This window comes from Methylobacterium sp. 001424705, from assembly GCF_059816145.1.
In genome coordinates this window covers 1-107,745 of sequence record NZ_JCBANU010000021.1, presented here as the reverse complement: position 1 = coordinate 107,745, position 107,745 = coordinate 1, and the positions used below count along the sequence as shown (strand labels likewise).

General features: G+C 69.6%; 111 protein-coding genes, 1 tRNA gene and 1 pseudogene. 73 read left to right on the top strand and 40 right to left on the bottom strand.

Features of this window, described 5'->3' with window-relative positions; all coding sequences use genetic code 11:
- The first annotated feature begins 227 nt into the window (after positions 1-227).
- The 3 genes from AC6EUL_RS16375 (at position 228) to AC6EUL_RS16365 (ending at position 2,092) form a co-directional block, all read left to right on the top strand.
- Positions 228-536, top strand: a complete 309-nt coding sequence (locus AC6EUL_RS16375) for a GlsB/YeaQ/YmgE family stress response membrane protein (RefSeq protein WP_499871323.1) — start codon at positions 228-230, stop codon at positions 534-536.
- Positions 537-666: 130 nt separating this feature from the next.
- Positions 667-1,629 (top strand): lipoyl synthase, encoded by a 963-nt coding sequence (gene lipA, locus AC6EUL_RS16370; RefSeq protein WP_056211279.1) that lies wholly within the window; start codon positions 667-669, stop codon positions 1,627-1,629.
- A gap of 7 nt (positions 1,630-1,636) precedes the next feature.
- The gene (locus tag AC6EUL_RS16365) at positions 1,637-2,092 is read left to right on the top strand and encodes a type II toxin-antitoxin system RatA family toxin (RefSeq protein ID WP_056496302.1); all 456 of its coding nucleotides are present in this window, start codon (positions 1,637-1,639) and stop codon (positions 2,090-2,092) included.
- Positions 2,093-2,105: 13 nt separating this feature from the next.
- Here AC6EUL_RS16365 and AC6EUL_RS16360 read toward each other — a convergent pair whose 3' ends face one another.
- The 3 genes from AC6EUL_RS16360 to AC6EUL_RS16350 all read right to left on the bottom strand — a co-directional run bounded on the left by AC6EUL_RS16360 (position 2,106) and on the right by AC6EUL_RS16350 (position 5,954).
- On the bottom strand, positions 2,106-3,896 hold the full coding sequence (locus AC6EUL_RS16360; protein WP_499871320.1) for an ABC transporter ATP-binding protein: 1,791 nt from the start codon (positions 3,894-3,896) through the stop codon (positions 2,106-2,108).
- A gap of 262 nt (positions 3,897-4,158) precedes the next feature.
- Positions 4,159-4,662 carry a CinA family protein gene (locus AC6EUL_RS16355; RefSeq protein ID WP_499871318.1) on the bottom strand — a complete coding sequence of 168 codons (504 nt, stop codon included), beginning with the start codon at positions 4,660-4,662 and terminating at the stop codon, positions 4,159-4,161.
- A complete protein-coding gene (locus AC6EUL_RS16350) occupies positions 4,659-5,954 on the bottom strand; it encodes a bifunctional 2-C-methyl-D-erythritol 4-phosphate cytidylyltransferase/2-C-methyl-D-erythritol 2,4-cyclodiphosphate synthase (RefSeq protein WP_499871317.1) in 1,296 nt (431 codons plus the stop codon). The genes AC6EUL_RS16355 and AC6EUL_RS16350 overlap by 4 nt, the downstream gene beginning before the upstream one ends.
- A 182-nt stretch (positions 5,955-6,136) precedes the next feature.
- Between AC6EUL_RS16350 and dusB the strand changes: the two genes are divergently transcribed.
- Genes dusB through AC6EUL_RS16330 form a run of 4 tightly spaced genes read left to right on the top strand, consistent with a single transcriptional unit; the run spans position 6,137 to position 10,418 of the window.
- Positions 6,137-7,189, top strand: coding sequence for a tRNA dihydrouridine synthase DusB (gene dusB, locus AC6EUL_RS16345; protein WP_056211289.1), 1,053 nt, complete (start codon positions 6,137-6,139; stop codon positions 7,187-7,189).
- 35 nt (positions 7,190-7,224) lie between these two features.
- On the top strand, positions 7,225-8,340 hold the full coding sequence (locus AC6EUL_RS16340) for a two-component system sensor histidine kinase NtrB (protein WP_499871338.1): 1,116 nt from the start codon (positions 7,225-7,227) through the stop codon (positions 8,338-8,340).
- A gap of 9 nt (positions 8,341-8,349) precedes the next feature.
- Entirely contained in the window at positions 8,350-9,813 is a 1,464-nt protein-coding gene (ntrC, locus tag AC6EUL_RS16335) for a nitrogen regulation protein NR(I) (RefSeq protein ID WP_499871315.1), read from the top strand.
- Complete coding sequence (locus tag AC6EUL_RS16330) at positions 9,810-10,418, top strand: DUF6886 family protein (protein ID WP_499871313.1); 609 nt, start codon at positions 9,810-9,812, stop codon at positions 10,416-10,418. Before ntrC ends, AC6EUL_RS16330 begins: the two co-directional genes overlap by 4 nt.
- A gap of 72 nt (positions 10,419-10,490) precedes the next feature.
- On the opposite strand, the gene oxlT is transcribed toward AC6EUL_RS16330, so the two are convergent.
- Both oxlT and AC6EUL_RS16320 read right to left on the bottom strand, forming a co-directional pair.
- The gene (gene oxlT, locus AC6EUL_RS16325) at positions 10,491-11,765 is read right to left on the bottom strand and encodes an oxalate/formate MFS antiporter (protein ID WP_499871311.1); all 1,275 of its coding nucleotides are present in this window, start codon (positions 11,763-11,765) and stop codon (positions 10,491-10,493) included.
- A gap of 99 nt (positions 11,766-11,864) precedes the next feature.
- Positions 11,865-13,463: a gamma-glutamyltransferase family protein gene (locus AC6EUL_RS16320; RefSeq protein ID WP_499871309.1), complete on the bottom strand. Its 1,599-nt coding sequence runs from the start codon at positions 13,461-13,463 to the stop codon at positions 11,865-11,867.
- A 299-nt stretch (positions 13,464-13,762) separates the two neighbouring features.
- Here AC6EUL_RS16320 and AC6EUL_RS16315 point away from each other — a divergent pair, with 299 nt between their 5' ends.
- The 4 genes from AC6EUL_RS16315 to hflX all read left to right on the top strand — a co-directional run bounded on the left by AC6EUL_RS16315 (position 13,763) and on the right by hflX (position 19,341).
- Positions 13,763-16,036 carry a sensor histidine kinase NtrY-like gene (locus tag AC6EUL_RS16315; protein ID WP_499871307.1) on the top strand — a complete coding sequence of 758 codons (2,274 nt, stop codon included), beginning with the start codon at positions 13,763-13,765 and terminating at the stop codon, positions 16,034-16,036.
- Entirely contained in the window at positions 16,033-17,403 is a 1,371-nt protein-coding gene (gene ntrX, locus AC6EUL_RS16310) for a nitrogen assimilation response regulator NtrX (RefSeq protein WP_056211300.1), read from the top strand. Before AC6EUL_RS16315 ends, ntrX begins: the two co-directional genes overlap by 4 nt.
- Before the next feature lie 154 nt (positions 17,404-17,557).
- On the top strand, positions 17,558-17,812 hold the full coding sequence (gene hfq, locus AC6EUL_RS16305) for an RNA chaperone Hfq (protein ID WP_009866358.1): 255 nt from the start codon (positions 17,558-17,560) through the stop codon (positions 17,810-17,812).
- Between the two features lie 113 nt (positions 17,813-17,925).
- Positions 17,926-19,341: a GTPase HflX gene (gene hflX / locus AC6EUL_RS16300; RefSeq protein WP_056354155.1), complete on the top strand. Its 1,416-nt coding sequence runs from the start codon at positions 17,926-17,928 to the stop codon at positions 19,339-19,341.
- Positions 19,342-19,435: 94 nt separating this feature from the next.
- On the opposite strand, the gene AC6EUL_RS16295 is transcribed toward hflX, so the two are convergent.
- The 3 genes from AC6EUL_RS16295 to uvrA all read right to left on the bottom strand — a co-directional run bounded on the left by AC6EUL_RS16295 (position 19,436) and on the right by uvrA (position 24,716).
- Positions 19,436-20,014 carry a fasciclin domain-containing protein gene (locus AC6EUL_RS16295; RefSeq protein ID WP_056354159.1) on the bottom strand — a complete coding sequence of 193 codons (579 nt, stop codon included), beginning with the start codon at positions 20,012-20,014 and terminating at the stop codon, positions 19,436-19,438.
- Between the two features lie 255 nt (positions 20,015-20,269).
- A complete protein-coding gene (locus tag AC6EUL_RS16290; protein ID WP_056211306.1) occupies positions 20,270-21,229 on the bottom strand; it encodes a transporter in 960 nt (319 codons plus the stop codon).
- A gap of 511 nt (positions 21,230-21,740) precedes the next feature.
- Positions 21,741-24,716 (bottom strand): excinuclease ABC subunit UvrA, encoded by a 2,976-nt coding sequence (gene uvrA, locus AC6EUL_RS16285; RefSeq protein WP_056272472.1) that lies wholly within the window; start codon positions 24,714-24,716, stop codon positions 21,741-21,743.
- 482 nt (positions 24,717-25,198) lie between these two features.
- Here uvrA and AC6EUL_RS16280 point away from each other — a divergent pair, with 482 nt between their 5' ends.
- Complete coding sequence (locus tag AC6EUL_RS16280; RefSeq protein ID WP_499871302.1) at positions 25,199-27,253, top strand: methyl-accepting chemotaxis protein; 2,055 nt, start codon at positions 25,199-25,201, stop codon at positions 27,251-27,253.
- Between the two features lie 6 nt (positions 27,254-27,259).
- Here AC6EUL_RS16280 and AC6EUL_RS16275 read toward each other — a convergent pair whose 3' ends face one another.
- A complete protein-coding gene (locus AC6EUL_RS16275; RefSeq protein ID WP_499871300.1) occupies positions 27,260-27,901 on the bottom strand; it encodes a hypothetical protein in 642 nt (213 codons plus the stop codon).
- Between the two features lie 182 nt (positions 27,902-28,083).
- On the opposite strand from AC6EUL_RS16275, the gene AC6EUL_RS16270 reads away from it, so the two are divergent.
- Both AC6EUL_RS16270 and AC6EUL_RS16265 read left to right on the top strand, forming a co-directional pair.
- Positions 28,084-29,508: a DEAD/DEAH box helicase family protein gene (locus AC6EUL_RS16270; protein ID WP_499871298.1), complete on the top strand. Its 1,425-nt coding sequence runs from the start codon at positions 28,084-28,086 to the stop codon at positions 29,506-29,508.
- Between the two features lie 101 nt (positions 29,509-29,609).
- Entirely contained in the window at positions 29,610-30,002 is a 393-nt protein-coding gene (locus AC6EUL_RS16265) for a phage holin family protein (RefSeq protein WP_499871296.1), read from the top strand.
- Positions 30,003-30,005: 3 nt separating this feature from the next.
- Here the strand turns inward: AC6EUL_RS16265 and AC6EUL_RS16260 are convergent, their stop codons facing one another.
- From AC6EUL_RS16260 to epmA, 3 genes are all read right to left on the bottom strand, one after another.
- Positions 30,006-30,455 carry a hypothetical protein gene (locus AC6EUL_RS16260; RefSeq protein WP_056211314.1) on the bottom strand — a complete coding sequence of 150 codons (450 nt, stop codon included), beginning with the start codon at positions 30,453-30,455 and terminating at the stop codon, positions 30,006-30,008.
- A gap of 115 nt (positions 30,456-30,570) precedes the next feature.
- Complete coding sequence (locus AC6EUL_RS16255; protein ID WP_499871294.1) at positions 30,571-31,623, bottom strand: lysine-2,3-aminomutase-like protein; 1,053 nt, start codon at positions 31,621-31,623, stop codon at positions 30,571-30,573.
- Complete coding sequence (gene epmA / locus AC6EUL_RS16250) at positions 31,620-32,672, bottom strand: EF-P lysine aminoacylase EpmA (protein ID WP_499871292.1); 1,053 nt, start codon at positions 32,670-32,672, stop codon at positions 31,620-31,622. The genes AC6EUL_RS16255 and epmA overlap by 4 nt, the downstream gene beginning before the upstream one ends.
- Before the next feature lie 182 nt (positions 32,673-32,854).
- On the opposite strand from epmA, the gene efp reads away from it, so the two are divergent.
- Positions 32,855-33,421, top strand: a complete 567-nt coding sequence (gene efp / locus AC6EUL_RS16245) for an elongation factor P (RefSeq protein ID WP_056211320.1) — start codon at positions 32,855-32,857, stop codon at positions 33,419-33,421.
- Between the two features lie 26 nt (positions 33,422-33,447).
- Here the strand turns inward: efp and AC6EUL_RS16240 are convergent, their stop codons facing one another.
- Positions 33,448-34,437: an acetyltransferase domain-containing protein gene (locus tag AC6EUL_RS16240; protein WP_499871289.1), complete on the bottom strand. Its 990-nt coding sequence runs from the start codon at positions 34,435-34,437 to the stop codon at positions 33,448-33,450.
- A 302-nt stretch (positions 34,438-34,739) separates the two neighbouring features.
- On the opposite strand from AC6EUL_RS16240, the gene AC6EUL_RS16235 reads away from it, so the two are divergent.
- From AC6EUL_RS16235 to AC6EUL_RS16195, 9 genes are all read left to right on the top strand, one after another.
- Positions 34,740-35,357: a cold-shock protein gene (locus tag AC6EUL_RS16235; RefSeq protein WP_056211323.1), complete on the top strand. Its 618-nt coding sequence runs from the start codon at positions 34,740-34,742 to the stop codon at positions 35,355-35,357.
- A gap of 11 nt (positions 35,358-35,368) precedes the next feature.
- Complete coding sequence (locus tag AC6EUL_RS16230) at positions 35,369-35,866, top strand: DUF192 domain-containing protein (protein ID WP_407067304.1); 498 nt, start codon at positions 35,369-35,371, stop codon at positions 35,864-35,866.
- A gap of 138 nt (positions 35,867-36,004) precedes the next feature.
- Positions 36,005-36,535 (top strand): hypothetical protein, encoded by a 531-nt coding sequence (locus AC6EUL_RS16225; RefSeq protein WP_499871286.1) that lies wholly within the window; start codon positions 36,005-36,007, stop codon positions 36,533-36,535.
- 130 nt (positions 36,536-36,665) lie between these two features.
- Complete coding sequence (locus AC6EUL_RS16220) at positions 36,666-37,529, top strand: dienelactone hydrolase family protein (protein WP_499871336.1); 864 nt, start codon at positions 36,666-36,668, stop codon at positions 37,527-37,529.
- 154 nt (positions 37,530-37,683) lie between these two features.
- On the top strand, positions 37,684-38,124 hold the full coding sequence (locus tag AC6EUL_RS16215) for a response regulator (protein ID WP_056272453.1): 441 nt from the start codon (positions 37,684-37,686) through the stop codon (positions 38,122-38,124).
- Positions 38,125-38,215: 91 nt separating this feature from the next.
- On the top strand, positions 38,216-38,419 hold the full coding sequence (locus AC6EUL_RS16210; RefSeq protein ID WP_056272450.1) for a hypothetical protein: 204 nt from the start codon (positions 38,216-38,218) through the stop codon (positions 38,417-38,419).
- A gap of 139 nt (positions 38,420-38,558) precedes the next feature.
- Positions 38,559-39,752 carry an alpha/beta hydrolase gene (locus tag AC6EUL_RS16205; RefSeq protein ID WP_499871283.1) on the top strand — a complete coding sequence of 398 codons (1,194 nt, stop codon included), beginning with the start codon at positions 38,559-38,561 and terminating at the stop codon, positions 39,750-39,752.
- A 114-nt stretch (positions 39,753-39,866) separates the two neighbouring features.
- Entirely contained in the window at positions 39,867-40,067 is a 201-nt protein-coding gene (locus tag AC6EUL_RS16200; protein ID WP_499871281.1) for a hypothetical protein, read from the top strand.
- Positions 40,068-40,247: 180 nt separating this feature from the next.
- Positions 40,248-40,424 carry a DUF1328 domain-containing protein gene (locus AC6EUL_RS16195; RefSeq protein ID WP_003599466.1) on the top strand — a complete coding sequence of 59 codons (177 nt, stop codon included), beginning with the start codon at positions 40,248-40,250 and terminating at the stop codon, positions 40,422-40,424.
- A 142-nt stretch (positions 40,425-40,566) separates the two neighbouring features.
- Here AC6EUL_RS16195 and AC6EUL_RS16190 read toward each other — a convergent pair whose 3' ends face one another.
- Positions 40,567-40,791: a NepR family anti-sigma factor gene (locus AC6EUL_RS16190; RefSeq protein WP_056211330.1), complete on the bottom strand. Its 225-nt coding sequence runs from the start codon at positions 40,789-40,791 to the stop codon at positions 40,567-40,569.
- Between the two features lie 180 nt (positions 40,792-40,971).
- Here AC6EUL_RS16190 and AC6EUL_RS16185 point away from each other — a divergent pair, with 180 nt between their 5' ends.
- Positions 40,972-41,775: a response regulator gene (locus tag AC6EUL_RS16185; RefSeq protein ID WP_055953119.1), complete on the top strand. Its 804-nt coding sequence runs from the start codon at positions 40,972-40,974 to the stop codon at positions 41,773-41,775.
- Positions 41,776-42,721: 946 nt separating this feature from the next.
- Here AC6EUL_RS16185 and AC6EUL_RS16180 read toward each other — a convergent pair.
- A complete protein-coding gene (locus AC6EUL_RS16180) occupies positions 42,722-42,916 on the bottom strand; it encodes a con-10 family general stress protein (RefSeq protein ID WP_055953126.1) in 195 nt (64 codons plus the stop codon).
- Between the two features lie 292 nt (positions 42,917-43,208).
- Between AC6EUL_RS16180 and AC6EUL_RS16175 the strand changes: the two genes are divergently transcribed.
- Positions 43,209-43,652: a cyclic nucleotide-binding domain-containing protein gene (locus tag AC6EUL_RS16175; protein WP_499871276.1), complete on the top strand. Its 444-nt coding sequence runs from the start codon at positions 43,209-43,211 to the stop codon at positions 43,650-43,652.
- Positions 43,653-43,674: 22 nt separating this feature from the next.
- Here the strand turns inward: AC6EUL_RS16175 and AC6EUL_RS16170 are convergent, their stop codons facing one another.
- On the bottom strand, positions 43,675-44,121 hold the full coding sequence (locus AC6EUL_RS16170) for a VOC family protein (protein ID WP_499871274.1): 447 nt from the start codon (positions 44,119-44,121) through the stop codon (positions 43,675-43,677).
- Between the two features lie 246 nt (positions 44,122-44,367).
- Between AC6EUL_RS16170 and AC6EUL_RS16165 the strand changes: the two genes are divergently transcribed.
- The 8 genes from AC6EUL_RS16165 to greA all read left to right on the top strand — a co-directional run bounded on the left by AC6EUL_RS16165 (position 44,368) and on the right by greA (position 52,099).
- The gene (locus AC6EUL_RS16165) at positions 44,368-45,009 is read left to right on the top strand and encodes a L,D-transpeptidase (protein ID WP_499871272.1); all 642 of its coding nucleotides are present in this window, start codon (positions 44,368-44,370) and stop codon (positions 45,007-45,009) included.
- Positions 45,010-45,070: 61 nt separating this feature from the next.
- Positions 45,071-45,223, top strand: coding sequence for a DUF3096 domain-containing protein (locus tag AC6EUL_RS16160; RefSeq protein ID WP_082487738.1), 153 nt, complete (start codon positions 45,071-45,073; stop codon positions 45,221-45,223).
- A gap of 147 nt (positions 45,224-45,370) precedes the next feature.
- Positions 45,371-48,052, top strand: coding sequence for a pyruvate, phosphate dikinase (gene ppdK / locus AC6EUL_RS16155; protein WP_499871270.1), 2,682 nt, complete (start codon positions 45,371-45,373; stop codon positions 48,050-48,052).
- A 227-nt stretch (positions 48,053-48,279) separates the two neighbouring features.
- Complete coding sequence (locus AC6EUL_RS16150; RefSeq protein ID WP_056211342.1) at positions 48,280-48,543, top strand: hypothetical protein; 264 nt, start codon at positions 48,280-48,282, stop codon at positions 48,541-48,543.
- A 171-nt stretch (positions 48,544-48,714) separates the two neighbouring features.
- The gene (locus AC6EUL_RS16145) at positions 48,715-49,722 is read left to right on the top strand and encodes a cell wall hydrolase (protein WP_499871334.1); all 1,008 of its coding nucleotides are present in this window, start codon (positions 48,715-48,717) and stop codon (positions 49,720-49,722) included.
- Positions 49,723-49,914: 192 nt separating this feature from the next.
- On the top strand, positions 49,915-50,502 hold the full coding sequence (locus AC6EUL_RS16140; protein WP_499871268.1) for a hypothetical protein: 588 nt from the start codon (positions 49,915-49,917) through the stop codon (positions 50,500-50,502).
- 106 nt (positions 50,503-50,608) lie between these two features.
- Positions 50,609-51,595, top strand: coding sequence for an acrylyl-CoA reductase (NADPH) (gene acuI, locus AC6EUL_RS16135; protein WP_056378625.1), 987 nt, complete (start codon positions 50,609-50,611; stop codon positions 51,593-51,595).
- Between the two features lie 42 nt (positions 51,596-51,637).
- Positions 51,638-52,099 (top strand): transcription elongation factor GreA, encoded by a 462-nt coding sequence (gene greA, locus AC6EUL_RS16130; protein WP_499871265.1) that lies wholly within the window; start codon positions 51,638-51,640, stop codon positions 52,097-52,099.
- 175 nt (positions 52,100-52,274) lie between these two features.
- Here greA and AC6EUL_RS16125 read toward each other — a convergent pair whose 3' ends face one another.
- Positions 52,275-53,288, bottom strand: a complete 1,014-nt coding sequence (locus AC6EUL_RS16125; protein WP_499871263.1) for an L-threonylcarbamoyladenylate synthase — start codon at positions 53,286-53,288, stop codon at positions 52,275-52,277.
- A 122-nt stretch (positions 53,289-53,410) separates the two neighbouring features.
- On the opposite strand from AC6EUL_RS16125, the gene AC6EUL_RS16120 reads away from it, so the two are divergent.
- The 9 genes from AC6EUL_RS16120 to AC6EUL_RS16080 all read left to right on the top strand — a co-directional run bounded on the left by AC6EUL_RS16120 (position 53,411) and on the right by AC6EUL_RS16080 (position 61,886).
- Positions 53,411-55,174, top strand: coding sequence for an acyl-CoA dehydrogenase family protein (locus AC6EUL_RS16120; protein ID WP_499871261.1), 1,764 nt, complete (start codon positions 53,411-53,413; stop codon positions 55,172-55,174).
- A 61-nt stretch (positions 55,175-55,235) separates the two neighbouring features.
- Positions 55,236-55,994 (top strand): enoyl-CoA hydratase-related protein, encoded by a 759-nt coding sequence (locus AC6EUL_RS16115; protein WP_499871259.1) that lies wholly within the window; start codon positions 55,236-55,238, stop codon positions 55,992-55,994.
- On the top strand, positions 55,991-56,851 hold the full coding sequence (locus AC6EUL_RS16110; RefSeq protein WP_056378634.1) for an SDR family NAD(P)-dependent oxidoreductase: 861 nt from the start codon (positions 55,991-55,993) through the stop codon (positions 56,849-56,851). Before AC6EUL_RS16115 ends, AC6EUL_RS16110 begins: the two co-directional genes overlap by 4 nt.
- Before the next feature lie 3 nt (positions 56,852-56,854).
- Complete coding sequence (locus tag AC6EUL_RS16105) at positions 56,855-57,715, top strand: SDR family oxidoreductase (protein ID WP_056211359.1); 861 nt, start codon at positions 56,855-56,857, stop codon at positions 57,713-57,715.
- Positions 57,716-57,725: 10 nt separating this feature from the next.
- Positions 57,726-58,730: a magnesium transporter CorA family protein gene (locus AC6EUL_RS16100; protein ID WP_056211361.1), complete on the top strand. Its 1,005-nt coding sequence runs from the start codon at positions 57,726-57,728 to the stop codon at positions 58,728-58,730.
- A 93-nt stretch (positions 58,731-58,823) separates the two neighbouring features.
- Positions 58,824-60,512, top strand: a complete 1,689-nt coding sequence (locus AC6EUL_RS16095; protein ID WP_499871255.1) for a methyl-accepting chemotaxis protein — start codon at positions 58,824-58,826, stop codon at positions 60,510-60,512.
- An 86-nt stretch (positions 60,513-60,598) separates the two neighbouring features.
- Positions 60,599-61,363, top strand: coding sequence for an SOS response-associated peptidase (locus AC6EUL_RS16090; protein WP_056272418.1), 765 nt, complete (start codon positions 60,599-60,601; stop codon positions 61,361-61,363).
- Positions 61,364-61,455: 92 nt separating this feature from the next.
- Complete coding sequence (locus AC6EUL_RS16085) at positions 61,456-61,659, top strand: hypothetical protein (protein WP_056211367.1); 204 nt, start codon at positions 61,456-61,458, stop codon at positions 61,657-61,659.
- Between the two features lie 11 nt (positions 61,660-61,670).
- Positions 61,671-61,886 (top strand): alkylphosphonate utilization protein, encoded by a 216-nt coding sequence (locus AC6EUL_RS16080; protein ID WP_056378640.1) that lies wholly within the window; start codon positions 61,671-61,673, stop codon positions 61,884-61,886.
- A gap of 46 nt (positions 61,887-61,932) precedes the next feature.
- Here the strand turns inward: AC6EUL_RS16080 and AC6EUL_RS16075 are convergent, their stop codons facing one another.
- Positions 61,933-62,187 (bottom strand): hypothetical protein, encoded by a 255-nt coding sequence (locus AC6EUL_RS16075; protein ID WP_056211374.1) that lies wholly within the window; start codon positions 62,185-62,187, stop codon positions 61,933-61,935.
- 324 nt (positions 62,188-62,511) lie between these two features.
- Here AC6EUL_RS16075 and AC6EUL_RS16070 point away from each other — a divergent pair, with 324 nt between their 5' ends.
- The 7 genes from AC6EUL_RS16070 to trhA all read left to right on the top strand — a co-directional run bounded on the left by AC6EUL_RS16070 (position 62,512) and on the right by trhA (position 67,663).
- The gene (locus AC6EUL_RS16070) at positions 62,512-64,320 is read left to right on the top strand and encodes an adenine deaminase C-terminal domain-containing protein (RefSeq protein ID WP_499871251.1); all 1,809 of its coding nucleotides are present in this window, start codon (positions 62,512-62,514) and stop codon (positions 64,318-64,320) included.
- A gap of 210 nt (positions 64,321-64,530) precedes the next feature.
- On the top strand, positions 64,531-64,716 hold the full coding sequence (locus AC6EUL_RS16065; RefSeq protein WP_056211377.1) for a hypothetical protein: 186 nt from the start codon (positions 64,531-64,533) through the stop codon (positions 64,714-64,716).
- A complete protein-coding gene (locus AC6EUL_RS16060) occupies positions 64,713-64,994 on the top strand; it encodes a hypothetical protein (protein ID WP_082487808.1) in 282 nt (93 codons plus the stop codon). The genes AC6EUL_RS16065 and AC6EUL_RS16060 overlap by 4 nt, the downstream gene beginning before the upstream one ends.
- A 79-nt stretch (positions 64,995-65,073) precedes the next feature.
- On the top strand, positions 65,074-65,223 hold the full coding sequence (locus AC6EUL_RS16055; RefSeq protein ID WP_200917650.1) for a hypothetical protein: 150 nt from the start codon (positions 65,074-65,076) through the stop codon (positions 65,221-65,223).
- An 88-nt stretch (positions 65,224-65,311) separates the two neighbouring features.
- Complete coding sequence (locus AC6EUL_RS16050) at positions 65,312-66,406, top strand: COX15/CtaA family protein (protein WP_499871332.1); 1,095 nt, start codon at positions 65,312-65,314, stop codon at positions 66,404-66,406.
- Positions 66,407-66,651: 245 nt separating this feature from the next.
- Positions 66,652-66,876: a hypothetical protein gene (locus AC6EUL_RS16045; protein WP_499871248.1), complete on the top strand. Its 225-nt coding sequence runs from the start codon at positions 66,652-66,654 to the stop codon at positions 66,874-66,876.
- A gap of 106 nt (positions 66,877-66,982) precedes the next feature.
- The gene (gene trhA / locus AC6EUL_RS16040; RefSeq protein WP_056272409.1) at positions 66,983-67,663 is read left to right on the top strand and encodes a PAQR family membrane homeostasis protein TrhA; all 681 of its coding nucleotides are present in this window, start codon (positions 66,983-66,985) and stop codon (positions 67,661-67,663) included.
- Positions 67,664-67,739: 76 nt separating this feature from the next.
- Here trhA and AC6EUL_RS16035 read toward each other — a convergent pair whose 3' ends face one another.
- On the bottom strand, positions 67,740-68,609 hold the full coding sequence (locus AC6EUL_RS16035; protein ID WP_056211385.1) for a glycoside hydrolase family 25 protein: 870 nt from the start codon (positions 68,607-68,609) through the stop codon (positions 67,740-67,742).
- A 215-nt stretch (positions 68,610-68,824) separates the two neighbouring features.
- Between AC6EUL_RS16035 and AC6EUL_RS16030 the strand changes: the two genes are divergently transcribed.
- The 4 genes from AC6EUL_RS16030 (at position 68,825) to AC6EUL_RS16015 (ending at position 71,081) form a co-directional block, all read left to right on the top strand.
- On the top strand, positions 68,825-69,256 hold the full coding sequence (locus AC6EUL_RS16030) for a DUF488 domain-containing protein (protein WP_056211488.1): 432 nt from the start codon (positions 68,825-68,827) through the stop codon (positions 69,254-69,256).
- Between the two features lie 96 nt (positions 69,257-69,352).
- A complete protein-coding gene (locus tag AC6EUL_RS16025; RefSeq protein WP_056211387.1) occupies positions 69,353-70,087 on the top strand; it encodes a helix-turn-helix transcriptional regulator in 735 nt (244 codons plus the stop codon).
- 149 nt (positions 70,088-70,236) lie between these two features.
- Positions 70,237-70,860 (top strand): acyl-homoserine-lactone synthase, encoded by a 624-nt coding sequence (locus AC6EUL_RS16020; RefSeq protein WP_499871245.1) that lies wholly within the window; start codon positions 70,237-70,239, stop codon positions 70,858-70,860.
- A gap of 23 nt (positions 70,861-70,883) precedes the next feature.
- A complete protein-coding gene (locus tag AC6EUL_RS16015; RefSeq protein WP_056211391.1) occupies positions 70,884-71,081 on the top strand; it encodes a hypothetical protein in 198 nt (65 codons plus the stop codon).
- 29 nt (positions 71,082-71,110) lie between these two features.
- Here the strand turns inward: AC6EUL_RS16015 and AC6EUL_RS16010 are convergent, their stop codons facing one another.
- Positions 71,111-72,040 carry a histone deacetylase family protein gene (locus AC6EUL_RS16010; protein WP_499871243.1) on the bottom strand — a complete coding sequence of 310 codons (930 nt, stop codon included), beginning with the start codon at positions 72,038-72,040 and terminating at the stop codon, positions 71,111-71,113.
- A gap of 181 nt (positions 72,041-72,221) precedes the next feature.
- Here AC6EUL_RS16010 and AC6EUL_RS16005 point away from each other — a divergent pair, with 181 nt between their 5' ends.
- The 9 genes from AC6EUL_RS16005 (at position 72,222) to AC6EUL_RS15965 (ending at position 79,465) form a co-directional block, all read left to right on the top strand.
- On the top strand, positions 72,222-72,845 hold the full coding sequence (locus AC6EUL_RS16005) for a L,D-transpeptidase (protein WP_499871241.1): 624 nt from the start codon (positions 72,222-72,224) through the stop codon (positions 72,843-72,845).
- Positions 72,846-73,573: 728 nt separating this feature from the next.
- Complete coding sequence (locus AC6EUL_RS16000) at positions 73,574-73,894, top strand: hypothetical protein (protein ID WP_499871239.1); 321 nt, start codon at positions 73,574-73,576, stop codon at positions 73,892-73,894.
- Between the two features lie 106 nt (positions 73,895-74,000).
- On the top strand, positions 74,001-74,423 hold the full coding sequence (gene panD / locus AC6EUL_RS15995; RefSeq protein ID WP_056211398.1) for an aspartate 1-decarboxylase: 423 nt from the start codon (positions 74,001-74,003) through the stop codon (positions 74,421-74,423).
- 211 nt (positions 74,424-74,634) lie between these two features.
- Positions 74,635-75,069 carry a hypothetical protein gene (locus AC6EUL_RS15990; RefSeq protein WP_499871237.1) on the top strand — a complete coding sequence of 145 codons (435 nt, stop codon included), beginning with the start codon at positions 74,635-74,637 and terminating at the stop codon, positions 75,067-75,069.
- Positions 75,070-75,268: 199 nt separating this feature from the next.
- Entirely contained in the window at positions 75,269-77,272 is a 2,004-nt protein-coding gene (locus tag AC6EUL_RS15985) for an acetyl-CoA carboxylase biotin carboxylase subunit (protein ID WP_056272398.1), read from the top strand.
- A gap of 79 nt (positions 77,273-77,351) precedes the next feature.
- The gene (locus AC6EUL_RS15980; RefSeq protein ID WP_056272395.1) at positions 77,352-77,783 is read left to right on the top strand and encodes a gamma-glutamylcyclotransferase family protein; all 432 of its coding nucleotides are present in this window, start codon (positions 77,352-77,354) and stop codon (positions 77,781-77,783) included.
- A gap of 168 nt (positions 77,784-77,951) precedes the next feature.
- Positions 77,952-78,230, top strand: a complete 279-nt coding sequence (locus tag AC6EUL_RS15975; RefSeq protein WP_499871235.1) for an acylphosphatase — start codon at positions 77,952-77,954, stop codon at positions 78,228-78,230.
- Between the two features lie 114 nt (positions 78,231-78,344).
- Positions 78,345-79,067 carry a DUF599 domain-containing protein gene (locus tag AC6EUL_RS15970; RefSeq protein WP_055953252.1) on the top strand — a complete coding sequence of 241 codons (723 nt, stop codon included), beginning with the start codon at positions 78,345-78,347 and terminating at the stop codon, positions 79,065-79,067.
- A gap of 134 nt (positions 79,068-79,201) precedes the next feature.
- On the top strand, positions 79,202-79,465 hold the full coding sequence (locus AC6EUL_RS15965; RefSeq protein ID WP_056273630.1) for a DUF3253 domain-containing protein: 264 nt from the start codon (positions 79,202-79,204) through the stop codon (positions 79,463-79,465).
- Here the strand turns inward: AC6EUL_RS15965 and AC6EUL_RS15960 are convergent.
- The gene (locus AC6EUL_RS15960) at positions 79,423-80,256 is read right to left on the bottom strand and encodes a YdcF family protein (RefSeq protein ID WP_499871232.1); all 834 of its coding nucleotides are present in this window, start codon (positions 80,254-80,256) and stop codon (positions 79,423-79,425) included. The genes AC6EUL_RS15965 and AC6EUL_RS15960 overlap by 43 nt on opposite strands.
- A 261-nt stretch (positions 80,257-80,517) precedes the next feature.
- On the opposite strand from AC6EUL_RS15960, the gene AC6EUL_RS15955 reads away from it, so the two are divergent.
- Positions 80,518-80,784: a DUF6894 family protein gene (locus tag AC6EUL_RS15955; RefSeq protein ID WP_056211408.1), complete on the top strand. Its 267-nt coding sequence runs from the start codon at positions 80,518-80,520 to the stop codon at positions 80,782-80,784.
- A gap of 166 nt (positions 80,785-80,950) precedes the next feature.
- Here AC6EUL_RS15955 and AC6EUL_RS15950 read toward each other — a convergent pair whose 3' ends face one another.
- The 3 genes from AC6EUL_RS15950 to AC6EUL_RS15940 form a co-directional block, all read right to left on the bottom strand.
- Positions 80,951-82,384, bottom strand: coding sequence for a mannose-1-phosphate guanylyltransferase/mannose-6-phosphate isomerase (locus AC6EUL_RS15950; protein WP_499871230.1), 1,434 nt, complete (start codon positions 82,382-82,384; stop codon positions 80,951-80,953).
- Positions 82,385-82,603: 219 nt separating this feature from the next.
- Positions 82,604-82,891, bottom strand: coding sequence for a hypothetical protein (locus tag AC6EUL_RS15945; RefSeq protein ID WP_056272387.1), 288 nt, complete (start codon positions 82,889-82,891; stop codon positions 82,604-82,606).
- A 143-nt stretch (positions 82,892-83,034) separates the two neighbouring features.
- Positions 83,035-83,310 carry a hypothetical protein gene (locus tag AC6EUL_RS15940; RefSeq protein ID WP_156647988.1) on the bottom strand — a complete coding sequence of 92 codons (276 nt, stop codon included), beginning with the start codon at positions 83,308-83,310 and terminating at the stop codon, positions 83,035-83,037.
- Between the two features lie 254 nt (positions 83,311-83,564).
- Here AC6EUL_RS15940 and AC6EUL_RS15935 point away from each other — a divergent pair.
- A pseudogene (locus tag AC6EUL_RS15935) lies at positions 83,565-83,752 on the top strand (PQQ-dependent dehydrogenase, methanol/ethanol family); the annotation flags it as partial.
- Between the two features lie 80 nt (positions 83,753-83,832).
- On the opposite strand, the gene AC6EUL_RS15930 reads toward AC6EUL_RS15935, so the two are convergent.
- On the bottom strand, positions 83,833-84,933 hold the full coding sequence (locus AC6EUL_RS15930; protein ID WP_499871228.1) for a catalase family protein: 1,101 nt from the start codon (positions 84,931-84,933) through the stop codon (positions 83,833-83,835).
- Between the two features lie 566 nt (positions 84,934-85,499).
- Positions 85,500-86,492, bottom strand: a complete 993-nt coding sequence (locus AC6EUL_RS15925) for a catalase family peroxidase (RefSeq protein ID WP_499871226.1) — start codon at positions 86,490-86,492, stop codon at positions 85,500-85,502.
- 269 nt (positions 86,493-86,761) lie between these two features.
- Between AC6EUL_RS15925 and AC6EUL_RS15920 the strand changes: the two genes are divergently transcribed.
- Positions 86,762-87,781, top strand: a complete 1,020-nt coding sequence (locus AC6EUL_RS15920) for a zinc-dependent alcohol dehydrogenase family protein (protein WP_499871224.1) — start codon at positions 86,762-86,764, stop codon at positions 87,779-87,781.
- A gap of 16 nt (positions 87,782-87,797) precedes the next feature.
- Here the strand turns inward: AC6EUL_RS15920 and AC6EUL_RS15915 are convergent, their stop codons facing one another.
- The 4 genes from AC6EUL_RS15915 to AC6EUL_RS15900 form a co-directional block, all read right to left on the bottom strand.
- Positions 87,798-88,196 carry an MAPEG family protein gene (locus AC6EUL_RS15915; RefSeq protein ID WP_499871222.1) on the bottom strand — a complete coding sequence of 133 codons (399 nt, stop codon included), beginning with the start codon at positions 88,194-88,196 and terminating at the stop codon, positions 87,798-87,800.
- Between the two features lie 73 nt (positions 88,197-88,269).
- Positions 88,270-88,776 carry a cupin domain-containing protein gene (locus AC6EUL_RS15910; RefSeq protein WP_499871220.1) on the bottom strand — a complete coding sequence of 169 codons (507 nt, stop codon included), beginning with the start codon at positions 88,774-88,776 and terminating at the stop codon, positions 88,270-88,272.
- A gap of 58 nt (positions 88,777-88,834) precedes the next feature.
- The gene (locus AC6EUL_RS15905) at positions 88,835-89,911 is read right to left on the bottom strand and encodes a catalase family protein (protein ID WP_056354276.1); all 1,077 of its coding nucleotides are present in this window, start codon (positions 89,909-89,911) and stop codon (positions 88,835-88,837) included.
- Positions 89,912-90,207: 296 nt separating this feature from the next.
- On the bottom strand, positions 90,208-90,765 hold the full coding sequence (locus AC6EUL_RS15900; RefSeq protein WP_499871218.1) for a hypothetical protein: 558 nt from the start codon (positions 90,763-90,765) through the stop codon (positions 90,208-90,210).
- 286 nt (positions 90,766-91,051) lie between these two features.
- Between AC6EUL_RS15900 and AC6EUL_RS15895 the strand changes: the two genes are divergently transcribed.
- Positions 91,052-92,122, top strand: a complete 1,071-nt coding sequence (locus AC6EUL_RS15895; RefSeq protein WP_499871216.1) for a substrate-binding domain-containing protein — start codon at positions 91,052-91,054, stop codon at positions 92,120-92,122.
- On the opposite strand, the gene AC6EUL_RS15890 is transcribed toward AC6EUL_RS15895, so the two are convergent.
- From AC6EUL_RS15890 to AC6EUL_RS15870, 5 genes are all read right to left on the bottom strand, one after another.
- The gene (locus AC6EUL_RS15890) at positions 92,119-92,895 is read right to left on the bottom strand and encodes an ABC transporter ATP-binding protein (RefSeq protein WP_499871329.1); all 777 of its coding nucleotides are present in this window, start codon (positions 92,893-92,895) and stop codon (positions 92,119-92,121) included. The two genes, AC6EUL_RS15895 and AC6EUL_RS15890, sit on opposite strands and share 4 nt — an antisense overlap.
- Positions 92,892-93,869 carry a FecCD family ABC transporter permease gene (locus tag AC6EUL_RS15885; protein ID WP_499871327.1) on the bottom strand — a complete coding sequence of 326 codons (978 nt, stop codon included), beginning with the start codon at positions 93,867-93,869 and terminating at the stop codon, positions 92,892-92,894. The genes AC6EUL_RS15890 and AC6EUL_RS15885 overlap by 4 nt, the downstream gene beginning before the upstream one ends.
- A gap of 80 nt (positions 93,870-93,949) precedes the next feature.
- Complete coding sequence (locus tag AC6EUL_RS15880; RefSeq protein WP_499871325.1) at positions 93,950-94,963, bottom strand: iron ABC transporter substrate-binding protein; 1,014 nt, start codon at positions 94,961-94,963, stop codon at positions 93,950-93,952.
- 206 nt (positions 94,964-95,169) lie between these two features.
- A complete protein-coding gene (locus AC6EUL_RS15875; protein ID WP_499871214.1) occupies positions 95,170-95,538 on the bottom strand; it encodes an HU family DNA-binding protein in 369 nt (122 codons plus the stop codon).
- A 134-nt stretch (positions 95,539-95,672) separates the two neighbouring features.
- The gene (locus AC6EUL_RS15870) at positions 95,673-96,629 is read right to left on the bottom strand and encodes a LysR family transcriptional regulator (protein WP_499871212.1); all 957 of its coding nucleotides are present in this window, start codon (positions 96,627-96,629) and stop codon (positions 95,673-95,675) included.
- A 233-nt stretch (positions 96,630-96,862) separates the two neighbouring features.
- On the opposite strand from AC6EUL_RS15870, the gene AC6EUL_RS15865 reads away from it, so the two are divergent.
- The 4 genes from AC6EUL_RS15865 to AC6EUL_RS15850 are packed head-to-tail and all read left to right on the top strand — an operon-like array spanning position 96,863 to position 99,522.
- Positions 96,863-97,822, top strand: a complete 960-nt coding sequence (locus AC6EUL_RS15865) for an antibiotic biosynthesis monooxygenase family protein (protein WP_499871210.1) — start codon at positions 96,863-96,865, stop codon at positions 97,820-97,822.
- Positions 97,823-97,865: 43 nt separating this feature from the next.
- A complete protein-coding gene (nthA, locus tag AC6EUL_RS15860) occupies positions 97,866-98,507 on the top strand; it encodes a nitrile hydratase subunit alpha (protein ID WP_056354287.1) in 642 nt (213 codons plus the stop codon).
- On the top strand, positions 98,504-99,181 hold the full coding sequence (gene nthB / locus AC6EUL_RS15855) for a nitrile hydratase subunit beta (protein ID WP_499871207.1): 678 nt from the start codon (positions 98,504-98,506) through the stop codon (positions 99,179-99,181). The genes nthA and nthB overlap by 4 nt, the downstream gene beginning before the upstream one ends.
- Entirely contained in the window at positions 99,178-99,522 is a 345-nt protein-coding gene (locus AC6EUL_RS15850; protein WP_499871205.1) for a nitrile hydratase accessory protein, read from the top strand. The genes nthB and AC6EUL_RS15850 overlap by 4 nt, the downstream gene beginning before the upstream one ends.
- A gap of 237 nt (positions 99,523-99,759) precedes the next feature.
- Here AC6EUL_RS15850 and AC6EUL_RS15845 read toward each other — a convergent pair.
- The 5 genes from AC6EUL_RS15845 to AC6EUL_RS15825 form a co-directional block, all read right to left on the bottom strand.
- Positions 99,760-99,851, bottom strand: a tRNA-Ser gene (locus AC6EUL_RS15845).
- Positions 99,852-100,022: 171 nt separating this feature from the next.
- Positions 100,023-101,624 (bottom strand): class I adenylate-forming enzyme family protein, encoded by a 1,602-nt coding sequence (locus AC6EUL_RS15840; protein WP_499871203.1) that lies wholly within the window; start codon positions 101,622-101,624, stop codon positions 100,023-100,025.
- A gap of 44 nt (positions 101,625-101,668) precedes the next feature.
- Positions 101,669-103,042 carry a methyl-accepting chemotaxis protein gene (locus tag AC6EUL_RS15835; protein WP_056212848.1) on the bottom strand — a complete coding sequence of 458 codons (1,374 nt, stop codon included), beginning with the start codon at positions 103,040-103,042 and terminating at the stop codon, positions 101,669-101,671.
- A gap of 572 nt (positions 103,043-103,614) precedes the next feature.
- Positions 103,615-105,852 (bottom strand): sensor histidine kinase, encoded by a 2,238-nt coding sequence (locus AC6EUL_RS15830; RefSeq protein ID WP_499871200.1) that lies wholly within the window; start codon positions 105,850-105,852, stop codon positions 103,615-103,617.
- Positions 105,849-106,166, bottom strand: a complete 318-nt coding sequence (locus AC6EUL_RS15825) for an Rdx family protein (RefSeq protein ID WP_056212846.1) — start codon at positions 106,164-106,166, stop codon at positions 105,849-105,851. Before AC6EUL_RS15825 ends, AC6EUL_RS15830 begins: the two co-directional genes overlap by 4 nt.
- Before the next feature lie 219 nt (positions 106,167-106,385).
- Between AC6EUL_RS15825 and AC6EUL_RS15820 the strand changes: the two genes are divergently transcribed.
- A complete protein-coding gene (locus AC6EUL_RS15820; RefSeq protein ID WP_056272341.1) occupies positions 106,386-107,024 on the top strand; it encodes a LemA family protein in 639 nt (212 codons plus the stop codon).
- A 6-nt stretch (positions 107,025-107,030) separates the two neighbouring features.
- The coding region (locus tag AC6EUL_RS15815) for a TPM domain-containing protein (protein WP_499871198.1) at positions 107,031-107,745 on the top strand (715 nt) is incomplete at its 3' end.

Below are 107,745 nucleotides of genomic sequence, written 5' to 3'. Positions count from 1 at the left end.
AACCTGGAGACCACCGAGGAAGACCTGATGCACACGGTCTTCCCGCACCCGACGCTCAGCGAGATGATGCACGAGAGTGTGCTGGATGCATACGGGAAGGTAATCCACACCTGATCCCGCGCTACGACCCAAGCGGCACAGCCGCCCCTCCGAGGCCGCGCCGAACGCCCGCCTCGCAAGCCGCCGGCCAAGGCGACACCCGAGCGCCCGCCGACCGGAACGATCGCGTGCCGCGCACAGGAGAGCCCGCGCTGGATGGACACGTCTACGGCGCCCTGGGTCAGCCCGGCGTCGCCTTGCTCATGGCGATCGTCGTCGGGGCGCTGGCGGGATGGCTCGCCGAGCGGTTGACCGCGGCGAACATGGGTCGCCTTGCCGATTTCGTGACGGGGATCCTCGGCGGCCGGCTCGGCAACGGCCTCGCCCACAAGCGGCCCATCCCGATCTTCGGATTCTCGCACAACCCGATCTCGGCGACGGTCGGCGCGATCCTCATGGCCACGATCGACCCGACGGTGGCCGGACGCCGGTATTGAGCCGGCGGCGGAGCTGACGAACGACGGCCCCTGTCGCGCCGTTCCGCCGCGGCGGGTTTGCGGTCGGGGGCGTCACGCCTTAAGTCCTGGGCACGCGCCGGCGTCTCGCGGGCGAATCCCGTGGATTGTCATGGCCGTCGTCCTCGACCTCCTTCGTAACGACCAGCGTCCGCGCCACCCCGAGAAGGCGCACCGGCCCGATAAGCCGATTCAGCGCAAGCCCGACTGGATTCGCGTGAAGGCCCCCGGCTCCAAGGGCTGGGAGGACACGCGCAGGATCGTCCACGAGCACGGCCTCGTCACGGTCTGCGAGGAGGCCGGCTGCCCCAACATCGGCGAGTGCTGGGAGAAGAAGCACGCCACCTTCATGATCATGGGCGACACCTGCACGCGGGCCTGCGCCTTCTGCAACGTGCGCACCGGCCTGCCGGAGGGCCTCGATGTGGGCGAACCCGACAAGGTCGCGGATTCCGTTGCCAAGCTCGGCCTGCACCACGTGGTGATCACCTCGGTGGATCGCGACGATCTCGCCGATGGCGGCGCCGAGCACTTCGCCCGCACCATCCGGGCGATCCGCGCGCGCAGCCCCGCCACAACCATCGAGGTGCTCACCCCGGATTTCCTGCGCAAAGCCGGCGCCCTTGAGATCGTGGTCGCGGCCCGGCCCGACGTGTTCAACCACAATATGGAGACCGTGCCGGGTAACTACCTCACGGTCCGCCCCGGCGCGCGCTACTTCCACTCGGTGCGCCTGCTCCAGCGCGTGAAGGAACTCGACCCGACCATCTTCACCAAGTCCGGCATCATGGTCGGCCTCGGCGAGGAACGGAACGAGGTGGTTCAGCTCATGGACGACCTGCGCTCGGCGGATGTCGACTTCCTCACCATCGGCCAGTACCTCCAGCCGACCAAGAAGCACCACGAGGTGGTGCGCTTCGTGCCCCCGGACGAGTTCAGGGGCCTGGAAACCACCGCCTACACCAAGGGCTTCCTCCTCGTCTCGGCGACGCCCCTGACCCGCTCCTCCCATCACGCCGGAGAGGATTTCGCAAAGCTGAAGGCGGCCCGTCTCGCCCGCATCGCCAACGCCTAGAGTCTCGATGCCCTCATTCCGGATCAACCGCGCGGTGCGCCACTCGCCGCGCCAGATGTACGACCTCGTGGCCGACGTGGAGCGCTACCCGGACTTCCTGCCCCTCTGCGAATCCCTGCGTGTGCTCCGGCGCCAGCCGGGGGCGGACGGCACGGAGGTGCTCGTGGCCGAGATGGGCGTCGGCTACAAGGCGATTCGCGAGCGCTTCACCACGCGCGTCACCCTCGACCCCCAGAACCTGCGCATCGTCGCCGAGTACATCGACGGCCCGTTCCGCCACCTCGAGAACCGCTGGGCCTTCAAGGAAGCCGTGGACGGGGCGTGCACGATCGACTTCTTCATCACCTACGAGTTCAAGAGCCGGACGCTCGGGATGCTCATGGGCACGATGTTCGATCGCGCCTTCCGCAAGTTCACAGACGCCTTCGAGGCGCGGGCGAACCGGGTCTACGGCGCGGCCTGAGCCGCGCCGCCCTTCACGCCGCCACCACGCCGCCGCTGGCCTGGCGCTCGAACAGGGCGCGGTAGCGTCCCCCCGGCCGAACCCGCAGGTCGTCGTGGGTCCCGTCCTCGACGATGCGGCCGCCGTCGAAGACGAGGATCCGGTCGAGCGCGCGCACGGTGGAGAGCCGGTGCGCGATCACGATGGCCGTGCGCCCGCGCATCAGCCGCTCCATCGCCTCCTGGATCAGCGCCTCCGATTCCGAGTCGAGGCTCGAGGTGGCCTCGTCGAGAATGAGGATCGGCGCGTCGGCCAGGAAGGCGCGGGCCAGCGCCACCCGCTGGCGCTCGCCGCCCGAGAGCTTGACGCCGCGTTCGCCCACCAAGGTGGCGTAGCCCTGAGGCAGGCGGGCGATGAAGTCGTGTGCGTTGGCGAGGCGGGCCGCGCGCGCGATCTCGTCCGCCGAGGCCCCGGGGCGGGCATAGGCGATGTTCTCGGCCAGCGACCGGTGGAACAGGACGGGCTCCTGCGGCACGATGGCGATGTGGGCGCGCAGGGTCGCCTGCGTCACGCCGGCGACGTCCCGCCCCTCGATGCAGACGCGGCCGCCCGTGACGTCGTAGAGGCGCTGCACCAGCTTGACGAAGGTCGTCTTGCCGGAGCCCGAGCGGCCGACGAGCCCGACCCGCTGCCCGGCGGGGATGTGCACCGAGAGGTCGCGATAGAGCGGCGTCGCGTGCCCGGCATAGTGGAAGGTGACGCGGTCGAACCGGAGGTCGCCGCCCTTTGCGACGAGCGCCGTGGCGCCCGGCCGATCCGCGACGCCGTAGGGCTCGGCCTCGAGGGCCACGAGTTCCTCCATCTCGTTCACCCCCCGCTGCACCCGGTTGATCTGACTGCCGATGTCCCGCAGGTAGCCATGCACCACGAAGTAGGTGGTGAGCACGTACGCCACGTCGCCGGGAGTCGCCGCCCCCGTCCACCACAGCCACAGGGCCGTGCCGACGATCGCCGTGCGCAGCAGGAGGAGCAGCGCGAACTGCGCCGTGATGCTCCAGGTGATCCGCATCCAGGTGCGGTGCGTACGCCGGTTCCACTTGCCGAGGAGGCGCGCGAGGCGCGCATCCTCGCGCGCCTCGGCGCCGAAGGCCTTGACCACCGCATTGGCCCCGACTGCGTCGCTCAGGGCTCCGCCGAGCCGGGAATCCCAGACGTTGGAGAGCTGGGCCGCCGGTGCGATGACCCGCGTGGCAAGGGCCACGACGATGCCGAGATAGATCAGCGAGCCGAAGCCGATCACCAGCCCCATCACGGGCCATTGCAAGCCGAGGAGCAACATGGTGCCGACGAGCACCACGAAGGCCGGCAGCAGTTCCAGCAGCAGCGTGTCGTTCAGGCCTTCGAGGGCCCACATCCCGCGCGAGACCTTGCGCACGGTGGAGCCCGAGAAGCTGTTGGCGTGCCACTCGGTGGAAAGGCGCTGAACCCGGTGGAAGCCTGCCTGCGCCACCGTCTGCATGGTCGAGAGGGTGAGCGGCACCACAAGGGACCAAGCCACGTGACGTAGACCCAGGGTGACGAGCCCGAGGCCGCCCATGGCGGCGAAGGCGACGAGGGCATCCAAGCGGGCCGACGCGCGGTCGACGGCCGAGAGCGCGTCGACCAGCCGACCGGCGAACAGGGGCAGGAACACGTCGGCCAGGGTCGATCCGACGATCGCCGCGACGACGCCGCCGAGGAGGCGGAGCCGACTGCGCCACTGGCGGACGAGGAACGCGAGAACGGCCCGATAGGCCTCCGCGCCTTTCAGGCGGTCGAGAATCATGGACGCGATCACGGCGCGGAACGCGCGCCGACTCCGTGGACGGCCCGGGCGCCGCAGCGAGTGGCCGAAGAAGGGGGGGGGACGGAACGGGGACGCGCTGGCGCGCTCAGGCGCGCAGCGACGTCAGACCGGCAGGCGCACGCGGCGCGGGCGGGCCGGGGCGGCGAACGATATCGATGTCATGCAGCCTCCCCATGGGTTCGCGGACGAACACGGCGTGGGTGCGCCGTGAGTGGCATCCTGGCAGTCGGGCGTGTCGGATTCAAGACGTCGGTGCGAGGACCGATTCCAGGAGGCCGAGCGCATCGGCCACCGCCTGCCGGCGGATTTCGGTGCGGCCGAGGTCGCCGTAGCGACGCTCCAGGTGGCGCACGGTGTTGCCCCTGGCGGCGAGACCGAAATGCACGAGGCCGACCGGCTTGTCGGCGCCGCCGCCGCCGGGCCCGGCGATACCGGTGATCGCGACAGCGACACTGGCGCGGGCATGGGCCAGGGCCCCGTCGGCCATGGCGCGGGCCACCGGCGCACTCACTGCGCCGTGGGCGGCGATGAGGTCGGCGGGTACGCCGATGCACTCGGATTTGGCGGCGTTCGAGTAGGTGACGAAGCCACGCTCCACCACCGCCGAGGAGCCCGGGATCGCAGTGAGCAGCCCGGCGACGAGGCCGCCGGTGCAGGATTCGGCCGTGGCGACCGTCAGGCCCGCCGCCGCGTAGGCGGCGACAAGCGCCTCCGCCCGGGCCAGCAGGGCGGTATCGTCGATCACGCGCGGCGCTCGGCCGTCTCGTCGGCGGCGTTGAGCTCGGCCGTCATCTCGGGCAGCCGCACCGTGGCGGCGGCCTGGGCGGCGAGGCCCTCGGCACGGCCGACGAAGCCGAGCTTCTCGGTGGTGGTCGCCTTGATCGAGACGGAACTGAGCGGCACGCAGGCGATCTCGGCGATGCGGGCGCGGATGGCTTCGCGATGCGCGCCGATGCGCGGGGCCTCGGCCAGGACGGTGATGTCCAGGTGGTCGATCTTGCCGCCGCGCGCTCGCACCAGGTCCACCGCATGGGCGAGGAAGCGGTCGGACGAGGCGCCGCGCCACTGCTCGTCGCTCGGCGGGAAATGGGTGCCGATATCGCCGTCCGCGATCGCACCGAGCAGGGCATCGGTGAGGGCGTGGAGGGCGACGTCACCGTCCGAGTGGGCGAGGACGCCCCGGTCCGCCGGGATCTTCACGCCACCGAGCCAGACATGGTCGCCCTCCGTGAAGGCGTGGACATCGAAGCCGGTACCGAGGCGGGTGACGTAGGTGGTCATGGGATGGGCCTCGCTCAGGGCGGTGGGGTGTTGGCCGGAGAAGCCGCGATCGGCCTCGATCAGGTCGGCCGGCTGGGTGATCTTGCGGTTGCGCGGGTCGCCCTCGAAGACGACGACGGCTAAGCCGGCCCATTCGGCGAGGGCCCCGTCGTCGGTGAAGGCGTGCAGGTCGGCCTCGGCCGCGCGGCGATGGGCGTCGCGCAGCGGGCCGTAGGCGAAGGACTGGGGCGTCTGAACCGCGCGCAGGCCCTCGCGCTGCGGCGTCTCGCGGACCCGGCCGGTGCCGTCGCCGAGGTCCTCCACCACCTTGATCGTGTCGGTGACGGCGATGCCCGGCACGGCGGCGCGATGGTCGCGGCCGGCCACGAGGGCGCGCTCGATCAGGGCCACATCCACGTGCGGACGCGCGGCGTCGTGAACGAGGACGAGATCCGGTGCGCCGGCGCCGTCCAGGGCCTCAAGTCCGGCGCGGACCGATTGCTGGCGGGTGGCGCCGCCGGGCACGGGATCGGCGAGCTTGTCCCGGATGGCGGCGTCGAGATCGTCGAGGCAGGCGCGATAGAAGTCCGCGGCGTCCGGGGCGATCACCGGCTGGATTCGGCCGATGCCCGGATGGGCCGCCAGGGCCGCCAGCGTCCGGGTCAGCACCGCATGGCCGCCGACGCGGCGGTACTGTTTCGGGGTGTCGCCCCCGATGCGGATGCCGCGGCCGGCGGCGACGACCACCGCTGCCGCATTCCACGCGGTACCGGACATGGGTATGCTCCCGCGCTTCGGGTGTGTGAAGATTCGCGCACCGACCAGTCCCCACGCGCGCGCGATGCGAATGGCTCGGTGGCCCACCGATGGGCGGTCTGTCGTTTAAGCGCGGGAGAAGCTGAAATCAAATCCCGGGAATCGCTTGCGCGGCCTGCCGTTTTGTCTATTTGTTGAGCACAATGTGCGCTGATGATTATTTGAGCTTTCTCCGCGGGTCGGAGACCGAGGGTGGCCTCGCGCCCCCCGGCGGCGAGCGACCCGTTCCGGTCCTCTTGGCGCCGCTGTCCGGTGTCACCGACCTGCATGTCCGACGCATCGCGCGACGCCTCGGTGCGAGCGCGGTCGTCTCCGAGATGGTGGCCGCCGCGGAACTCGCCCGCGGCGACCAGGAAGCTCGGCTGCGGGCAGAGGGCAGCGGCGTCGATCCGCACATCGTGCAGCTCGCGGGTTGCGCCCCGGAGCCGATGGCGGAGGCCGCGCGCATCGCAGAAGCCAACGGGGCGGACGTGATCGACATCAACATGGGCTGTCCCGCCAAGGTGGTGACCGGCGTCGCCTCGGGCTCGGCGCTGATGCGCGACATCGAGGGGGCGACCCGCATCCTCGCCGCCGTGCGGGGGGCCGTGCGGGTCCCCGTCACGGTGAAGATGCGCCTCGGCTGGGACCACGCCAACCTCAATGCCCCCGACCTCGCGCGCCGGGCCGAGAGGCTCGGGCTGAACGCCGTGACGGTGCACGGCCGGACGCGGCAGCAATTCTACAAGGACCAGGCCGATTGGGTCGCGATCCGCGCCGTGGTCGAGGCGGTGGCCATTCCGGTCATCGCCAACGGCGACATCGCCACCCTCGCCGAGGCGCGAACCTGCCTCGCGCGCTCCGGCGCCGCCGGCCTAATGGTCGGGCGGGCGGCGGTGGGACGGCCCTGGCTCGTCGGCGCCCTCGCCGCCGGCCTCGCGGGCCAGCCCGCGCCCGTCCTGTCGGGTGCCGAGAAGGCCGCCCTGGCGGTGGAGCATTATCAAGGCCTCCTCGCCCTCTACGGCCTGCGCATGGGCGTGCGCCACGCCCGCAAGCACCTGGCAGCCTATGCGGAGGCCGGCGGCGGCCTCTCGGCCGAGGACCGGATGCGCCTTCTCACCACCACGGACCCGGCGGTCGCCACCACCCTCCTGGCCCGGGCCTTCGGCGCGGATTGCGGCGGGATACTGCCGCACGCCATCGGGGAGGCCGCATGAGCTCGGACAAGCCGATCTCGGGGCGCGGCGGTGCCATGCGACCCGACGCCATCCCCACCAACGAGGCGGTGATCAACGCCCTGCCGCTGCCGGTCCTGACGGTCGGGGCGAACGACCACATCCTCCACGTCAATCATGCCGGCGAGACCTTCTTCGATCATTCCGCCCGGCTGATGCAGCGGCGGCGCCTCTCGGACATCATCCCCTTCGCCTCGCCGATCATCGCCCTGGTGGCGGAGGTGCGGCGGCGCCGGGCCAGCGTCAGCGAGTACGGGGTGGAGTTGGTGCAGCCGCGCTCGGGCCTCGAGCGCAGCGTCGACGTCTTCGCGACGCCCCTGGGCGACGACGAGGAAGCCGTGGTCCTCATGCTCCAGGAACGCACCATCGCCGACAAGATGAACCGCCAGCTCACCCATCGGGGCGCCGCACGCTCCATGGTGGCGCTCGGCGCCATGCTGGCCCACGAGATCAAGAACCCGCTCGCGGGCATCCGCGGGGCGGCCCAGCTCCTCGAACAATCGGGCAACGAGGACGATCGTCTCCTGACCCGCCTGATCTGCGACGAATCCGACCGGATCGTACGCATCGTCGAGCGCATGGAGCTGTTCGGGGACGAGCGCCCGGTGGAGCGCGGCTCGGTCAACGTGCACGGCGTGCTCGACCAGGTGAAGCGCTCGGCACAGTCGGGCTTCGCCCGCCATATCCGCTTCGTCGAAACCTACGATCCCTCCCTGCCGCCGGTGCTGGGCAACCGAGACCAGCTCGTGCAGGTGATCCTGAACCTCGTGAAGAACGCCGCCGAGGCCATCGGCGCCGACGCGGTCGACGGCGAGATCACCCTGTCGACGGCCTTCCGCACCGGCCTGCGCCTGCAGGTGCCGGGGTCGCGCGAGCGCGTCAGCCTGCCGATCGAGGTCGCTGTGCGGGACAACGGTCCCGGCGTCTCGGCGGACCTGCTGCCCGACCTGTTCGATCCCTTCGTCACGACGAAGGCGCAAGGCTCCGGCCTCGGACTTGCATTAGTCGCCAAGATCATCGGCGACCATGGCGGGATCGTCGAGTGCGATCCGGTCCCCCGCCGAACCACGTTCCGCCTTCTTCTCCCCATGTCGAGCGCCCGCGACGGGCGCGAATCGTCCGCGGAGCTGTAGAGTCGCGTCATGCCCAACGGACACATCATCGTCGCGGATGACGACGCCGCCATCCGCACCGTCCTCAACCAAGCCCTGTCGCGGGCCGGGTACGAGGTCCGCTCGACCGGCAATTGCGCCACCCTCTGGCGGTGGGTCGCCGAAGGCGCGGGCGACCTCGTCATCACCGACGTGGTGATGCCGGACGAGAGCGTCTTCGACTTGCTGCCGCGCATCAAGCGGGTGCGGCCGGAGCTGCCGATCATCGTCATGAGTGCGCAGAACACCTTCATGACGGCGATCCGCGCGTCCGAGCGGGGCGCCTACGAATACCTGCCCAAGCCCTTCGACCTGAAGGAGCTGATCGCCATCGTCGGGCGCGCCCTGTCCCGTCCGCGCGGCACCGCGCCCGCCGGGGCCGACCCGGGCAACGAGGACATCCCCCTGGTCGGGCGCTCGCCGGCCATGCAGGAGATCTACCGGGCGCTGGCCCGGCTGATGCCGACCGACCTCACCGTGATGATCACCGGCGAGTCCGGCACCGGCAAGGAGCTCGTCGCCCGGGCGCTGCACGATTACGGACGGCGCCGGACCGGCCCGTTCGTGCCCGTGAACATGGCCGCCATCCCGCGCGACCTCATCGAATCCGAGCTGTTCGGTCATGAGAAGGGAGCCTTCACCGGCGCGTTGTCGCGCTCGGCCGGCCGCTTCGAGCAGGCCGAGGGCGGCACGCTGTTCCTCGACGAGATCGGCGACATGCCCATGGAGGCGCAGACCCGCCTCCTGCGCGTGCTGCAGCAGGGCGAGTACACCACCGTCGGCGGCCGGGTGCCGATCAAGACCAACGTCCGCATCATCGCGGCGACGAACAAGGACCTGCGGGTCTCGATCCAGCAGGGCATCTTCCGCGAGGATCTGTTCTTCCGGCTGAACGTGGTGCCCCTACGCCTGCCGGCCCTGCGCGAGCGCTCCGAGGACGTGCCCGACCTGATCCGCCACTTCTTCATCCTGGTGGAGCGCGAGGGCCTGAGCCGCAAGCAGCTCGACGGCGAGGCGATGGAGCGGCTGAAGCGCTATCGCTGGCCCGGCAATGTCCGCGAGCTGGAGAACCTCGTCCGGCGCCTCGCAGCCCTCTACCCGCAGGAGACGATCACCGGGCCCGTCATCGAGGCCGAGCTCGACACCCTGCCGCTGGCCCAGAGCCAGCCGAACGGCGCGGCCGGCGCCCGCAAGCCACCCGGCGAGGCCGAGACGCTGTCGGGCGCGGTGGAGCGCCACCTCGCCGAGTATTTCAGCGGATACCGGGACACCCTGCCTCCGCCGGGCCTGTACCACCGCATCCTGCGCGAGATCGAAGGGCCGCTGATCGGTGCGGCGTTGGCCGCCACCCGCGGCAACCAGATCCGGGCGGCGGAGCTACTGGGCGTGAACCGCAACACCCTGCGCAAGAAGGTCCGAGACCTCGACCTGCAGGTCTTCCGCAACGCGCGGTGACCCGCCCGGGCGACGCCGCGGAGCGCGCACCCGGCCTGTTCCACTTCAGCGAGGATCCGGCGATCCGGCTCTTCGTGCCGCGTCCCGTTCGGGTCCCCATCGATCGCGGTCCGGACCGGGCCTGGCTGAACGGCTCCCTGGTCTGGGCGATCGATGCTGCCCACAGCCTGCTCTACCTCTTCCCCCGCGACTGTCCCCGGATCGTGATCTGGCCGACCGCCGAGACCTCGCCGGAGGACCGGCGGACCTGGTTCGGGGACGTCGCGGGCCGCGCCGTCGCCTATGTGGAGGAAGCCTGGATGGACCGGATCCGATCCGGGACGCTCCACCGCTACGCGATGCCATCCGAAGCGTTCGAGCCTGCCGGAGATCCCGGCACCTGGGTCTCGCGGCGCGCTGTCATTCCGGACAGCCGTGACAGCCTCCCCGATCTGCCGGCTGCAATGGCTTGGGCGGGTTTGGAGCTTCGCATGCTGCCCCGTCTCACCCCGCTCGCGCCGATCTGGCGATCGAGCCTGCACGCCAGCGGCATTCGCCTCCGGAACGCACAGGATTGGGTACCCCCCGAGGGCGGACCGCCTCGGCCGATCGCCCATTGGCCCTGACGATCCCGGCCCAGCGAAACGCGGACGGGTTGCCCCGTCCGCGTCGCCGCCGCGCTCTCGCTGTGTCGCCTATCAGGCCATGGCGGGCTTGCCCACGAGCACCGGTTCGACGCTTCCGTCGAGCCAGCGCCGACGCATCGGCTTCAGCACGAAGTAGGCGAGGATCGCGGTCAGCACGTCGAGGGTGATGATGATCGCGAAGACCGGCAGCCACGATCCCTGCACGGCGTAGATCCAAGCCGCGATCGGGCCGCCGAAGAGCGAGCCGATGCCCTGGGCCATGTAGAGGAAGCCGTAATTCGTCGTGGCATGCTTGGTGCCGAACGTGTCAGTGAGGATCGAGGGGAACAGCGAGAAGATCTCGCCCCAGGCGAAGAACACCACGCCGGAGAGCAGCGCGAAGGCGTAGGCGTTCTCGCGGAACACTAGGAGCAGGGCGATCGCCACCGCTTCGGCCGCGAAGGCGATGCCCATGGTGTTCTCGCGACCGATCTTGTCGGAGACCCAGCCGAAGAACGGGCGGGTCAGGCCGTTGGTGATGCGGTCGAAGGTCAGCGCGAAGGGCAGGGCAACGAAGCCGAAGATGATCGCATCGGCGACACCGAAGTCGCGGGCGAAGGAGGCGAAGTTGGCCACCACCATCAGGCCGCCGGTCGACATCATCGTCATCATCACGAACATCAGCCAGAACAGCGGCGTCCGCAGCATCACCCGCGGGGGGGTGTCGTGGGCGCAGGTCGACAGGTTGACGGCCGGGGGCGGCAGCACCTCACCGGCGCGCGGTGCGCGCAGACCGAGGGCCGCGAGCGCTCCGATCGCTCCGAGCACGATGCCGAACACCGTGAGCGTGTGACGGTAGCCCGATGCGGTGAGCATGTCGCTGATCGGGAAGGTGCTCAGCATGGCGCCCATGCCGTAACCCGCCGCGACCACGCCGACGGCGAAGCCGCGCCGGTCGGGAAACCACTTCACCATCAGGCCGACGATGCCGACATAGACGATGCCGGTGCCGAGGCCGCAGAATAGCCCATAGGTGGCGTAGACACCCAGAAGGGTATCGACCCGGGCAGCCAGGACCCAGCCAAGGCCGGACAGGGCGGCCCCCAGCGCGATCATCAGCTTGGGGCTGAACCGATCGATCAGGTAGCCCTGTACCGGCGAGAAAAAGGTCTGAAGCACGATCAGGATCGTGAAGGTCCACTGGATCTGTGGCAGCGTCGAGCCGGTCGTCGCGATCAGCGGTTTGGTGAAGAGCGTCCAGACGTACTGCGGACTGGAGATCGCCATCATGGCGATCAGCCCGAGGCCGAGTTGCAGCCAGCGTTGGCGGGAAAGGGTCGTATCCATTATTCGCTCCTTGCGATGGACCGGCCTTCGCAAGGATGGTGCCAAGTCGTTGTTCCATCTCGTCTTATGACGCAACCCAGCCGCGAAGATCAGGGGAAGTTACAGCCCCTCCGAACCACCGTCGGATCTCGGATCGTGGACCGCGGCGATCGCGCCGTTGCTTGCGTGACGCACGAGCATGCCGGCATGGCCGAGGGAGTCGATGTAGGCGCCGCCGAGTTCCTCGATCTCGTGACCGAGCTTGCGCAGCGCGGCGATGCAGGCCGGGTCGAAGCGGTCCTCGACCTTTACGGTGAGGGATTCGGCCCCCCAGGTCCGGCCGTAGAGAAGGCGCGGCGCGTCGACGGCGGCCGCCGGGTCCATGCCGTAATCGGCGTAGCGCGCGAAGATCTGCGACTGAAACTGCGGCTGCCCGTCGCCGCCCATGCTGCCGTAGGACATCACGCGGCCGTCGTCGAAGCAGGCGAGGGCCGGAATCAGGGTGTGGAACGGGCGGCGGCCGGGCTCCAGCGGGTTCACCGCCGTGGCGTCGAGGGAGAACGAGGTCCCCCGGTTCTGCCAGTGGATGCCGGTCTTCGGCAACACGATGCCGGAGCCGTATTCCCAGTAGATCGACTGGATGTAGGACACCGCCAGGCCGTCGCGGTCGATGGCGCCCATCCAGACGGTGTCGCCCTCGCCGGGGTTGCGCAGGGGCACGCTCGCGGCCCGGCGCATGTCGATCTGTGCCGCCTCGCGGTCCAGGCGCTCCGGCGTCAGGAAGCTGGCGGGGTCGACAGCCAGGCGATCGTAGTCGGTCACGATCCGGTCGCGGATCGCGAAGGCGCGCTTCGTGGCCTCGATCAGCCCATGGTAATGCGCGGTGGTCTCGGGCCGGTCGATCCGAAGGCGGTCGAAGATGCCGAGGATCAACAGCGCGGCGATGCCCTGGGTGGGCGGCGGGAAGTTGTAGAGCATGGCATCCCGGCGGCGGATCGCGAGCGGCGCGCGTTCGCGGGGCGCATAGGCTTCGAGGTCGGCCCGGGTCACGGGCGTTTCGAGCCGTTCGAGGTCGGCGGCGATCTCGCGCCCGAGGTCGCCCCTGTAGAAGTCGTCGAGACCCGCATGGGCCAGCTGCTCCAGGGTGCCGGCGAGCGCCGGCAGCTTGCGGAGGGCGCCAGCCGCGAACGGCTTGCCGCCGTCGAGGAAGGTCTCCGCGAAGTGCGGCTGGTCGTGGAGCGTGTCGAGCTCCTTCGGGACGTAGCGCGCCTCCGAGGGTGAGACCGCGACGCCGTCCCGGGCATGGCGGATCGCGTCGGCGAGCAGGGTGGAGAGGGGTAGGCGGCCACCCAGCGCCTTCGACAGGTCGAGGGCGAGGCGCCAGCCGCCGATGGCGCCCGCCACGGTGAGCGCCGCATCCGGGCCCCGGGACGGGAGGACCTCGTAGCCCTTCTCCCGGTAGCGCCGGATCGTGGCGTTCTGGCCGGCCGGGCCGCAAGCCTCGATGCCGCGCACCCGCCCGCCGCGTTCGCGTACCAGCCAGAAGCCGTCGCCGCCGATCCCGTTCATGTGCGGGTAGACCACCGCGATGGCGGCGGCCATGGCCGTCATCGCCTCGATCGCGTTGCCCCCCTGCGCCAGGACGTGCTGCCCGGCCTGGGCGGCGAGGCGGTGGGGCGCCGCGACCGCGGCCGAAGCGAAGACGGGGGTGTTGGACATGGTGATCTCTGCGTGAGGATGCGCTGAAGGATAATGTATTTACACGGGGCGTCGATCGTTGTCGGGCTGGTCTGGGCGCCGGGCCCACCGGCGCAGACGGCGGCTTCGGGCCCAAGCGGCGCCTCGCCTTCGAGAAGATTCCGACCCTCCTCCGTGCCCAATTCGTATTAATTTCGCCACACTGTTGTGGCGACGCATCAGCGATGCCGTGGCTCCGCTCGTCCCACAATTCCAAGGCCTCCCGGGAGGGTTCGGGCTCCGCCGATCCGGCGGAGACCGGCGGGACCGACCGATCACCCATGACGGTGCGTCCCCCGCCGCGCGGCCCAGGCCTGATCGGTGCGCTAGTGGTCATCACGGCGCTGGTCTCCGCCATCACCACCTTTCTGATCCTGGCCGGCGTGATCCGGGTCACGCCGACGCCGACGGTGGGACTGACCCTCCTCGGCATCAATGTCTTCCTCGTCCTCGGCCTCGTGGTGATCATCGCCTGGGAGGCGCGGGTCTTCCTCTACGCGCGGCGGACGAATGCCGCGGTGGCCCGCCTGCACACCCGCATCGTCGGCCTGTTCAGCCTGATCGCCATCCTGCCGACCGTGCTCCTCGCAGTGGTGGCGGCGGTGACCATCGATCGCGGCTTGTCGCTCGGCTTCACCGACCGGGTCCGCGACGTGGTTCTCAAATCCGTCGAGGTGGCGGATGCCTATCAGGAAAACCAGTGCCAGAGCCTGGCGCGCGAGATCCGCATCCTGGCCGACGACCTCACTCGGGCACGGCCGAACTTCGACGTGAATCGCGCTTGGTTCGAGAGCTTCCTCACCACCCGCGCCACGGCCCTCGGCCTGCCGGTGGCCGAGATCATGCGCGGCCCGAACGAGGTGGTGGCGCGCGCTAAGATCGATACCCTGAAGGAACGCCGCCTGCCTTCGGCGGCGGCCTTCGAGGACGCGGCGAAATCGACCGATCCGATCTGCCTCGTACCGAACGAGGGGCGCATCTTCGCCGCCCTCCTGCGGATGCCGGCCTATGACGGCGCCGTGCTGCTGGTGCAGCGCGAGGTGAGCCAGCTCGCCATCGAGTTCCCAGGCGTGTCGCGGGCGGCCGCCGCCGAGTACCTGACCTACGACTCGCTGAAGCGCTCGATCCAGATCAGCTTCGCCTCGGTCTTCGTGCTGATCGCCCTGATCGCCCTGCTCTCGGCGGTGTGGTTCGGCCTCAACTTCGCCAACCGCTTCGTCGCGCCGATCCGGCGCCTGATCAACGCCGCCGACCAGGTCGCCTCGGGCAACTTCTACGCCCAGGTCCCGGCCCGCAAGAGCGACGGCGACCTCGCGCACCTGTCCGAGAGCTTCAACAAGATGACGCAGGAGTTGCGCCGCCAGCATGACGGTCTGACGGCGGCCAGCGATCTCATCGACCGGCGCCGTCGATTCACGGAGGCCGTGCTGGCTGGCGTCTCCCCCGGCGTCCTCGGCGTCGACGCGGCGGGGCACGTCACCATCGCCAATCCGTCGGTGGAGCGCACCCTCGGGCTCTCGGCCGACGCGATCGTCGGCAAACCCCTGACCCAGGCGGTACCCGAGCTGCAGGCGTTGTTCCCAGAGGGCGGCGAGGCGCGCCTGCGCACCCTGCAGCAGCAGATCCAGCTCACGCGGGACGGCCGCGAGCGCACCGTGACCGTTCGGGTCACCAGCGAGCAGGCTCAGGGCGGCGCCCGCGGCTTCGTCGTCACCCTTGACGACATCACCGATCTCGTCTCGGCCCAGCGCACCTCGGCCTGGGCGGACGTCGCCCGGCGCATCGCCCACGAAATCAAGAATCCGCTGACCCCGATCCAGCTCTCGGCCGAGCGCATCCGGCGCAAGTACGGCAAGGTCATCACCACCGACAAGGAGGTGTTCGACCAGTGCACGGCGACGATCGTGCGCCAGGTCGACGAGATCAAGCGCATGGTCGACGAGTTCTCGTCCTTCGCACGGATGCCGAAGCCGGCCATCGCGCAGAACGACCTCAGCGAGATCACGCGCCAGAACCTGTTCATGATGCGGGTGGCGCATCCCGACATGGAATTCTCGTTCGGCGAGGACGGCGATCAGCCGATCCTGGCCGCGTTCGACATCCGCCTGCTGTCCCAGGCGATCACGAACATCCTGAAGAACGCCGTCGAGGCGGTGCAGGCCGTGCCGGAGGCCGAACTCGGCCAGGGCAAGGTCGACGTGCGCCTCGTTCTCGAAGAGGGGTTCGTGATCATCGAGGTCACGGATAACGGCAAGGGATTTCCCATCGAGGGGCGCCAGCGGCTGCTGGAGCCCTATATGACCACCCGCGAGGGTGGCACCGGCCTGGGGCTGGCCATCGTTAGCAAAGTCCTCGAAGAGCATGGCGGCGGGATCGAATTGAACGACAATCCGGAAGGTCGGGGAGGGCGCGTACGCCTGCGCGTCCCGCGCGACACCAGCGCCGCCCCCGTCCGAGACTCAGCCAACCACACGCCGCCGGAGGGCAACCCCTCTGCGCAGGATGAGAAGGGCGCCGCGCGGACGGCCCCCCCAATCGCGGAGATCCAGTCATGAGCGCCGATATCCTCATCGTCGACGACGAAGCCGACATCCGCGACCTCGTGGCCGGCATCCTCGACGACGAGGGCCATCGCACTCGCACCGCCGGCGGTTCGGACGAGGCCCTGGCGGCGATCGAGTCCCGTCGGCCCCACCTCGTCTTCCTTGACATCTGGCTGCAGGGCTCGCGCCTCGACGGCCTGCAGGTTCTCGACCAGATCAAGGCCGGCCACCCGGACCTGCCGGTGGTGATGATCTCGGGCCACGGCAACATCGAGACCGCCGTGGCGGCGATCAAGGCCGGCGCCTACGACTTCATCGAGAAGCCGTTCAAGGCCGACCGGCTGATCCTGGTGGCCGAGCGCGCCCTCGAAGCCTCGCGCCTCAAGCGCGAGGTTCGCGACCTCAAGGCCCGGTCGGGGCAGGCCAGCCGGCTCGTCGGCGCCTCGGTGGTGGTCAACCAGCTGCGCCAGACCGTGGAGCGGGTGGCGCCGACCAACGCCCGCGTGATGATCCTCGGGGCACCGGGCTCGGGCAAGGAGCTCTCGGCACGCACCCTCCACGCCCTGTCGGCCCGGGCGAACGGGCCCTTCGTGGTCATCAACGCCGCCACCATCACACCGGACACGATGGAGGCCGAGCTGTTCGGCGTCGAGGCGGGGGAGGGCCGGGCGCGCCGGGTCGGTGCCCTGGAGGAGGCCCATGGCGGGTCGCTCTACATCGACGAAGTCGCAGACATGCCGCGCGAGACCCAGAACCGCATCCTGCGCGTCCTGGTCGATCAGAACTTCCAGCGCGTCGGCGGCACGACGCGGGTGCACGTGGATGTCCGCATCATCTCGTCCTCGTCGCGCGATCTCGCCGAGGAGATCGCCGGGGGCCGCTTCCGGGAGGACCTGTTCCACCGCCTCTCGGTGGTGCCGATCCGGGTGCCATCCCTGTCGGAGCGCCGCGAGGACGTGCCCGAACTGATCACCTTCTTCATGGAGCAGATCTCGGGCGCGACCGGCCTGCCGCGTCGGCGCATCGCCGAGGACGCCATGGCGGTCCTCCAGTCGCACGACTGGCCCGGCAACGTCCGCCAGCTGCGCAACAACGTCGAACGCCTGATGATCCTGACCCACACGGATCCGGATCAGGAAGTGACCTCCGAGATGCTGCCCACCGAGATCGGCGCCCTGGTGCCGACGACGCCGAACGGGTCGGGCGGCGAGAAGCTGATGAGCCTGGCGCTCCGCGAGGCCCGCGAGATCTTCGAGCGCGAGTACCTGATCGCGCAGATCGCCCGATTCTCTGGCAACATCTCCCGCACGGCGGAGTTCATCGGCATGGAGCGCTCCGCACTCCACCGAAAACTCAAGTCGCTCGGGATCGGCCCCTGAGACCACCGCGGCGATGCACTTGCATCGCGACCGCGATACACGTGTAATGTTCCCGCACCGTCGCCCTGCTGCGCAGCGCGTCGGGGCATGCGAGACCAACGGACGAGAACCCGTCATTACGGCGGGCGGCGATGCGAACCAAGGATAAGAAAAAATGGCGGGCGAGCGCGCTCAGAACCTCCAGGACACGTTCCTGAACCATGTTCGCAAGAACAAGATTCCGCTCACGATTTTCCTCGTGAACGGCGTCAAGCTTCAGGGCGTGGTGACGTGGTTCGACAATTTCTGCGTGCTCCTGCGGCGGGACGGCCATTCGCAGCTCGTCTACAAGCACGCCATCTCGACGATCATGCCGGGGCACCCGGTGCAGCTGTTCGAGCCCGACGAAACGGCGCCGGACAAGGCCTGAGCGCGCGGGAAACTGCATCCGTCCCGCCGGAAAGGTTTGCCGCGCCCTTGTCTGGGGCCGGCAAGCGCCCATTGTCCTGAAGACACGCAGGACAGGGTTGAACAAAGAACTTCATGACTGAACCGATGACGCCCGGCGAAGCCCGGCTCCAGGCGATGGCCGCCCCCGAGGGTGACATCGCGGCGGCAACCCACACCCTCGTCGTCGGACCCTATCTCGGGCGCGCCGCCGCCGCCGCCCGAGGCAATTCCGATGGCAGCCCGGAAGCCTTGCGCTCGACCGAGGCGCGCCTCGACGAGGCCGCCGGGCTCGCGGCCGCCATCGAGCTCGACGTCGTCGAGGCCATCGTTGCGCCGGTGCAGCGGATCCGCCCGTCAACCTATCTCGGCAAGGGACGCGTCGAGGAGCTGGCCGGCGTGATTCGCGCCCGCGAGATCGGTCTCGTGGTGATGGACTGCGCCCTGTCGCCGGTGCAGCAGCGCAACCTCGAGAAGGCTTTCGGCTGCAAGGTCATCGACCGCACCGGCCTGATCCTGGAGATCTTCGGCCGGCGCGCCTCGACTCGCGAAGGCACGCTGCAGGTCGAGCATGCCCACCTCGCCTACCAGAAGAGCCGCCTCGTCCGGTCCTGGACCCACCTGGAGCGCCAGCGCGGCGGCTTCGGCTTCCTTGGCGGTCCTGGTGAGACGCAGATCGAGGCCGACCGGCGCATGATCCAGGAACGGATGACGAAGATCGAGCGCGAGCTCGACAGCGTGACCCGGACCCGCGGCCTGCACCGACAGAGCCGGGCACGGGTGCCCTACCCGATCGTGGCCCTCGTGGGCTACACCAATGCCGGCAAGTCGACGTTGTTCAACACCCTCACCAAGGCCCAGGTCATGGCGCAGGACATGCTGTTCGCGACCCTGGACCCGACGGCGCGGGCGACGAAGCTGCCGCACGGCGAGACCGTGATCCTCTCCGACACCGTGGGTTTCATCTCGGAGCTGCCGACCTCCCTGATCGCAGCCTTCCGGGCGACCCTGGAGGACGTGATCCACGCCGACATCCTGCTCCATGTCCGCGACGTGTCTCACGTGGACAGCGCCGCCCAGGCGGAGGATGTGGGCTCCGTTCTGCGCGAGCTCGGGATCGAGACTTCGGCCTCGCGCATCATCGAGGTCTGGAACAAGGCCGATCTCCTCGATGCGGATGAGCGAACCCGCCTCCTGAATCTCAGCGGACAGGGCCGCAGCGATCGGGACAGCGATGCCCCGGTGCTGGTCTCGGCCCTGACGGGGGAGGGGCTCGGTGTCCTGACGGCGCGCATCGAAGCGCGGATCGCGCGCCAGCGTTCGACCTTCGCGGTGGTCCTGCCGCCGGAGGACGGCGCCGCCCTGCACTGGCTCTACGAGAATGCCGAGGTGCTCGACCGGCGCGAGGAGGAGGGCGGCACGATGCACCTCGCCATCCGCATCGCGCCCGAGAAGGAGCCGCGCTTCCTGAACCGCTTCGAGGGCGCGCGCCGCCTCAATCGGGTGAGTTGACGACCTTTCCGACGGCTCGTCCCTGAACGCGTGACGCCCGCGATCCTTTCGGATCGCGGGCGTTTCCGTCAGTGGCGCCGAGGGCCCGATACGATCAGGGCTGGAGCACGCCGTTGATGACGTGGATGACGCCGTTCGACTGCATCACGTTGGCGGTGGTGACGGTGGCGGTGCTGCCCTTGGCGTCGGTCACGTAGACCTTCTTGCCCTTGGTCTGGACGGTCAGCGGCTCGCCCTCGACCGTCTTCAGCTGCGCTTCGCCGCCGCCGTCCTTGGCGAGCTTCATCAGATCCTTGGCCGTGTAGGTGCCGGGGACCACGTGGTAGGTCAAGATCTTGGTCAGGGTCGCCTTGTTCTCGGGCTTCACCAGGGTCTCGACCGTGCCGGCCGGCAGCTTGGCGAAGGCGGCGTTGGTGGGCGCGAACACCGTGAACGGGCCGGGGCTGGCCAGGGTGTCGACGAGGCCGGCGGCCTTCACGGCGGCGACCAGGGTGGTGTGGTCCTTCGAGTTCACCGCGTTCTCGACGATGTTCTTCGAGGCGTACATCGGCGCACCGCCGACCATCGGGTTCTTGGCGAAGGCCGCGACCGGGAAGGTGGCGCCGACGGAGAAGGCGAGCACGACGGCGGCGATCTTGGAAGCCACCGGGCGACGGGCGTGACGCGTGATCATGGAGCGTATCCTCTGGAACGATTGCCCCTTCGTGGGCATCATCGTCCGGTACGGAGGACGGTCGGATAAAGTTTCAGACGCCGACGGATTGCTTGAAGGGCGGACGGGGTTTCTCTTACCCGCGAGGCACCGGCTCAAATCACCTCTCGGAGCGCTCTCTGTCGCCGAACACGCGAAAGCCCGTCCGACAGGTGTCGGACGGGCTTTGCGCGATCCCATCTGCGGCGGGGCCAGGCCCCGCCGCCGGACGTCAGATCAGTACTTGCGGATGATCGGCGCGGGAGCGGCGGCAACCGGGGTCGGCGAGTACAGCGGAACGATCAGGCGGCCCGAGATCTCGGTGCTGTCGAAGCTGGTGGTCGCGACGGTGCGGGCGACGTAGACCTGCGCGGTGACGGGCCCGAAGTCGTAGCCGACGAGGCCGCCCATCAGGAACCGGCCGCGATCGTTGAAGGCGGCGTTGACGGTGCCGACCCGACCGAGGCTGGTGTCGAAGTTGACGGTGCCGTAGGCGATGGCGCCGATCTCGAACTTGCCGAACTTCTTGGTCGCGGTCAGGTCGAGGTTGAGGGAGTCGGACAGGGTGTAGACGGTACCGAAGTTCCGGCCACCACCGAACGACGACGGCGAGTCGTAGAAGTTGGCGGTCAGGTTGGCGGTGATGTTCCAGCCATCAGCCGTGTAGCTGCCTGCGATGCCGGCGCGGTAGGTGTTCGAGGAGAGCTGCGGCAGCACGGCGCCGGCGCCGAGGACACCGTTGTTCTGCACCAGAACGCCGCGGTCGCCGTTCAGCTCGTTCAGGTAGACACCGCCGAGCAAGCTGACGCCGAAGCCGCCGCCGAGATCGAAGGCCCAGATGCCGCCCACGAAGGTACCGACGTTGATCGACAGATCACGCACGCCGGTGGGGCCGCCGCGCTTGCCGAAAGCGAACACGGTGGGGGGAGCAACGAGGAGCTCGACGCGGCCGCCGAAGGGAACGAACGGGGTCGACCAGACCAGCACCGGGACGTTCACACCGACGTCGACGGCCGACGGATTGTCCCGCGACTGGAAGACGAACGTGTTCAGCGCATAGATGCCCTCGGGCAGCGGGGCGCCGGTGGCCAGGCCGACCTGCTCGCCCGGAACCGTCGTGGTCTGCGCGTAGGATGCGGTGGCGGTCATGCCGACCGTGAGCGCGAGCGCTCCGGCAACGAGCCAGTTCTTCGACATTTTTACTCTTCCTTCCCAAGGATTTCAGGCGTCCGCCACGCAGCCGTCCGAACCATTCTGCCGATGCGCCGCTTGTTCGCAGCTTGTTTGCAGTGGATCCGGCGGCCCCCCTTGCGGCCCGTTCTCAAGTCTCAACGTCGAGAACTATTCTACAGGACGCCGCGGAAGGACAGAGGAATGCTTGGAAACGGGGCAGTTCGGATCCGACCGTTGCGCAAAAGTCGCATTTTCGGTGCAGTGCAGCGGAAGGATTTGTTAACCTTTTGAGCAGGTTGGCCGACGTCTTCGCGCCTCCGCGAAGACCTGGAACGGCAAAATATCGCTGAACACTCAAGCTGTTATGGTTACGGTTCCGTCCCAGGACGATCCGGCAACCGCCCGCGGACCATTGCGCAGTCCGGCGCGCTCGGTCGGGTCGGACCGGGCTGCCGACCGGCGGGTTGATGCGTTGCGCCACCGGTTCGGATCGGTCGCCCCGGCGAATCGTCGGATCTCGCGTCGTCCCGATGCGCTATTCGGCGGCGGCCCGACCCTTCGCGGGCGCCGCGACCGGCCGACGCGCGAGGACGTCGCGTAGGAATCGACCGGTGTGGCTCGCCCGCGACTTGGCGATCTGCTCGGGCGTTCCTTGGGCCACGACGACGCCACCGCCGTCGCCGCCTTCGGGGCCCATATCGATGACCCAGTCGGCGGTCTTGATGACTTCGAGGTTGTGCTCGATCACCACCACGGTGTTGCCCTGGTCGACGAGCTCGTGGAGCACCTCCATGAGCTTGGCGACGTCGTGGAAGTGCAGTCCCGTCGTCGGCTCGTCGAGAATGTAGAGCGTGCGGCCTGTGGCGCGCTTGGACAGCTCTTTCGAAAGCTTCACCCGCTGCGCCTCACCGCCCGACAGAGTGGTCGCCTGCTGCCCGACCTTGACGTAGCCGAGGCCGACCCGGGCCAAGGTCTCCATCTTCTCGCGAATGGTGGGCACCGCCTTAAAGAGGTCGGCGGCTTCCTCGACGGTCATGTCGAGGACGTCGGCGATCGAGTGGTCGCGGTACTTCACCTCCAGGGTCTCGCGGTCGTAACGGCGGCCCTTGCAGACGTCGCAGGTGACGTAGACGTCCGGCAGGAAGTGCATCTCGATCTTGATGACGCCGTCGCCGGAACAGGCCTCGCAGCGTCCGCCCTTCACGTTGAAGGAGAAGCGCCCGGCCTGATAGCCGCGCGCCTTGGCCTCGGGCAGGCCCGCGAACCAGTCGCGGATCGGCGTGAAGGCGCCGGTGTAGGTGGCGGGGTTGGACCGCGGGGTCCGGCCGATCGGCGACTGGTCGATATCGATGACCTTGTCGAGATGCTCCAGCCCGTCGAGCCGCTCGAAGGGCGCCGGGTGCTCCAGGGCACCGTTCAGGGATTTCGCCACCGCCTTGTAGAGCGTGTCGATGATCAGGGTCGACTTACCGCCGCCGGAGACACCCGAGATGCAGGTGAAGGTGCCGAGAGGGATGTCGACCGAGACGTTCTTGAGGTTGTTGCCCCGGGCCCCGACGAGGCTGAGCGTGCCCTTCCGTCCCTTGCGACGCGCCGTCGGTACCCGCACGCTCATCTCGCCGGTGAGATACTTGGCGGTCAGCGAATCCGGGTTCTTCAGCACCTCTTCGGGCGTGCCCTGGGCGATGATCCGTCCGCCATGGATGCCGGCGCCCGGGCCGACATCCACGACGTAGTCGGCCTGCAGGATCGCGTCCTCGTCGTGCTCGACCACGATCACCGAGTTGCCGAGGTCGCGCAGGCGCTTCAGCGTGCCGAGCAGGCGCTCGTTGTCGCGCTGGTGCAGGCCGATGGACGGCTCGTCCAGCACGTAAAGCACGCCGGTCAGCCCGGAGCCGATCTGGGAGGCCAGACGGATGCGCTGGCTCTCGCCGCCGGACAGCGAGCCGGAGCCGCGCGCCAGCGTCAGGTACTCGAGCCCGACATCGATCAGGAAGGTCAGCCGGTCGCGGATCTCCTTGAGGATCCGGTAGGCGATCTCGTTCTGCTTTTCGGTGAGCTTGCCCGGCAGCTCCGAGAACCATGCATGGGCATTTCGGACCGAGAGGGCGGTGATCTCGCCCACATCCTGCATCGCGATCTTGACCGAGAGTGCTTCAAGCTTCAGGCGCTTGCCGCCGCAGGTGGCGCAGGGCGTCTCGCTCATGAAGCGCGCGATCTCCTCGCGCGAGCTGTCGCTCTCGGTCTCCTTGTAGCGCCGCTCCAGGTTCGGGATGACGCCCTCGAAGGGCTTGTTCACCTCGTAGGCGCGCATGCCGTCGTCGTAGGCGAAGCGGACCGATTCAGAACCGGTGCCGGACAGGATCACGTCCCGGGCCTTCGTCGGCAGATCGGCCCAGGCGACCGTGGTCTTGAAGCCGAAGTGGCGGGCCAGCGCGTCGAGGGTCTGGCCGTAATAGGGAGAGGTCGACTTCGCCCAAGGACCGACGGCACCGCGCTTCAGGCTGAGCTTGGCATCCGAGATCACGAGCTCCGGGTCGATCCGCATCTCGTGGCCGATGCCGCCGCAGGTCGGGCAGGCGCCGAAGGGATTGTTGAACGAGAAGAGCCGCGGTTCGATCTCCGCGATGGTGAAGCCGGAGACGGGGCAGGCGAAGCGCGACGAGAAGGTGATGGCCTCCCTCGGCGCCGCGCCCTCCGGCGTCTCGGCGAACTCGATCAGGGCGATGCCATCGGCGAGTTCCAGGGCGGTCTCGAAGGAATCGGCCAGCCGCGCCGCGATGTCCGCCCGCACCACGATCCGGTCCACCACCACGTCGATGTCGTGCTTCAGCTTCTTGTCGAGCTTCGGCACGTCGTCGATGGCGTAGTACTCGCCGTCGATCCGCAGGCGCTGGAAGCCCTTCTTCTGGAACTCGGCGATCTCCTTGCGGTACTCGCCCTTCCGGCCACGGATCACCGGTGCCAGGAGGTAGAGTCGGCTCTTCTCCGGCAGGGCCAGGACGCGGTCCACCATCTGGCTGACGGTCTGGCTCTCGATCGGCAGCCCGGTCGCGGGCGAGTAGGGAATGCCCACCCGCGCCCAGAGCAGGCGCATGTAGTCGTAGATCTCGGTGACGGTGCCGACCGTCGAGCGCGGGTTCTTCGAGGTGGTCTTCTGCTCGATGGAGATCGCCGGCGAGAGCCCGTCGATCTGGTCGACATCGGGCTTCGACATCATCTCCAGGAACTGGCGCGCGTAGGCCGAGAGGGATTCGACGTAGCGGCGCTGGCCCTCGGCGTAGATGGTGTCGAAGGCGAGCGACGATTTACCGGAACCGGACAGACCCGTGAAGACCACGAGGCGATCGCGGGGAATCGTCAGGTCGATGTTCTTCAGATTGTGCTCGCGCGCGCCGCGCACCGAGATGACCCGCGCGTCGCGAGCCCCGTCGAACAGCGCCTCGATCTTGGCTTCGACCCGCTCGGCCTCGGCTTGCGATGTCTTGGCAGCGGCTTTGGCTTTGGCCATGGAGTCTCTTCGGAACGTCTTCGGCGCGGAACTCGTCGGGACTCGACCGGAGCCCCTGCGGCATGTCGGGCGCACCACCGCGTCGGGCAAGGCGCGCGCCACGCATAGCCGCTCTTCAGCTAGAACAAAAAGCGTACGCGGACAATATCGCGGCCTTCCGGCAGAGGTTTCAGCCGCCGCGACCGCACCGAATGGCATGAGGAAGTTCGCTGCCGACGGTTTGGAAGACGCGGCCCCCGCGGCTTCGGCTGAGGATTGGGCCGACCCCTGCCGCCTCCGCAGACGGATCAGTTGCTTCGCGGTCCAGCGGTCGCGTGAGTGAAGCGGATCACGAAGCAACTGGATGGTTCGCTGAAGCTCCCGACCCGCCCTGCCTAAAAATTGAAGGGATCGACCAAAAATTGATCATAAGATAAATTTGAAACATAACTTTTACCGGCTGCTCCGACAGTGCCGCAGCGTTTCGAAGCAGGTTTCATGTGATGTCCGCCGGTCTTTTCTCATCGCTGCGCATTCGGATTCTTCTGGTTGCCCTCGCTCCATGTCTTGCGTTTGCGATGGTCGTGGGCCTTGCCATTACTGAGCGGATGAATGCTCGGACCCGGATGGTCCATGTGCAGGACCTCGTCGGCATGGCGGGCCAGATCAGCGCCCTGGTGCACGAAGCCCAGCGGGAGCGCGGGGCATCGAGCCTCTATCTCGCCGCCAAGGGGACCAAGTTTCGGTTCGAACTCGATGCACAGCGCCTGCGGACCGATGCCGCCCGGGCAGCCCTGGACGCGGGCCGGACCGGCCTCGACCTCGCCGCCTTCGGAGCCGGCGTCGCCCGTCGCAATGCGGCGCTGACCAAGCAGCTGGCGGCGATCGTCCCCCACCGCGCGGCGGTCGACGGGCTCGGTCGCACGCCGGCCCAGAACATGGGGCTGTATTCGGGGGTGATCGCGAGCGCGCTCGACCTGGTGCGCGAGGTTTCCCAGGTCGCCGCCAGCGCCGATCTCGCCGCCCGCATCAGTTCCTACTCGTCGTTCCTCGCCCTCAAGGAGCTGGCGGGCCAGGAGCGGGCCGCGGCCTCGGCGATCTTCGGCGCCGGCCAGATCGATCTTGCCGGCCACGAGCGTCTGGCGGGTCTGAGCGCGGGCCAGGGCACCTACGAATCCCTGTTCCGCCTCGGGGCCGAGCCGGAACAGGCGGCCCTCCTCGATGCCGGCAAGACTGCGCCCGCGGCCCGGGAGGTCGATCGTCTCCGCCGCCTCGTTCTCGACACGCCCCCCGGCACGCCGCTCGCCTTCACCGATGCGCCCGCCTGGTTCCGCCTCGCGACCGAGCGCATCGATACGCTCAAGACGATCGAGGACCGGCTCACCGCGGATCTCGGAGCCGCCGCCGGAGCAGCCCGCGCCGATGCCGAGCGGAGCGTCCTGATTTGGATGGCCGTGGGACTCGCGATCCTGGTCCTCTCGTGCGGCCTCGCCTTCGCCTTCGGGACCGCCATCGCCCGTCCGCTCACCCGTATCGCCGCCTCCCTGACAGCCATCGGCCGAGGCGAGGAAGCCGGCCCGATCCCGCAGAACGGCGCCCGCGAGGTTCGCGCCATCGCGGCAGCGGCCGTCGACTTCCAGGCCAGCGTGGTCGAGCGCCGGCGCATCGCCACGGAAGCCGACCACCTCACCGCCCACGCCGCGGCGGCCCGCCGCGCCGAGATGGTGGCACTGGCCGATCGCTTCGAGGCCCAGGCCAGCGGGATCGTCGAGGCGGTGTCGGCCTCCGCGAGCCAGCTCGAAACGGCGGCCTATGCCCTCACCCAGGCCGCGACCGATACGTCATCCCTGAGTGGGTCCGTAGCCGCAGCCTCGGCGGAAACCGCGGCCACGGCCGACACCGTGGCGGCAGCCACAGAGGAGCTCAGCGCCTCGGTGCGGGAGATCGGCAACCGCGTCGAGGCCTCGAGCGCGGTCGCCGGTGAGGCGGAGCGCGATGCAGCGCGGATGGCGGAGGATGTCCATCGCCTGGCCCAAGCGGCGAGCAGCATCGGCGAGATCGTCGGCCTGATCACCAGTATCGCGGCCCAGACCAACCTCCTGGCGCTGAACGCCACCATCGAGGCGGCCCGAGCCGGCGAGGCCGGGCGCGGATTCGCGGTCGTCGCCGCAGAGGTGAAGAGCCTCGCGACCCAGACAGCCAGGGCCACCGAAGAGATCGCCGCGAAGGTCGGCGAGATCGCCCAATCGACCGACGCGTCCGTGACGGCCATCGGTGGAATCACCGACGTCATCCAACGCCTGAGTCGGATCTCGGAGGACATCTCGGTGGCCGTCGACCAACAGGAAGCGGCCACGCAGGAGATCGCCCGCAACACGGTCCTGACGTCCGAGGGCACCCGGGCCGTATCCGGCCACGTCGTCGGTGTCCGCGAGGCGGCGGATTCCGCCCGTAGCGGGTCGGCGCAGGTGCTTACCGCGGCGAGCGATCTCGCCCGTCAGGCCTCGGCCCTGCGCCGGGAAGTCGACGGCTTCCTGGTCACGGTCCGGGCCGCCTGATCCGCCCTACGGGTTGGTCTTCCAGGGGTTGATGACGCGCATCGCCGTCAGCTCCGGCTTCACGGATTGGTCGACGCTCGCGGGCATCACCTTGCGCGCCTGCGCCATCATCTTGCGGGCTTGATCCGCTGGGAGAGCGCCGATCGGCAGCATCATCGCGGCGAGCTGGTTGCGGGTGCGCCGATCGACGAAGTCGGAGCGCCCGACGCTCTCGAAGTCTCGAACGGTGTGCCGGTCGTCGGGCCGCCCGGTGAAGACCTTCGCGCCGTCCTTCATCACCACGATGTCGCCGGGGCGGAGGGTCTCGTCCTTCATGAAGGCGGCCGCGGGGCCGGCCTTCATGTCGAGCGGGGTCTGGCGGTCCGTGACCTTGATCTGCAGGGGCTCGGATTTGGGAAGCGCGGCGTAGCGGATCTTCGGACGCTGGCGCGTGGCCTTTCGGATCGAGCGACGGGCCTGCCGATAGTCGAAGCCGGGATCGGCCACCGGCGCGGGCGCGGCTTGCTGCGCCGGCCGTGCGGGCGCAAAGAGCAGGTCGAACAGGCCGCCATCGGCGCTCTGCGCGCACGCCGGAAGCGTGAGCATCATCAGTCCGAAAACGGGGGCGGCGACAGTGCGCGTGGCTGCGGAGAACGGGATCGTCGGCATCGATGTCTCCGGGTGAGGCGCCCGACGGCGCGCCGAGATGACCCCTTAACAAAAGCACAACCTGAACAGTTCCGAGTTTTTCAAAAGATGGTGAGGGCTGTGCCAAGACTTCGCGAGCCTGCTTTCGCAGCCGAGAAGAGAAAAAAATCCGGCTCGGATCGCGTCCGCGGACCGGTCGCCTGATGGTTGCAAGTGAACACCTGGTTCCGCGCCCGCATCAGCGTTCGGCGCGCGACGCGATCCTGGCTGCACGTGCTGACGGCCGGACAGGATTTCTGCTCGGCGACACGACCGGCCTCGGCAAGACCCTGTCGGTCTGGAGCGCGGTGGCGGCCATGCCCGAGCGCGATGTCCTCATCGTCTGTCCCAAGGGCGCGATGCCCCAGTGGCGGCGCACGATCGCCTTGGCGCATCTCGGCGAGAAGGCGGTGACGCTCACCAATTACGAGCGCACCAAGGCGCTGATGGCGCCGCCTCCCGCCAGCAACCGGCGCTCGACCCGGGCAAAGAACAATGCGCTCGCCCGGCATGGCACACCGCAGCGGACCTGGTCCCTGGTGGTCTTCGACGAGAGCCACCGGATCCGGAACCCGTACGCCCAGCAGAGCCTCGTCTGCCGGCAGATCGCGGAGGCGGCCGCCTTCACGATCTATCTCAGCGCCACCGCCGGCCAGGCCCCGCACGAGCTCTCCTATCTCGGGCGCCTGCTGGGTGAGGCCGCGGGCCAGCCCACAGCGACCTTGGCGGACTTCCGAGGTCTGATGCAGCACCTCGGGATCGGCCGGGCCAAGGGCCGCTGGACTAACTGGTCCTGGGACGCGAACCCGCGCGACTGCACGGTGATGGCCGACCTGCTGTTCAAGGGGGAGGGGGCGATCGGCCTGCGCCGGCGCCCCGGCGACATCGCCGGGTGGCCCGAGGTGCAGCGCGCCCTGAGCGCGGTCGCCCTCACGCCGTCCGAACGCCGCCTCTACGACGCGACCTGGCGCGAGTTCCGCCGGGAATGGGGCCTCCTCGGTGGCAGCACCCGCAAGCCGGCCGGCTGGGCGGCGGACCTGCGATTCCGCCAGAAGGCGAGTCTGCTCCGGGTCTCGGGCACCACGGCCTTTGCCGACCTCCTGATGGAGGACGGCCAGGCGGTAGCGATCTCGGTGGCCTTCCTGGAGACGGCTTCCGCGCTGGTCGAGGCGATGCGGGGGGCGGGCTGGCGGGCCGACGCGATCACGGGCACGCAGTCGGGCGAGGCGAACGAGGCCGTGCGGCTCGCCTTCCAGACCGGCGGGCTCGACGCCGTCGTCTTCACCGTGACGGAATCGATCTCCCTGCATGCCCACGAGTTGCCGGGGGGCGAGAAGCCGCGCGCGCTCATCGTCCACGACCTGCGCCACAGCGCGATCCAGCTGACGCAGATCGAGGGCCGCTGCCACCGGGACGGACAGCAGGCGACGATCTACTACGCCCTCGCCGAGGGCACGGTGGAGGAGAGCATCGCCGCCACCGTCGTCGGCCGCATGGCCTCGATGGACGCCATGGCGGGCGAGGACACCAGGCTGATCGACGCGATCGCCCAGGCCATCGCCGAGGTGCAGGCCGGCGAGGCGGCCTAGGTCGGCCTCGTTCCGTTGGAACGGGATCGAACCGCCACGGTTGTGGCCATCAGGGTCCCGTCTCGCCGGGGCGCCTACCCCCAACGAGGAGGACCGTCCCGATGGCACGACCGACGCCGAGCCTTAGCCGCCTGATCAGCGAGGGCCTGCGCCATGGCGGCGACCTCGTCGGCCAGGAACTCGAGCTGATGCGGCGCGAGACGGACGGGAACATCCGCGCGATCCTCGGCCTCGTCGCCCGGTTCGGCACCGCGCTCACCCTCGTGGTCGCCGCCCTGGTGATGCTGTTCGTGGCACTGGTGAAGGGCATCGCCGCCCTGATCGGGTCGGAAATCCTGGCGGCGCTCATCGTCGGGGCGCCCTTCGCTGGAATCGCCCTTGTCCTGATGGTGCTGGGCCTGCGCCGGATGGATCGGTCCAACCTGCTGCCGCGCCGCTTCGAACGCCAGGTGGAGAAGGACGCCGCCCTGGTGGCCAGCCGCGTCGCCGACTGAACCTCAGGCCTTCCGGACGGAGCCGAGCAGCGCGTCCTTGTCCACGCCGAGCGCCGCGGCGATCTCGGCCAGGGCCGCGTGCTCCGGCTCGCTGATTCCGGCCTGGTCGGCGACGTCCGCGGCGATCAGGAACACGCTGGTGCGCTGGGCGATCTCGCGCTCCGCGATGGCGGCGACGAAGTGCAGGTTCTCGGCGCGGCCGGCGCGGGTGCGGGCGCGGGCGATCCCCTCGAACAGCTCGGCCTCCAGCTTGAGGGTGTCGTAGCCGCGCTCGAGGATCGGATTGGACCGCATGCCGGCGAGCGCGACCTCGATCTCCTCCTCGTCGATCTCGTAATCCGCCAGGATGACGTTGGCCGAGGCCGAGACCGCCGCCTCCATCAGCGCCCGGTCGCCCAGATAGGCGCCCATGGTCTGAGAGAAGCGCCCGACGAACTCCTGAAACACACCCATCCGGCTCCCCGAAGACTTTCAAAATGGGCGGCACCCGGATCTGGCCGGACCGTCCCACGACACCGCTTTCGCATCAAAAGCTTGGCGCCGGAGGCGTGTCAACGCACCTGCCGCTTCACGGCTCGCACGCCTTGGGCGGATAGTCGTGGGCCGCTCCCTGCGGGTCGGTCACCTGCCAACCGGTGCCGGCTTCGGCGAGATAATCTGGCCCGGCCGGGACCTTGCCGTGGCCGCCCGGGATGTCGAGCACGTAGAGGGGTTGGGCGAGACCCGAGAGGCGTCCGCGCAGGGCCCGGACGAGGTCGCGGCCGGCGCCGAGATCCGTGCGCAGGTGGCTGGTCCCGGGTGCGAGGTCGCCGTGATGCAGGTAGTAGGGCTTGATCCGGTTCTCGACGAAGCGCCGCATCAGCAGGGCCAGGGTCTCCGGATCGTCGTTGATCCCGGCGAGCAGTACCGTCTGGCTCACCATCGGGATGCCGGCATCGACGAGGCGCGCCATGGCCGCGCAGGCCGCCGGGGTGAACTCGCGCGGGTGATTGGCATGCAGCGCGACGAACACCGCCCCCTCGAATCGCTTCAGGGCCTCGATGAGCTCCGCACCGACCGAGCCGGGGTCCACCACCGGAACCCGGGTGTGGATGCGCAACACCCGCACGTGCGGGATCGCCGCGAGGGCGGCGGCGATCTGGGCCAGCCGGCGCGGCGCCAGGGCGAAGGGGTCGCCCCCGGTGACCACGACCTCCCAGATCTCAGGCCGTTCGGCGATGTAGGCGAGGGCCCGGGCAAGATCGGCCTCGCCCAGGGTCCCGAGGCCCTCCGGCCCGACCATTTCGCGCCGGAAGCAGAAGCGGCAATAGACCGGACAGACATGCAGCGGCTTCAGGAGCACCCGGTCCGGGTAGCGATGGACCAGGCCGGGCAGGGGGCTGTGGGCCCCGTCGCCGATGGGGTCGGCCGCCTCCTGATCCTGCGTCTGCAATTCCTCGACCCGGGGCAGGAACTGCCGGGCGATCGGGTCCGCCGGATCGTGCGGATCAATCAGCTCGGCCATGTCGGCGGTGACGGAGACGGCATAGCGGGCCGCCACGGCCTCCAGGGCCGGAAGGTCGGCGGGGGCAACGAGCCCGACGCGGGCGAGGTCGGCCGGCCGACGCAGGGACGGACTCATCGCGCCGGCCCCACCACCGGCGTCCAGAGCACATCCTCGATGTGGCGGGCATCGGTCGCCAGCATGACAAGGCGGTCGAGGCCGAGGGCGATTCCGCTCGCCTCCGGCATGATCGCCAGGGCGTGGAGGAAATCCTCGTCGATGGGATAGGACTCGCCGTAGACGCGCGCCTTCTCAACCATCTCGAGCGTTAAGCGCCGGCGTTGCTCCTCGGCGTCCGTGAGCTCGCCGAAGGCATTGGCGAGTTCGACGCCGCAGGCATAGAGCTCGAAGCGCTCGGCCACGCGCGGGTCGCGCGGGCTCGGCCGGGCCAGGGCGGCTTCGCTCACGGGGTACTCGCACAGGATCGTCGGGCGCCCGAGCCCGAGATTCGGCTCGATCCGCGCCACCAGGACCCGGCTGAACAGGTCGGCCCAGGTGTCGTCAGCGGCGACCCGGAGCCCGGCCCCGGACACGGCCGCCGCGAGCGCCGCACGGTCGGTGGTGCCGTCGGCATCGATGGTGGCGAGGAGGTCGATGCCAGCACGCGTGGCGAAGGCCTCCGCCACGGTCACCCGCTCGGGCTTCGCGAAGGGATCGGCCGTGCGACCGCGATGGCGCAGTGTCGGGACACCCGCCGTCTCCGCGGCGAGCGCCAGGAGCTCGGCCCCGTCGCGCATCAGCGCGGTGTAGTCGGCCCCGGCCCGGTACCATTCGAGCATGGTGAATTCCGGGTGGTGCAGGGGCCCCCGCTCGCGGTTGCGGTAGACACGGGCGAAGCTGACGAGGCGCGGCTCGCCGGCGGCCAGGAGCTTCTTGCAGGCGAATTCCGGCGAGGTGTGGAGGTAGAGCGCCTGCCGCGCGCCGTCCGGACCCAGGGCCTCGGTGGCGAAGGCCGAGAGATGGGCCTCGTTGCCGGGCGAGACCTGCAGCGCGGCCGCCTCGACCTCGACGAAGTCGGCCGCCGCGAAATGCGCCCGGAAGGCCGCGACGATGCCGTTGCGCACCATCAGGGCTGGCCGGCGGTCGGCGTGGCGGTGGGGCGCCCACCAGGGGGAGGGGGTGTTCATGCGGCGAGCTTTGCGACCTGCTTCAGACCTGGAATCGACGTCTCGGGAGTGGCGTCTCGCGGAGCGACTGGCAACGGTGGCGCGGATAGGTTAGTGGCGGAGCCAAGATGTCGCTCCCGCGGAGAGATCCGCGTCGGGGTGCCGAGTCGTTTTTCTCAACGAACACAGCAGGACCAGACCCCGTGAAGGTGATCGCCTCTACGCTCCGCAAGGGCAACGTCGTCGACAAGGATGGCAAGCTCTACGTCATCCTGACGGTCGAGAACATCCACCCCGGCAAGGGCACCCCGGTGACCCAGCTCGACATGCGCCGCATCACCGATGGCGTGAAGGTGTCCGAGCGCTACCGCACCACCGAATCGGTCGAGCGCGCCTTCGTCGAGGACCGGGAGCACACCTTCCTCTACGAGGACGGCGAGGGCTTCCACTTCATGAACCCCGAGAACTACGATCAGGTCGCGATCCCCAAGGACGTCGTCGGCAATGCCGCCCCGTACCTTCAGGAAGGCATGGCCGTGATGGTTTCGACTCATAACGGCGTGGCGCTGACCCTCGATCTGCCGCAGCGCGTCGTCCTCGAAGTCACCGAGACCGAGCCGGCGATGAAGGGCCAGACGGCCTCCTCGTCCTATAAGCCCGCGATCCTCTCCAACGGCGTTCGTACCGCCGTGCCGCCGCACATCGCCGTCGGCACCCGCGTGGTGATCATGACCGAGGACGGCTCCTACGTGGAGCGCGCCAAGGACTGACCGTACCGGAGGATCGCGAGCCGGAGTCACGGAGCCGGCGCCGTTCCCTCCGCTGCCTCGTAACAGCCCTGCGACAGGCCCTGGGCCCGCAGGCGCTCCTCGGCGGTGAAGCTGCGCGGCCGGTCCGCCCAGAGGTTTTCCCGGCGGAACGCATCGGAGACGCAGGCCGCCGCGCGGGTGCAGGCCTGTGTCTCGCCCCCCGTCGCGACGCAGTTGCGCACGTAGAGCGCCCGGAATTCGGCCACTCCCGCCTGCGGGTGCGGGCCCGTCACGGTCACCAGCCCCAGGAAAAGTCCCATCAGGATCGGCTGGTGGATCAGGTAGATCGCCAGGCTGTGGCGCCCGGCCCAGGCCAGCCCCCGCGCAAGGCGGCCGGTGGGCGTCCAGGTCGCGTGCCGCGAGCGGCGGACGGCGGCCAGGCCGTACAGGGCCGTCGCGACACCGGCGAGAACCAGTCCGAACCAGGGAAACAGCGGTACGTAGTCGTTGGTCTGCGGCATGGCGCGCCCGAGTCCCAGGAAGGACAGCATCGGCGCATCGAGGATCCCGCCCGAGATCAGGTGCGGCCCTGCCAGAACGAGCGCCGCGGCGAGAACCGAAGCCCAGCGCGGCAGGACCCGCAGGAAGGGCAGCGCCAGCACGCTCGATACGGCGATGCAGTGCAGGATTCCGAAGAAGATGTAACTGGACGGATCGGTGACGACCGTCGCGATGGTCACGAGCAGCGCTGCACCGGTGATCCGGGCCAGCCGCAGAACGAACGGCCGCGCCGCGAAGCGCTCGCCGTTCATCAGCACGAGCCCGATCCCGACGAGGAGCAGGAAGCTTCCGGCGATGCCGTGTGCGGCGAGACGGCCCGACGGCGTCAGCGCATAGTTTTCGGGCGTGAGACGCACCGCCCCGAGATCCCAGGTGGCATGGTAGAGCGCCATGGCCACGAGGGCGATGCCGCGCGTGACATCGAGGGCCGCGTACCGGAAGCGGGGTGCAGCGGAGGAGGGGGGCGGGCGCATCATCGCGCAGGCCCTAGCATCGATCCCGAGCCGTCGCGACGGTCCAGGGTCGATGACAGACTTCGCAGCTTTTCCGCGCCCTTGGCTAACAAATTTTGATCGCCGACGATCCGAGCCCAAAAATATTGAAGCTCAGCGCGAGCTTGGGGCGCGATCGTCGGGGGTCTGCTGTTGCCCCCGCACCGCCCTGCCGAACAATGCGGCATCGAAGTCCAACGAGGATCGCCAAACGGGCTTCCGCCGAGTCATGACTTTGTTAATCTCTGGTGCGGGTCGCGAGACGTGATTCGGTGTGGGTTGCTTACATGTCTGACGAGTTCGGTTCAGGCCCCTTCGGGCAGCGTTCGTCGGGAGAGCAGGACGACACCCGCGCCGTCGAGGGCCAGGGCGCCGAGGCGCAGCGCCCGCTCGACCTCACGGAGGTATCGGGCCGGATCAAATGGTTCGACGTGGCGAAGGGCTTCGGCTTCATCGTGCCGGACGACGGCTCGGCCGACGTGCTCCTCCACATCACCTGCCTGCGTCGGGACGGGCATCAGAGCGCCAGCGAGGGAGCCCGCGTGGTGGTCGAGGCCACGGAGCGGCCCCGCGGCTGGCAGGCCTTCCGGGTCATCTCCCTCGATCAGTCCACCGCGCTCCATCCCTCCGAACTGCCCCTGCCGCGCACCCACGTCACCGTCACGCCGACCAGCGGCCTCGAAACCGCCGTGGTGAAGTGGTTCAACCGCCTGCGCGGCTTCGGATTCCTCAGCCGCGGCGACGGGACGCCGGATATCTTCGTTCACATGGAGACGCTCCGCCGTTACGGAATCGCCGAACTCAAGCCGGGCGAGACCGTTCTCGTCCGCTACGGCGATGGTTCCAAGGGCAAGATGGCCGCCGAAGTTCGGCTCCTCGACGGTGCACTGCCCGCCTCACACTGACGGATGGTCCGGTGGTCACGCGACGTTTGATCGATTGGCGCGACGGGATTCGCGCGCTCCTCGCCCTCGCCTTGTTCGGGCTGCTCCTCGGCCACGCGACGGCACAGGATGCGGCCTCCGGGCCGACCGAGCCGCTGAGCATAGTCGGCCGCCAGGGTCGGCACGTCTTCGCCGTCGAGGTGATGCGCACCGATGCCGACCGCTCGCGCGGATTGATGTACCGGCGCACCATGGCGCCCGACCACGGCATGCTGTTCGACTTCCAGGCCTCAGCGCCCGTGGCCATGTGGATGAAGAACACCTACCTGCCGCTCGACATGCTGTTCATCCGGGCCGACGGCACCATCGCCAAGATCGCCGCCGATACCGAGCCGCTCTCCACCAAGGTGATCCCTTCGAACGAGCCGGTTCTCTCCGTGCTGGAGCTGAACGCCGGAACGGCCGCGCGTCTCCGGATCCATGCCGGCGATCGGGTGGAGCATGCGCTGTTCGAGCGGACGCCGCGCTAGGGCTGCCTTTGCTCCGATCGAACACACCAAGAACAAACACTTGACGCTCGATCGATTTATCCCCACTGTTCCCTCAATGTTCTGATCCATTTCGGGACGGCCACGCGGCGGCTCCGAAGCTGGCGAAGAGGGGACATCATGTTCGACCTGCCCTTGGACGACTCGCCTCTGGACGATCTGCCACTCGACGACCTGTCTCCCGACCACGGGTGCCAGCCGATGGCGATCCTGTTCGAGAACGCCGACTGGTGCGTCGCCGCCGACGGCCTCGTGCATCGCGAGACCGGCTATTTCATCGCGCGTGACATGGTTTCCCAGCGGCGGGGCGACCTCTGGGAATGGCCGATGCATCTGGCCGAGAAGAGCTGGTGCACTCCGCGCAGCTTCCGGGAAGCGTTCCTCGCCGCTGTGGCGGCATTCGGGGTCGAGATGGATTCCGGCCTCTCGCAGTCCTTCGCGATCGCCTTCGGGGTGGTCGCCGGCGCCGGGACGCGACGGGGCGACGCGGGCTTCGTGCCCCTGGGCGATCTCGTTCGGCCGAAGTCGGCGAGTTCCGGGGTGGCCCGGAAGCGCACCCCGGCCGGCGAGGCCCGTTCGGCGACGCGGCGCGCAGGTTCGCCGGCCGATCCGCGGACGGGCGAGGCGGCACGCCAGCGCGTGGCCCTCTGAGACTGTTCGGCGCGGCGCCGAGCCCTAACTTCCCGGTTGCGATCCAGGATGTCTTCGTCCCGCGCGATCGCTTCTCCCAGTTCGCCCCGGGAACACCATGTCGCACACGTCGGATCATCGCGCTGACACCATGCCGCTCGAGGGCCTCGACGGACTCCTGACACCGCCCTTTTCCCGGCGCGGTTTCGTCATGACGAGCCTGATGACGGGGCTGACCCTCGCGACGAGTTCCGTCGAGGCCCAGGTCATCAGGACCGACGCCGAGGACATCGAAGCCGGTGAAGTGAAGATCCCCGCCGCCGATGGCCCGATGCCCGGATACCGGGCCATGCCGAAGGGAGAGGGGCCGTTTCCGGTCATCCTCGTCATCGAAGAGATCTTCGGCGTTCACGACTACATCAAGGATATCTGCCGCCGGCTCGCTAAAGTCGGCTACTGTGCGGTCGCTCCCGAGCTCTATGCCCGCCAGGGCGATCTTTCGACCATGACGGACGCGAAGGTGATCATTCGCGATGTCATCTCGAAGACTCCGGACGCCCAATGGATCGCCGACCTGGACGCCGCCGCGGGCTGGGCGGTCTCGGCCTCGCATGGGGATCCGTCACGGATCGGAACGATGGGCTGGTGCCGCGGCGGCCGTGGCGTCTGGCTCTACGCCGCCCACCGGAAGGACCTTAAGGCGGGGGTCGCGTGGTACGGACCCGTCGGCGGTGAGCGCACCGAGATCCAGCCTCGCACGGCCACGGATCTGGCGGCGGACATCAACGCACCGCTCCTGTGCCTGTACGGTGGCGCGGATACCGGCATCCCGGTCCCGGCTGTGGAAGCCGCGCGGGACAAGGCCAAGGCCGCTGGCAAGTCGGTGGAGCTCTTCGTGTATCCGGACGCGCCGCATGGATTTCATGCGGATTACCGGCCGAGCTACCGTGAAGGCGATGCGAAGGACGGTTGGGCGCGGGCCCTAGCCTTTCTCAAATCTCATGGTGTTGGCTAAAAACCTCGCGAAAGCGTGGCACTGAAAGCACAACGGGCCTGCGCGGCGTTCCTTCGGGGCTATTGGTCGGTTCCGCCACATTGACAGCTTCGCGCCTCCGTGGCGCAAGATTGCACTTGGCCCGCCGTTCTGGCCCGAAGAGCGTACCGGACCCATGAGTGCAGTGACCCCATCTGACGCACGTCCCGTGATCCTCGTCGTCGAGGACGAGCCAGATGAGCGGTTCCTCGCGGCCGAGCTTCTCGAAGAGACCGGCTTCCGGGTGATCGAGGCCGAGACGGCCGAACGCGCCCTGGCGATCCTCAATGATCGGGGCGATGAGGTCAGCGTCGTTTTCTCGGATGTCCGCACACCGGGGCCGATCGGGGGCTTCGAACTGGCCCGGATCATCGGCGTCACCTGGCCGCGTGTCCGGGTCCTTCTGACCTCCGGCGATGCCGGGGACCAGCCCAGTGACCTGCGCGTCTCGGCGACGTTCATTCCAAAGCCCTGGCGCGCGGCGGATATCCTGGCCTGGGTCGAGGAGGCCGCCGGACGCCCCGACGACGCAGCCTCCGGGCCGGACGTCATCGGCTCCCCTCTGCGCGGAACCTGAAATTATCATAGATCAGTGGAAACATCGGGGCGCTTGACCGTTGTCCGGGTTCACGCAATCGAGAGGCCGCGCGATGGCCCGAAAGCCGACGATGAACTTTGCCCCATCGGTCCGTGCCCAGCGTTTGGATGAAGCGTGGTCGTCCCTGACCGCCTTGCCCGAAGATCGGATGCTCGCGACACTCGGAAGCAGTCTTCGCGACGTCTATCGAGCGGTTACCGACGCAACGCAGCCCAACGATCTGATGCGTCTTGCGGCAATGATCGACGAGCGGCGCGGCCAGTTCAAGCGCTGAATCCCACATTCCGCCGGCCCAGTGCGGCGGGAATACCGCACTCAGACGCGTCGGATTGCCGTATGGTTCGGCCCACATTCGATCCGTGCTTCGCGAGGACTGGCCTTCGAAGCTCACGGGCCGCGTCATCGGACTGTCCATGCGTTTCACACTGAGCCTCGGCGTTGCCGCTCTGGGCCTCGCCGCGCTGATGGCGGCGGTCGTTCCAGCCATCGCCGCCGCCCCGCCGAGCCAGCCCGCGGAAGGGCCCGGCGGGGTCGGCGATCGCGCTGCGACCGTCGTGAAGCGCGGCCTCGGCAAGGCCGGCTCCGGCAGCTTCGTCTTCCACAAGGCGGGCGCCGCACCGGCCGAGGGCCGCCCGGTCGTCGTCTTCCTTCACGCTTGGGGGGCCCCCAATCCGCAGGCCTACGGCAGCTGGATCGACCACCTCGCCCGAACCGGCTCGCTCGTCATCTTTCCGCGCTTTCAGGACCTCAACCGGACGCGCCCGTCGGAGGCGAGCGCGATCGCCGAGCGCATCCTCAAGTCGACGCTGTCCGACCTGGCGAGCGATGCCGACGCCAAGCCTGACCCGAAGCGGGTCGCAGTCATCGGGCACCTCGCCGGCGCACCGATCGCCGCCAACCTCGCCGCCGACGCGGCCGAGCAGGGCCTGCCGATCCCGCGTCTCGTCTTCGCGATCATGCCCGGCGGTATCGCCAGCGACGCACGTGCCCGTGGGATCGTCCTGCACGATCTCGGCCGGATCGCGCCCGAGACTCTGGTCATCACCGTCATCGGCGACCGGGACGCGCGGGCTGCCGACCTGGCGGGGCGACGCATCCTGCGGGAGGCCAGCGGCGTGCCGAGCGAGCGCAAGCTGTTCGTGCGCGCCCTCTCGGACGACCATGGGTTTCCCGCCCTGGCCGCGACGCTGACGTCGCCGGCCGGCGTGGATGCCGCCTATGACGGATCGGCAATCAAGCTGCCGCCGGAGCCGCCCCGCGACCCGAAGCAGCCGGCACCGCCGTTCAAGTGGTCGCCCGACATGGCCCTCACCGGCGAGCAAACCACCCTGGTCTCCCAGATCAACAATTCCCGCGCCGACAGCCTCGACTATCTGGCCTATTGGAAGACCTTCGACCTCGCCGCGGCCGCGGCCTTCGGTGGAACAGATGCCGCGAGCTTGAAAGCCAACCCGCGCTTCAGCGACATGGAGCGTTGGGCCGACGGCTGGCCGGTCAAACGCCTCGTCGTGGAAACGCCGCGCCCGCCCGCGGCCCAGCCGGCCGCCGCACCGACCCCGGCGACGACGGGTACCCGCCCGAAGCCGGCGGCGTCGCGCCGCCCCTGACGCGCGCGTTCAGCCCCGCCGTACGGCCGGGAGGCGGAAGCCCGCATTCGTGAGGGATCGGGGCTCTGGCGCACGCTTTGCGTGGAGGTGTCCGGGTCAACCGGATACGCCGCCATGCCCGATTTCATCGCTATCCTAGCCGCGTCAGCGTTGTTCTGTGGCACCGTGATCGTCCTGAATGGCCTGACGCGCCTTCTGCTTCAGATGCACGGATCGATCGGCGATCTCGCGGAGAACGGCTTCGCGCAGTACGGCCTCGCCCTCGCCGTAGCTGGTCTCGTCTGGCGACGCGTCGTCCGCCGCAACGCTCTGTGACGTCGATCCCGGTTTCCGCCCTGCGGCGCCATCGAAGAACTGAGTGAAACGTGCCGTCCATCGCCCGGGGAAAACGTGGCGAACCTGTGACGAACCCAGGAACCGTCCCGCTAACTTGGCGTTATGCTGTCATGAGGTCGCAGCCGATGCTGCACCGTACTTGATGAAGGGTAGAGTCACATGCTCGGATGGGCCGTTACGTTCCTGGTCGTCGCCCTCGTCGCGGCGCTGCTTGGTTTCGGTGGAATTGCCGGTACGGCGATGGAAGCCGCGAAGCTCGTGTTTTTCGTCGCGATCGTCCTGTTCGCCATCTCGGCTGTGATCGGCCTGATGCGCGGTCGTTCGCCGACGCTCTGACGTCCCTCGACGCAAGCGCGCCGGACGTTTGAAGACATGAAAAGGGCCGCTCACGAAGAGCGGCCCTTTTTCGATGCAGGCGGAGGCGCCGCCACGGACCTATGCGGCCCAGGGAGGGAATGCAGGTGCGACGGGTACCGCCTCAGCTCGAGGGCTCGGAATTGGTGGCCGAGGCGTCGAGTTTGGCAATGAGATCGCGGAATCGATCCGGCACCGGTTGCTGTACGATGGTGTCGTACATGGCCCGCAGGTGAAGCCCGATTCGCTTCTGTGTATGATCACTCAGGCCCTGCCCGGGCAAAGCGTCGCCTGTCTTCGGGTCGGCACCCTCGGGTGAGGGGCCGGCACCCGGTCCGTTTTCGTCCATACGTCGGTCCCCTTGGATGTCGACAAGCGACATCGCCGCGATTGTTTTGCGGCTTCACATAGGCCATGGCTGCACCTGCAACGCTGGTGTGAACAATCGGTTCCCGCTCAGCGGAACGGAGCCCTGCATTCCGCGTTGTGGCGGAGGCGCCCGATAGAACGGCAAAGCCAAGGGGATATAATGTCGACAGCTCAACTCGTCGTTCAGCATCTGCCGTACCTGCGCCGTTATGCGCGGGCGCTGACCGGCAGCCAGGTTGCTGGCGACGCCTACGTGGCAGCCACGCTGGAAACACTCGTGAACGAGCCGGAGACACTCGGCCGCAGCTCCAACGTAAAGGCCGACCTGTTCCGTGTCTTCACCCGCATCTGGAACTCGCTCTCGGTGAACGGCCAGAGCGAGCAGGTTCAGCACGATCTGCCGGCGGAAGTCCGCCTCGGTCAGATCACGCCTCTGCCGCGCCAGGCCTTCCTGCTCTCCTGCCTTGAGGGCTTCTCCGAGGAGGATGCCGCGATCATCCTCGACGTCGACGTCAGCCAGGTCCGCGACCTCGTGGACGAAGCCGGACGCGAGCTCGCCGCCGACATGGCGACCGAGATCCTCATCATTGAGGACGAGCCGCTGATCGCGATGGATCTCGAAGCGCTCGTGGAAGGCCTGGGCCACAATGTGATCGGCGTTGCACGCACCCGCACCGAAGCGATCAAGATCGCCTCCGGCGGCACGCGCCCGGGCCTGATCCTGGCCGACATCCAACTCGCCGATGGCAGCTCCGGCCTCGACGCGGTGAACGACCTCCTGAAGACCTTCGAGGTACCAGTGATCTTCATCACGGCCTATCCCGAGCGCTTCCTCACCGGCGAGCGCCCCGAGCCGGCCTTCCTCATCGCCAAGCCTTTCCAGCCGGCCAACGTCTCGGCGGTGATCAGCCAGGCGCTGTTCTTCCAGCAGAGCGCGCGTCGGCGCGAGGCCAAATCGGCCTGATCGTCCGCCAAACGCGCACTGGCCGCCTGCGAGGATCGGCTTACGAGCGACGAAACGAACCCCGGTCCAGCGGCCGGGGTTTTTTCACGCCACCTTCACGGGCCACCGCCGCCAGGAAAACCGGCACAAAAAAACGGGTCGGATTTGCTCCGACCCGTTGAAAGGTTCCGGCCTATGCACAAGGGGAATGCGGGGGAGGACCAGGCGGCCGGGTGCAGGAACAACGACCAGCGCTCGGAGCGGTTCCGATCCGGCATCTCAGCGAGCGCTTTTTTTCTGTGCCGATGCAGATTCGCCACAGGATCCGAGAGCCCCGGGGCCATGGCCTCGGCAATCCAGAGAATGCGACGCATCGCCTTAAGGACTGGATATCCAGATCAAAAGGGTTAAGGAACCGTTGTTTCCGGTCTGCGTTGAGCTGACAACCTGTCAAGCTCTGCGCGGAGATTAGGACAATGTCTCGGTCTGGCTTCTTTCTCAGCGTGAGTGGACCGGCCGCCATACTGACGTTGCTGATTCATCCGACGATCCGCCTGGCGGCCGATCAGTGGGCGCCCGCAACCAGACCGGTCGCTTCGCTTGCGCAGCAAGAAAATCCCGAAATCCGTGACATTCCGGCAACGGTTGGCCAGGTGCATCTCGCGTCCGTTCCGAGTGTGGCACCGCGTTCCGAGCCGGTCGCTCCCGCTCTGGGGAGGACGGCCAGCGATAGGGAGCTGCTCCGGCTGCGCAAGCCGCTCCAGGAAGGCTGCGAGCGGGCCATCAGTTCCCTGGCCGGCCCGGAGGCCCGTCGTATGGTGCCGGGCCGTTGCATGACCTGACCGAGACCGATCGAACAATTGAGACATACGAAAACGCCCCGTTCTGCTCGAACGGGGCGTTTTCGTAGATTCATAAGGTACGAAAAAGGCGCGTAGCCCTTGAGGGCCACGCGCCGAGACGGATGCTACTCGTCGCCGGGACGGCCGGAGCCGCTCGACTGACCGCCCTTGCGGCCCGCATTCGAGGCCAGCTCGCGATCTTGCGAGAACGAGCGCTTCTCGGCCGGCACGCTGCGGCCGCCCTTGCTCGCGATTTCCCGCTGCCGTTCGAGGTCCATCGATGCGAAACCTCGCTTCGAGGTGGAATTTCCTGATGCCATCAGCGCCTCCTCAGCTTTGCGTTCACTGCCAAGACAACCTTTGCCAATATCGATGGTTCCTCATCTGATCGCTGAGCGAGCAGTCCAGGCCCCGAGGATTGGCGATTAATTTAAGCTTAACCGTTAGATGTAGAGGCTGTTCTGACGGGCTGAGGCCCAGGCGGATCGCTTCCGCTGGGGGCGCCGCAGCCCGCGGGCCGTCGGGGTCTGGACAAAGGGGCGCCGACCCGCATTGGATGCGCCAGGATCGTGCCGGACCGGGAGGGACGTCGCGTCACGGGAGCCCGACTCAATGACCCTCGAGACAGAGGTTTCGTCCCTTCGCCAGGTGCCCCTGTTCCGCGGTGTCGAGCCGTCGCGCCTGAAGCTTCTCGCCTTCACCAGCGAGCGCGTGCATTTCGAGGCCGGCCAGCAGCTCTTCGCTCGGGGCGACGCGGCCGATGCGGCCTATCTTCTCCTGGAAGGTTCGGCGGAGGTCTCCATCGACGGACCGCAAGGTCCTTTTCGCCTGGCGCTGCTGGGCGCGAACGCCCTCGTCGGGGAGATGGGCATCCTCGCCGACCAGCCGCGCTCGGCGACCGTCGCCGCCGTCAATCCGGCCATGGCCCTGCGCATCGATCGGACGGTCTTCCTGGAACTTCTGGCGCAGTTCCCGCCCATCGCCATCGCGGTGATGCGCGAACTGGCGCTCCGCCTCGAACAGACCAACCAGCAGCTCGCCCAGAGCCGGGGCTGAGGGCGAAGGCCGAGCCGCGTGCCTACGGGGAGGCCGGGTAGGTGATGAACTCCATCAGGGAGCCGTCAGGGTCTCGGAAGTAGAGGCTCACCCCGGCGCCGGCGGCACCGTTGCGCTCCACGGGTCCGAGCTCGATCGTCACGCCCAGCGACGCGAGGTGGTCCGCGGCCTGCTCGATCGTGCCCGACCAGCGAAAGCACAGATCGCTGTTCCCCGGCTGCACGGGGATCCGCGCCAGCGGCGTCGCGTTCACCCCCGGCCCGTGCACGTTCAGCTGGACGCCGCCGAAGCGATAGACGAAGGCCGCCCCGCGGGAGATGATCTCGGCCCCCATCACGTCACGATAGAACGCGTTCGAGCGCTCCCAGTCCGTGACGTGGATGACGCAGTGGTCAAGATGGACGGCGGGGGCGAGGTCGGCCAGAGGGGCGCCCGCATCGATCTCGGAAAGCACCTGCGTTTCGACCATCGTCACCCGTACTCCGGAGCCCATGGCGGCCCGGAGCCATCATGGAAGTCCCGTTCGCGCGATGCAATGCGCGGGGCGCAACCCGGCTCGTCCCGCCGTCATCATCCGATCTCGGACGCCTCCGCCGCAGGGCTGCTCGAGCACGCAACTGCTTACCTGCGGCGGGAATGACACAACGTCGGCGCCCCGGGAGCGGTAGTCAGGGGACAGAGCCGTCCTCCGACGCGTCGAAACGTGGAGCTGTCCATGCCGTCCCGCCGCCTCATCCTCGGCCTGATCCTGATCGCGCCCCTCGCGGCATGCCAGTCCCGTGGCCCCGTGAACCTGGCCCAGGACGACGAAGCGGCCTGGTACACCGGCACGATGCCGGACACGCCCTACGACGTCCCCCTGGTCGACAAGTCCCGGCTCGATCCGAAGTATCGCCGGCAGGTGGTGCGCTACACCGGTCCGGAGAAGCCCGGCACGATCGTCGTCGACATCGACAACCGGCAGCTCGCCCTGGTGCAAGAGGACGGGACGGCGGTGCAGTACGGCGTCGGCGTGGGCAAGCTCGGCTTCTCCTGGAAGGGCCAGGCCCGGGTCGGACGCAAGGGTGTCTGGCCCGACTGGAGCCCCACCACCACGATGGTCTCCCTCAACCCGGACCTGCCGCGCACCCGCAAGGGCGGCGTCGACAATCCCCTCGGCGCCCGCGCCCTCTACCTCTACCAGGGCAACCGCGACATCCTCTTCCGCATCCACGGCACCAACGAGCCCTGGAGCATCGGCGAGCAGATGTCGTCCGGTTGCGTGCGGATGCTCAACGAGGACATCGTCGACCTCTACGAGCGGGTGCCCTTGGGCACGCAGGTCCTGGTCAGGCGCAACGGCAAGTACCGCGTCTGACACCGCCTCTGAGCCGCCACGCGGCGCCGACAAGTCCTGAAGCCGTGCCGGAGCGCGCCCCATGACCATCACGATCTCCAGTCTTCAGCCTGTCATCGCCCTGGCCGCCGGCGTGCTGATCCTGATCGTCCCGCGGCTGCTGAACTTCATCGTGGCGATCTACCTCATCCTGGTCGGCCTGATCGGCCTCGGCGTCTTCCGCGCGCTGGGCTGATCCGGCAACGGCTCCGTTACAGCGGGCCCGAAGCGTCACGCGGTGCCCGCCTGGAGAAGCCGTTCATCTTGCGTTGCAGCAGAAGATGGTCCAACCCGCCGTGTTAGGCATGGGGCAGTGTTCACTCCTGCAAGCGGACGGATACAGATGGGCAAGTGGGTCTACTCCTTCGGTGACGGCAAGGCCGAGGGCCAGTCGTCCATGCGCAACCTCCTGGGCGGGAAGGGCGCGAACCTCGCGGAGATGTCGAATCTCGGTCTTCCGGTACCACCCGGTTTCACCATCACGACCGAAGTCTGCACGTACTATTACGACCACGGACAGCAGTATCCGGACGAGCTGAAGAGCCAGGTCAAGGCCGCCCTGGACGCCGTCGGCGCGCTCACCGGACGCGGCTTCGGCGATCCGGAGAACCCGCTCCTCGTCTCGGTCCGCTCGGGCGCCCGCGCCTCGATGCCGGGCATGATGGACACCGTGCTCAACCTCGGCCTCAACGACATCACGGTCGAGGCCCTGGCGCAGGGCGCCGGCGACCCGCGCTTCGCCTACGATTCCTACCGCCGCTTCATCACCATGTACTCGAACGTCGTCCTCGGCGTGGAGCACCACGCCTTCGAGGAGGCGCTGGAGCACTACAAGGAAGGCAAGGGCGTCAGCCTCGACACCGAGCTCGGGGCCGAGGACTGGAAGCACCTCGTCGGCAAGTATAAGGCCATCGTGAAGGCCGAGCACGGCGCCGATTTCCCGCAGGCCCCCGAGGACCAGCTCTGGGGCGCCATCGGCGCGGTGTTCGATTCCTGGATGATTCCACGCGCGAAGAAGTACCGCGAGCTGAACAGCATCCCGGAGAGCTGGGGCACGGCCGTCAACGTCCAGGCCATGGTGTTCGGCAACATGGGCGACACCTCGGCCACCGGCGTCGCCTTCACCCGCAACCCGTCCACCGGTGAGCGCGCCCTCTACGGCGAGTTCCTGATCAACGCCCAGGGCGAGGACGTGGTGGCGGGCATCCGCACCCCGCAGGACATCACCGAGAAGGCCCGCATCGAGGCGAAGTCCGACCGTCCGTCGATGGAGCTGGCCATGCCCGAATCCTATGCGGAGCTGGTGCGGATCTACGGCCTCCTCGAGAACCACTACCGCGACATGCAGGACATGGAGTTCACCATCGAGAGCGGGAAGCTCTGGATGCTCCAGACCCGCAACGGCAAGCGCACCGCCAAGGCGGCCCTGCGGATCGCCGTCGATCTGGCCGCGGAAGGCCTGATCACCGAGGAGGAGGCCATCGGCCGCGTCGAGCCCGCCGCCCTCGATCAGCTCCTGCACCCGACCATCGACCCGAAGGCCGAGCGCAAGGTCATCGCCGCCGGCCTGCCGGCCTCGCCGGGCGCCGCCACCGGCGAGATCGTCTTCAACTCCGAGGATGCCGAGGCCGCTCGCAAGGCCGAGCGCAAGTGTATCCTGGTGCGCGTGGAGACCTCTCCGGAGGACATCCACGGCATGCACGCCTCCGAGGGCATCCTCACCACCCGCGGCGGCATGACCAGCCACGCGGCCGTGGTGGCCCGCGGCATGGGAAAGCCCTGCGTCTCCGGCGTCGGCTCGATCCGCGTGGACTACAAGGCCGGCACCCTCTCGGTCGCCGGGACCACCCTGAAGGCCGGCGACAAGATCACCATAGACGGCTCGACGGGCCAGGTGCTCCTCGGCGAGGTGGCGATGCTGGAGCCGTCCCTGTCGGGCGAGTTCGCCACCCTCATGGGCTGGGCCGACAAGGTGCGTACCATGAAGGTCCGCACCAACGCGGACACCCCGACCGACGCGCGCGCCGCCCGCAACTTCGGCGCCGAGGGCATCGGCCTGTGCCGCACCGAGCACATGTTCTTCGAGGGTGACCGCATCGTCGCCGTGCGCGAGATGATCCTCGCCGACGACGTGGAGGGCCGCCGCGCGGCGCTCGCCAAGATCCTGCCCTACCAGCGCCAGGACTTCGTCGAGCTGTTCACGATCATGTCGGGCCTGCCCGTCACGATCCGCCTCCTGGATCCGCCGCTGCACGAATTCCTGCCGCATACCGACGAGGAGGTCCGCGACGTCGCCACGAGCACCGGCGTCTCGGAGGACAAGCTGCGCCGCCGCATGACGGAGCTGCACGAGTTCAATCCGATGCTCGGTTTCCGTGGCTGCCGCCTCGCCATCGCCTTCCCGGAGATCGCCGAGATGCAGGCCCGGGCGATCTTCGAGGCTGCCGTCCAGGCCGCCAAGGAGACCGGCGCGCCCGTCACTCCCGAGGTGATGGTACCGCTCGTCTTCACCAAGATGGAGTTCGACATCGTCAAGGCGCGCATCGATGCCATGGCGAAGGCCGTCGCTGCCGAAACGGGCGGCACGGTTGATTACCAAGTCGGCACGATGATCGAGCTGCCTCGGGCCGCGCTCCGGGCCGGCGACATCGCCGAGACGGCGGAGTTCTTCTCCTTCGGCACCAACGACCTGACGCAGACCGCCCTCGGCATCTCCCGCGACGATGCCGCGACCTTCCTTGGCGCCTACACGCAGAAGGGCATCCTGGCGGCGGATCCGTTCATCAGCATCGATCAGGAAGGCGTCGGCGAACTCGTGCGCATCGGCGTGGAGCGCGGCCGGGCGGTTCGTCCCGACATCAAGCTCGGCATCTGCGGCGAGCACGGCGGCGACCCGGCCTCGGTGGCGTTCTGCCAGGACGTCGGCCTCGACTACGTGTCGTGCTCGCCCTACCGGGTGCCGATCGCCCGTCTCGCGGCCGCCCAGGCGGCTCTTGCCGCCAAGGCCGCAAAGGCTGCCAAGTAGGATCGCACGAGGGGCCGCGGCGACTCGCACAGTGTCGCCGCGGCCCGACGATGACGGATCGGGACGGCCGCGCGCCGTCCCGGGTCAACGGTCGAACGAACCATTCAACAAATTGTCGAAAACGCGGCGAACCGATTCCGCGCGGGCACGTTCAGTGCTAGTGCCAAACCATGACGCGCAGGCAACCCTGCTGACTGGGGCGGCAGCCAACGCGTGGGATCGCCGGCATGAACGACACCAGCCCACCCCCCCTGTTTCTCAACGAAAGTCCCGTCGCCGTCCCGCTGCCCCGCGTGATGCAGCAGGCGTATCTCTGGATCGTGGCCGGCCTGAGCGGCCTCGCCACCATCGTGCTGTTCGTCTTCGCCGTCGCCACGCAGAGCGGGGCCGATGCCGAGCGGATCGCCGGCGCGCAGGAGAGCGGACGCTCGAACCTCGCGACCCTGGTCAGCAGCCTGGCGGCGATGCACGGTCGTCCCGGCGCGCTCTGACGCCTCCGCTTAACCGCTCCGCAACCATACCGCACGATAGTTGAACGCAACGGCCGCTTCCGTGTCCTCCTGGGACCGGCGGTGTGAGCGTTTGGCATCCTGGTGCGAGTCGGTTGCGTGGGTAAGAAACAGGTACGGCGCGCGTCGCATCTGCGCTGGCTCAGCGCGGCGATGACTCCCTGGGCGGCGGGCATCGGGCTGCTCGTCTCCTTCACCGCCACGGCCGGCACGGACATGGCGCCGGGCTCCGCCGGGCGCGCGGCCGGTCCGGCTCGGCTCCTCGCGACGGCCTCGCCCGGGGCCCGGCTTGCGGGGACGGAGACGCGCTCGCACGCGCCGCACCGGGTCTACACCCGCAGCACCACCGAAGGCCTTCTCTTCGCCGAGGGCCGGGGCGACGCCCTCGTCGTACGGACGAGCCTCGCGGAGCCCGTGAGCGGCTTGCTGGAATCGGGATCGGCGACCTGGAATCCGGACCTCGATGCCGGCTTCGTACCACCCCCCGACCTCGGCCTCGATGCGAGCGGGGAGAGCGAGGGCTCGGTGATCGCGGTGGAGGATGGGGCGACCCCCGCCATTCCCCGCGCGGAAGCGCTCTCCTCGACCACCCCGGCCCCGGCCGATGCGACGCCGATCGAGATCGCCGCCGCGAGCCTCGTCTTCCCAGGCCTGTCGCCGCGGGGATCCCAGGCGGACGGCGCCACGCCGGGTGCGGCCGTGCCCCCGGACGTCGCACGCCACCGCTACGCCGACCTGATCGGGCCCGACGCCATGGACCGCGAGCAGCGCTGTCTCGCCGAGGCCGTGTACTTCGAGGCGCGCAGCGAATCCGAAGAGGGGCAGGCGGCGGTCGCCCAGGTCGTCCTCAACCGAGTGAAGAGCGGTCTCTATCCCAGCAACGTCTGTGGCGTCGTCTATCAGAACCGCCACCGCTACATGGGCTGCCAGTTCTCCTTCGCCTGCGAAGGCAAGTCCCTGCGCATCGCCGACGGGCCGTCCTGGCAGAACGCCACCCGGATCGCCAGCGCGGTCATCGAGGGGCGGACCTACCTGAGCGAAGTCGGCGGAGCGACCCATTACCACGCGGACTACGTAAAACCAGGCTGGTCACGGCGCCTGAAGAAGATGGACGTCATCGGGCGGCACATCTTTTACCAGCTCAAGCGCGGTCAGACCTGATTTTCTCGACAGTTCCGCGTGTTTTACCTAAGCAGTGAAACTTCTAAGTAGTCCTAAGCTTGGGTTAATTTTACCTTGAGTCTCGATACAGCTTGATCGAGCGGCAACTTGGCGGCCTCTGGAACGTCGAGATGCGCGCGGGCTTCGCGCGCCATCCCGTCCTATCCAGCGTTTCGAGCCGAGGAACCCGTCATGACCACGCCGGTCGCAGCCCGTATCAGTCTCGCCGCCATCGCGGGCGCCGTCATCACCCTGTCCTCCGCCCAGGCCGGCGGCTGCGGCGGCGCCGAGTGCTACCGCCACGTCAACACCCCTCCGGTCTACGGCGCGGTGTCCGAGCAGGTCCTCGTCCGCCCGGCCGAGACCGTCTACCGCACCATTCCTCCGGTCTACGAGACCGTCTCGGAGCGTGTTCTCGTGGCGCCCAGCGGCCGGGTCTGGCAGACTCGTCGGGATGCCTATGGTGAGCTGATCGGTTGCTGGGTGGACGTGCCGCCGCAATATTCCGTCCGCCGCCGCCGCGTCCTCGTGCAGCCCGCGCAGACGATTCCCGAGACCCTTCCGCCGCAATACGCCAGCGTCCGCCGCCGGGTCCTGGTGCAGCCCGCCCGGTCGGGCTGGGTCCCGGCCAATTACGGCCAGGGCGGCTATCCCGGCGCCTTCGGCCCCAGTCTCGCCGTCGGCTCGATTCCCGACGCCTTCGGCATCACCGGTGCCAGCTCGGCCGATGTCGGCGTCGGCCTCGGCTTCTCCTCCGGCAGCATCTACGACGGCTACTGAGCCCTTCGTCGCCGACCCTTCTCCGGCTCCGGACGCCAGCGGCGCCCGGGGCCGCTTGATTCGGACCGTCCGTGCCACACCTCAGTCCCGTCAGTGGAGGCGTGCCATGGGTCGGTTCAAGGCTTGGGTCATCGAGAAGACCGAGACGGGGCAATCCATCGCCTTCCAGGATTTCGACGACGCCGACCTGATGCCGGGCGACGTCACGGTCCGGGTCACCCACTCCACGGTGAACTACAAGGACGGGCTGGCGATGACCGGCAAGTCGCCGGTGGTGCGCCGTTTCCCCATGATTCCCGGCATCGACTTCGCCGGGATCGTCGAGACCTCGGATCATCCCGACTACCAGCCCGGCGATGCGGTGGTGCTCACCGGTTGGGGCGTCGGCGAGACCCATCTCGGGGCCTATGCGCAGCGCGCCCGGGTCAAAGGCGACTGGCTGGTGCCGCTTCCCCAGAGCCTGAGCCCCGCCCAGGCGATGGCGATCGGCACCGCCGGTTATACGGCGATGCTCTGCCTGATGGCCCTCGACCACCACGGCGCGACTCCGTCACAAGGACCGGTTCTCGTTACCGGCGCCTCGGGTGGCGTCGGGTCCGTGGCAGTGGCCTTGCTGGCGCAGGCCGGCTGGCACGTCATCGCCTCCACCGGCCGCGATGCGGAATCCGACTACCTGCGCGGCCTCGGTGCCTCGGAAATCCTCGACCGCGCGGAGCTGAGCCAGCCCGGCAAGCCGCTGGCCAAGGAGCGCTGGGCAGCGGCGGTGGATGCGGTCGGATCGGTCACTCTCGCCAACGTCCTGGCGGGGACGAAGGTGGACGGTGCGGTCGCCGCCTGCGGTCTGGCGCAGGGCATGGACCTGCCGACCTCGGTCGCCCCGTTCATCCTGCGCGGTGTCTCTCTGCTCGGCATCAACAGCGTGACGACGCCGCAACCGAAGCGCCGGGCGGCCTGGGACCGGCTCGCCCGGGAGCTCGATCACGACAAGCTGGCGGCGATGACCCAGACGGTGCCGCTGGCCGGCGTCGATACGGTGGCACGGGCGATCCTCGAAGGCCGGGTCCGGGGACGCACGGTTGTCGAGGTCGCCTGAGCATGACGGAACGTCGGGCAGGCGCCGGGCGTTTCCCCGATCATGAGCCAAGCATTCGTCCGTGAGCGTGACGGTGAAGCGGTGTTCGAGGATCTTCCCGAACGCACGATCTCTTCGCACCCGAATTTCGTCACCCCCGAGGGCCTGGCCCATATCGAGGCGGAGGTCGCACGCCTTCAGGCCGCGTTCTCGGCCCTGACGCCCGAGGCCCAGGCCGACGTAGCCCGGGTGAATCGCGATCTCGCTTATTGGACCGCCCGGCGCAGTTCCGCGCAGTTGGTCGAGGCGGAGCCGGGCGACGTGGTCCGCTTCGGCTCGACTGTGACGATCCTGGCTGAGGACGACAGCCGCCGTACCTACCGGATCGTTGGTGAGGACGAGGCCGACCCGGCCCAGGGCACGATCTCCTATGTCTCGCCGATGGCGCGCGCGCTGACCGGCAAGGTCGCCGGCGATGTCGTCGAGGTGAACGGGCACGAGAGCGAGATCTTGGAAATCGCCTGACGGGGTCTCGTAAATCGGGTCAGGGGGCATTGGCCAGGGCCCGAATGACGCGCAAGAAAAAAGGCTCGGATTGCTCCGAGCCCAAGAAGGGAAAAGGCCATTGGGGGCTGAACTGGCCTTCGTACGGGGAAAACACGCCCCCGGCGGCTTGGTTCCAGCGCATCCCGAAAAAATTCTAGCGCGGCGCCGCAGCCCTCCGAAGCCGGTCGTTGATAGCCTCGCCGAGACCCCGCTCCGGAATGGGCGCCACCGCGATCACCGGCGCCCCGAGGCCGTCGAGCTGGCGCAGGGCCGAGAACAGCCGGGCCGCGGCCTCGGCGAGATCCCCTGTGGGACTGAGGTTGAGGCGCGCCTGCGCCGCATCCGCTCCCGGGAGCGGCACCGGCCCGAACAGCAGCGCCACTTCGTCCGGTGCGGCGGCGGTCGCCTCGAGGCGGACCTGCGCCCGCGGCGCGTAGTGGGAGGCGAGGAGTCCCGGGCCGACCGGATGGGCTGTATCCCCCCGCTCCGGGCCGGCCAGAGCGAAGCCGAGGCGCGCTTCCAGCGCCTCCCGTGTGACGCCCCCGGGCCGCAGCAGCCGGGGTGGACCGCCGAGACAGGCCACCACGGTGGATTCGACGCCGACCGGCGTCCCGCCGCCATCCAGCACGGCAGCGATCCGGCCCTCAAGGTCCGCCAGGACGTGATCAGCACGGGTCGGGCTGACGCGTCCCGAACGATTGGCTGAGGGCGCGGCGACGGGCCTGCCGACCTGCGCCAGCAGGGCCCGGGTCAGGTCGGGCGCCGGCACCCGGAGGGCGACGCTCGGCAGGCCGGCCCGAGCGAGGTCGCAGACGCGGCAGCCCGGCGCAGCGGGCACCACCAGCGTGAGGGGACCGGGCCAGAACGCCGTGGCGAGGCTGCGCGCCGCGTCGTCGAACAGGCCCTCGGCGAAGGCCGACTCCGCGTCGGCGAGATGCGCGATCAGCGGATTGAAGCGCGGCCGCGCCTTGGCGGCGAAAATCTTCGCGACCGCCGCCGGGTCGGTGGCATCGGCCCCGAGGCCGTAGACCGTCTCAGTGGGGAAGGCCACGACCTGCCCGGCCCGGAGCAGGGACGCGGCCGCCGCGATCCCGGCGGCGTCCTCGGTCAGCCGACGCGTCGCCACCGCCGGGATCGCGTCGTCGGGGATTGACCCGAGATCGTTCATATCTAAACTATCTTCGCTGGCGCCCCTTCGGCGGGGAAAGCCTGGGCCTAGCGCCCGTCCGGGCCATGCGTCAAACACGGGGCGACACGCGTCGATTCAACCAAGGCGCGGGAGGAAGCAACATGACCTATCGCGCTCCGGTGGCCGACATGCTGTTCGCCCTGCGCCACGTGGCCGGGCTCGACGCTGCCCTGGCGGCCGGCCTGCACGGCGACCTCGCCGTGGACGACGCGGAAGCCGTCCTGGCCGAGGCCGGCAAGGTCGCCGAATCGGTCATCGCCCCCCTCAACCGGGTCGGCGACCGGCACGGCACGCCGCTCAAGGAAGGTGCCATCACCACCCCGCCGGGCTGGCGCGAAGCCTACCGGACCTGGATCGCCGGCGGCTGGAACGGCCTCAGCGCCGACCCCGACCATGGCGGGCAAGGCCTGCCCCTCGTGCTTAACGCCGCCTGCAACGAGATGTGGAACGCAGCGAGCATCGCCTTCGGCCTCTGCCCGCTCCTCACGGCGGGCGGGATCGAGGCCCTGGCCCAGCACGGCTCGGACGACCTCAAGACGCGCTACCTCGCCAAGCTGATCTCGGGCGAATGGACCGCGACCATGAACCTGACGGAGCCGCAGGCCGGCTCGGACCTGGCCCTCCTGCGCAGCCGCGCCGAACCCCTGGGGGACGGTCGCTACGGCATCGTCGGCGCGAAGATCTACATCACCTACGGCGAGCACGACCTCACCGATAACATCGTCCACCTCGTGCTGGCCCGGCTCAAGGACGCGCCCGCCGGCACCCGCGGCATCTCGCTGTTCCTCGTGCCCAAGATCCTGCCGGACGGCAGCCGCAACGACCTGCGCTGCTCCGGCATCGAGCACAAGCTCGGCATCCACGGCTCGCCCACCTGCTCGATGGCCTTCGGCGACGACGGCGGCGCCGTCGGCTGGCTGATCGGCGAGGAGAATCGCGGGCTCGCCTGCATGTTCACGATGATGAACTCGGCCCGCCTCAACGTCGGCCTCCAAGGCGTCGGCATCGCCGAGCGGGCCTACCAGCAGGCGCTGGGCTATGCCCGCGACCGGCGTCAGGGCAAGGCGCCCGGCGCCCCCGAGACCAGCCCCATCGTCGAGCACGCCGACGTGCAGCGCATGTTGCTGACCATGAAGGCCTTCACCCAGGCCGCGCGCGGCATCTGCTACCTCACCGCCGCCGCCCTCGACGCGGCCGAGGGCCCGGAAGGGCAGGGGGCGCATGACCGCGCCTCGCTGCTGACGCCGGTGGCCAAGGCCTTCTCCACCGACATCGCCAACGAGGTGACCTCGCTGGGTGTCCAGGTCCATGGCGGCATGGGCTTCGTCGAGGAGACCGGCGCCGCCCAGCACATGCGCGACGCCCGCATCCTCGGCATCTACGAGGGCACGAACGGCATCCAGGCCATCGACCTCGTCGCCCGCAAGTTACCGCTCAACGGCGGGGCGACGGTGCGGGCGCAGATCGCGAGCCTGCGCCGGACCGCCGAGGGCTTCCTCAAGGATCCCGATCCGGCCTTCGGCAGCCTCGGCGCCCGGCTGCGTGCCGGCATCGAGAGCCTCGACCGGGCGACGAGCTTCCAGCTCAAGGCCCTCGCGTCGAACCGGCCGGAGGCGGCGCTGGCGGGCGCGACGCCGTATTTGCGCCTGTTCGGCTTGGTCCAGGGGGGCGCCTGCCTCGGTCGCCAGGCGCTCGCCGCCCACGCGGCGCTCAAGGCGGGGGACACCGATCCCGCCCATGCGGGCCGGATCGCGCTGGCCCGGTTCTTCGCCGACAACCTGCTGACCGCCGTGGGCGGCCTGGAGGAGAGCGTCGTCGCGGGTGGGCGCTTCACCGAGGACGCCGCCCTCGCCCTGGCGAGCTGATCCGGCCCCGCCGAGCGTCGCACTCGCGCGGATCGAACACCATCCAGGAGGGCAGGGCACCATGAGCGAGCACATCGCGATCGCGGATACCGCCGACGGCGTCCGCCTCATCCGCATCGACCGGCCCGAGAAGAAGAATGCGCTGACCGGCGCCATGTACGACGCCCTGCGCGCCGCCCTGGTGGAGGCCGACGAACACGATGCGATCAGCGCCGTGGTGTTCGCCGGGGCGCCGGGCGCCTTCAGCGCGGGCAACGACCTCGCCGATTTCGTCGCGGGCGCGAGCAAGCCGTTCCGCGAGGCGCCGGCCCTGCAGTTCATCCGCCAGCTCGCCCGCACGCGCACGCCGATGATCGCGGCCGTGGACGGGATCGCGGTGGGGATCGGCACGACCCTGACCCTGCACTGCGACCTCGTCTATGCCAGCCCGGCGGCCCGCTTCCGCATGCCCTTCGTGGAACTCGGCCTCGTGCCGGAGGCGGCGTCGAGCTACCTGCTGCCGCGCCGGGTCGGGCTCCTGAAGGCCACGGAGATGCTGCTCCTGAGCCAGCCCTTCGACGCGGACGAAGCGCTGGGTCTCGGGCTCGTCAACGGGGTGATGCCGGCCGGGCTGCTGCTGGAGCATGCCCGTGCGCAGGGCGCGCGCCTCGCCGGGCTGCCGCGCGGGGCGGTGCAGGCGACGCGGGCGCTGATCCGGGGCGACCAGGCCGCCCTGGACGCCGCCCTGGAGGCCGAGGCCGTGGCCTTCGAGGAGCGCCTGCGGTCGCCCGAGGCCCAGGCCGCCTTCGCGCGCTTCCTCGGCCGGGCCAAGCCGGCGTGACCCCCGCACCGGACCTGCTGCGCGGAAAGATCTGCCTCGTCGCCGGCGCCTCGCGCGGGGTGGGACGCGGCTTGGCGCGGGGGCTCGGCGAGGCCGGCGCCACCGTCATCGTCACCGCCCGGTCCAGCGAGACCGGGCCACGCACGGAGGGGCGGCCCGAGACCATCGAGGATACCGCCCGCGCGGTCGATGCCGCCGGTGGCGAGGGCCATCACTACCTCTGCGACCACACCAGCGAGCGCGCCGTCGACACCCTGGTCCACTGGGCCCTGCGCCGGTTCGGGCGCATCGACGTGGCGGTCTCCAGCGTCTGGGGGGGCAACGAGGGTTATGACGGCGAGCGCTACGCCGATGGCGCCGCCTGGGGCACGCCGTTCTGGCGCCGCTCGGCCGAGCCGTTTTCGGACTTCTTCGGGAGCGGCCCCTATCCGGCCCTCCTCCTCGCCCGCGCCGTCGCCCCCGCGATGGTCTCGGCGAAATCCGGCCTCATCGCCTTCGTCTCGTTCGACACCGCGCCGGGCTATCTCGGCGACATCTTCTACGACCTGACCAAGGCGGCCACGAACCGGCTGGCCTTCGCTTGCGCCGAGGAACTGGCGCCGCACGGGGTCACGGCGCTCGGGCTGTCCCCCGGCTTCGTGCGCACCGAGCGCGCCGTCGACATCGGCCATGCCGACCGGGCGACGGAGACCCCGCTCTATGCCGGCCGGGCGCTGGCCGCCCTGGCGGCCGACCCGGCCGTGGCGGCGCGGGCCGGGCAGATCCTCCATGCGGGCGACCTCGCGGCCGAATACGGCTTCACCGATGCGGACGGCACGCAGCCGGCCCGGTTCCAGATCAACGCCGAGGAGAGCTGAGACATGAGCGATTCGCTGCAGGGCAAAACCCTGTTCATCACCGGGGCGTCCCGCGGCATCGGACTCGCCATCGCCCTGCGGGCGGCCCGCGACGGCGCCAACATCGCCATCGCGGCCAAGACCGACGCGCCGCATCCCAAGCTGGCGGGCACCATCCACACCGCCGCCGCCGCCATCGAGTCGGCGGGCGGCCGGGCGCTGCCGCTTCTGGTGGATGTCCGCGACGAGGACAGCGTCGCCTCCGCCATCGCCCGGACGGCCGAGACCTTCGGCGGCATCGACATCGTGGTGAACAACGCCAGCGCGATCGCGCTGACCCGGACGCCCGAGACCGAGATGAAGCGCTTCGACCTGATGCATGGCGTCAACACGCGCGGAACCTACATGGTCAGCAAGTACGCGATCCCGCACCTCGCCAAGGCAGAAAACCCGCACATCGTCATGCTGTCGCCGCCCCTCGACATGGCGGAGAAGTGGTTCGCGCCGCACCTCGCCTACTCGATCGCCAAGTACGGCATGTCGCTCTGCGTGCTCGGGCTCGCCGGCGAGCTCAAGCGCCAGGGCATCGCCGTGAACGCTCTCTGGCCGCGCACCACCATCGCCACGGCGGCGGTGCAAAATCTGCTGGGCGGCGAGGCGCTGATGCAGGCGAGCCGCACGCCCGAGATCCTGGCCGACGCCGCCCACGCGCTGTTCCGCCTGCCCGCCCGCGCGGTGACGGGCCGCTTCCTCATCGACGACAGCTTCCTGGCGGAGCAGGGTGTCACGGACTTTTCAAAATACCGGGTCACACCCGGCATTCCTCTTGCGCCGGACTTCTTCGTGCCGGATGCGAGCACACCGCCTCCCGGGGCCTTCGCCTGAGACATCCCGCGTGATCTTCATCCACCAGCCGGTCGCCGGCGCCGGGCAGACCCTGCTCGAGCGCCGTTCCCTCGAATTGCAGGAGCCGATCCCCGACGACACCGTCTGGCTCGACATGGTGCGGCCGAGCCGGGAGGAGGACCTTAAGGTCGAGGTCTTCATGGGCATCTCGGTGCCGACCCGCGAGGAAATGAAGGACATCGAGCCCTCCGAACTCCTCTACGTCGAGGACGGGGCGCGCTACATGACCGGCCGGGTGCTGAGCAAGGTCAGCGAATCCGAGGAGCCGGGGCTTGCCGGCATCACCTTCATCCTGCGCGGCAGCCGCCTCGTCACGGTGCGCTACGAGGAGCCGCAGGCCTTCCGGATGTACACCCAGCGGGCCGGCCGCTCGACGGGCAACGGCCCCTCGGCCGTGCCCTCGGGCGAGACCATCCTGGCCGGGCTGATCGAGACGGTGATCGACCGGGCGGCCGACGTGCTCCAGCTCCAGGGGGAGCGCATCGACCGCCTCTCGGGCAAGATCTTCGAGGAGAAGGAGGACCCGAGCGCCCGCAACACCGCCCTGCAGGACACCCTCCGGGCGCTCGGGCGCCACGGCGACCTGATCTCGAAGCAGCGCGAGAGCCTCGTCTCGATGGAGCGCATCCTGCTCTCGCTCTCGGCGACCTACCGCACCGCCAAGGCGCCGCGCGAGTTGCGCGAGGACGTCCGCTCCACCCTGCGCGACCTGCAGTCCCTGGAGGAGCACGCCACCTTCCTGTCCTCCAAGATCCAGTTCCTCCTCGACGCCACGCTCGGCCTGGTGAACCTGGAGCAGAACAACATCATCAAGCTGTTCTCGGTCATGGCGGTCGTGTTCATGCCGCCGACCCTGATCGCCTCGATCTACGGCATGAACTTCAAGGCGATGCCCGAATTGGATTGGGGATTCGGATACCCGATGGCGGTCGTGATGATGGTCGTGGCGGCTGTCCTTCCATACGTGTTCTTCCGCTGGAAACGCTGGTTGTAGCGAGTATCCGATGCATCCTGTTAAGGATGCCGATGCAATGTAACCGCGCTTGGCATGATCCGGAGGGCGGATGCATGCTCTTGGAGCGGTTCCATGACCTTCAAGACCCTGACCATCCGCACTCGGTTGGTTGCCAGCTTCGCGATCATCACATTCTTCATCGTCGCAATTGGCTGGCTTGGAATGTCCGGTGTCGGACGGATCAACGCACTACTCACCGCCGTCCAGACCAATTGGCTTCCGAGCGTGCAGGTGAGCGGTCGGATCGACGTCGCCCTGGCCCGCTACACCACGAGCCTGCTGCGCGTGACGCAGACCACGGATGCCGGCGACCAGGCCAAGATCGAGGCCGACATGACCAAGCGCCGGGAACAGGTCGGTGCCCTGTCCAAGAGCTATGAGCGCCTGATCAGTTCGGATGCGGAGCGCGGGCATTTCCAGGCCTTCAGGCGGGAGGTCACCACCTTCTTCGGCGTGGCCGACCGGATCGTCGCCGCCGCCCGCACCGCCCCGAAGGGCGAGGCTTACGCCCTCTACCTCTCCGACGGCGTCGAGCCGCGGCGGCGCGCCTCCACCGCCCTGGAGAAGCTCATCGAGATCAACGACGCCGGCGCCGCGCAGGCCGAGGCGGAGGGCGTCGCCCTCGCGTCCCAGACGACGTCGATCGCGCTGGCGGCCCTCGGCGTGGCCGTCGTGCTCGCGGTCCTGCTCGCGACCCTGATCATCCGCAGCGTCACGCGGGGCATCGACTCGGTGGTGCAGCCGATGACGGCGCTCACCGCCGGGAACCTCGCCGTGACGGTCCCGCACCAGGGCACCGGCACCGAGATCGGCCGCATCGCCGACGCCGTCCAGGTCTTCAAGGAGAGTCTGATCCGCATGAAGGCCCTCGAGGCGGACACGGCCTCGGCGCGGGCCGGGGCCGAGGCCCAGCGTCGCCGGGCGATGCAGGAGATGGCCGACGGCTTCGAGCGTGCCGTGGGCGGCATCGTGGACTCCGTGGGCAGGGCCGCGAGCGAGTTGCAGGCGACCGCCCAGGCCATGAGCGGCACCGCGAGCGAGACCGCCGGGCGTTCCCTGTCGGTGGCCGCCGCCGCCGAGGAGGCAGCCTCGAACGTCGAGACGGTGGCGGCGGCAGCCGAGGAGCTCGGCTCCTCCGTGCAGGAGATCGGCCGCCAGGTGCAGGGCTCGGCCGAGCTCGCCGGCGCCGCCGTGCGCGAGGCCGGCACGACCGCCGCCCTGGTGCAGGAACTCAGCGGCGCGACGGCGCGGATCGGCGACGTGGTCAAGCTGATCTCCGACATCGCCGGTCAGACCAACCTCCTCGCGCTGAACGCCACGATCGAGGCGGCCCGGGCCGGCGAGGCCGGGCGCGGCTTCGCCGTGGTGGCAACGGAGGTGAAGGAACTGGCCGGGCAGACGGCCCGGGCCACCGACGAGATCAGCACGCAGATCGCGCGGATCCAGGGCGCCACGGCCGAAAGCGTGCACGCCATCGACGCCATCCGCGGCCGGATCGACGAGATCAGCGCGGTGGCGACCACCATCGCGGCGGCCGTCGAGGAGCAGGGCGCGGCGACCCAGGAGATCGTGCGCAACGTCGCGCAGGCCGCCACCGGCACGGGCGAGGTCACGGCCAACATCGCTGGCGTGGCGGGAGCGGCCGAGGAAACCGGCGCCGCGGCAAGCCAGGTCCTGGCGTCCGCCTCGGCCCTCGCGCGCCAGTCCGACCATCTCGGCCAGGAGGTCGGCCGCTTCCTCGCCGGCGTCCGCGCCGCCTGAGGCCGGCGACGCGCCCCCGGGGGATCCGTCTCCCCGGGGGGCCTGAGCCCCTTGCCCATCGGGTCGAATTTGCGGATCGTCCGCGGATGTGTGGACGCTTCTTCATCGCCCAGGCTCCGGACATCTTCCGGGCCTTCTACGGCTATCCCGAGCTGCCGAACTTCCCGCCCCGGTACAACGTGGCGCCGACCCAGCCGGTGCCGGTGGTGCTGTCCGAGGGCGGGCGGCGCCGGTTCCGGCTGGTGCGCTGGGGTCTGTGGCCGAGCTGGGTCAGGGACCCGAAGGACTTCCCCCTCGTCATCAACGCCCGGTCCGAGACCCTGCGGGAGAAGCCGACCTTCCGCGGCGCCCTGCGTCACCGCCGCTGCGTCTTCCTGGCCGACGGGTTCTACGAGTGGCGCCGGGAGGGGACGGGCAAGGCCGCGACGAAGACCCCCTTCATGATCCGCCGCGCCGACCGGGCACCGATGGCGCTCGCGGGCCTCTGGGAAAACTGGCTCGGGGCCGACGGCTCGGAGGTCGACACGGCGGCCGTCGTCACCACGGACGCGAACGGCACGATGGCGGCGGTGCACGACCGCATGCCGGCGATCCTCGCGCCGGACCAGATCGATTCCTGGCTCGACACCCGCGACACGGAGCCGGACGCCGCGGTGAAGCTGTGCCGCCCCTGTCCCGACGACTGGCTCACGCTGGACCCCGTCAGCGCCCGGGTGAACGACGCCCGCATCGATGCGCCGGACCTCATCGAGCCCCTGGCCCGGCCGCAGAGGGGCGAAGCCGGGCGGTCTGCCCCGCCCGCCGCGCAGCCGCGCTCCAGCGACGAGGATGCGCAGGGTGCCCTGTTCTGAAGGGGGACCCTCGGGACGACGCCGTCCTTGCGTTCGGCCCCCAAAGGTCGCATCGCTCCCGCGGCCCGGCCGGGCGTTCAGGGGAGCACAGCATGACGGCGGAAGAGATCGACCAGATGAACCGGGCGCGGGACAGCCTGGCCCGTCAGCGCGCTGCGCTCGCCCGGCGGATCGGCAGCAGCGAGGTCGCGGCGCCCTCGGCGGCCGAGGACCTCACCCGCATCCTCCTCGCCATCGAGGCCGTGGACCGGGCGCTCGTGGATGCCGGCCGACCCTACCTGCGTCCCGAGAGCTGAGGGCGCGGGCAATGGACGAGACCCGGGATGCGAACGGCACCAAGCTCGCCGACGGCGACGCGGTGACGCTGATCAAGGACCTGAAGGTGAAGGGAACTTCGACGACCCTGAAGCGCGGTACGCTGATCAAGAACATCCGCCTGACCGACGATCCGTCCGAGATCGAGGGCAATGCCGAGAAGGTGAAGGGCCTCGTGCTGAGGGCCGAATTCCTCAAGAAGGCCTGAGGCGGGGCCTCGCCGGCCCCGCGCCGCAGGCCGGCCTGGCGAGCGCCTACTCGTCGGACGCCGTGGAGACGCGGGCGGGCGAGCGGGTCAGGCTGCGGATCGCCCGCAGGGGACGACCGGATTTCTCGGAAATGGCGCGGTCCTGGTCCTCGATGAGCTGGCGGGCCGGCTCGTCGCCGTCGAGGCCGCCGAGGATCTCCATGGGGACACGCCGGTTGGAGGCGCGGGACTCATCGTCATAGACGACGTCGAACAGGACGGAGCCGCGCTCCTGCGGTTTCGACTTGGTACGCTTGGCCATGACGGGACGGTGCTCGAACTGCAGGGGTGGGGAAGAGACGCCGACGGCCACGGATGGGCGGGGCGGGTGCGCGTACATCCGGCGTCACCCAGGCCCGGCCTCGTGGCCGTCTCCGATCGAGCGACGCGGGGTCGCGATCGGCATCTGTCTTAAATGGTCTCGCCGTTCCCGCTTGGCAACCCGTTTCGCCGGGTCGCACCGCCTGTCCGCCCGGCCCGGTGTCTGGCACGATGCATGCGCCGCGGAACGGCCGGGCCGGCGTGGCGGCCCCGGCGCACGCCAGATCCGACGGACACGTCGAGTGCCACGGAGCCGGGAGACCGCATGACCGACACGCGACCGCTGACGCGCTTCTCCGTCGAACCGTTGAGCCGGATGACGCGACACCTCTCGGCCGTGGCCTCCGGCCGCGCGGAGCCCGACCGCGTCCTCACCGGCGCCCGCCTGCTCTCGACCTACTCGGAGCGCATCCTGCCGCATCGCGAGGTCTGGATCGCCGGCGGGCGGATCGCGGCGGTGAAGCCGGCGGGAACCTACCGGGGCAATGCGCCCCGGCGCGACCTCGGCGGCGGGCTCCTCGCGCCGGGCCTCGTCGACCCGCACCTGCACATCGAGAGCAGCATGGTCACGGCCTGTGCCTATGCCGAGGCCGCGCTCCTCAACGGCACCACCACGATCGTCTGCGACAGCCACGAAATCGGCAACGTCCTCGACGCCGACGGTATCGCCTGGATGCTGGAGGATGCCCGCGCGGCGCCCCTGAACATCTACCTCACGGTGCCCAGCACGGTGCCGGCGACCTCGCCCGAACTGGAGACCGCGGGCGGCGACCTCGATGCCGCCAAGATCGCGGCCCTGTTCGATGCCTGGCCGGAGGCGATCGGCCTCGGCGAGAAGATGGATTTCGTGGCGGTCTGCGAGGGCGATCCCCGCGCCCATGCCATCATCCAGGCCGCCCTGGAGCGCGGTCGCCCGGTCTCGGGCCACATCTATGGACGCGACTTCGTGGCGGCCTACGCCGCCAGCGGCGTCACCGACACGCACGAGGCGATCGACCGCGACATCGCCGACGACCTCCTGGAGGCCGGAATCTGGATCTACCTGCGCGGCGGCCCGCCGACCACGCCCTGGCACAGCCTGCCGAAAGCCATCGGCACCATCCTGGATTACGGCGCCGCGGCCAAGCGGATCTGCGTCTGCACCGACGACCGCGACGCGCAGGATCTCCTCGCCTTCGGCCTCGACTGGGTCGTGCGCGAGGCGGTGCGCATGGGCGTCCCGAAGGTCCAGGCCTGGTCGATGGGCTCGCTGCACCCCGCCGCCCGCTACGGCCTCGATGGGGAGATCGGCGGCTTCGGCGGCGGGCGCCGGGCCGACCTCGTGCTCCTCGACGACGACCTCGTGCCCCAGTCCACCTGGTACGGCGGGGAGCTCGTGGTCGACGACCGCCGGATCACGCCGTTGCTCGATGCCGCGCTGTCCCGACCCTACCGCTACCCCGCGCCGGCCTACGCCACCATGCACCTGCCCGACCCGCTGCCGGCCCTGACCCCGGACCTGCCGACAGGCCCGTGCCGGGTCAACGCGATCCGCACCACGCTGCCGGGCATCGAGCTCACCCACGAGATCGTCGACCTCGTGCCCGGACCGGACTGGCCCTCGACCCTCGGGGCCAACGACCTCTGCTTCGTCACCGTGATCGAGCGCCACGGCCGGGCCGGCAACGTCGCCCACGGCTTGCTGCGGGCCTTCGGGCTGAAGCGGGGCGCGGTGGCGAGCAGCGTCGGCCACGATTCGCACAACGTCATCGTCGCCGGCCTGAACGAGGGCGACATGCGCGTCGCCCTCGATGCCCTCGGCGCGATCCAGGGCGGCGTCTGCGTGGTGGAGGACGGGGCCGTGGTCGCCCTGGTGCCGCTGCCGGTGGCGGGGCTCCTGTCGGACAAGCGCGTCACCGCCGTGGCCGAGGAAGTCCGGATCCTGAAGGAGGCCTGGGATCGGGCCGGCTGCACCATTCCGTATATGGGCTTCAACCTCATCCCGCTCTCGGTGATCCCGGAGATCCGCATCACCGACAAGGGTCTCGTCCTGGTGCCGGGGATGCGGATCGTGCCCCTGTTCCAGGCGGCCTGACGTTTTCCCGCTCCACGCGCGGGAACCAGGGCGGGGTCTCCCCGTTGTCAGGCAGGTCTCAACAGCCTCTCGATCCTCCCAAGCTTACACAGCCTGCATGCCGTGATCGGCGCGCGGGCTGTTTCTTTGTCCCGGGCTTACCCGGACTTGGGATCGCCCGACGATCGGGTGGACGGAAGGGGCGCCAGACCGGTCCTGGGAGTTGCCCCGATGCGTAGTCTTCTCACCCTCATCCTCGTCGGCGCCGTCGCCTTCGTCCTCGTCGGCATGTACGTGGCCCCCGGCCAGCCGGAATTGCGGGCCTGGTACCTGCGCAACGCCTGCGAGCATCTCGACAAGGTGTCGCCACAGATCTGCGCCCCGGCCCGCAAGGCCGAGAGCGGGGTCCCGACCTGAACGCGATCGACTGGTTCTTTCGCGACCGGAAGACCGGTGCGATCACCATCGGACAATGGCCGAACGCGCCGCTGCTGATCTTCATCGGCTGCGCGCTGGTCGGCTGGCTCGACGGGCCCGGCGGCCGAATCGGTCCCTACCTGCGTATTCTCGGCGCGGCGGCCCTGGCATGGTGGGCCGTCGACGAGGTCGTACGGGGCGTGAATCCGTGGCGGCGGTGTCTCGGTGCCGGTGTCCTGGCCTTCCTGGCCTGGAAGTTGGCGCGGGCGGCCCTCTGAGGGCCCCCTCGCGTCTTGCCGAACCCCGTGCGTCGCCTATTCTCGCTGTCGCGCGTGACGCGCCGGAGGATTCGCAGGCATGACGTTCTTCATCGGGATCGCGGGGCCCTGGATCGTCATCGCCGTGCTCGAGATGCTGTCGCTCAGCCGCCAGCGCGAGCTGGATGCCGAAGGCCTGGCCCCCGGTGCGTCGTCGCTGAGCGTTGCCCACAGCGCCTACCTCGCTTAACCCGCACCCATCCGAGGCGCGCCGTCCGGCGCCCGGGCGGGATGCGAGGAGCGACGTGGTGCGAGCAGGCGAACAGGCGACCGGCGTGATGCCCGGCCTACGGGGCGTGCGGATCTGGCTCTACGTTCTGGCCGCCCTCGTCGTCGGCATGGTCGCCGTCGGCGGCGCCACCCGCCTAACCGGTTCCGGGCTCTCCATCACCGAGTGGCGCCCCGTCACCGGGGCGATTCCGCCCGTCTCGGCCGAGGCCTGGGCGGCGGAGTTCGACAAGTACCGCGACACGCCCCAGTACCGCATCCTGAACCAGGGCATGGGGCTTTCGGACTTCAAGGTCCTGTATGCCTGGGAATGGGGCCACCGCCTCCTCGGCCGCATCGTCGGCCTCGTCTTCTTCCTGCCGCTGCTCTGGTTCTGGTGGCGCGGCGCCCTGACCCGGCGCCTCGGCCTCGGCCTCCTCGGCCTCGGGCTCCTGGGCGGGCTCCAGGGCGCGATTGGCTGGATCATGGTCGCCTCCGGACTGCAGCCGGGGATGACCGCGGTGGCGCCCCTCAAGCTCGCCCTGCACCTCACCACCGCCAGCCTGATCCTGGCCGGTCTGGTCTGGCTCGCCGCCGGATTGCGGGCGCCGGACGCCGCCGTCGAGGTCGATCCGCCCCGCCTGCGCCGGACGGCCCTGGCCATCATGGCCCTCGTCGTCGTGCAGATCTTCCTCGGCGGCCTCGTGGCGGGATCGAAGGCCGGTCTCCTCTACAACACATGGCCGACCATGGACGGGCACCTCATCCCGCCGGTCGCGGAGCTCTTCGCCGGGACGCCCTGGATCGAGAATTTCGTCGACAACCTCGCCCTGGTGCAGCTGAACCATCGCCTGACCGCCTACCTGCTGCTGGCGGTGGCCCTCGTTCATGCGTTCGACGCCCGCCGGGCGCGCGCGGGCTCGGGCATGGGCCGCCGGGCAACCGGCATCGCCGCCCTCGTCCTCACCCAGGCCGTCCTCGGCATCACCACCCTGCTGCTGGCCGTGCCGCTCTGGGCCGCGCTCGCCCATCAGGTCTTCGCCATGGCGGTGCTGACGATGGCGACGGTCCATGCCCGGCGAGCGGCCCGATCCCACGTCCCGGCGCCCCTCGGACGCCCGTCGACCCCCTTCGGCTACGAAACGCTTACCGGCAGGACGGCGTGATCGGCAGGGCAGCGTGATCGACAGGGCAGCGTGATCGACAGGGCTCCCTGAGCGACACGGTTGCCGGATCGACGCGATCGCGTGACGGATGCGGCCGAGGCCCGGCATGTGCGGATCGCCACATCGCGACCGCACTGCAACGAACCACTCTGGCCCCCGCACGTTCGACCCCCGTCGGAACGCGGCCGGAGCCCTCGGGTCCCCCCTCGTCCGACGCACCTGAACCGCGAGAGGACGATCCCTGCATGCAGGATACCGAGACCCGGCGCACGCCCGCATCCGAGCCGACCCCCTCCGAGCCCCGGACGACCTCCGAGCCCCGGACAGCCGCCTCCGCCGGTCAGACCCCATCCCCGGCGAAGCGCCGTCACGGCAAGCAGGCCTGGTTGGCCCTCGGCCTGACGGGATTGCTCGGCGCCGTCTGGGCCGTCGCCATCGCGAACCGCTATCCCAACATCCTTCCGGGCTAGTCCTCGCCCGAAGAGATTCCTGTTGATCGCTCCAACTCGGTAGTTGTCGCGGGGAACGCGGCAACAGGTTCAAGCGTAGCCTCAACGGATATACCGGAGGTCGGCGATGCTTTTAGCGGACGACGGACGCCCTACGGGAGTGACCTGGAACTATACCCGGAAAGAAATCCTGGCGGATGGCGCCGTCCACGTCGTGGGTGTCGCCCTCGGCGTCGCGGGTGCCATCGCCATCGTGGTGATCGCCGCCCTCTCGCCGCTCTCGCTCCTCGAGCGTGCCGGGGTCACGATCTACGCGGCCGGCCTCGTCTCGATGCTCGGCGTCTCGGCCACCTACAACATGTGGCCGGTGTCCCGCCGGAAATGGCTGCTGCGGCGCGCCGACCACGCCCTGATCTACCTGATGATCGCAGGCACCTACACGCCCCTGGTCGCCCTGGTGGGCGACGGATTGCCGGCGTGGAGCCTTCTCGGCACGGTCTGGCTGGTGGCGGCGATCGGCATCGCCCTGAAGCTGCTCCTGCCCGGGCGCTACGACCGGGTTTCGATCGGCCTCTACCTCACCCTCGGGTGGAGCGGGGTCGTCGCCTACGACGCGGTGATCGGCCGACTCGGCAGCGATGCCGTCTGGATGCTCGCCCTGGGCGGCGTCCTCTACTCCCTCGGGGTCGTCTTCCACGTCTGGCGCAGCCTGCCGTACCAGAACGCGATCTGGCACGCCTTCGTCCTCGCTGCGACGGCCTGCCATTACGGGACCGTGATGGCGACCGTGATGGGCGCCGGCGCCTGAGGGGCGACCGGGCCCGGCGCCGGGACGCCGTGCTTGGAGTCGGTCAGAGGTTCGAGGCCGGGAACGACCCTTGGCGCTACTTGCCCGTGCAGAGTCCGCGATCGGCAAGGTTGCGGTGCTCGCGCGGATCGCAATCTGTCGAGAGGAACGAGGCCCACTCGGCGGGGGTGCCGTAGAAGGCGTTGCGGTCGACGTCGCCGCGCACGCCCGGAACCCGCCCGGTCGAGGTGAACTGCCACAGCATCCACTTGCGCTTGACGTAGCGCTGCTCCGGCTCGGCGGCCGTGGAGCGGACCCAGTGCGGGTAGTCCGGCAGCTCGTCCTCGAGCACGTCCTTGTGGAAGGTGATGTCGGTGTAGATGATCGGTCGCTTGCCGGTATAGCGCTCCATCTCGTCGAGCATGTAGCGGATCATCGACAGGGCCTGGGCCTTGGGCAGCTTCTTCGGGCAGAGCTGCGAATGGCCGTTCCACTCCACGTCGAGGACGGGGGGGAGGGCGGTCGGGTCGTTGGGGACGTTCTTCTTGAACCAGGCCATCTGGTCCTGGGCCGAGCGGCACCAGAAGACGAAATGGTAGGCGCCCCGCGGCACGCCGGCCTGCGCGGCCCCGTCCCAGTTCGTCCGGAAGCGCTCGTCCACGTGGTCGCCGCCCTCCGTCGCCTTGATGAAGGCGAACTGGGTGCCGGCCGCACGCACCGACATCCAGTCGACGGGACCCTGCCACTTCGAGATGTCGATGCCCTGGACCGGGTGCTGCTTGGCCCGCGCGACGCCGGGATGAGGCTTGGCATCGCCCTTGGTCGGATAGAAATCCGTGGTTCCCGAGCAGGCCGCGAGGGCGGACAGCACGGCCACCGCCGCGCCGCGCCGCAATCCGGCGCGCAAGGCGGTCAGCGGCGCACGCTGGTTCTGACGTGCCGGGGCAGTCCCGTTCCACAGCCGCATCGTTGCCCGACCCACCAGCTTCTACGCGCTACCAATGGCTAAGGGATGACCCGGGCGCGGTTAACAGACCTTTGACGGCAATGCGGCGGATTTCCGGAAGCCGTGTCGGGCAAGCCACATAGGCGGTCGGCATCCACCCTGGCCCCCACGGGCACCACCCCCTAAGTGCAGGCCGTGCCTGCGGGTTTGGGACACAGGAGGGTGCCGTGAAGGTTCTGTTCACCATCGGGTACGAAGGTCTCGATTCCGAGCGCCTGATCGCGGCTCTGAAGGAGGCAGAGGTTGGAACCCTGGCGGATGTCCGCGCCGTGGCGAATTCCCGCAAGCGCGGCTTCTCCAAGACCGCCCTGCGCACCAGCCTGGAGGAGTCCGGCATCGGCTACGCCCATGCCCGCAGCCTCGGCACGCCGAAGGCCGGCCGACAGGCGGCCCGCGCCGACGATGCCGCGCTGATGCGGCGCATCTATTGCGAGGAGGTGCTCGACACCGCCGATGGCGGCCTCGCCCTCGACGAACTCTGTGCCCTGGCCGACCGCACGCCGATCTGCCTGCTCTGCTTCGAGCGCGAGCCGGCGCGCTGCCATCGCCGCGTCCTCGCCGAGCGGATGCAGGCGCGGGGCTTCACGACGGTGGACCTGTTCGGGTGACGCCCGCTGCCCTCGCCACACGTAGGCCATCGGCGCGTTGACAATCTAGAGTTATCCGGTTTTCACTCAACCGGGGGTGACGATGCCGGATTTGCAATGACGCGCAAGGCGCTGGATCAGACGTTGGGCTTCCTCCGGGCCCTCGACCGGACCGCGAGCACCGACGATGTGGGGCGCCTGCTGGTGACGGAATTCGCGGCGCACGGCGTGTCCCATGCCATGGCGGGGACCATTCCCCGCAAGGGGACGCCGGCGCGGCAGCAGCACGGACACATCCTGGTCAACACCTTCCCGGAGGAATGGGGCCGGCGCTACCTGGCGCGCGGCTACGCCTTCCACGACCCCACGGTCCGTCACCTCGCCCACAGCACGGCGCCCTTCGCCTGGAGCGAGCTGGGCGAGCGGTTCGGCGACGATGCCGGCGCCCGCCGGGTGATGGCGGAGGCGGGCGAGTTCCGCCTGCGCGACGGGATCACGGTCCCGCTGATGACCCTCGACGGCGACATGGCGGGTTTCAGCCTCTCGGGCGAGCGCCTCGGGCTGAATCCCGGCGACCGGCCGATGCTCCATCTCATCGCCACCTACGCCTTCGGCCATCTCCTGCGCCTGCGCGGCCCGGCGGGGGCGGCGCGGGCCGCCCGGCTCGCGCCGCGGGAGCGCGAGGCCCTGCAATGGGCGGCGGAGGGCAAGACCGACTGGGAGATCGGCGAGGTCATGGGCATCTCGACCCACGGGGTCGACTTCCACCTGCGCTCGGCCCGGACGAAGCTCGGCACCACCAACCGGACCCAGGCGGTCGCGGTGGCGTTGCGGCGCGGACTGATCACCTGACGCGGCCCCCTCGCGGGGGCCATCGCGACCACCCGCGCAGGGTCCGCCGGCGTCGATCCCGCACGCCTCGCGGCGTCGACCTACGGGTTCCCGTAGGTTTGTGACGGTCCCGATCATGTCAGAACCGGCCTCGGAACGGAGGTTTCGACATGATTCAGATCGTGACACCCGCGAATGAATACTGCTTCCGCGAAGAAATGGAACAGGTCTGGCGCCTGAGGCACGCGATCTTCGTCGAGGAAAAGCGTTGGCTCGACCTCGCTCGTCCCGACGGGCGCGAGATCGACCAGTTCGACACGGCCCACGCGATGCACTTCCTCGCCATCGAGGCGGGGCGGGTCATCGGCTACAGCCGGCTCCTGCCGACGACCCGGCCGCACCTCCTCTCCGACGTGCTGCCGCAGCTCTGCGAGGTGGCGCTGCCCTGCGGCCACGACACCTGGGAATGGACGCGCCAGGCCGTCGCCCGGTCCCATCGCGGACGGGGCAAGGCGGTGAATCCGGTCTCGCTCACCCTGCTCTCCGGCATCGTCGAGTGGGGCCTCGCCAACGGCGTGCGCCAGCTCGTGCTGCAAATGCCGACCCTCTACCTGCTGCACGTGGTGCAGCTCCACTTCCGGGCCCGGCCGCTGGGCCTGCCGCAATCGATCAGCGGCGAGGACATCATCGCGGCCACCGCGGAATTCGACGAGCGGACGCTGGCACGCCTGCGCGCCCTCACGGGGCGGACGGACTCCGTCCTCGCTCCGACCTACCCCTACCTCGCCGCCTGACGCGCGGCCGCAAAGGACCTGCCATGCTCACCCTGATCCAGCCACCGAAGGGCGAGGCCTTCGACGTCCTCGCCGCCCACTGCATCGCGGCGCGGGCCGTCATCGCGGAGGCCGGGACGCCGGTGATGCGGCGGTTGATCGACCTTCTGCTGTTTGAGATCGCCGTCGCCATGGCGGATCCATCGGACAATCCGGCCCTCGTCCCGGAGCCGGTCGCCTGAGGGCGGACGGGCGGACCGGCGCCGGAGACTCAGCGCCCCATCAGCGCATCCACGTGGGCGGCGACGGAGAGGCCGAGCCCCTTGAGGCTGTAGCCGCCCTCCAGGACCGAGACGACGCGCCCGCCGGCATGGCGATCGGCCAGCGCCATCAGGCGGCGGGTCGCCCAGCCGAAATCGGCTTCGGTGAGCTCAACATGGCCGAGGGGATCGAGGTGGTGGGCGTCGAAGCCCGCCGAGATGATGATGAGGTCGGGGGCATAGGCGTCGAGGCGGCGCAGGATGCCGGCCTCGAAGGCCTCGCGAAAGACCGGGCCGTCGTCGCCCGCCCGCAGGGGTACGTTGACGATGGTGTCGTGGTTGCCCCGCTCCGACGCGGCGCCCGTACCCGGAAACAGCGGCATCTCGTGGGTGGAGGCGTACATCACGGAGCGGTCGTCCCAGAAGATGTCCTGCGTGCCGTTGCCGTGGTGGACGTCCCAATCGACGATCGCCACCCGGCTCGCCCCGTGGGCTTCGCGGGCATGGCGCGCCGCGATGGCGGCGTTGTTGAAGACGCAGAACCCCATCGCGGTCATGCGCTCGGCATGGTGGCCCGGAGGCCGCATGGCCACGAAGGCATTGGTGCACTCGCCCGCCATCACGGCATCGACCGCGTGCACGGCGCCGCCGACCCCGCGCAGGGCCGCCTCGACGGTGCCGGGGGAGAGCAGGGTGTCGCCGTCGATCTGGACGTAGCCCTCCGTCGGCGACGCCTCGATGATCGCCTGCACGTAGGGCACGGGATGGACCAGGGTGGGCACCGAGGTCTCGGCCCTCGGGGCCTGGCCGCGGACAAGCCCGGCGAAGCGCTCGTCCTCGAGGGCCCGCTCCACCGCCCGGATCCGGTCGGCGCGTTCGGGATGCCCTTCCGGCATGGCGTGATCGAGGGCGGACGGGTGGCTCACGTACAGCGTCGTCACGGTCATCCCTTTGCGGCCGCCGATCTGTCGCTTTAAGACAACAGATGATGCCAATGTATCACATCTTGCGCATGATCACGTTGCCGGGATGCGCGCTCGGCTCGGGTTGTGCAAGACCTGTCCGAACACGAATCGATCAGACCGCGCCCGGTGACCGGCGGGTCGAGACAGGCCCTCATCCATGCGCGCGCCCGCCCTTCTCCTCCTGATCGGTACGCTGCTGCCGCTCGGCGCCTGCAACACCCAGACCAGTCCGGGGGCGACCGGACCGCTCGCCGCAGCGCCCGCCCCCATGAGCGGGCCGGAGCGCGACAAGGCCTGGATGAAGCTCGCGCCGAGCGCCCCCGTCGATCCGAAGATCGCCCGCGCCACCGTGGACTACCCGACGCGGGAAGCGCCCGGAACCGTCATCGTGGTCACCAAGGAGCGGCGGCTCTACTATGTGCTGCCCGACGGCAAGGCCGTGCGCTATCCCGTGGCCGTGGGCCATGCCGGCATGGCCTGGGCCGGGACGGCGGAGGTCGACCGCAAGGGCGAATGGCCGGACTGGAACCCGCCGCCGGAGATGCTGGCCCGCCGGCCCGACCTGCCGAAGCGCCTGGAAGGTGGCCCCACGAGCCCGATCGGGGCCCGCGCCCTCTATCTCGCGGAGGGCAAGAAGGACACGCTGTTCCGCATCCACGGCACCAACGAACCGGAGAAGATCGGTCAGGCGGTCTCTTCGGGCTGCATCCGCATGCGCAACGACGACGTGGTCGACCTCTACGACCGGGTGCCGATCGGCGCGAAGGTGGTGGTGCGCTGACACTTAACCAAGCGCGGGTGGTTTGTCGGTCGCGGCGGGTCGTTCGTCGGCACCAGCCCCCGGCGCATCCCGCGGTGACGCCCGGCGGGACGGTGGGCCGGCGGAACGCCGACCGCCTCGCGCGGGGGTTCGCCGTCACGAACCGGGCGGATGGAGCCGCCGACGGCCGATCCCGACGTGACGATGAGTGCGTTCGCCTGCGCCGCGAGAACCGGCAGGCACAACGGGAGCGCGACGTCGTCGCGCCCGAGACGGCCGTTCCGGGCGAGGTCATGGCGTCGGGACGGCCGATGCCCAGGCACCCCGCCGCACGTCCCGGCACGAAGGCGCGACCCCCGAAACGCTCACGAACACCTGGCGTGCCCGGTGACCCTCGCGTGTGCCGAGCCCTGCCTGCAAGGCAGGCGCGGGGCGCGCGGGGATGGCGAGGCGGGCAGGATCATCGGAGCGCCCGCCGCCTTTTGGGGCGCCGGACGCCCCCCGGTCGACGCGCCGGGCGCCGAACGGCCCGCCGTGAGCCAGGCCGTCTTCGCCCCGGATGCGCCGGACCGCTTCGCGGCCTACCACGACCTCTACGCGATCGGCCCGACGGTCTCGCGGATCGGCGACCGCCTCCAGGCCGCCGTGAGGGGGCGCCGCGCCGCCGGATTGCTCCTGCGTGACCGGCAGATCGCCGGCGCCGTCCACCAGCGTGAGGCGGCGCGCATCTGGGGCGGCGGGACCTCGACATGCGCGCGGTCGCCTCCGGCTCCGGCCTGTCCCGCAGCGCCCTCTACCGGGCCTTCGTCCCGGTCGGCGGGGTCGGGCACGAGATCCTGCGCCGCCGCGTGGACCGCCTGCGCTCGGCCATCTTCCGCAGCGGCAGGGACGTGCGGATTTCGAATCTGGTCTGGACCCTCGGGTTCGCCACGCCAAGTCATGCCGCGCGGGCCTTCAAGGGCACCCACGGCCTCGCGCCGGGCAGCTCCGCGCGGAAGTCCGGGCCCCGGAGGGGCGCCCCGTGGAGGACCTCGAACCCGATCATCTGCGGGGCTGGATCCGGGGCCTGAGCGGATCGTCCCGGCTCTCCTGAGCGGTCCGGTCGGCGCCAGATAGACCTGGCCTCCCGCGACGGCGCCGATTAACAACGCGACCGCACGAGGGAGAGCCAGACCGATGCAGAGTTTCGTCCGCGCCAAATTGCACGGCCTCCGGGTGACCGGTGCCGACCTGAACTATCATGGCTCGATCACCCTCGACGCGGACTTCTGCCGGGAGGTTGGCCTCGATCCCCTCGAATTCGTCGAGATCTGGAACAAGATGTCGGGCGCCCGGATCAGCACCTACGTCCTCTACGGCGCGGCGGGATCGCGCTGCTGCATCCTGAACGGGGCCGCCGCCCGCACCTGCCAGGTCGGCGACGAGGTCATCATCGCCTCCGCGACCTACGGCTCCATCGAGGACGTGATTGCGCGCAAGCCGAAGGTGCTGATCTTCGGCCCGGACAACGCGGTCAGCGACCGGGTGACCTACGACGTCTTCCGCGACGCCGAGGGACGCCTCGACATGCGCATCCTCGGGCCCGGCATCGCGGGCTGACGGGGCGCCGGCTCCGCCCGCGGCCCTCGGAGCGGGGAGGGTGCGCCGGCTCCGGAGCGTCAGGATTTCGAAAGGCTCATTCGTGAGCAGGCTTTAACCTGAACAGTGATTCAGATTTGCCCGTTAACCGCTTGAACGATGCCGTCCTGCATAGTCGAACCATCGACAGGGACACAGACCGGCCAAGATAAAGCCGGGGAGGCATCAAGAGATGATCAACCTTTCGCTTCAGGTTTTCTGTAACCGTATCGTTGCAGCCGATTGCATCACCGCCGAGGACGTCCAGATCCTGGCGCGCGAGATTCTCCCCGATGGCTTCGTGTGCCGCGACGAGGCCGACATGCTGATCGCCCTCGAGCGCATCGTCACCTTCGCGGATACGAGTTTCGGCGACTACCTCGTCGCGTCGGTGGTGAATTTCGCCGTCTGGGGCGAGCGCCCCACCGGCTACATCGATGCGGGCGTGGCCGCCTGGCTGGTGGGCAGCCTGCGCGCCGGCAGCGGCCCGACCCGTCTCGCCGCCCGCCTCGCCCGCGAGGTCGTGCGTGAGGCCCAGGCCAGCGACGAAGCCCTCATCGCCTTCGCGCTGGCAGCCAACCGCGCCACCGCCGAGAGCGACCGGATGCGCGAATTGCTGGCCGCCTAGGAGCCGCCAGCCCCTGATATTTCGCATTCAAAATCATATGGTGCATCGCACCGTGAGATTGTCGGTCGTGGCCGTGCATAAACAGGCCCCCGGCCTGGATCGATCAGCTTCCCGAAGCCGCATAACTGCTTTAACGGGAACCAGCTTGGGCGTTTGCAAGACGCCGCATGTTCCCTGACGGACCAGAGTGCGCGGAAAGATGTTCGACAAGATCCTGATCGCGAACCGTGGCGAAATCGCCTGTCGCATCATCAAGACCGCCCGGCGCATGGGCATCAAGACCGTGGCGGTCTACTCGGATGCCGACCGCGACGCCGTGCACGTCGCCATGGCCGACGAGGCCGTGCATATCGGTCCGGCCCCGGCGGCGCAGTCCTACCTGCTCATCGACAAGATCATCGACGCCTGCAAGCAGACCGGCGCCCAGGCCGTGCATCCGGGCTACGGCTTCCTGTCCGAGCGCGAATCCTTCCCGCGCGCGCTGGAAGCGGCCGGCATCGTCTTCATCGGCCCCAACCCCGCCGCCATCGCGGCGATGGGCGACAAGATCGAATCCAAGAAGGCGGCCTCGGCCGCGACGGTCTCCACCGTGCCGGGCTTCCTCGGCGTCATCGAGAGCCCCGAGCACGCGGTCACCATCGCGGACGAGATCGGCTATCCCGTCATGATCAAGGCCTCCGCCGGCGGCGGCGGCAAGGGCATGCGCATCGCCCATTCCTCCGGCGAGGTGGCGGAGGGCTTCGCCCGCGCCAAGTCCGAGGCCGCCTCGTCCTTCGGCGACGACCGCGTCTTCGTGGAGAAGTTCATCACCGACCCGCGCCACATCGAGATCCAGGTGATCGGCGACAAGCACGGCAACGTGATCTACCTCGGCGAACGCGAGTGCTCGATCCAGCGCCGCAACCAGAAGGTCATCGAGGAGGCGCCGTCGCCGCTCCTCGACGAGGCCACCCGCCGCAAGATGGGCGAGCAGGCCGTCGCGCTGGCGAAAGCCGTGAACTACGATTCCGCTGGCACCGTCGAGTTCGTGGCCGGCCAGGACAAGTCGTTCTACTTCCTCGAGATGAACACCCGCCTGCAGGTGGAGCATCCGGTCACCGAGATGATCACCGGCCTCGACCTCGTCGAGTTGATGATCCGGGTCGCGGCCGGCGAGGCCCTGCCGCTCGGCCAAGCAGACGTGAAGCTCAACGGCTGGGCCGTCGAGAGCCGGGTCTACGCCGAGGACCCGACCCGCAACTTCCTGCCCTCGATCGGGCGCCTCACCACCTACCGGCCGCCGGCCGAAGGCGAGTTCGGCGGCGCCATCGTCCGCAACGACACCGGCGTGGAGGAGGGCGGCGAGATCGCGATCCACTACGACCCGATGATCGCCAAGCTGGTCACCTGGGCCCCGACCCGGGCCGAGGCCATCGAATCCCAGGGCGAGGCGCTGGACGCCTTCGCCATCGAGGGCATCCGTCACAACATCCCGTTCCTCGCCGCCCTGATGGCGCATCCGCGCTGGCGCTCGGGCAACCTCTCCACCGGCTTCATCGCCGAGGAGTTCCCCGAGGGCTTCGTCGCCCCCGAGCCCAAGGGCGCGATCGCCCAGCGCATGGCGGCCGCGGCCGCGGCCATCGACCACAAGATGAACCAGCGCAAGCGCGGCATCTCGGGCCAGATGCGCGATCCGGCCCTGCTGCATTTCGAGCGCGACCGCGTCGTGGTCCTGGCGGGCGAATCCTACCCGGTTACCGTCGACGCCGTCGGCGGCACCCTGATCGTCACGGGCGCCGACGGCACCACCTGGCCGGTCTCCTCCGACTGGCGCCCGGGCGAGCCCGTCTGGCAGGGCGAGATCGGCGGGGCCCGCGTGGCGATGCAGGTCCGCGGCCTCCTCAACGGCGTCGCCCTCCAGCACGCCGGCGCCGCGGCCGAGGCCCGGGTCTACACCCAGCGCGAGGCGGCCCTCGCCGCCCTGATGCCGGTCAAGGAGGATGCCGGCTCCGGCAAGCAGGTGCTCTGCCCGATGCCCGGCCTCGTCAAGGCGATCTTGGTCAAGGAAGGCCAGGAGGTGAAGAACGGCGAACCCCTGGCCATCGTCGAGGCGATGAAGATGGAGAACGTGCTGCGGGCCGAGCGCGACGCCACCGTCGCCAAGATCGCCGCCAAGGAAGGCGACAGCCTCGCGGTCGACGCGGTCATCCTCGAATTCGCTTGACGCGCGGCCGGCCCCGGGCCGCGTCGCCTCCCGTCCCGGGACGCGGCGCGGCCCGGGCCGGACGTCCTGGACCCGGTCGATGCCCCTCTACTTCGCCTACGGTGCGAACATGGATGCCGGCGCCATGGCCGCGCGCTGCCCGCGCTCAACCTTGATCGGGCAGGGCCGCCTCAACCGGCACCGCTTCATCATCATGCGGGAGGGCTACGCCTCCGTGGTGCGCGACCCACGCGCGACCGTGCATGGTATACTGTGGGATCTCGCCCTCGGAGACGTCCCGGCCCTCGACCGCTACGAGGGCGTCGCCTCGGGCCTCTACATCAAGGCGATGCAGCCGGTCTCGGTGCCGGGCGGTTCGAAGCGGGCGCTGATCTATCTCGGCGGCACCAGCGCCACGGGGGCGCCCCGTCCGGGCTACCTCGAAGCCGTCCTCGCCGCGGCTGTCGCCGCGCAGTTGCCGGCTGCCTATCGCGCGGAATTACAGGCTTGGCAGCGCGGGCGCGCCGGTTGAGCCATGCTCCCCGGATGGTCTTCGATCGCCCCGGTCCGGCTTCGGGCTGTCGAAGACGAGGCAAGTCCGAACGGAGTCCTGCGCGCGCAGGTCCCTCTCCCTCGGCGGCGTGCCATCGCGTCTTCCGGACCGCCGCCGCCCAACGATGCTACGAAGGACAAGACTGCGATGCCCGAGATCCGAACCGTCGCGGTGATCATCCAGGGCCGGGTCCAGGGCGTCGGCTACCGGTTCTGGACGCGCGGCGAGGCGGATCGCCAAGGCCTCTCCGGGTTCGTCCGCAACCGCCCGGACGGGTCCGTCGAGGCCCTGTTCTCCGGAGCCCCCGACTCCGTGGCACGGATGCTGGACGCCTGCCGCCAGGGTCCGCCCGGTGCCCGCGTCACGGACATCGCCGTGACGGAGCCTGCGGTCGCACCGCCGCAGACCGGTTTCGCGATCCGCTGACGCTTCGTCCCGGGTGAGACACATCCGGCCCCCCTTCGTCTGGACAGGGCGTCGGCTTCCGCGCTAGCGCCCGGGCGGGGCGCCCGGCGATCGGTCGTCGAGAGACCGGACGCGATGCTGACCGCCGACTTCTCCTATCTCGACCTCGCGGCCCTCAGCTACTTCGTGGCCGCCTGGGCCGGCTACGGCATCGCGGTGGCGCGCATGCGCGGGCGCCGCACCAGCCTCAGCCAGATCATGAATGCGCAGCGGGCGGAGTGGACGCGCCAGCTCATCGGGCGCGACAACCGCGTGGTCGACACCACGATCAACGCCTCCCTCCAGAACGGGACGGCCTTCTTCGCCTCGACCTCGCTCATCGCCCTCGGCGGCGTCCTGACCCTGTCACGCTCGGGAGACGACGTCCTCACCCTGTTCGGTACGCTCCCCTTCGGCGCCATCGCCACGCGCTTGACCTGGGAGATCAAGGTGGCGGGCCTCGCGGTCGTCTTCGTCTACGCCTTCTTCAAGTTCTCCTGGGCCTACCGGCTGTTCAATTACGGCGCGATCCTCCTCGGCGCGGTGCCGCCGAAAGGTTCGGATGCGACGCCGGAGCAGATGCTCCGCGCAGCGCGCAAGGCGGCCGCGATGAACATTGCCGCCGGAAGCCACTTCGCGCGCGGCCAGCGCGCCTTCTTCTTCGCCCTAGCCTATCTCGGCTGGTTCGTGAGCCCCTGGCTCCTCATGCTGACCACCACCGCGGTGGTGCTGGTGATGTGGCGACGGCAATTCGCCTCGCGAATTCGCGCCGCCCTGCTGGCGGAAGACGACGGGACAGGGCAGGGATGGCAGCCATGACGATTCCCAAGAAGCCCACGCGCCAGCGCACCTCCTCCCCGAAGATCCCCGCCGCGAAGGCGCCCCCGAAGGTCGCGGCGAAGCCGGAATCGAAATCGACGGGTCGCCCCGAACGCAAGGGGCCGTCCGAAACGCTGATCGCGGAGACGATCCTGCGTCTTCTCGCGGCTCGCGAGGCCGGTAAGACCATCTGTCCGTCCGAGGTGGCCCGGGAACTCGGGGGACCGCAGCCGGAGGGCTGGAGCCCCCTGATGCAGCCCATCCGCCGGATCGCTGTGCGGATGACCAAGGCCGGCGAAGTCGCGATCCTGCGCAAGGGAAAGCCGGTTGAAGACCCGGACGATTTCCGCGGCGTCTATCGGCTCGGGGCCGCGGCCCCCGCGCCGGACGAGGCCTGAGGCGCCGGCAGCAGGGCATCGGTGTAGCCGCTGAGCCGATAGGCGACGAGGCCGAACCACTCCTTGGTCACGATGTCCAGGAGCGCCAACCCCTCGGACGCGAAGGCATTGACGTGCAGGACGTCTCGCCAACCGCCGGTGCGATAATCCACGGGATAGGCGGTGACGGCGAAGCCGGCCTCGCGGAAGCAGCCGATCGCCCGGGGCATGTGCCAGGCCGAGGTGACGAGAAGCCAGCGCTCCCCCGGCTGCGGCTTGACCATGTCGGCGGTGAAACGCGCGTTCTCGCGCGTGTTGCGCGAGCGATCCTCGAGGATCAGCCGGGTGCGCGGCAGCCCCATCGTGTCGGCGTAGCGACCGACGATCTCGGATTCCGAGGCCTTGCTGCCGCCGAGGCTGCCGCTTCCGCCGGTGAAGACGAGACGGCTCTGGGGATAGCGCCGGGCCAGATCCGCCATCGCGACCTGTCGCTCGGCCGCGTCGTTGAGAAGGAGTTGTCCCCGATCCGCCGAAAGCCGGGTCTCGATCGCACCGCCGAGAACGATGATCCCGGTGACCGGTGCACCATCGTCGACGAATGCGGGAAATCGCTCCTCGAGCGGCAGGGCGATGAGGACGGGCAGGGGTGACAGGCCGGCGACCAAAAGGAACATGGCCGCCAGGCCGCCGATCCAGAGCCCGCTCCGAAGCCATCCCCCTGTCGCCAATCCGATCCCCAGCAGCACGAGCAGGGCAAGGGCGTTCGACGGCGTCACGACGAAGTACAGCAGCTTCGACAAGGGAAAGAACATGCACGGGCAACCGGAGCGGGTGGGCAGGTGAGGCGTGATACCGCAACGGCCGCGGCCTTGTCCCGCGCGTTACCCGGTAGCGCGAACCAGCGCATCGGACAGAGGCGAACCGAGACATCGTCATGCCCACTCGCATAGACGATGGAGCTGACAAATCCGTCCCGGATCAGCCCTACGCAAGGACCACCGATTGCACTTGATCCGCGAACGGCTTAGGTTAATTTCATGGAGTGGGATAAATTCCCACGGGTAATATTGTCAATGCCACGCTTTTTCATCGACCTCCACGACGGAGCCAATTTCGTCAAGGACAAGGTCGGATTCGAATTGTCCGACGAGGATGCAGTGCGCACGAAGCTCGTGCGCATCATGGCCAAGATCGCGCAGGAATTCAGCGTCGAGACCGAGCGACAGGACTACTTGGCGATCGTGCGGGGCGAAGAGGCGCAGGTCCTGTTCCGGGCCCATCTCTCGCTCGATATCGAGCGGGTCGACGGCGCGGTCGAGGTCATTCCGGACGAAGCCTGACGACGTCCGACCGACGCGCGGTGATTTTCGTCCCAGCACGTCCTCCTCGGAAACCGATTTCTCGGTGGCGGTGGGAACTCGGACGATCGTCCTGCACCGGTATCGCGGAGCCGTCAGTGCCCCTGCGGCCCTACAGGAAGGCTTTCGGGGAGGGCGCCCGACGGCCTCACCGTCCGTAGATATCCTCGACGCGGATGATGTCGTCCTCGCCGGTGTAGGAGCCGACCTGCACCTCGATCAGTTCCAGGGGGATCTTGCCCGGGTTGGTCAGGCGGTGCATCGAGCCGATCGGCAGGTAGATCGCCTCGTTCTCGTGCACAAGCACCACCGAGTCGTTCAGTGTCACCTCCGCCGTGCCCTTGACGACGACCCAGTGCTCGGCCCGGTGGAAGTGCTTCTGCAAGGACAGCCGTCCGCCCGGCGTCACCATGATCCGCTTGACCTGGAAGCGCTCGCCGAGGTCGATCCGCTGGTACCAGCCCCAGGGCCGGTACATGCGCCGATGCGCGTCCGCCTCCGGGTGGCCCTGCGCGCGCAGGCGGGTGACGAGATCCTTGACCTCGCCCGATCGCGCCTTCGAGGTCACCAGCACGGCGTCGGGGGTCGTGACCACGACGACGTCGTCGAGCCCCACCACCGTCGTCAGGTGCTCGCCCTCGCTGTGGATCAGGCTGCCATGGGTGTCGATGGTCTCGACCCGGCCCCGGACGGCGTTGCCGTCGGCATCGTGCGCCAGCACGTCCCAGACCGCGTCCCAGGTGCCGACATCCGACCACGCAAAGGAGACCGGGCGCACGCCGGCATGCCGGGTCCGCTCCATCACGGCGTAGTCGATGGAGGTCTTGGGCGCCCGGCCGAAGGCCTCCGCGTCGAGGCGCACGAAGTCGAGGTCGGTCACGGCCGCATCGAGGGCCGCCCGGGTGGCCGCCAGGATCTCCGGGGCGTGGGCTTCGAGCTCGGCCAGCATCACGTCGGCGCGGAACAGGAAGTAGCCCGAGTTCCAGAGGGCGCCCTCCTCGATCAGCCGCAGGGCGCCGGCGTGATCGGGCTTCTCCACGAAGCGCTCGACCGCGTGGTTGCCCGCTCCGCCCGAAAGGGCTGCGCCGACGCGGATGTAGCCGTAGCCGGTGGCGGGGGCGGTCGGGGTGATCCCGAGGGTCATGATCGCCCCGGCCCGGGCGCCGGCGGCGGAGGCCCGGGCGGCGGCCACGAAGGCGGGGGTATCGCCGATGACGTGGTCGGCGGCCATGATCAGCACGACGCTCTCGGGGTCGCGCCGGGCTGCGTGCAGAGTAGCGACCGCCACCGCCGCGGCGGAGTCGCGCCGTTCGGGCTCGAGGATGATGTCGGCCTGGATGCCCGCCTGCTGCAGTTGCTCGGCGACGATGAAGCGGGCGTCGCTGCTGGTGAGCACGGTGGGGCGCGCGAACACGCCGGTATCGCCCAGGCGCTGGGCGGTGGCCTGGAAGGTCGAGGTCTTGGGGTCTACCAGCGGCGTGAACTGCTTGGGCATGCTCTCCCGCGAGGCCGGCCACAGGCGCGTGCCCGAACCGCCGCAGAGGATGATCGGGTGGATCAAAGCGTCGGCAGACTCGGACATTCTCGCGTTCGCCTCGTCGGGAGCTAAGCGCATCGAGCCGGCCGACCCGCCGCAATCCGCATTCCAACCTGATCGTCACCTAACAGGTTACACCACCCCCCACCAGTCCGGACGCGCCGGCGACGATGGCCACCTATCCGGTAACCTTAAGGCAGACATGGTTTTTTTGCTGTGGGGCGGACGCAAGCTAAAGCGTTGTAGAGACCCGGAAGCCGGGCTTCAGCGTCGCGGTTTCACCGGCTTGCGGGGCGCCGGCTGCGGTCGCCCGATCGGCTTGCGGGGCGTCTGCGCGGCCAGGGCCGCGCGTGCGATGTCCTGAGGACGCGGCGCTCCGCTCGCGATCCGCTTCAGGGCTTCCGCCATCTCTTCAATCATCTGGGCCGATTCACCCTCCAGGGTCTCCTCGGCCCTGATCCCGTTCAGTTCCGGGGCGATCTCCTCGGCCGCCTCGCGCAATTCATCGACGAGTTCGGCGGGCGACCAGCGGGGGTAGGACGTTTGCGGCATGCCGCATCATGCCAGGGCGCCCCGGCTCCGACAACGGCCGACGCTGCCGGTCGGGTGTCGGAATCGCGTAGGTCGCCCGCCGATCGGCGACCGAACACCCCGCTGCAGCGGCGGCTGGACGGGGTCTCTGCCTGCCATGGACCTCAGCGACCGCCCGGTCCCCCATTGGCGCTACCGTTGGGGAAGGCTTGCTCCGGCCGGCTCGCATTGCCCCCCGCGGCCGAGTTCGTGGTCACGGTATCGGCGCCCGTGGCCCCGTACGAGATGACCAGATCGCGGCTGTTGCCGGTGGTGTTGGGCTGGTTCTGGATAATGACGCCGCGACGGTCGTGCGGGGCCAGCACCCCCTGCGCCTGCACGGATGACGTCATCACGATCGCGAGCGCACCCGCGCTCAACAGGGGAGCGGACATCTTCATGGGAAAACCCCGAGGGTTAGATCTGACGCTTCAACCTGCATGGGCAGGGGGCTGTTCCTGTGACGAAGCCGCGCCCCCGGGCGGGGATCCATGCAGTGCGATCGCTTTCCCGCCCGGCGTGGGCGCACGCCGTACGCCGTACGCTGGCACGGTTCGGAGGCGGCAAGACGTCTGAGAACAACCGACCACAGAGCCGATCCGCGCATTCCGTTCGGCCAACGGCGGCGTCCGGAAGCACCGAGATGAAATCCGATGGGACCGGCCTCGTCTCCGCGCCGATCACCGGGGAGCCGGATGGCGAGCGGGGGGTCGGCATCACGACGGGCTGGGGCTGGGCGGGGCGGTTCCGCTCTGGGGCGGCGAGGTGGCAAAACTCACCCCCGGCATCACCCAGGGCGGCAGCGTCCGGGCCTCCACGCTGCCGAAGACCGTCGTCGCACGTCGAACGGTCGGATTTCGGGCGGGGAAGGCCTGCGCCCGCACCACGAGGCGGGCCGCCGGCCGGCGGCCCGAACGCCAACCTCAGTCCGGGATCTCGGCTGCGCGCGTCGGCTCGCGCTGCGGATTGCCGTTCTGTCGCTGCCGGAAGGCGTAGAGAGCGGGATAGGTCCGCAGGCGGGCCCGCATCAGTGAGCCCAGCGGGCGGTGCGCCGCCAGACTGTGTCCGGGGCGAAACGACATCACGTCGTTCATGAAGGTCCTGCGCGCCGCGCCCATGGCCTCCTGCCGGGGGAGCACGAGGCGGGCCACCGGCCGATACGGGCTCTCCGCCTCCGGCCACGGCACGGAGGCATCCTCCACCGGCATCGTCGCGAGGTCCGTACAGAGCTGAACCCGGATCTCGAAGGCGGCCTCCTGCTCTTGGAAATACGCCACGGTGGCGTCCCGGAAGACGTCCGGATTGCGGGTATCCAACGGGTCCCGGCTCAAGCCGTCCTGCCCGGACGAAACTGGTACGGCGACGATCTTGGCGATGTAGTCGCCGTAGCGCAGAGCGGCCTGCGAGTAGTAGCAGTCGGTCAGCGGATGGCGGGCCGAGTGGCCGAAGAAATCCAGGAGGGGACTGTCGCCGCCGGTCACGGCCTTCACCATACTGTTGAGGGCGCCTGCCGTCGCCGACACGGCCGCCTTCATCCCGTCGGGCACGCTTCCACCCGCGCCGGCCTCCAATCCCTTCATGGCACCGAGAAAGCTCGCGGCCGTGCCGTTGGGGAAGACCGGCCCCGTGGCGAGGACGAAATCCTGCGTGTCGGCGTCATGGTCCGGCAGTGTCTCGCCCTGCACACCGAACACCTTGATCGCCATGCCGCGGTGGGTGTGCACCTTGTCCGGCAGGTGTTCGCCCGGCCCCTGGGCAAGACGAACGGCAACTTCGTAGCCGCCCGGTTTCGCGAAGACGCCCTGACGCAACTCCGGTGGGAGATCGTCGCGCACCTGCAGCGTGCCCTTCAGGAAGGCCGACGCCTTGGCGTGGGATGCCCGGACCGCACGGTGTTCGCGCGCCTGGACCTTCTCGCTCGCGTGAGTCATCGCCGCGATGATCTTGGCGATCGTCGCGTCCTCGTCAGGCGCCCTCACTTCGATGCTGTCGCTGTAGCGCAGGGGTGGGCGGGTCTCGGCCATACCGAAGTCCTATCTGGGTGCGTGTCCAAGCGAACCTCGGCGCTCGGCCCGGGTTTCCGGCCGTGAAGCCGGGCCCGCCTCACAATCGCGGCACCCGATGTCTCCGGCACCCGCGGAAGGTCCGACGATGTCGAGCAGCCTGCCGGATGGGACCCCGACGCGGGGCCGGTCATGTCTTCCCGAGGAATCCCGGGAACACCCGAGGAGGCGCTGCGCTTCTCAGGTCGGAACGGTCCGACGGACGACGGAGGCTTCGAAGTCATGCCCAGGCACGCCCCCCTCATCGCAGGCGCGATCCTGATCGGCCTCGCGGGCTCCGCAGCGGCCGCGGACGGTTCGGGCAAGGCGGGTGAAAGGCCCCGGTCGGGGTCGGACGCCCCGGCGGGCTCCGAGACGACGAGCGTCGGAGCCGGCGGGCTGACCGGCTCCGGGGCGATCGAGGAGGGCAGCCACCGCGCCGGCCCAGATGCAGCCTCGAACAAGGAGCCCACGTCGTCGCGGCCCGGCGCCCCAGGGGCGCCGGCCGCCGGAACCACCCGATAGCGGGGATCCGGCGGCGAACGAGCCTACTGGCTCCGGCGTCCGAACGAGACGGCGTAGGCCTGGACCCGCGCGTCGATCAGGGGATCGTCCGAGACCTCGACGCCGTCCGTCAGCGCGTTCGGCATGAACAGCAGCGCCTTCTCGGCCTCTGCGCTGTCGGGCACGACCTTGGAGACGGTGAGGACGCCCAGGTCGACGATTCTCCGGTCCTCGGGCCAGGGCTTGGTGGCGTCGTTGGTCGGGTCGCCCGGCGCGGCGAGCTGCGCCTGAACGGTGAAGCGTGCCGGCTCCACCGCGATGCGGGGACCGATCTCAGCCATCAGGTAATCCGATTCGCGCTTGGCCGCGTCCTCGGGCGAGAGGATGTCCTCGCCCTGAACCGGCACGAAGCGGAAGCGGAACGGTTGGCGCTTGCCGTCCTTGTCGACGAAGACGAAGGCGTTCACGCCGTTATAGGTCTGTCGCGCCAGGCTTGACGGGGTCTTGGCCGTGCCGCCGGCCGTGGCTGCAGCCGGATGGGCGGTGGTGAACCGCTCGAGCGCGGTCGGGTGCGCCGCGTCCGGGCCGCTGTCGGCGACGGCCTGGAGCAGGTCGCGGAACGCCTCGCCGGTCGCGACCGGGAAGTACTTGAGCGCGTTCAGGACGACGTCCATCTCCGAGCCGTCCACGAGCTTGAACTTCAGCGACATCCCGTGCGGATTGGCGTTCTTCGAGCCGTCGGGGATCGTCGGCACGCCGGTCGCATCCGAGAACCGGATCGTCACCGGGACGGGCGGCCCCTGGAACAGCGACGCCTTGCTGATCCCCGCGGCCTCGGCCGAAGGGGTGAAGCTGCCTTCCGCCACCACGCCCTTGGCATGGTTGGCGCGCTTGCCCGGATGCGACCCGAACAGCTTGTTCATGACGTTGATGGTCTGCTCGGCTGTCGTCGCCTCCTCGGCGAAGACCGGCGTAACCGTGACGACAGCAAAGGCGACACCGGCCGCGAGGGTGTACTTGATGCTCGATGGACGCATGACGATCCTCAGGGGAGCGTCGACGCTAGACGCGTCGACCGGCTGGGCTTGGAGTCGTTCTTAAGCGCGAACGACGACGGTCGACAATGCCGGGATTGCTACGCGATCCGGACCCGGCCGGCCCATCACCATCGCGTCACGAAGACATGGTCTCGACAGGGGCCGAGCCCGCTGCCACCATCGGATTCCGGCCCGGGACCTCCACCCTTGTGTGGATCCCGCCCCCTGCAGGGCCGGTGCGTCGCGCCGGCGAGACGAACAGGTTCAGAATGCGTGTATCGGCCTCCCGCGCGGTGATCGTTCAACCCGGTGGCGGCTTCGACGCCGTCGGCTTCGGCGAGCGACCGGTTCCGGAACCCGGACCCGGCGAGATCACCGTCCGCCTGCGGGCGAGTTCTCTCAACTATCACGACTACGCCGTGGTGAGCGGCATGTGGGGCCCGAGCGAACCGCGCGTGCCGATGTCGGATGGGGCCGGTGAGGTCGAAGCCGTGGGTCCGGGGGTCGACGCCTTCGTGGTCGGCGACCGCGTGGTCAGCACCTTCTTTCCGACCTGGACGGAAGGCAGCCCCCAGGTCGAGGGATTCGCGACCGTGCCGGGCGACGGTATCGACGGGTATGCCCGCGAGCGCGTCACGGCCTCCGCGATGGCGTTCACCCACGCGCCGCGGGGATGGGACCATGCCGAGGCGGCGACCCTGACGACGGCCGCGCTCACGGCTTGGCGGGCCCTGCACGGGGATGCGGGCCTGAAGAGCGGCGACGTCGTCCTGGTTCAGGGCACCGGAGGCGTCTCGCTCTTCGCCCTGCAATTCGCCAAGGCCGCCGGCGCCACCGTGGTCGCCACCTCGTCGAGCGCGGAGAAGCTCGAGCGCCTGCGCGCCCTGGGGGCGGACCACGTCCTGAATTACCGGTCCGACACCAGCTGGGGTGAAACGGCCCGACGCCTGACCGACGGGCGCGGAGTCGACCACGTCCTCGACGTCGGTGGTCCGGCGACCCTGGAGCAGTCGATGGCCGCCGTGCGGGTGGGCGGGCACATCTCGGTGATCGGCATCCTGACCGGTGTCGCCGGCCCACTCCCCCTGGTGCCGGCCCTGCTTCGGCAGATCCGCCTCCAGGGCGTGCTCGTCGGCAGTCGACGCCAGCAGATCGAGATGGTCCAGGGCATCGAGGCCTGCGGGCTGCGTCCGATCGTCGACCGCCGCTATCCCCTGGCGGATCTCGTCGCGGCGTTCCGGCACCAGGAAAGCAACCGGCACTTCGGCAAGATCTGTATCGAGATCTGATCCGCCGCCGCGCGCCTCAGCCGACCCGGAACAGGAGGGCGACGGCCGCCACGGCTATGACCGCGAAGGTCGCGAGGATCCCGCCCCCGCGGCAGGCGAATTGGCGTGGCGAATTCTTCGGGGCAAACATCCCGAACGGGTGCAGCACCCGCGCCACCAGCAAAGCGATCAGGAGGCTGCGGACCAGGGTCGGGCTCCCCCCGCCCGCTTCCAGCAGAGCGACGAGGATCAGCGCCAGCGGCACGTACTCCCCGAAATTGCCCTGCGCGCGGATGCGCTTCTCCAGGTCCGGATTCCCACCGTCCCCATGAAGGACGTCCGCCGACAGGCGGCCCGCAACGACCCAGGACGAGAGGCCGACATAGAGAAGGGCGAACGCGGCCGCGTAGAAAGCCGTGAGGGCAGGATAGATCACGGGGTCACTCCGGTAGGGCGGATCTCGATGGCGTGCGCGGACAGGGTCGACGGCAGGACGTTTGAATCCAAGCTCAGCGGGGACCCTGGGCGGTGCGGCTCGGATCGTCGGCCGGGTCGATGTAGTTCAGACCGAAGGGGCCGGTCCCGTTGACCTGCAGTTCCACGGGCTCGCTCGTAGTCCAAAGGGCGTGCGGCATGTCCTGCGGCAGGTAGACGAAGCCGCCGGCGCGCAGCGGTTTGCCGGCGCTCTTGTCCAGCGTCGCACCGTGCTGATGGTAGATGGAGCCGGCCAGGATGGTCAGCGTTTCGGCCTGCGCATGCGTGTGCGGGGCGATCACGGTCTCGGCGGGAAACTTGATGCGAAGTACGAAGGGCCCGGGCTTGGCCGGATCACCCGCCACCCGGCTGATCTGCGTGCCCTTGGGCAGGTTCGCCGGACCGGCCTCGTAGACCACGCTGGCCGCGTCCGGAACGGTGACGCGGCCATGCTCCGCGTGGTCGCCCGCCGCCGCGACGGCCGTGCCCGCAACGGGGATCACCAGCAATGCGGCGGCGAGGGTTCGTGCGAGCGGGCTCATGGATGTCCTTGCTGCGAGAAGCGGGAGGAGGCGGTCTTGGGAAGACACCGGCCAATCCTCAGTGCCCGGCGCCGGGCTCATGGATGGGACATCCATTGAAGCGCTGGCGAAACTCGGCCGAGTGCTTGTAGGGGGCGTTGCGGGCGCGATTGATGTTGCCAAGGGGCTGATGGGCGGCGAGGCCCGTCCAGATGCTGAAGCGCATCCCTTCGTCGACCGCCTGGACGCGCGACGGATCCCAGCTGTCCTGCGGCCGGACGGTGATCAGCCCGACGCGCTGGAACGGAGCTTCCACCTCGTCCCACTCCACCGTCGGATCCTCGACGGGCTGGCGCGCGAGGTCGCGGCAGAGCTGGACGCGGAACTCCCAGACGCCCTCGATGCCGCGCATCTCGGACTGCACCGTCTCGCGGATCGCATTGGGACGACCGGACGCGTCGATCTCGTTCCCGGTCAGCGCGGTGAGCGCCGGGGCAACCGGAGCGACCGAGAACTTGGCGATGTAGTCGCCGTACCGGAACGGCGTGACGCTGTAGTAGGTCTCGCCGAGCGGGTCGACGTTGGGTGCGCCGCCGAGGGACGCCAGCGTCGTGCTCTCGACGCCCACGGCCTGAAGCGCCTTGTTGACGCCCCGCAGCACCGTCGAGGCCGCGACCTTCAGGCCCTCGGCCCGGTCGGTGGTGCCGGCCAACAGCTTCAGGCTGCCGAGGAACTTCTGGGCGCTCGGGGCCTGAAAGACCTTGCCGTTGACCATGATGAAGTTCTGGGTGGCGCCGTCGGCGCCGGCCAGGCGCTCGCCCTCGACGTCGAGCACCTTCAGCGCGAGACCCCGCGGCAGCGAGACGGCGTCGGGGAGGATATCGCCCGCGTTGGTGGACAGGCGCATGAAGACCTTGTGCGTCCCGGGGCGGGCGAACAGGCCCTGGGCGAGTTCTGCGGGCAGGGCGTCATCGATGCGGAGCTCGCCCTCCAGGATGCCGTGCGACTTGGCATGCACCGAACGCACCGCATGTCCGGAATCCTCGGCCACGGTCTGCAGGATCTTGTCGAAGGTCTGGTTGAGCTGCGCGATGGTCTCGTTCTCATCGGACGTCACCGTCTCGACATCGGGACTGTAGCGAACGGGGGCTTGCAAGGTCAGGAACTCCGGTCGGGATCGGCTTGCAGATGAACGGACCGGTCCGGTCTCCGTTCCGGGTTGGTCCCCTTCAACGCTCCGTGAACGCGCCGCCGAGGCGGCGTCAGGCGCCGATCCCGCCGGTCTCACGTGGGATGGCGGTGGTCCCAGAACCCGAACCGCCCGCGGAAGCCGGATCCCTCCGGTTCACGGTCTCGCGGAGGCTTCGGGGGAGACAGGCCCGGTCCAAATCGAGCGATCGCCGTTCTCGATCCCGGCTGCGGGTCCGACCCGGACGCCGTCCTGCCTCCGGCTCAGCGCGGCGCGTGGATGTCCTCACGGCTGCGAAGGAGACCGGGCGGAAGCCCGGGTCGCAGGTCGGCGGCCATCGCCCATTCCCAGAGTGCGCGGTCCAGATCCTGAAGGGTGACGCCGAAGCTTCGGGAGAGGTCACGGCAGAACGCGAGGTAGCGGAGGTAGAGGTCGAGCGGCAGAGACGCCTTCGCACCGATCTCGAGCGGTCCGCAGCCGAGGGCCTTGAGGCCCCGAGGGTCGATGACGGCGTAATGGTCCGGACGGATCGCGGCCAGGATCGCCGACGCAACGGGCACGGCCACGCCAGAGAGACCGGTGAGGACCGACACGGCCACCCGCGGGGTCGTGGCGAGCAGCGCCGTCCGCAGGGCGTCGGCGACCTCCTCGTCGCTGTTCCTCTGTTGACGACTCCGGCCACGGTCGCTGACCTTCCAGGTCAGGATCGGGGCGAGGTTCTCACGCGTGCAGGCGCCGTGCCGGATGCGCGCGCCGGCGGCGAGGGCCGCCCGCTCCTTCGCGTCGATCCGATAGGCTGCTGCGAGGCGTGGAATCTCCAAGGGTGAGAATTACAGGCGGAGCGGTATTGCGGCGTCGCGCTCCGGGCGCGACCGTCCTATGGCACGCGTCGCTCGGAGCGCGAGGGCCAAGATCAGGTCTACGATCTGGAGGACACGGCGTCGCGGCGCCCAAGGGCCAACTCGCGAGCGGCTGAAACCGCCACGAGGGCAGCACCTGTCGGAGTTTCGTGGTCGCGCCTCATGCCATCGAATCCCATCATCCACGGCAACCCTGAGCGCGGGTTCCCGTCGCAAATACGTAGAAAGATGTTACGATCGGGGCGATATGATGCACGCATCCGATAATTCACCTCTCGCCATCGACCTCGCCCTGGGCGGCACGATCACCGTCGGGTCGCACCGCATCTCGGTCGCCGAGGCCGTCACGGTGCTCGACGCGATCGCGGAGACGGGCTCCGTCCAGGGCATCGCGACCGCGCTCGGCCTCTCCTACCGGGCGGCCTGGGAGCGTCTTCGTGCCCTCGAAGCCGGCCTCGGGCACCAGCTCGTGCAGAAGACGCGCGGGCACGGCAGCGCGCTGACGCCCACGGGTGTGCTGCTGCGCGAGTCCCTGGGAACGGCCGCGGCCAGTCTCGCGGCGCCGATGGCCCGGGAAGCACACGCCATCAGTGCCCACCTCGCGCCGGTCCTGACCGGGGCCGTGCGCCCCGTCACGCTGGTCGCCAGCCACGACCTGCTCATCATGGACGTCGCCGCGACCTGGCCGAAGCTCGCCCTGGCGATCGCCGGCAGCGAGGATGCCGTGGCGCGCCTGACCGAGGCCCGTGCCGATGCGGCCGGATTCCACTGCGGTGCCGTCGACTGGCCGACGGCCGGTCCCGCCTTCGCGGACCTCGCGGCCGATCCCGGTTTCCGGGTCAGGATTCTGTTCGAGCGCGAGCAGGGATTGATGCTCGCGGCCGGCAATCCCCTCGGCATCCGCGGCGTGGACGACCTCGCCGCCGGAAATGCCCGGTACGTCAATCGCCAGAAGGGGTCGGGCACCCGGGTGTGGTTCGATCGGCTTCTCGCCCAGCACGACATTCCGGCCGACCGGATCCGGGGCTACGCCACCGAGGAATTCACGCATCAGGCGGTCGCCGCCGTGATTGCCTACGGCGCGGCCGATGCCGGGCTCGGTGCGCGGGCGGCGGCCGACCGGTTCGGACTCGATTTTCTCTCCGTGGGCTGGGAGCGCTACTACCTCGCGACCGCCCAATCCCGGATCGACGCGACCTTCGACGCCCTCGCGGAGGCCCTGGCCGAGCGCGCGTGCCGGACATCCGGCTACCGCCCGCCCGAGACCGTGCGGGGCATCGGGCAAGGGACTGCCGTTCCCGGGGCGCCGCTTCCCTAATCCGCCAGGATCGGCGCGCAGACGGCACGTCCATGGCCCGGCAGTGCGACCACCGCCACGGCGACGCCGTAGATCCGCGCCAGGGTCTCGGGCGTGATCGTCGCGGCCGGAGTCCCGAGGGCGAGGAGTCGGCCCTCGTGCAGGAGGGCCACCCGGTCGGCGCACAGGAAGGCGTGGTCCGGGTCGTGCGTCGAGAGGACGACCGCGATACCCGATCGCGACAGGCGACGGATCTGGCCGAGCACCCGGGCCTGGTTGCCGAAATCGAGGCTGGCGGTGGGCTCGTCCATCACGACGATCCGGGGTTCGCCGGCGAGCGCGCGGGCGATCAGCACCATCTGGCGCTCGCCGCCGCTGATCTCGGTGTAGATCCGTTCCGCGAGGTGCCCGATCTCCAGGGTTTCGAGAACTCGCTCGGCCACGGCGTGGTCGGCCGGGCCGGGGCTCGCGAAGACGCCGAGCCGGCTCGCGCGCCCCATCAGGACGACGTCGCGCACCCGGAACGGAAAGAACCCGCCCTGCGCCTGGGGGACGTAGCCGAGGCTCGCAGCCAGCCGACGCCGGGACCAGCGGCCGATCTCCTCCCCGTCGAGGCGGATGCGGCCGCCGAGGGGTGGGAGCAGGCCCAGGAGCGTCTTGAACAGCGTGGTCTTGCCGCCGCCATTCGGGCCCAACAGGCACAGCACCTCCCCGGGCTCAACGGTGAGGGCGAGGCCGGCGCCGATGCGACGGCGCCCGTAGCCGAAGGCGAGATCCTCGACGCTGAGCATCAGGCCCAGCCCCGCCGGCCGCTGGCAAGGAGCCAGAGGAAGAACGGCGCGCCGATGAGCGCGGTCAGGATGCCGAGCGGCACCTCGATGGGGGCGATGGTGCGGGCCACGAGGTCGACGGCGAGCAGGTAGCCCGCACCGAGAACCAGGGAAGCCGGCAGCAGGCGGCGGAAATCCGGTCCCACCAGCAGCCGGGCCACGTGCGGCACCAAGAGGCCGATCCAACCGATCACCCCCGTCACCGACACCGAGGCGGCGGTGACCAGCGTGGCGGCGGCGATCAGGACCGGGCGCAGGACCCGGGTCTCGATCCCGAGGGCGCGGGCTTCCTCCTCGCCGAGGCTCATCAGGTTCATGCGCCAGCGCAGGAGCACCAGGGGCACCAGACCGAGGCCGATCGCCGGCAGGATCGCGACGACATCCCCCGACGTCACGGAAGCGAGGCTGCCGAGGAGCCAGTAGGTGATGGCGGGCAACTGGTTGTAGGGATCCGCCAGGACCTTCAGGAGCGCGATGGCCGAGCCCAGCACGGCCCCGATGGCGACACCGGCCAGGACCAGCGTCAGCACCGGATCCTGACCGCGCACCGCCGCGCCGACCGCGTAGACGGCGGCGACCGCGCCGAGGCCGCCGGCGAAGGCGAGCCCCTGGATCGCCGCCACGGGCAGGGACAGGAAGATGCCGAGCACCGCCCCGAGGCTCGCCCCCGCCGAGACCCCGAGAATGTCCGGCGAGACCAGGGGGTTCCGGAACAGGCCCTGGTAGGTCGCCCCGGCGGCGGCGAGGCTCGCCCCCACCACCAGGGCGGCGAGGACACGGGGCAGGCGGATCTGGAGGATGACGGTCTGCATCGCCGGGTCGGCCCGCGCGGGCAGGCCGACGAGCCGGGCCCCCAGGATCTCGACCACGTCGCCGAGGGGAACGGCGAAGCGCCCGGTGGCCAGCGCCAGCACCACCAGGGCGAGGAGCCCCAGCATCGGCGCCAGGACGGGCCAGATCCGCGCCCATCGCCGGCGTTCCGCCTTCTCCGGCAGGGCGAGGGCCTCCGTCTCCGGCGTCATGGCTTCGGACCGGGCGCGGCGCCCGAGAGCAGCGCCGCCACCTGCCCGTCATCGAGATCCACATGGTAGAAGCGCCGGTAGAAGTCCCGCGTCGCCGCCTCCAGGCCAGTCGGGAACAGGTCCGGGTAGAGCACCTGCGCCAGCCAGCGGATGCCGATCAGGCGATTGGCACCGGGCGGTGCATCGAACCAGCCGAAGGGCAGGGCCGGCACCTGGTAGACCCGACCCGCGCGGACGGCGCGGAGGCCGGACCAGAGCGGGTCTTGCGCGATCCCACGCAGGAAGCCGGCATCCTGGGTGAGGATCACGTCCGGGTCCCAGGCCAGCACCTGTTCCGGCGAGACGGTGGCGATCCCGCCGGAGCCGGCCGCCGCCGCGACGTTCCGGGCTCCGACCACGCCGAGGAGCTCGACGTTGATCGACCCGCCGAGGCCGGTCTCGAGCCCCTTCGGCCCGCGGGCGTAGTAGACCCGCGGGCGCCGCGCCTCCGGCACCGTCGCGATCACCCGGGCCACATCCGCCACCGCAGCCTCGGACTCACCCGCGAGGTCCGCCGCCGCCGATTCCAGGCCGAGGAGGGCGCCGAGGCGCCGATAGCTCTCCGCGGTCTTCTCGAAATGCCCGTCGAGGAGCACGTAGGGAATCCCGGTCTGGGCCTGGACCCGGTCGGCGAGGGACGCGTAGGTCGGCGCCGTGCTGCCGACATCGAGGATGAGATCGGGCTTGAGGCCGAGGACCGCCTCGACGTTCGCGGTCCCGCCGCGCCCGGTCAGGCGCCCCGTGACGGGCAGGTCGCGGGTCGCGGGAGCGAGAAAGGGCTTCTCCTCCGGGGTCGGGCTGCGGATCCAGCCGACCATCCGGTCCGGCGCCAGGGTGTAGAGCAGGACGGAGGCCGGCGGGCCGGCCGCCAGGATTCGGGCGGGGCGCTCGGGCACCGCGACGGTCCGGCCGGCGGCATCGGTGAAGGGCCGTGCGTCGAGGGGGCCGCCTAGACCGAGCCCCGCCAGCAAGGGAACGAGGCGAAGGGTGGCGTGACGCGCACGGCGCAGACCGCCATGCGGACGTGGAAACGGTGCCGTGTTCACAGGAGAACGATCCCCAGACGAGCGGGTGTCCGCGTCAGTGTAGTGGGTCCGGCAGCCGGCGCCTACGGACGGGATGTCCGGGCCGGTGCGGGCCGCAGAGCGCCGATGCGGCGCAGACGGGACGACGGGCGCTACGCCGCACGGGATCGCTCGGCGTTGCAGGAGGGCAGGAACGACAAGGTCACGACCGGGCCTCTCGTCCGCAGGGGAATCGGTGCCGCGGACCCACGCAGCTGCGCCGCGATCGTCCGGCTCGCCCGGAACGAGACGATGCGCTTCTCGCCCACCAGGACCGGGGCGCCGGACGCCAGGTTTCGCCCCGGGCGCGGCGCCCGGGGGACGGCCGAGAAGACGCCGAGCCCCCGCAATTCGACCCGGTCGTCCGCAGCCAGGGCTTCGGCGATCCGTGCCAGGATGGCGTTCACCACGGCGTCCGCCTCCGCGGCTCCGAGATGCGGGTGTTGCTCGCACATGCGGGCGATCAGACCGGACTTGATCATGGTGGGAACTCAGCACCTGCGAGTGATCGAGAGGAGGGAGAAGTTTCGCGTCTTCTCGCACCGGACGCAGAGGCCGGTTTCCGCCCCAGCAGGGTCTTCCGGCTCGATGGATCCGGGCGCCGTGCGCTCGCGTGTCATCGGAGACTGTTCTCACGAACGTCGACGGCGCAGGCCCGCGACGCGTCCGCCTTCCCGATCCGCTCATCCAGGGTCCGCGCCAGCTGTCGCGCGATGCCCACCAGCGCGGCGACCATCGGCGTCGCCGGTTCGCGTTGCGGCACGACGAGGCCGATCGTGTGCTCGATCTCCGGCTCGACGATCGGGATCGTCCGCAGACCCGGCATCGGCCCGAGGGCGTCGGCCAGCGCGGCCGGCATGATGCTCGACCAGTGCAGGGTGCGCACATGGCTCATCAGGACGATCATCGAATTCGACTCGAGGGTCGGCGCAGGGTCGCTCCCTGAGGCCCGAAGCTGCTGATCGACGATGCGCCGGTTCTGCATGTCGGGCGTGAGCAGGCAGAGCGGCGTCCGGCTGACTTCGGACCAGGTGATGCTGGTGCGCCCGTCGTGCTGGCCGCCGGCCGCGGTGAGAAGCTGATAGCGCTCCTTGAAGAGCGGGATCGTCGTGACCCGGCTCAGCGGCTCACGGTCGAGATAGGTGAGACCGGCATCCGCCACGAGGTTCTCGATCAGGTCGAGGATGGTCGCCGACGTCGCCGACAGCACGCTGAGGCGGACGTCCGGATAGCGGAGATGATACGGGGTGGTCAGCGCGGAGATCATCGGAAGGACGGTCGGGATCGCGGCGATCCGCAGGTGTCCCGCCGGTCCCCGGCGCAGGGTCGCGACATCCTCGCGCATCGCGCGCGCATCGGCGACGATCCGCCGGGCCCAGGCCAGAACCCGTTCGCCCTCGGGCGTGAATCCCTGAAACCGGGAGCCGCGCTGCACCAGCCGGATCCCGAGTTGGTTCTCCAGGCTCTTTACACCGGCCGACAGCGTCTGCTGCGTCACGCAGCACGCATCCGCGGCGCGCCCGAAATGGTGCTCCCGCGACAGGGCGAGGAGAAGGTCGAGTTTGTCGATCACGGGTCCGGGAGAGGAAGCATGGCGCCGTCAGGCTCCGAGACGACCGGTGGTATACATCCGATGCGATCGGCTCAATAAGTCGTAGACTTCCATTGGCCGTGTGAGTTAGGGCCTGGCTCATGGCGGGATTGGACGTATGCGGCCCCGACCCGGAGGCGTGCCGCGAAGAACCCGCGACGGCTGGCGTTGGATGGGTCCAGGGTCGGTGCTGACGGATTTGGCCAAGACGAGGGGTGCCTGATCGGCGCCTCGAGAGGATCGGTCTCAGGACGCCACAGAGGTCTACGCGAGGCCCCGTCCAGCATCCCGGCCCTGGCATCGCGTCCAACGGACGAGAAATCGAACCGGCATTCCCGATCAGGCGCTGCGGGCGCCCCGATCGACGCCCATTCTTGCGACCGACGACGCATGACCGCCCGGCTGGGACCGATCGAACGGGACCGACGCCCCGCTCGGCCCGGCGCGCCTGGAACAGTCTCGTTCTCGAAATCCCGCCCACGGATGCCGATGCCCTGCTCGCCGCCTGGACGGACGACACGGAGATCATGAAGCGCCAGCCCGGATTCGTCTCGGCACCGCGGCACCGCGGCATCGCGGGCAGGGGCGTCTTCCTGGACGACGCCGTCTGGGACAGCGTCGCGGCGTTCCGTGCGGCCTTCACCGACCCCGAGTTCCGAGCCCGTCTCGCCGATGATCCGGGCGAGCGCCACGGCGAGCCCGCAGCTGTTCCACACGGTCGCCGTTCCGGCCCTCTGCGCGGCGTGAACCCCAGCCTTCCTTCCGACGAGATCGCCCTGCGCGAGGACGCGACCGACAAGGCCGACGTCATCGGCGCCGGCGCCGTGGCGGATCCCGCACTCGGACTGGCGGCGGAGTCGGTCCCGAGCCTCGGAGCGCGGCTTCAGGGAACGGGCGCCCGGCAACGGATGAGCGTGCGCGACCCGAGGCGTCCGCAGACCGAGGACCAATTTCTCGGACCGGTCGCAGCACGTGCGGACAGGTCCCGCCCCACCCCGACCGCAGGCGGCGCCGTCATGGCTGGCGAAAAGCCCTCGCTCGCCAACAGGTCGAGCGGACGATCAGGATCGGCCGAACCGTGCCGTTTTGCCCTGCACCGCATGACGTCCGATCCGTATCCTCCACGGTTCGGGGAGGGCTTGCCCGGGGCGCGACAGGACCCGCTGCACGCATGACGGGCGTCGATTCAGCCCGTAAGGTGCGGCCCGGAGATTGAGCATGGCGCACCCTCACGATCATGACGACCATTCCCATGGGAGGCGCCCGGCGAGCGAACTCTCGCCGATGGAATTGCGGGTGCGCGCCCTGGAATCCATCCTCGTGGAGAAGGGCTACGTCGATCCGGCCGCCCTCGATGCGCTGATCGAGACCTACGAGACCAAGGTCGGCCCGCATAACGGGGCCCGGGTGGTGGCGCGGGCCTGGGTCGATCCCGGCTTTCGCGCCCGCCTGCTCGCGGATGCCACTCCGGCCATGCGCGAGCTCGGCGTCGGCGGGCGGGGTGGTGAGCACATGGTCGTCGTCGCCAACACCCCCGAGGAACACAACCTCGTGGTCTGCACGCTCTGCTCCTGCTACCCGTGGCCGGTGCTCGGCCTGCCACCGATCTGGTACAAGTCGCCCCCCTACCGCTCGCGCGCCGTGATCGAGCCGCGCGCGGTGCTGGCCGAGTTCGGCGTGACGCTGCCGGTCGAACAGCGCATCCGGGTCTGGGATTCCACCGCCGAGCTGCGCTACATGGTGTTGCCGATGCGTCCCGCCGGAACGGAAGAACTGGACGAGGCAGCCCTCGCGGCCCTCGTCACCCGGGATGCGATGATCGGCACCGGCCTTCCGCGCGCCCCGGCAACGACCGCATGAACGGGGGGCAGGACCTCGGCGGCATGCACGGCTTCGGCCCTGTCGCGCCCGAAGCCGACGAGCCGCGCTTCCATGCGGCCTGGGAGAAGCGCGTCTTCGGCCTCGCAATGGCCATGGGCCTCTCCGGCGCCTGGAACCTCGATGCCAGCCGGTCGGCCCGCGAGGCGCTGCCGCCGGGCGAGTACCTCGCTTCCAGCTATTACGCGATCTGGCTCAAGGCGCTGGAACGCCAGGTGCAGCACCACGGCCTCGTCACGCCCGAGGAGCTGTCTACCGGCATCGCGTCGGCTCCCGCCGCTCCGGTCAAGCGCGTCCTTCGGGGGGAAGAGGTGGCGCCGCTCTTCGCGCGGGGCTTCCCGAGCGACCGGCCCGTCCCCGACCCGGCGCGCTTCTCGCCGGGCGACCGCGTCCGCGCCCGGATCATCCATCCGGCGGGACACACGCGCCTGCCGCGCTACGTGCGGGGCCAGATCGGGACCATCGAGGCGGTGCATGGCGGCTTCGTCTTTCCCGACATGAACGCGCAGCTCGCCGGCGAGGCGCCGCAATGGCTCTACACCGTCCGGTTCTCCGGCCGCGACCTCTGGGGGGACCAGGCCGAACCCGGCCACACCGTCTCGGTGAACGCCTTCGAGAGCTACCTGGACCCCGTCGAACCGGTACGCTCCGCATGAGCGCCGATCAGATTCCCCGGGACGACGGGGCCGATCCGGTCTTTGCCGAGCCCTGGGAGGCCCAGGCCTTCGCCCTGGTGGTGGCGCTCCACGACCGCGGCCTGTTCGACTGGAGCGAATGGGCGGAGGCGCTCGGGGCGCAGACGCGGCGCACCGGGCAGGCGGCGGACTATGCCGCCTGGCTCGCGACCCTCGAAGGCCTGCTCGCGGCACGCGGCATCGCGGCGCCCGAACGCCTCGCCGCGCGCCGGGCCGCCTTCGCACGGGCCGCCGCGGCGACACCGCACGGCGAGCCGATCCTCCTGGCGAACGATCCGCTCGCGGCCACCCGTCCGGGGTGAGGGGCCGAGACGCTGCGAGAACCGGGCGGGTGCGTGAGCCGTCGCTCCGCAAACGTGGGGCCGGATCGGAGCAGGCGATCTCGGGTCGAACGGTCGAGCGTCCTGAACCCGGCCCGAGGCGATGACGGCGCCTGTCGATCCGACAGGACGAGGCGACACGATCGGCAATGCCTCCGTCGCGTGCACGGGCCTGACACGGATCAGCGTCGGGAGCGACTGGGAGAACACCGAAAGGAATGGCGGAGACGGAGGGATTCGAACCCTCGATACCCCTTTCGGGGTATGCTCATTTAGCAAACGAGTGCCTTCAGCCGCTCGGCCACGTCTCCGCAGGCGGTCGATCTAGAATTTCGCATTCGGCGGGTCAAGCTGCGATTGGCGCAGCCGCAGGGAAATCGATGCCTTCCGGGCGGGCGTGCCGTCGGGGCCACAGGCCCGGTCGATGCCCCGGGGCCGCCGGACGGGCCGGGCAGGGCGGCTCTCGCGGCCGCCGTGCCGTCTCAGGCGCCGACGCTGGCGGCGAGGCGCTTGCGCTGGATCTTGCCGTTCGCCGTGCGCGGCAGCGCATCCAGGAAGCGCACTTCGCGGGGGCACTTGTAGGTCGCGAGGCGATCGAGACACCAGGCCATGATGTCGTCGGCGTCCAGCACGGCATCGGGCTTCGGCACGACGAAGGCGGTGATGACGCTGAGGTCGGCCCGGACCGCCATCTCCGCGACGCCGACCTCGGCGACGTCGGGATGCTCGATCACGACTCCCTCGATCTCGTTCGGCGAGACCCGATAGCCGAAGGCGTTCATGAGGTCGTCGTTGCGGCCGTGGTAGGTCAGGTAGCCGTCCGCATCGAGGCTCGCGCGGTCGCCACCGACGAACCAGTCGCCGCGCATCACCGCGGCCTCCTCCTCGGGCCGGTTCCAGTAGCCCAGCATCAGGCCCGGCTCGGAGCGGTGGATGGCGAGGAGGCCGACCTCTCCGGGCGGCAGCGGCTCGGCCGGGCCCTCGGCCGGCAGGATCGCCACGCGGCGCCCGGGCTGCGGTTTGCCGGGGGAGCCGGGGCGCACGGGGATCGTCGGGCCACTCGAGACGTAGGTCGAGCACTCGCTCATCCCGAGAGCCTCGTAGAGGGGCTTGCCGGTCGCCTGCGTCCAGGCCGCGAGGAGCTCGGGCGACAGGGCCTCTCCCGCCGTCACCCCGTGGCGCAGGATGCCGAGATCGACGGCCCCGAGATCGGCATATTTCAGGATCTGGCGGTAGAGGCTCGGCACGGCGGCGAAGAGCGTTGCCCGATGACGGGCGATGAGGGCCGGCCAGATCGCCGGATCGCGCGGGCCGTCGTAGAGCACTGCCGTGGCGCCGCAGGCCCAGGGATCGGTGATCCCGACGCCCAGCGTGTAGGTCCAATTCATCGTACCGGCATGGAGCATGACGTCGTGCTCCGACAGGCCGAGCCAGTGCGCGTGCATCGGCCGGCGCCCGCGGATGGCGCGATGCGCGTGCAGGACGCCCTTGGGCCGGCTGGTCGTGCCGGAGGTGTAGACCAGGGTCGCGGGGTCCTCGGCCCGGGTGTCCGCGTAATCGGGCAGCAGCGGCCCGGCCTTCATCGCGGCGATGTCGTCGGGCCGGAGCAGGATTCGCCCCCCGAGCGCGGGCGGATCGACGGCATGGCCCGCCCCCACGACCACGACGGACGCGCCCGCATTCTCCATCAGGAACGCGGCCTCGGGCTCGGTCAGCTGCGGCGAGGCGGGCAGGGCCACGAGGCCGGCGGCCAGGGCTCCGAAGTAGACCAGCACGTAGTCCGCCTCGTTGCCCATGCGAATCATCACGCGCGCGCCGGGCGCGAGGCCGAGGGACCGAAGCCCGGCCCCGATGGCCCGGACCGCCCGATCGACCTCGCCGAAGGTCAGGACGCGAACGTCGTCGCCGGCTCCCGCCATGATGAGCGCCGTCTTGTGTGCGCGCAGACGGGCATTCTCGGCAAGGCAGAAGCGCGCGCCGTTGAACGGCGGGGCCTCGGCGGCGGCGGCAAGGGATGAGGTCAAGCGAGGGCTCCGTGGCGACCCGCGCAAGGAAGCCGAAAGCGAGCGCCTCGACAAGGGCATCCGCTCCCCGTTTCCGTCGCGCCGCCCCGCGGCGCGGCCGGCCCTCAGCCGGCGATTTCCTTGGCGGCGACGAGCATCTCCTTCATCGCTTCCGCGGCGGCCTGGTAGGCGGGGGTTCCGACATCCCAGTTGCTGGCCTTGAGGGCTTCCAGCATCTTGCCGGCTTCCGCGAAGGCCTTGCTCTCCGCAGCCACCAGCCGGGCGAAGGCGGGGTGGGCGGCCGGTGCCGTCCCGGCCAGGTCCGTCTTCAGGCTCCGGCCGGGCTGGCCCGACGGGGTGGCCAGGATCGGATCCGGCTGGGCCATGCCGACGAGAACCCGGGCGAGCTTGCGCTTCCACGCGCCGAGATCGGCCGGCAGGCGCACCAGGGCGTAGACCGGCACGTCGCGGGCATTCGCGTTCAGCGCCGTCTGGCCTGTGGCCTCGGCGCGCACGAGTCGGCTCGTGATCTTCTCGATCTCCTCGTGGGTCTTCGAGGCCTTCGCGGCGATGTTCTGCACGCTGGTCGAGATTTCCGAGGTCGCGGCGCGCTGTTGTCCCAGCATGTGCGAGATCGCCTGGTTCAGGTCGCTCGCCTGCGCGATGCGGGCATTGGTCTCGACGATCCGGTGCTCGAGGTGATCGACGATGGTGCGGCCCGTGGTGACGGCGCTGCGGCTTTCGTGAACCGCCTCCGAGATCGCGCCCATCTCGGCGGTGAGGGTGCTCAGCAGCCCGCGGATCTCCCCGGTGGACTTGGCGGTCTGGGCGGAGAGCGACTTCACCTCGGCGGCCACCACGGAGAACCCGCGGCCGGCCTCGCCCGCCCGGGCGGCCTCGATGGTGGCGTTGAGGGCCAGGAGATTGGTCTGCGCCGAAATCGCCGCGATGGTGGTGGCCATCACCTCGATCTGCGCGATGGCGCGCTCGAGGACGACGACGCGATCGGAGATCTGCGAGGTCCGGACATCGATCTCGTGCATCGCCGTGCGCGCCTTCTGCGCGTCCTGGATGCAGGCCTGGGTCTCCGCGAGGGCATCCCGCGCGACGGTCACCACGGTCTCGGAGGTCTGCGCCACCTCCGCCACGGAAGCCGCCATCTCCTCGGCGGCGCCCGCGATCGTCTGGGTGGCGCTCGCCACCTCACCGACGTCGTAGGTCATCCAACCCGTGTTCGTCGCAGCCTCGGAAGCCTCGCGGGCGACGGAGGCGGTGGTGGCCAGGCTGCGCAGGAGATCGGCTTCGCGATTCGCATGCAACCGCTCGATCGCGGCGCGGAGCGGCCCCTCGGGCAGATCGACCGATGCGAGATTTTGGCTCACCATCAGGGATTCCACCGCCTGTACCAGACGGGCTTCGTCGCGGATCCCAGCGGCATCCGGCGCCGTCTCCGTGACGGGCGACTTCGGGGTGGAACGAGCGAAGGGAAGGCCGAGCATCGCGATTGGTCCTGTAAGGCGTAGCGATGTGATCTACCGATCTTCCATTAATGTATCCTTATGGCCTGAAACACCTGCTCAAAATCGAGAAGCGTTCCGCCTCGCACCGCGACGCGCTGTTGTGCAACGCGAACAATTAACAGGTGGCTCGTCGCAATCAGTGCTTGTTGTCTACCACCAGTTTTGGTTTGGTAAGCTTTAGCGTTTCATTATAATTTAGTTAAAATTCCATATTGATTGTTAATATCTATGACGAATTCAGAACCCTCGCGGAGGCCCGAGGGCTCATCCGTCCGGTCCAGCCCAGGTGGGACACCCGGCCGAGCGCGACGTCCACTTCGACACTGGCCGGCGATGCCGGGAGGCCCGCGCGCGGCCCGGGGGATCGCCGCCCGCAACCTCCGGCGAGACCGAGGGGCGTCCGCCTGGACCAAATCTGTTCAGGCGCTGAACCATCCCGCGAGGCCCGGCACGGCCCATCCAATTCAGGATGGCGCCCGGGCAGGTGCGGAGGAAGACGGGCGGCGCGTCGGATCGACGCCGCTCGGCCGCCGGCCCGGAACGAGTCCGGCTCAGGCCGAACGGGAGAGCGGCATCTCGCGCGGGCCGATGAGGTCCGCCTTGCGCTCCAGCAGAGTCGGCGGGGGGACCGGGGCCTCGATGGTGCAGACGACACCGCTGGCCGCGAACAGCAACTGGACCTCGCCATCGAGTTCCCGGGCCAGGCTGCGCTCGATCAGGCGCGAGCCGAAGCCGGTCCGGGTCGGCGGGACGACGGGGGGGCCGCCCGCCTCGCTCCAGCGCAGGATCAGGCGGGTCTCCGCCTGGCGCTCCACCGACCAGGCGATCGTCACCGTGCCCCCCTCCTGCGAGAGCGCCCCGTACTTGACCGCATTGGTGCCGAGCTCGTGGAGCGCCATGGCGATCGACAAGGCCAGGCGCGGCGGCAGCCGCAGGGCGGGACCGGAGACGAAGAACCGGGAGCGCTGCCCCTCCGCCGCATCCAGCGGCGCGATGGCGTCGGCCACGACGTTTCCGAGTTCGGCGCCGTCCCAGCTCTCCCGGGTGAGGACGTTGTGCACCCGGGCCAGGGCCAGCAGGCGGGCCTCGAACGCGGCTCGGGCCGCGGTGGCCTCCGGTCCCTCGAGCCGGCGCAGGGACTGTCCCGCGATCGACTGCACGGTGGCCAGGGTGTTCTTCACGCGATGGTTCAGTTCGTGGATCAGCAATTGCTGGTGCTCGGCGGCGCGCTTGGCGTCGGTGATGTCGACGTTGCAGCCCGTGTAGCCGAGGAAATTGCCGGTATCGTCCGTCCGCGGCACCCCCTCGCAGCGCAGCCAGCGCACGACGCCGTCCTGGTCCACCACCCGGACGTCGGCCTGGAAGGGCACCCGCGCCGCGAAGGCGTCCCGAAAGCGGGTCGCGAAGGCCTCGTAGTCCTCCGCGAAGATGATCCGGCGCCAATCCTCGCCGGCCAGCACGGCGGCCGTATGCAGCCCGAACATGTGGTCGAAATGCATGTTGGCGAAGCTGATCCGGGCGTTCTCGTCGGTCATCCAGATCAGGGCCGGAGCGGAATCGGCCATGTGGCGGAAGCGGGCTTCGCTCTCGCGCAGGGCACTCAGGCCGCGCTCGGTCTCCGCCAGCGCCCGGTCGCGCTCGTCGCTGCGCAGGCGCAGGCGCTGGGAGGCCTCCGCGAGCACGTCTCCCAGGCGCCGGATCTCGTGGATCGGCGAGGTGATCCGCGGGATGACCTCGCCGCGGGCGAGGGCCGGCCCCGTCGCGGCGAGCCGGCGCAGGGGCTGCGAGACCCGCGACCACAGGTGAACCGCCAGGATGGACGAGGTCGCCAGCACCAGGAGGCCGAAGCCGCAGAAGGCCCAGATCCAGTTGCGCAGGCGCGCTTCCACCAGGGCCTGCGGGATGATCGCGGCCGCGGTCCAGCCCGTGAGGCGGGAGCGGGCCTCGACGACCGTCACGGCCTTGAGGCGCCGATCCTTGCCCTCCCAGACATTCGGCGTCGCGGTCTGGTACTGACGCAGGGTCGCGAGGCGCTGCGAGCCGATATTGGTCTCCGGATCGGGCACCCGCGCCAGGATGACCCCGTCCCGGTCGGAGAGGCCGGTGGTCCAGCCCTCGACGGCTTCCCGGGCGACCAGGCCGTCCAGCCGGCCGATCGGGACCGTGAAGCTGAGGATATGGGTGACGCCGCCCTCGCCGAACACCGGCACCGCGACCGCATAGGTCGCGTCCGCGGGCTTCATGCCCTTGACGTAGCCCGAGACGACGGCGCGCTGGCTGCCCGTGGCGATCTCGCGATCGAAGGGCAGCCCGCTGCGCGGCAGCGGGGCCCGGCGCGGCACCGCCGTGTTCACGACCTGCTGTCCGTCCGGTCGCCGAAGCAGGATGTCGAGGCCGACCGCGTCCCGCACGAGGCGCGCCTGGGCGTCGAAATTGTCGAACTCGCCGTCCTTCAGTCGCGGCGATGTGGCGAGGGTCTGCAGCACCGAGACGAGGCCCGCCGTGTCGCGGTCGACGGAGAGGGCGATGCTCCGCACGTTCTCGCGGGCATCCTGTTCGAAGCGGGCCCGCTCGGTTCCCGCATAGCGCGCGAGGAGGATCGCCGTGAACAGCAATCCCGGTCCGATCAGCGCGATCACCAGGGCGACCAGGTAGACCTGGGTCGAGAAACCGCGCTGTCGGACACGCGCGAAGGCGGAGGCGAGCGACCCCCACCCCCGGCGCCAAGTGCGGCGCCCGGTCGGGGTCTCTCCGGGAGGCGGGGTCTCTCCGGGAGGCGGATGGCTCATGAGCGCGCGACGCCCGCGCGATCGATGTGTCCGAGGTCGCGATCCGGCGCGAGGTGATCCCGAACGCGCTGCTTGAGGACCTTGACGTCGGGGAAGCCGCCGTCGCGCGTCCGATCCCAGATCAGGTGCGGTCCGCACAGGATCACGAAGACGCCGCCGGTGCCGGGGATCAGCGCCACCTCCCCGAGGTCGTCGCGAAACGTGGAGAGGAGTTCCTGCGCCATCCATCCCGCCCGCAGCAGCCACTGGCACTGCGTGCAGTAGGTGATCGAAACCCGCGGCTTCTCGGGCGATGGGCGGGGCGTTTCGTCCATGGCGGGTAAAGCGACCGATCGCTCCCGGCTTGTCAACCGAAACGCGCGCCCGGGCACCGCACGGCGATGGTCTTCGGTGGGGTTCGGCGACGTTTTCCCGTCACCCGGCCAAGTTTTTCCCTGTGCGCCTTTATCGCAGCGCCGATGCGCCTATGTGTGTTCACGGGCCGGTGAGGGACCGATCTTCGCGCGGCGCGCCGATGGCCAAGGAGTCCAAGCATGCGTTCAGGTGTCGTCACCCCGACGACGGGTCCCGTCCGGGCCTGGCTCGGCAGGGTTCGGATCGCTGTCGCGGCTCTCGCCCTGGGCACGACCCTGACCGGCTGCGGAGCGATCAATCGGGTCCCGACCCTCGAGGAGCGGGCGAAATCCTCGTGGAGCGAGGTGCAGAACCAGTACCAGCGCCGGGCCGACCTGATCCCGAACCTCGTCGAGACGGTGAAGGGCTACGCGCAGCAGGAGAAGGACGTGCTGATCGGCGTGACCGAGGCGCGGGCCAAGGCGTCGAGCGTCAAGGTCGATGCCTCGACCGTGAGCGATCCGCAGAAGTTCAAGGAATTCCAGGACGCGCAGAACCAGCTCTCGGGCGCCCTCGGCCGCCTCCTCGTCACCGTCGAGCGCTACCCCGACATCAAGTCGAACCAGAACTTCCTCGCCCTGCAGTCGCAGCTCGAAGGCACCGAGAACCGGATCGCCGTCGCCCGCCGCGACTACATCGCCGCGGTCCAGGACTACAACACCGAGGTCCGCACCATTCCGGGCCGGTGGATCGCCGCCGTCTTCTACCCGGACGCGAAGCCGATGGAGACCTTCACGGCGACGCCGAACGCCGAGCGCCCGCCGAACGTGAAGTTCTAGCCCGCCATGGACCGTCCGCGCCCGGGCAGCGCCGGGACAGACGCCATCCGGTCGATCGCCACGCGGCTGATTTTCGGGCTCTGGCTCGTCGTCGGCGCCACCGGCCTCGCGCACGCGCAGGCCGGTGGCGCCGAACCGACCTTCCCCGCCCTGACCGGGCGGGTGGTCGACGGCGCCGGCCTCCTCAAGCCCGAGGACCGGACGGCCCTCGAGACCAAGCTGAAGGCCTACGAGGACAAGACCTCCGATCAGGTGGTGGTCGCCACGGTCCCCAGCCTGCAGGGCCGGACGGTGGAGGACTACGCCAACCGCCTGTTCCGCGCCTGGAAGCTCGGGCAGGCCAAGACCGACAACGGGGCGCTGCTCCTCGTCGCCCCCAACGAGCGCAAGGTCCGGATCGAAGTCGGCTACGGCCTCGAGGGGGCCCTCACCGATGCCCTCTCGAAGGTCATCATCACCACCGCGATCACGCCGCGCTTCAAGACCGGCGACTACGCCGGCGGCATCAACGCGGGCGTCGACGCGGTGCTGTCGATCCTCGCGGGCGACGCCGAGGAGTGGCAACGCAAGGCGCAGGTACGCAGCGACGAGGCCGATCCCGGACAGGTGGTGATCTTCATCATCCTGTTCTTCGTCGTCCTGTTCGTCGTCTACCGGATGAACCGCGGGCGGCGGGGCGGTGGGGGCGGCTTCATCATTCTGCCGGGGCCATCCTCGGGGG

Bases quoted from the DNA above. Each gene is read 5' to 3' on its own strand.
- AC6EUL_RS16020 (WP_499871245.1), top strand. From the start codon at position 70,237: ATGATTCAGATCGTGACACCCGCGAATGAATACTGCTTCCGCGAAGAA.
- AC6EUL_RS16350 (WP_499871317.1), bottom strand. From the start codon at position 5,954: ATGTCCGGTACCGCGTGGAATGCGGCAGCGGTGGTCGTCGCCGCCGGC.
- AC6EUL_RS15875 (WP_499871214.1), bottom strand. From the start codon at position 95,538: ATGATCAAGTCCGGTCTGATCGCCCGCATGTGCGAGCAACACCCGCAT.
- AC6EUL_RS16225 (WP_499871286.1), top strand. From the start codon at position 36,005: ATGTTCGACCTGCCCTTGGACGACTCGCCTCTGGACGATCTGCCACTC.
- AC6EUL_RS16065 (WP_056211377.1), top strand. From the start codon at position 64,531: ATGCGTAGTCTTCTCACCCTCATCCTCGTCGGCGCCGTCGCCTTCGTC.
- AC6EUL_RS16170 (WP_499871274.1), bottom strand. From the start codon at position 44,121: ATGGTCGAAACGCAGGTGCTTTCCGAGATCGATGCGGGCGCCCCTCTG.
- nthB (WP_499871207.1), top strand. From the start codon at position 98,504: ATGAACGGGGGGCAGGACCTCGGCGGCATGCACGGCTTCGGCCCTGTC.
- AC6EUL_RS16320 (WP_499871309.1), bottom strand. From the start codon at position 13,463: ATGTCCAACACCCCCGTCTTCGCTTCGGCCGCGGTCGCGGCGCCCCAC.
- AC6EUL_RS15960 (WP_499871232.1), bottom strand. From the start codon at position 80,256: ATGTTCTTTCCCTTGTCGAAGCTGCTGTACTTCGTCGTGACGCCGTCG.
- AC6EUL_RS15895 (WP_499871216.1), top strand. From the start codon at position 91,052: ATGATGCACGCATCCGATAATTCACCTCTCGCCATCGACCTCGCCCTG.
- AC6EUL_RS16080 (WP_056378640.1), top strand. From the start codon at position 61,671: ATGGACGAGACCCGGGATGCGAACGGCACCAAGCTCGCCGACGGCGAC.
- AC6EUL_RS15840 (WP_499871203.1), bottom strand. From the start codon at position 101,624: ATGCCCTTGTCGAGGCGCTCGCTTTCGGCTTCCTTGCGCGGGTCGCCA.
- AC6EUL_RS16185 (WP_055953119.1), top strand. From the start codon at position 40,972: ATGTCGACAGCTCAACTCGTCGTTCAGCATCTGCCGTACCTGCGCCGT.
- oxlT (WP_499871311.1), bottom strand. From the start codon at position 11,765: ATGGATACGACCCTTTCCCGCCAACGCTGGCTGCAACTCGGCCTCGGG.
- AC6EUL_RS16050 (WP_499871332.1), top strand. From the start codon at position 65,312: ATGCCCGGCCTACGGGGCGTGCGGATCTGGCTCTACGTTCTGGCCGCC.
- AC6EUL_RS15985 (WP_056272398.1), top strand. From the start codon at position 75,269: ATGTTCGACAAGATCCTGATCGCGAACCGTGGCGAAATCGCCTGTCGC.
- AC6EUL_RS16025 (WP_056211387.1), top strand. From the start codon at position 69,353: ATGACGCGCAAGGCGCTGGATCAGACGTTGGGCTTCCTCCGGGCCCTC.
- AC6EUL_RS15950 (WP_499871230.1), bottom strand. From the start codon at position 82,384: ATGTCCGAGTCTGCCGACGCTTTGATCCACCCGATCATCCTCTGCGGC.
- AC6EUL_RS16295 (WP_056354159.1), bottom strand. From the start codon at position 20,014: ATGATCACGCGTCACGCCCGTCGCCCGGTGGCTTCCAAGATCGCCGCC.
- AC6EUL_RS16165 (WP_499871272.1), top strand. From the start codon at position 44,368: ATGCCGTCCCGCCGCCTCATCCTCGGCCTGATCCTGATCGCGCCCCTC.
- AC6EUL_RS16210 (WP_056272450.1), top strand. From the start codon at position 38,216: ATGAACTTTGCCCCATCGGTCCGTGCCCAGCGTTTGGATGAAGCGTGG.
- hfq (WP_009866358.1), top strand. From the start codon at position 17,558: ATGGCGGGCGAGCGCGCTCAGAACCTCCAGGACACGTTCCTGAACCAT.
- AC6EUL_RS16270 (WP_499871298.1), top strand. From the start codon at position 28,084: ATGGTTGCAAGTGAACACCTGGTTCCGCGCCCGCATCAGCGTTCGGCG.
- AC6EUL_RS15930 (WP_499871228.1), bottom strand. From the start codon at position 84,933: ATGGCCGAGACCCGCCCACCCCTGCGCTACAGCGACAGCATCGAAGTG.
- AC6EUL_RS16360 (WP_499871320.1), bottom strand. From the start codon at position 3,896: ATGATTCTCGACCGCCTGAAAGGCGCGGAGGCCTATCGGGCCGTTCTC.
- AC6EUL_RS15820 (WP_056272341.1), top strand. From the start codon at position 106,386: ATGCGTTCAGGTGTCGTCACCCCGACGACGGGTCCCGTCCGGGCCTGG.
- greA (WP_499871265.1), top strand. From the start codon at position 51,638: ATGAGCCAAGCATTCGTCCGTGAGCGTGACGGTGAAGCGGTGTTCGAG.
- AC6EUL_RS16340 (WP_499871338.1), top strand. From the start codon at position 7,225: ATGCGACCCGACGCCATCCCCACCAACGAGGCGGTGATCAACGCCCTG.
- lipA (WP_056211279.1), top strand. From the start codon at position 667: ATGGCCGTCGTCCTCGACCTCCTTCGTAACGACCAGCGTCCGCGCCAC.
- AC6EUL_RS16045 (WP_499871248.1), top strand. From the start codon at position 66,652: ATGCAGGATACCGAGACCCGGCGCACGCCCGCATCCGAGCCGACCCCC.
- AC6EUL_RS16240 (WP_499871289.1), bottom strand. From the start codon at position 34,437: ATGATGCGCCCGCCCCCCTCCTCCGCTGCACCCCGCTTCCGGTACGCG.
- AC6EUL_RS16190 (WP_056211330.1), bottom strand. From the start codon at position 40,791: ATGGACGAAAACGGACCGGGTGCCGGCCCCTCACCCGAGGGTGCCGAC.
- uvrA (WP_056272472.1), bottom strand. From the start codon at position 24,716: ATGGCCAAAGCCAAAGCCGCTGCCAAGACATCGCAAGCCGAGGCCGAG.
- AC6EUL_RS15825 (WP_056212846.1), bottom strand. From the start codon at position 106,166: ATGGACGAAACGCCCCGCCCATCGCCCGAGAAGCCGCGGGTTTCGATC.
- AC6EUL_RS16280 (WP_499871302.1), top strand. From the start codon at position 25,199: ATGTCCGCCGGTCTTTTCTCATCGCTGCGCATTCGGATTCTTCTGGTT.
- AC6EUL_RS15945 (WP_056272387.1), bottom strand. From the start codon at position 82,891: ATGCCGCAAACGTCCTACCCCCGCTGGTCGCCCGCCGAACTCGTCGAT.
- AC6EUL_RS16000 (WP_499871239.1), top strand. From the start codon at position 73,574: ATGCGCGCGGTCGCCTCCGGCTCCGGCCTGTCCCGCAGCGCCCTCTAC.
- AC6EUL_RS16160 (WP_082487738.1), top strand. From the start codon at position 45,071: ATGACCATCACGATCTCCAGTCTTCAGCCTGTCATCGCCCTGGCCGCC.
- AC6EUL_RS16125 (WP_499871263.1), bottom strand. From the start codon at position 53,288: ATGAACGATCTCGGGTCAATCCCCGACGACGCGATCCCGGCGGTGGCG.
- AC6EUL_RS15940 (WP_156647988.1), bottom strand. From the start codon at position 83,310: ATGAAGATGTCCGCTCCCCTGTTGAGCGCGGGTGCGCTCGCGATCGTG.
- AC6EUL_RS16290 (WP_056211306.1), bottom strand. From the start codon at position 21,229: ATGTCGAAGAACTGGCTCGTTGCCGGAGCGCTCGCGCTCACGGTCGGC.
- AC6EUL_RS16260 (WP_056211314.1), bottom strand. From the start codon at position 30,455: ATGGGTGTGTTTCAGGAGTTCGTCGGGCGCTTCTCTCAGACCATGGGC.
- AC6EUL_RS15925 (WP_499871226.1), bottom strand. From the start codon at position 86,492: ATGCGTCCATCGAGCATCAAGTACACCCTCGCGGCCGGTGTCGCCTTT.
- AC6EUL_RS16180 (WP_055953126.1), bottom strand. From the start codon at position 42,916: ATGGCATCAGGAAATTCCACCTCGAAGCGAGGTTTCGCATCGATGGAC.
- AC6EUL_RS15835 (WP_056212848.1), bottom strand. From the start codon at position 103,042: ATGCTCGGCCTTCCCTTCGCTCGTTCCACCCCGAAGTCGCCCGTCACG.
- AC6EUL_RS16095 (WP_499871255.1), top strand. From the start codon at position 58,824: ATGACCTTCAAGACCCTGACCATCCGCACTCGGTTGGTTGCCAGCTTC.
- AC6EUL_RS16235 (WP_056211323.1), top strand. From the start codon at position 34,740: ATGTCTGACGAGTTCGGTTCAGGCCCCTTCGGGCAGCGTTCGTCGGGA.
- AC6EUL_RS16070 (WP_499871251.1), top strand. From the start codon at position 62,512: ATGACCGACACGCGACCGCTGACGCGCTTCTCCGTCGAACCGTTGAGC.
- nthA (WP_056354287.1), top strand. From the start codon at position 97,866: ATGGCGCACCCTCACGATCATGACGACCATTCCCATGGGAGGCGCCCG.
- AC6EUL_RS15955 (WP_056211408.1), top strand. From the start codon at position 80,518: ATGCCACGCTTTTTCATCGACCTCCACGACGGAGCCAATTTCGTCAAG.
- AC6EUL_RS15885 (WP_499871327.1), bottom strand. From the start codon at position 93,869: ATGCTGGGGCTCCTCGCCCTGGTGGTGCTGGCGCTGGCCACCGGGCGC.
- AC6EUL_RS16200 (WP_499871281.1), top strand. From the start codon at position 39,867: ATGCCCGATTTCATCGCTATCCTAGCCGCGTCAGCGTTGTTCTGTGGC.
- AC6EUL_RS15920 (WP_499871224.1), top strand. From the start codon at position 86,762: ATGCGTGTATCGGCCTCCCGCGCGGTGATCGTTCAACCCGGTGGCGGC.
- AC6EUL_RS16220 (WP_499871336.1), top strand. From the start codon at position 36,666: ATGCCGCTCGAGGGCCTCGACGGACTCCTGACACCGCCCTTTTCCCGG.
- AC6EUL_RS16005 (WP_499871241.1), top strand. From the start codon at position 72,222: ATGCGCGCGCCCGCCCTTCTCCTCCTGATCGGTACGCTGCTGCCGCTC.
- AC6EUL_RS16090 (WP_056272418.1), top strand. From the start codon at position 60,599: ATGTGTGGACGCTTCTTCATCGCCCAGGCTCCGGACATCTTCCGGGCC.
- epmA (WP_499871292.1), bottom strand. From the start codon at position 32,672: ATGAACACCCCCTCCCCCTGGTGGGCGCCCCACCGCCACGCCGACCGC.
- AC6EUL_RS16115 (WP_499871259.1), top strand. From the start codon at position 55,236: ATGAGCGAGCACATCGCGATCGCGGATACCGCCGACGGCGTCCGCCTC.
- AC6EUL_RS15970 (WP_055953252.1), top strand. From the start codon at position 78,345: ATGCTGACCGCCGACTTCTCCTATCTCGACCTCGCGGCCCTCAGCTAC.
- AC6EUL_RS15980 (WP_056272395.1), top strand. From the start codon at position 77,352: ATGCCCCTCTACTTCGCCTACGGTGCGAACATGGATGCCGGCGCCATG.
- panD (WP_056211398.1), top strand. From the start codon at position 74,001: ATGCAGAGTTTCGTCCGCGCCAAATTGCACGGCCTCCGGGTGACCGGT.
- AC6EUL_RS16015 (WP_056211391.1), top strand. From the start codon at position 70,884: ATGCTCACCCTGATCCAGCCACCGAAGGGCGAGGCCTTCGACGTCCTC.
- AC6EUL_RS16075 (WP_056211374.1), bottom strand. From the start codon at position 62,187: ATGGCCAAGCGTACCAAGTCGAAACCGCAGGAGCGCGGCTCCGTCCTG.
- AC6EUL_RS16195 (WP_003599466.1), top strand. From the start codon at position 40,248: ATGCTCGGATGGGCCGTTACGTTCCTGGTCGTCGCCCTCGTCGCGGCG.
- acuI (WP_056378625.1), top strand. From the start codon at position 50,609: ATGGGTCGGTTCAAGGCTTGGGTCATCGAGAAGACCGAGACGGGGCAA.
- AC6EUL_RS16365 (WP_056496302.1), top strand. From the start codon at position 1,637: ATGCCCTCATTCCGGATCAACCGCGCGGTGCGCCACTCGCCGCGCCAG.
- AC6EUL_RS15830 (WP_499871200.1), bottom strand. From the start codon at position 105,852: ATGAGCCATCCGCCTCCCGGAGAGACCCCGCCTCCCGGAGAGACCCCG.
- AC6EUL_RS16205 (WP_499871283.1), top strand. From the start codon at position 38,559: ATGCGTTTCACACTGAGCCTCGGCGTTGCCGCTCTGGGCCTCGCCGCG.
- AC6EUL_RS16035 (WP_056211385.1), bottom strand. From the start codon at position 68,609: ATGCGGCTGTGGAACGGGACTGCCCCGGCACGTCAGAACCAGCGTGCG.
- ppdK (WP_499871270.1), top strand. From the start codon at position 45,371: ATGGGCAAGTGGGTCTACTCCTTCGGTGACGGCAAGGCCGAGGGCCAG.
- AC6EUL_RS16055 (WP_200917650.1), top strand. From the start codon at position 65,074: ATGACGTTCTTCATCGGGATCGCGGGGCCCTGGATCGTCATCGCCGTG.
- AC6EUL_RS16275 (WP_499871300.1), bottom strand. From the start codon at position 27,901: ATGCCGACGATCCCGTTCTCCGCAGCCACGCGCACTGTCGCCGCCCCC.
- AC6EUL_RS16255 (WP_499871294.1), bottom strand. From the start codon at position 31,623: ATGAGTCCGTCCCTGCGTCGGCCGGCCGACCTCGCCCGCGTCGGGCTC.
- AC6EUL_RS16215 (WP_056272453.1), top strand. From the start codon at position 37,684: ATGAGTGCAGTGACCCCATCTGACGCACGTCCCGTGATCCTCGTCGTC.
- AC6EUL_RS15990 (WP_499871237.1), top strand. From the start codon at position 74,635: ATGATCAACCTTTCGCTTCAGGTTTTCTGTAACCGTATCGTTGCAGCC.
- AC6EUL_RS16120 (WP_499871261.1), top strand. From the start codon at position 53,411: ATGACCTATCGCGCTCCGGTGGCCGACATGCTGTTCGCCCTGCGCCAC.
- AC6EUL_RS16150 (WP_056211342.1), top strand. From the start codon at position 48,280: ATGAACGACACCAGCCCACCCCCCCTGTTTCTCAACGAAAGTCCCGTC.
- AC6EUL_RS16265 (WP_499871296.1), top strand. From the start codon at position 29,610: ATGGCACGACCGACGCCGAGCCTTAGCCGCCTGATCAGCGAGGGCCTG.
- dusB (WP_056211289.1), top strand. From the start codon at position 6,137: ATGTGCGCTGATGATTATTTGAGCTTTCTCCGCGGGTCGGAGACCGAG.
- ntrC (WP_499871315.1), top strand. From the start codon at position 8,350: ATGCCCAACGGACACATCATCGTCGCGGATGACGACGCCGCCATCCGC.
- AC6EUL_RS16175 (WP_499871276.1), top strand. From the start codon at position 43,209: ATGACCCTCGAGACAGAGGTTTCGTCCCTTCGCCAGGTGCCCCTGTTC.
- hflX (WP_056354155.1), top strand. From the start codon at position 17,926: ATGACTGAACCGATGACGCCCGGCGAAGCCCGGCTCCAGGCGATGGCC.
- AC6EUL_RS15910 (WP_499871220.1), bottom strand. From the start codon at position 88,776: ATGAGCCCGCTCGCACGAACCCTCGCCGCCGCATTGCTGGTGATCCCC.
- AC6EUL_RS16085 (WP_056211367.1), top strand. From the start codon at position 61,456: ATGACGGCGGAAGAGATCGACCAGATGAACCGGGCGCGGGACAGCCTG.
- AC6EUL_RS16145 (WP_499871334.1), top strand. From the start codon at position 48,715: ATGACTCCCTGGGCGGCGGGCATCGGGCTGCTCGTCTCCTTCACCGCC.
- AC6EUL_RS16315 (WP_499871307.1), top strand. From the start codon at position 13,763: ATGACGGTGCGTCCCCCGCCGCGCGGCCCAGGCCTGATCGGTGCGCTA.
- AC6EUL_RS15975 (WP_499871235.1), top strand. From the start codon at position 77,952: ATGCCCGAGATCCGAACCGTCGCGGTGATCATCCAGGGCCGGGTCCAG.
- ntrX (WP_056211300.1), top strand. From the start codon at position 16,033: ATGAGCGCCGATATCCTCATCGTCGACGACGAAGCCGACATCCGCGAC.
- AC6EUL_RS15850 (WP_499871205.1), top strand. From the start codon at position 99,178: ATGAGCGCCGATCAGATTCCCCGGGACGACGGGGCCGATCCGGTCTTT.
- trhA (WP_056272409.1), top strand. From the start codon at position 66,983: ATGCTTTTAGCGGACGACGGACGCCCTACGGGAGTGACCTGGAACTAT.
- AC6EUL_RS16140 (WP_499871268.1), top strand. From the start codon at position 49,915: ATGACCACGCCGGTCGCAGCCCGTATCAGTCTCGCCGCCATCGCGGGC.
- AC6EUL_RS16105 (WP_056211359.1), top strand. From the start codon at position 56,855: ATGAGCGATTCGCTGCAGGGCAAAACCCTGTTCATCACCGGGGCGTCC.